The sequence below is a fragment of the Curtobacterium oceanosedimentum genome (genome assembly GCF_040545555.1).
GTDB lineage: Bacteria > Actinomycetota > Actinomycetes > Actinomycetales > Microbacteriaceae > Curtobacterium.
The window spans coordinates 114,594-227,751 of the sequence record NZ_JBEPMD010000006.1; the positions used below are offsets into that span (position 1 = coordinate 114,594).

Below are 113,158 nucleotides of genomic sequence, written 5' to 3' on the forward strand. Positions count from 1 at the left end.
GCTGCTCGACTGGCTGAAGGCCGGACACGGCCTGAACGAGAGCGTCAACGGCACCCCGCACAACACGTCGCGGTGGACCCAGTGCGGCTCCACCATCACCTCGCCGTGGGCCCCGAAGAACGACTCTGCGGGCGAGAAGGGCCAGTTCACCGTGGCCCGTGCGACCGCGCTCTCCGTGAACGCGGCGTTCGCCTCGATGGCCGCGAAGCTCGACCTGTGCGACATCCGGCAGACGGCCCAGGACCTCGGTGTGCACTCCGCCGACGAGAAGACGGAGCTGAACGCCTACCCGTCGTCGATCCTCGGGACGAACAACATCGCGCCGCTCACGATGGCGTCCGCCTACGCGACCATCGCGAACGGCGGCATCTACTGCGCCCCGATCGCGATCGACCAGGTCACCGACGCCTCCGGCAAGCAGCTCGGCGGGCAGCCGAAGCAGTGCAAGCAGGTGCTCGACCCGAGCGTCGCCGCGACCGCCGCCTTCGCGATGCGCGGGACGATCCAGTCCGGCACCGCCGTGGGCGCGCAGACCCCGGACGGCACGCAGCTGTTCGCCAAGACGGGCACCACGGACGACGCGGACCAGATCTGGCTCGTTGGTGCGAGCTCGAAGGTCGCGACCGCCTACTGGCAGGGCAACACCGACGGTGCGAAGACCAACCTGCGGCACTACAACAGCGGCGCGGGCTACGGCTCCTACGCGTCGCAGCGTGCCCACGTGTGGCAGCAGGCGATGATCCCGATCAACAACCTGCACCCGGCCGACCCGTTCCCGACGCCGTCCCAGACCGCCCTGCGCGGGAACAGCGTCGCCGTGCCCGACGTGAGCGGGAAGACCGCTGACGACGCCCGCGCCACGCTCGCCGGTGCCGGCTTCACCTACGTCGACGGCGGCGCGCAGGCCGGCGGCGGGACTCCCGGGACGGTCTCGTCGACGTCACCGGCAGCGGGGTCGCTCCTGTCGACGGGGTCGAGCGTGACGGTCTTCACGACCGACGGCAGCCAGACGACGGTCCCGCAGATCACCGGGAAGAGCGTCGGTGACGCCAAGAACGCCCTGCAGGGGGCCGGCATCACGACGGTCGCGCTGTCCGGGCAGTACGCGAAGGGCGACGGCGGCAACCAGTGCACGGTCGCCGCTGTCGACCCGGGTGAGGGCACCGCGATCGGCAAGGACGCGACGGTGACGGTGCAGCTCTTCGGCGACAAGGACGGCAACGCACCGAAGGACTGCAGGTGAGTCGCGGTCGCGCCGCGCTGGGAGTGATCGCAGCGGGCGCGGCCGTCGGAGCGGCGACGGCGGCGTGGGGTTCCCTCGTCGAGCGTCGCCGCTTCGGCATCCGCTGGGAGACCGTCCCGGTACTGCCGGAGGGCTCGCGGGACGTGACGGTCCTGCACCTCTCTGACATCCACATGGCACCGTGGCAGGCCGACAAGCAGCAGTGGCTCCGTGACCTCAGCCTGGTCGAGCCGGACTTCGTGGTGAACACGGGGGACAACCTCGGGCACCCGACGGCCAACGCCGCGGTCGAGTACGCGCTCGAGCCGTTCCGCGGTGTCCCGGGGGCCTTCGCGCACGGGTCGAACGACTTCTACGGACCCTCGCCGCGCAACCCCTTCCGGTACTTCACCGGCCCGAGCAGTCACCACACCGGGCGCCGTCCGGTCGAGCTCGACATCGACCGGCAGACCGCGTTCTTCGAGTCACTCGGGTGGCTCGACGTCAACGACCAGGCGCACGCGATCGAGCTCCGCGGATCCCGGTTCGAGCTGTTCGGCACGTCGGACGCGCACCGCGACTGGGACCGCCTCGACCTGCTGCCCACAAACGTCGACGAGATGCGCAGCGCCGTGCCGTGGACCGAGGACGAGGACGGCCCTTCCCCCGTGGCGATCGGCATCACGCACGCGCCGTACCGTCGCGTCCTCGATGCCTTCGTCGACCAGGGTGCCGACATCGTCTTCGCCGGGCACACCCACGGTGGGCAGGTGCAGGTGCCGGGCGTCGGCGCGCTCGTCACGAACTCGGACCTCCCCCGGCAGTACGTCAGCGGACTGCACAAGTGGCAGCACCGTGGGCACTGGTCGTGGCTCGAGGTGTCAGCGGGGATCGGGACGTCGATCTACGCACCGGTGCGCTTCTCGTGCCGCCCCGAGGCGGTCGTCGTGACCCTGACCGCGCGGACGGCCTGAGCGGACCTTCGCCGCGACGCGCCCGGGTGTTCCCCGAATGGTCGTGAGCACCCTCGAACGTCCGGTAGACTTTCCTGGTCGCTCCGGTTCGGAGCAACCACACCGCGGGGTGTGGCGCAGCTTGGTAGCGCGCCTCGTTCGGGACGAGGAGGTCGCAGGTTCAAATCCTGTCACCCCGACACTGTGTTGAGACAGTAGAACAGCAGGGCCCTGATCCGCTCGGATCGGGGCCCTGCTGCTTTCGCCGGACGAGCACGCACGCAGGGCAGGCACCACCAGGCGGGCTGCGGGCCCTGTGCCACAGGACACATCGCCGAGCGATCGGGCGCAGCCGTGCGACCTCCCCCGCTACGCTCGCAACCGTCATGACGATCCCCGCCCCGCTCGCCGCCGTCCTCGCGGACATCGGCGCCCGTTTCCCGGAACTCGCCGACGACCCGGTCCTCGCGCAGAGCCTCCTCGACAACGTGACGTCGATGATCGCCGACGCACACGAGCGGTACGCGTCCGGAGACGGAGCCGGGAGCGTCGTGAGCGACCGCTACCTCGACCCGGCGCACCTCGCGACCGGCGCCCTGCACGCCGAGCACGCGCAGCACCCCGCGGGCGCCATGCTGGCGGCCGAGATGCTCTTCGACGCCTACCTGCCGGTGTTCGTCGACGAGGTCGGTGCGCGATCCGCCAACGAGGTCCTCCGCGCCACGCGGGCGCTGCACGCCGGCGTCTGGAGCCGGTTCCCGGCCGGCGCGATCGCGTACACGGAGGCGCTCCGCCAGCGGGTGACCTCGACGAACCTGGACTCGCGCGAGCAGATCGCACGCGACCTGCACGACCGCGTCGCGCACGGCGTCCTCGCCGGGCTGCAGCGCCTCGATCTCGTGCTGCTGACCGACCCCGATGACGCGGAGCGCACCGCGCAGCTCGAGTCCGCAGGGCGGCTGCTCCGGGGTGCGCTGACCGACGTGCAGGACCTCGCCCTGTCACTGCACGCCCGGGTCGGTGCGGACCGGCTCGACGATGCCCTCCGGCGGCACGTGGACGACCTGTTCCCCGGGGACGACCGCCTCGTGATCACGACCACGGGCGTCGCCGGTGCGCTGCCGAACTGGAAGGCCGAGGAGGCGCTGACCATCCTGCTCGAAGCGCTCACCAACCGTCGGAAGCACGCTCCGGGCTCCACGGCGACGGTCGAGTTCGCCTGGTCACCGGCGACGGTCGTCGCGACGGTGCGGGACGACGGGCCCGGGTTCACGCCGGGCGCGGTCCCCGAGGGCCGCCTCGGCCAGCGCACGATGCGAGAACGTGCGGGGGTGCTCGGTGCCCGCCTCGACGTCGAGAGCACCCCGGGCTCGGGCACCACCGTCCGCCTGACCGTCCCGAGGGGGGCCCTGTGACCGCCGTCACCCACGTCGCACTCGTCGACGACCACCGACTCTTCCGCGAGGGGCTCGCGACGATCCTGTCCGCCGTGCCCACGATCCGCGTGGTCGCCCACGGGGAACGGCCGTCCGACGTGCTCGACTCCCCCGAGTCCGCGGCGATCGACGTGCTCCTGCTCGACGTCGAGCTCGACGGCCCACCGGCGCGCACGACCATCGCCACCGTTCGTCGCACCCACCCGCACATCAGCATCGTCGTGCTGACGATGCACCGCGACGCCGTCCTGCGTCGCGCCCTGCTCGACGCCGGCGCTGTGGACTTCGTGACGAAGGACACGCCGAGCCGTGAGCTCGTCGAACGGATCGTCCGGGCGACACGGGCAGGGGCGTCACCGGTGACCTTCCCGGTCGACCTCGTCACCGACGCGCGTGCCGGGTCCCCGCTCAGCGACCGCGAGGTCGAGGTGCTCGGACTCGTGGCCGCTGCTCGCTCGAACGCCGAGATCGCCGCGGAGCTCGGACTCGCCGTCGGGACGGTGAAGCGGCACGTGTACAACGTCTACCGGAAGCTCGACGTCGGCACACGCGTCGGTGCGATCACCGCCGCGAAGCGCCTCGGCCTGCTCCCCTGACGGCGACGGGCGCGGGCAGCCGGACGCCGACGGTCCGTGGCGAGGCGGCCCGGCTAGACCGTGGCTCCCGCGGGCACGAGGAGCCCCTCGGCCTGCAGCGACGCCACCACGTCGAGCGCCTGGTGCCGGTAGCGCGCCTGTGCGGCCCCCGGTGCGACGATGACGCCGTCCGCGCCGGTCGACGCGACGAGCTCGTTGATCTTCGCCGCGACCTGGTCCCGCGAACCGTAGGCCTGCCGCTCCGTGCGCGCGGCGATGAACCGGCGCTCGAGGTCGGAGAACTCGTACGCACGGGCCTCCTCCATCGACACCGGCTCGGGCTTCGCGCCCTGTCGCATCCGGATGAACGAGATCATCCCGGGAGCACTCTGCTCCTCCACGACCGCCGGGTCCTCGTCGGTGACGACCTGCACGCCGATCAGCGCGTTCGGGGTCTGCCGGAAGCGGGACGGACGGAACGAGTCGCGGTAGAGCGCGAGTGCCGCCTCGGTGTTGTCCGACGCGAAGTGGTGCGCGAAGGCGAACGAGACCCCGAGTGCACCGGCGACCTGCGCGCTGTAGCCCGAGGAGCCGAGCAGCCAGAACTCGGGCACGTCGCCGTAGCCCGGCACGGCGCGGATGCGTGACAGCGGGTTCGACGCGTCCATGCCGGTGAAGAAGCCGATGAGGTCCGCGAGCTGCTGCGGGAAGTCGTCGACGTCGAGCCGGTCGGTGCGACGCAGGGCCATCGCGGTCGCGCCGTCGGTCCCGGGGGCCCGTCCGATGCCGAGGTCGACGCGGTCGCCGTAGAGCGCCCGCAGCGTGCCGAACTGCTCGGCGATCACGAGCGGCGCGTGGTTCGGCAGCATCACGCCGCCGGAACCGATCCGGATCCGCGACGTCGCGGCCCCCACCGCGCTGAGCAGGACGGCGGGCGCGGACGAGGTGATGCCCGGCATGCCGTGGTGCTCCGCCACCCAGACGCGCTCGTACCCGAGCTGCTCGGCGTGCACGGCCATGTCGATCGAGCCCTGCAGGGCCTCGGTGTTCGACTGGCCGTACTCGCGGGTGGCCAGGTCGAGGACGGACAGGTGCACGGTGGCGTCGCTCATGCGGACGTCAACCGTCGCCGGCGTGCGCGCATTCCGCACCACGGGACGGACGGGAGGCGCGTGGCGGCGCTGCGCCGCGCCTCCCGTCCGTCGGCGGGTCATCTGACGGACGTGGGCCGGGTCAGTGCGCGAGCTCGCCGTCGAGCCGTCCGCCGGACTCGCTGAGGTAGCAGTTCGCGCACAGCGACTCGTACGTGACGTCGACGCCGTCGATCGCGACCTGCGACCCGTCGAAGACGAAGTGACCGTCGACCTTCCGGGCGTTGAAGACGGCCTTGCGACCGCAGCGGCAGATGGTCTTGAGCTCCTCGAGCGAGTGCGCGACCTCGAGCAGCCGGGCGCTGCCGGGGAACGCCTCGGTGCGGAAGTCGGTGCGGATGCCGTAGGCGAGCACGGGGACCTCGTCGAGCACGGCGACGCGGAGCAGGTCGTCGACCTGTCGCGGGGTGAGGAACTGCGCCTCGTCGACGAGCACGCAGCTCACCGGGCGCACCATGCCGTCGAGCCGGTCCGACTCGGGGTCGCTCGCACCGGCCTCGGCGACCGCCGCACGGACGTCGTCGTGCGGGGCGAGGACGACGTCGACCGTCCGGGTGACACCGAGACGGGAGACGATCTCGCGGTCGCCCTTGGTGTCGACCGACGGCTTCGCCAGCAGGACGCGCTGCCCGCGCTCCTCGTAGTTGAACGCCGCCTGCAGCAGCCCGGTGCTCTTGCCGCTGTTCATCGCGCCGTACCGGAAGTAGAGCTTCGCCACTACGCGAGGAACCCGTCCTCGGCGGCGCGGCGGATGAGGTCCGACTTCTTCGACGCGGGACGTCCCACCTTGCTGTACTTCTCGCGCACGCGACGCAGGTACGTCTTGGCGGTCTCGTACTGCACGTTCATCTGCGCGGCGACCTCGTTGGTCGAGTAGCCGGACACGTACAGGCGGAGTGCCTCTTCCTCACCCGCGCTGAGCTTCGGCCGCTGGTGCGCGCTCGCGCCGGTCGGCAGCGGCCGCCAGTCGCGCTGCGGCGGGGTCTCGCGGGAGACCCCCATGACCTCGCGCGCGACGTCCATGACCTCGCGCATCGGCAGCGACTTCGACAGGAACGCGGCCGCGCCGGCTGCGAGCGCGCGGTCGCGCGACTCACGGCTGTCGACGCTCGACAGCACGATGACCTTCGCGCCGGCGGCCCGGCAGGTGCGGACGCGCGCCTCGATCGACACCGGCTCCTTGAGCTGGAAGTCGAGGAACACGAGGTCCGTCGGGAAGTTCTCGCTGTGCACCATCTCGAGCCACGTGTGCGCGGTCAGGGCGAGATCGAAGTCGAAGGCGTTCACGGCGATCCAGCTCGACAGGCTGTCGAGCAGCACCTCGTGGTCGTCGAGGATCGCCAGCCGCACGCGTCGGGTTCCGGGCTGCGGGAGCGCGGGCACGCCCTCCGTGGTCCGGTTCGGGTCAGTGCTGGTCATAGGAGAACCTTAGTGCGAGGGACGATGGGCGGACGGCGACGTCGAGGTCGGGGAAGGTCACGCGGAGGACCGCGAAGTACGGGTCGAACGTCCGGTGGATGCCGACGTCGGAGTCGTCGACCGCGAGCTCCAGGCGGACCTCGACCCGCTCGGGAGGGGACCCCGGTTCCTCCGCACGGCGCACGACGGCGCGGAAGCGTGCCGGGTCGACGGTCGCTGCGCCGAGTGCCGCGCGGAGGAAGGTGCGGACCACCGTGCGCTGGTCGGTGTCGAGCGTCGCGACGAGGCCGTCCGGGTCGTCGACCGACTCCACCGACCCACCGTCGACGGTCACCGCGTACTCGAACCAGGTCCGGTCGGCGTCGGCGACCATGGCGCGCCGGATGCCGTCCGCGATGGCACGGGCGCGTGCACGGTCGGCGTCGGTGATCACCTCGCTGGTCCGGAGCTCGGTGAGGAACGGGGCGACGTCACGGCTGAGGATGACGGACCGGTCCTGCTGCACGCTCGCCGCGATGCCGTCCCGCTCGGCGCGCGCGACGGAGTACGAGCCGGCACGGATCTGCACGCGCTCCGCCAGTCCACCGAACGTCCAGGCGAAGACGACCGATGCGCCGGTGAGGACCAGGGTGGGCGCCGCTGCGAGGAAGGCCGCGACGGCCGTGGGCACCTGGTGGGGGAACTCGGCGGCGGCGATCCCCCAGGCCGCGGCGTCGACCGCGGCGAGGACGATCCCGCCGACCGCCAGGTCGCGCCACGGTCGGTAGGGCGCGACCATGACGATGCCGGTCGCGGTGAGCACGGACATGAAGTCGTTCATCGCGTTGCGGTCCGGCCCCCACTGCGCGGCGACGCTGGCGATCGTCGCGGCTCCGAGCAGCACGACGTGGAGCACGTAGGCCCAGCGCGGGAAGGGAGCACGGAACGGCGAGGAGGCCGTGACGACGACCGCCGCGGACGCCGCCAGCAGCAGCACCGTGAGCGCACTGAGGGTCGGGCTCCCGACCACATCGCGGTCGAACACCGAGACGAGGAGTGCCCACAGGATGCCGGCGGCACCGAGCAGCACCGCGAGCGGACGGGACCCCATGGCGCCGAGCGGGTCCCACTGCTGCGCCGTCCGGGCACTCCGGACCGCCGCGCGCACCGCGTCGACGCGGCTCACCGGGTGGTCCCCCGATCGGACTCGCCGGTCACGGCGTAGGAGGCGGCGCCGCTGGTCCGGAGGCCGCCGGACCGCATGCCACCGGTGCCCGCTCCGTCGGCACGAGCGGTGTCCTCGCGCGTGTAGGGGACGGTCATCATCACGCTGGTGCCGGAGCCCGGCGACGACCAGACCTGCACGTCACCGCCGACACGACCGATGCGTTCGCGGACCGAGCCGCGCAGCCCCATCCGGTCGTTCCCGGTCTCCTGCTCGTCGAACCCGCGGCCGTCGTCGACCACCATGACGGTGCACGACGCACCGTCGTCGAAGACGCTGACCTCGGCGGCATCGGTGCCGGCGTGCTTCCGGACGTTCGCCAGGCACTGTCCCACGGCACGCAGCAGGGCGGTCGTCGCGGACGGGTCGAGCCGCACCAGGGCACCGGGGTCCCCGGTCACCGTGACCGTGAGGCCCTGGGCACGGTACTCGTCGACCATCGCGGTGAACGCGGTACCGGCAGCAGCCGGGTCCGGCTCGTCGGACCGCTCGGCCGGAGCCAGCCACTGCTTGCCGGTGAGCATCGCGACGTCGGCCTCGACGGTCCGCGCCAGCTGGGGGTCCATCGGTCCGTCGGGTGCCAGGGCGATGGCCCCGAGGTGGTTCAGGACGGTGTCGTGCAGGATCGCCGCGGCCTCGGCCTCGACACCGGCGCGGTAGGCGGACACGTGCTCCTCGCGCGCGGAGCGGAGCAGCTCGGGCTGGACGCGCTCGGACCGCGCGGTGTTCCGACTGGTGAAGAGCACGAGGGCGACCACGAACCCCAGCGTGATCCAGGCGAGCACGAGCGGCCGGGGCGGCCCGCCGGACTGCAGCACGGCGATCCCCGTCGCGAGCCGGCCGACCAGGAACCCGCCGATCGACCAGACGACGACGCGGCTCGCGACCGCGCCGGCGCCGCCCACGAGCACGAGCGGGATCACCGCGAGCGACAGCAGGTAGCTCGTCACCCATCCCGCAGGGACCTCGCGTTGCACGATCGTCGTGAACCACCACGTGCACACCCCACCGGTGAGCAGGAACGCCACGGCCGAGCGCCAGGTGGCGAACTGCACGTGCACGCCGATCATCGCCAGCATCGGCAGGAGTGCGAGCACGGCCCCGGCGACCCGCACGTCGGGCTCGGCCAGACGGTACAGCAGCAGCGTGACGGCGGCGGCGACGACGGAACCGATCGCCGCAGCGTGGAACGCGCGCACGGTCGACCACGCGTTCACTCGCGGAGCGAGGTGCGTGGGGATGCCGAGCACGGGTCGAAGGTCCTTCCGGGAGTCGTCCGGTCGCCGTACCACGCGGCCGGTCAGGGCCGAGCGTGTACCCCGAAACGAGCACGATCCGGCGACCCGCTCGATGCTACCGCCGATCACCGACACAGGGTGTCCCCCGAACGCGGAAGGTGGACGCTCGTCAGAACAGGGTCGGCCCGGTCCCGCTGCCGACCGCTGCCACCGCGGCGCCACGTCGGTCGAAGCCGGGGTCCGCGCGCTTGAGCGGTGACGAGGTCGGGCGGGACTGCTCGTCGAGTGACACCGGGACGCGGTACCCGTTCGTGATGCGAGCGCCGGTCACCCCGGACGGCCCGCCGGACGCTGCGGCCGAGACCGTGCTGTCCGGCACGAGGTGCGCCTGTTCACTGAAGCCCATCGACCCGGTCGTGGGGTCGACCCGGCCGAGCCCGAGACCGTGCGCGGCGAGGATCGGGCGCACCCGGTCCGCGAGCCAGCGCCGGTAGTCGGCGGGCGCGTACGTGTTGTCGAGGTACATCGACCGGTAGCGGGCGACGAGGTCGGGGCGCGTCCGCTGCAGCCACGCGGCCCACCACGGCTTGACGCCCGGGCGCAGGTGCAGCGCGGAGTACGTGACGCTGGAGGCGCCCGCGTCGGCCGCCCGACCGATCGCCTGGTCGAGGTGCGCGCGGGTGTCCGTGATGAACGGGAGCACCGGCATGAGGAAGACCGAGCACTCGAGCCCGGCGTCACGGATCGCCCGCACGGTCGCGAGTCGGGCGGCGGTCGTCGGGGTCCCCGGCTCGACCTGCTGCTGCAGCTCGTCGTCGTACACCGCGATGGACATCGCCAGGTCGACCGGCACGCTCCGTGCCGCCTCGACCAGCAGGGGCAGGTCCCGCCGCAGCAGCGTGCCCTTCGTCAGGATGCTGAAGGGCGTCCCCGACTCGGCCAGCGCACGGATCACGCCGGGCATCAGGCGGTAGCGCCCCTCGGCCCGCTGGTACGGGTCGGTGTTCGTGCCGAGCGCGACGGGGTGACGGTCCCACGTCGGCTTCCGGAGCTCACGACGCAGGACGTCGGCCACGTTCGTCTTGACGACGATCTGTTGGTCGAAGTCCGCGCCCCCGTCGAACTCGAGGTAGGTGTGGGTGGGCCGGGCGAAGCAGTAGACGCACGCGTGGCTGCACCCGCGGTAGGGGTTGATGGTCCACCCGTAGGTCCCGCTCCCGTCGGCCGCCGGCACCCGGTTCAGGGCACTCTTCGCCAGGACCTCGTGGAAGGTCACGCCGGCGAACTCCGGCGTGGTGACGCTGCGCACCAGCCCGCTGTTCGACTCGAGCCCGGGGAGTGCTCCGTCGTGCTCCGCCCCGATCGCCTGCCCGCTCCACCGCATGCCCTCATTCGAACACACGTTCGAACGACCTGCAAGTCCCCGGGCGGCCCAGGACGTCAGTGGTGCAGGCCGAGGACCTTCGCGGTGTGCTCGAGCGTCTCGTCGGCGAGCTGCGGATCGGCCCCGAGGTCCTTGCCGTACGTGGGCACCATGGTCCTGACCATCGGGACCCAGGCGTCCCATCGGTCCGGGAAGCACCGCTGCAGCATCGACAGCATGATCGGCACCGCGGTGGACGCGCCCGGGCTCGCGCCGAGCAGCCCGGCGATCGAACCGTCCGCCGAGGTGATCACCTCGGTCCCGAACTGCAGCACGCCGCCCTTCTCCCGGTCCGGCTTGATGACCTGCACGCGCTGCCCCGCCGTGATGCGGTGCCAGTCACCGGGCTCGGCCGTCGGCATGAAGTCCCGGAGCGCGTCGAACTTCGTCTGCTTCGACGCGAGGAGCTGCCCCACCAGGTACCGGACCAGGTCGAAGTTCGAGAACGCCACGCTGAGCATCGGGCGGAGGTTGTGCGGACGGATCGAGCGGAAGAGGTCGAGCAGGGAACCCTGCTTGAGGAACTTCGGACTGAAGCCCGCGTAGGGACCGAACATCAGCGACGCCTTGCCGTCGACGATGCGGGTGTCGAGGTGCGGCACGGACATCGGCGGCGCCCCGACGCTCGCCTTGCCGTACACCTTCGCGGAGTGCTTCTGCACGACCTCCGGGTCGTCGGTGCGCAGGAACTCGCCCGACACCGGGAAGCCCCCGTACCCGCGGATCTCCGGGATGCCCGACTTCTGCAGCAGGTGCAGGGCGCCGCCACCGGCGCCGACGAAGACGAACTTCGCAGCGATGCGCTGCGTCGACCGGCCGATCTCGTTGCGGACGTCGAGCGCCCATCCCTCGGAGATCTTCGAGCGGGTGATCTTCCTCACCTGGTGCGACGGCTCGAACTCCACGCCCTCGATCTCGAGCCCGTCGAAGAGCTGCTGCGTGAGCGAACCGAAGTCCACGTCCGACCCGGCCGCCGAGTACGTCGCGGCGATCGGCTGGTCCTTCTTGCGGCCGGGGATGAGCGCCGGAGCCCACTTGCGGATGTGCGCCGGGTCGTCGGAGTACTCGATGCCGGCGAAGAGCGGGTGACCCTTGAGCGCCTCGTAGCGCTTGCGCATGTACTCGACGTTGTCCGCGCCCCAGACGAAGGAGATGTGCGGCGTCGGGTTGATGAAGTTCGAGGGTTGCGGCAGCGCGCCCGTCTCGACCAGGTGCGCCCAGAACTGCCGCGAGACCTGGAACTGCTCGTTCACGGTGACGGCCTTGGCGATGTCGACGTGACCGTCGGGCATCTCCGGCGTGTAGTTCAGCTCGCACAGCGCGGAGTGCCCGGTCCCGGCGTTGTTCCACGGGTTCGAGGACTCCTGCGCGACGGAGCCGAGCCGCTCGTACACGCGGATCTTCCACGTGGGTTCGAGGCGGTGGATGATGGCGCCGAGCGTGGCGCTCATGATCCCTCCCCCGACCAGGACGACGTCGATCGGATCCACCTGCTTCACTGCCACGTACCGATCCTACAAGCGCGCGCTGACAGGGTGGGCATCAACGGACGGGAGGCCCGTGGCGGTGTCGCCACGGGCCTCCCGTCCGTCAGGTGTCGTGTCGTCGACGATGGTCGCTACGCCGCGACCGCGCGGCGCTCGAGGATCGTCTCGGCGATCTGCACCGCGTTGAGCGCGGCACCCTTGCGCAGGTTGTCGTTGCTGACGAAGAGCACCAGACCGTGGCCCTCGGGTGCGGACTGGTCGGCACGGATGCGGCCGACGAAGGACGGGTCCTGGCCGGCTGCCTGCAGCGGCGTGGGGACGTCCGCGAGTTCGACGCCCGGGGCGGTGGCCAGGATCTCGGTCGCCCGCTCGGGCGACAGCGGCTGCGCGAACTCGGCGTGCACCGAGATGGAGTGGCCGGTGAACACCGGGACGCGGACGCACGTGCCCGCGACGAGCAGGTCCGGCAGTTCGAGGATCTTGCGGCTCTCGTTGCGGAGCTTCTTCTCCTCGTCGGTCTCGCCCTGGCCGTCCTCGACGATGCTGCCCGCGAGGGGGACGACGTCGAACGCGATCGGGCGCACGTACTTCACGGGCTCCGGGAAGGTGACCGCGGAACCGTCGTGGGTGAGCGCCGCGGTGTCCTGCTCGAGTGCGGCACGCGCCTGCCCGAGGAGCTCCTCGACACCGGCGAGGCCCGACCCGGACACGGCCTGGTACGTGGTCGCCACGAGGCGGCGGAGCCCTGCCTCGGTGTCGAGCACCTTGAGCACCGGCATGATCGCCATCGTCGTGCAGTTCGGGTTCGCGATGATGCCCTTCGGCGCCTCGTCGATCGCGTGCGGGTTGACCTCGCTCACGACCAGCGGCACCTCCGGGTCCATCCGCCAGGCGCTGGAGTTGTCGACGACCACCGCACCGGCGGCGGCGAACCTCGGCGCGAGGGCGCGCGACGCGGTGGCACCGGCCGAGAACAGCGCGATGTCGATGCCCGAGGGATCGGCGGTCTCGGAGTCCTCGACGACGATCTCCTCGCCGCGGAACCGCAGCGTCGTGCCGGCGGACCGGGCGCTCGCGAAGAACCGGACGTGGTCGGCCGGGAACGCACGCTCCTCGAGGAGGCGACGCATCACGGCGCCGACCTGGCCGGTGGCGCCGACGACGGCGACGGTGGTGCTCATGTGGTGCTCCTGATCGTGGATCGTCCGGGTGGCGCGCTCAGCGCCCGGTACCGGCGTAGACGACGGCTTCCTGGTCGGCGTCCAGCCCGAACGCCTGGTGCACGACGCGCATGGCCTCGTTCAGGGTGTCGGCCCGCGTCACGACCGAGATGCGGATCTCCGAGGTGGAGATCATCTCGATGTTGATGGACGCCTCGTGCAGGGCGCGGAAGAGCGCCGCGGAGACGCCGGCGTTGGTGCGCATGCCGGCACCGACGAGCGCGAGCTTGCCGATCTGGTCGTCGTACTGGATGCCCTCGTACCCGATGTCGGCCTTCGCCACCTCGAGCGCGGTCAGGACGCCCTGGCCCTGGTCCTTCGGCAGCGTGAACGAGATGTCCGTGCGCCCGGTGACCGCCTCGGACACGTTCTGCACGATCATGTCGATGTTGGCGCCGGCGCGGGCCACGATCGTGAAGATCTCAGCTGCCTTGCCGGGGGTGTCGGGCACGCCGACGACGGTGATCTTGCCCTCGGAGAGGTCTCCGGCGATGCCGGTGATGATCGGTTCTTCCACGGTTTCCCCCTCTGCAGGGTTGTAGACGATGGTGCCCTCGGCGTTGCTGAACGAGGACCGGACGTGCAGGGTGACGCCGTGCCGACGGGCGTACTCGACGGCGCGGATGTACAGGACCTTGGCGCCGGACGCGGCGAGTTCGAGCATCTCCTCGCTGGTGATCCGGTCGACCTTCTTCGCCTTCGGCACGACGCGGGGGTCCGCGGTGAAGATGCCGTCGACGTCGGTGTAGATCTCGCAGACGTCCGCGTCGAGCGCCGCGGCGAGGGCGACGGCCGTGGTGTCCGACCCGCCGCGACCGAGCGTGGTGATCTCGCCCGTCGTGCGGTTGAACCCCTGGAAGCCGGCGACGATCGCGACGTGCCCGGCGTCGAGCGCCTCGCGCACGCGCTTCGGCGTCACGTCGACGATCCGGGCCTTGCCGTGCTGCGCGTCCGTGAGCATGCCCGCCTGGCTGCCCGTGTAGGACGAGGCCTCGACCCCGAGGCTCTTGATCGCCATCGCGAGCAACGCCATCGAGATGCGCTCCCCCGCGGTCAGCAGCATGTCGAGCTCACGACCTGCGGGGATCGGCGTCACGGAGTGCGCGAGGTCGACGAGCTCGTCGGTGGTGTCGCCCATCGCGGAGACGGCCACGACGACGTCGTTGCCCGCCTTCTTCGTCTGGACGATCCGCTTCGCCACGCGCTTGATGCTCTCGGCGTCCGCGACGGACGATCCACCGAACTTCTGCACGATCAGGGCCACTGGCTGGTACTCCCGGGGACGACGGTTCCGCGACGGTCGCGCGGTCTGACAATCGTAGAGGGTGTTCCGCGGATGTTGCGTGCGAGGCGGCCTCGACGCAACGATCCTGCGCGGGCGACCGTCAGCCGCCGACCAGGCGACGGCCCTCGAAGGCGCGGCCGAGCGTGACCTCGTCCGCGTACTCCAGGTCGCCGCCGACGGGCAGGCCGGACGCCAGGCGCGTGGTGCGGATGCCCATCGGGACGAGCAGTCGGCTCAGGTAGGTCGCCGTCGCCTCGCCCTCGAGGTTCGGGTCGGTGGCGATGATCACCTCGTCCACGGTGCCGTCGGCCAGTCGCGTCATGAGCTGCTGGATGCGCAGGTCGTCCGGGCCGACACCGTCGATCGGACTGATCGCACCGCCGAGCACGTGGTAGAGCCCGCGGAACTCACGGGTGCGCTCGATCGCCGCGACGTCCTTCGCCTCCTCCACCACGCAGATGACGGTCGGCGATCGGCGCGGGTCCCGGCAGATGCTGCACCGGACGTGCTCGGTGACGTTGCCGCAGACCTCGCAGAAGCGGACCTTCTCCTTGACCTCGGCGAGGAGCTCGGAGAGCCTGGCCGGGTCGAACGACTCGGTCTGCAGGATGTGGAACGCGATGCGCTGGGCTGACTTCGGGCCGATGCCCGGCAGGCGACCGAACTCGTCGATCAGGTCCTGGACGATGCCGTCGTACATCAGGCGCCTTCCTCGTGCAGGGCGGTCTCCTCGATGAACTGCGCGCCGAGGATCTCACGGACGACCGCCTCACCGTAGCGACCGGCGACCGGTGTCCGTCGGACCTGGGGCGGGGCAGACCGCTGCGGTGCCTGGCGCTGCTGCACCGCACTGGTCTGCTGCACGCCGGTCTGGTGCGCCGCGGCCTGCTGGTGTTGCTGCGCCTCCGCGGCGCCGGACGGCTGCGGCGCCTGCCCGGGTTCGGGCCGGACCGACCGGCCGCCCGAGGAGGGCCCCGGATCGGGGAACGGCGCTCCGTCGTCGTACGGTTCGTCGTCGAGCGGGTAGTCGTCGACCGGCAGGTCGTCACGAGCCGACGGCGTCGGGGACTGCTCCGGTGTCGTCGACTGCTCCGGTGCCGTCGTCCCCGCGGGTGCCGTGTCCGCCGCGCCGGCGGTCGGCTGCTCGCTCGTCCGCGGACGTGCCGCCGCACCACCGAGCGCGGAGGCCGGACGGAGCTGCGCGGCGAGCGCCGCGTCGGCTGCGGCGTCGGACACCGGCGTGACCGGGGCGACCGGTTCTCCCGTGTCCGTGGTGCCGAACGGCGCGGACCAGCCCGGCTCCGGGTGCCCGTGGGTCGCACCTGCGGTGGGGTCGGCCGCCGGGATCGTGGCGACGACCCAGTCGGTCACCGGCCCGGTGGGTGCCGAGGCGGTCTGCTGCCGGGGCGGGTCCTGCGGCTCGGGCTGCTGCTGCGCAGGCTGCGGCTGCTGCTGCTGCTGCTGCTGCTGCTGCTGCGGAGCCTGCTGCTGAGCCGTCTGCTGCTGGACAGGCGGCTGCTGCTGGGACTGCTGCGCGGTCGGCTGCTGCTGGGCGGGACGGGCCGCTGCCGGACGCTGCTGTGCGGCAGGCTCCGACTGCGGGACGGGCTCCTGCCGGGCATCGTCCACCGCCCGTGCGACCGGCTCCGACCGCTGCTGCTGGTCGGTGCTCGCCGCCGAGGTCTGCTGCGGCTCGGACGTCCGCGCGGGCTGCTGCTGCGACGCCTGCTGCGATCCGCCGCCCGGCTGCTGGGGAGCACCGTCGCCACCGGCTCCACCGCCGGGGCGCTGCTGACCGGGGCCACGGGCGACGAACTTCACCCGCAGTCCGAGCACGTCGATGATCGCCGACCGGAGCAGCTCGCTCACGCTCGTCGACGGATCCGACATCTCCTTGAAGGACGCGACGTCCTGCTGGCTCGGGAACGTCAGGGTGAGCACGTCGTCGCGCAGGGCGGTGACCTGCGCCGTGACCACCACCGACCAAGCCGACCGTCGAGCGCGCTGGACGTGCTCGACGACCTGCGGCCAGGCGTCCCGGAGCTGCTGGAAGCCCACCGCCGCCACCGGGCGCACGACGGGCTCGTCGCCGACCGCGGTGCCCTGACCGGTGGACGACGCGTTCGCCGCTCCGGAGGGCTCGTGCGGAGCCGGGGCCGCCGGACGCTCGGTCGTCGCCCGGTCAGCATCGGCCGACGGAGCGGACCCGGCACTCGGCACGGCGGCGGCCCAGGACGCGGCCGCGTCACGCGCTGCTGCACGCGGGTCGCCGGCTCCAGCCGGCGCCGCGTCGACGTCGGAGGTGCTCGGTCGCGGCGTGGTCGGACCGCTCCCGGTCGAGCCGGGCTGCGCGGACGAACCGGGCTGCGCGGACGAGCCCGACTGCACGGACGAGCCCGACTGCACGGACGAACCCACGGGCGTCCCTGCCGGGCCGGACTGTGGCGCACGGGCGGCCGCGGGCGACGAGGCCTGTGCGCCCCTCGACGCCGTGCTCCGGTCCGCTGCCGGACCCGACGGCGCGGTCGCCACCGGCGCGTCGTGCCCGCCGACGTCACCCACGCCGACGCGCCGCTCGAGCCGTTCGACGCGCGCGAGTGCCCCGCGCTGCGTGTCGTCCGCCTCGGGCACGAGCATGCGCGCCGTCATGAGCTCGAGGTGCAGTCGCGGCGACGTCGCGCCGGTCATCTCGGTGAGTGCCCGGTTCGCGATGTCGGCGGAGCGCGACAAGGCCGTCGCGCCGAAGACGCCGGCCTGGCGCGTCATCGTGTCGAGCTCCTCCGGTGAGATCCCGCGGAGCACGGCTGCCGCGCTCTCGTTCGTCGCCGCGACCACGATGAGGTCGCGGAGGCGCTCGAGCAGGTCCTCGACGAAGCGACGCGGGTCCTGGCCGGTCTGCACCACGCGGTCGACCGCGGCGAACGCGGACGCGGGGTCCGCGACGGCCAGTGCGTCCACGACGTCGTCGAGCAGTGCCGCGTCGGTGTAGCCGAGCAGGGCGACGGCACGCTCGTAGGCGATCGCACCGTCCTCGCTGCCGGCCATGAGCTGGTCGAGCAGCGACAGGGTGTCGCGGACCGAGCCCCCGCCGGCGCGGACGACGAGCGGCAGGACGCCCGGCGCCACGGAGACCGACTCCTGCGCGCACAGCTGCTCGACGTACTCGAGCATGGTCGCCGGCGGGACCAGCCGGAACGGGTAGTGGTGCGTGCGGGAGCGGATGGTGCCGATGACCTTCTCGGGCTCGGTCGTCGCGAAGATGAACTTCACGTGCTCCGGCGGCTCCTCGACCAGCTTGAGCAGGGCGTTGAAGCCCTGCGGCGTCACCATGTGCGCCTCGTCGAGGATGAAGATCTTGTAGCGGTCGCGGGCGGGCGCGAAGACCGCTCGGTCGCGCAGGTCACGGGCGTCGTCGACACCGTTGTGGCTGGCGGCGTCGATCTCGATGACGTCGAGGGAGCCCCCGCCGCCACGGGCGAGCTCGACGCAGCTCGGGCACACGCCGCAGGGCGTGTCCGTCGGCCCCTGCTCGCAGTTGAGGCAGCGGGCGAGGATGCGTGCCGAGGTCGTCTTGCCGCACCCGCGCGGCCCGCTGAAGAGGTACGCGTGGTTGACGCGGTTCGTCCGCAGGGCGGTCCGCAGCGGGTCCGTGACCTGCGACTGACCGATCAGCTCGGCGAAGTTCTCGGGCCGGTAACGGCGATACAGGGCGGTGACCACGGGTCAAGGGTAGCCGTGACGGCCGACAGCACGACGCCCTCGGCGACCGCCTGTGGAGGCGGGTCGCGGGGCGGAGGGCCGCCGTGCCTCCCGGCCGGTGCCGGCGCTCCCGGGAAGGACGGGAGGCTCGAGGCTCCCGAGAACGGAGGACGGCTCCCGGAACGAAGAAGACTCCTCACGCACCCGCCAGAGCCCGGTTACCCTTGCTGCGTTTCCGCCCTGGGGGAGTTGGCCTGGATGGCGTCACGTGAGGAGCCTCCGGAAGTCTACCGGATGCTCCGGGCAGTATCGGACACATGAAGATCGCCATCGCCGGAGGACACGGCCAGATCGCACTGCTCCTCGCCCGCCTGATCACCGACGCGGGCCACGACGCGGTCGCGATCATCCGCAACCCCGCCCACGTGACCGACGTCGAACAGCAGGGTGCGACGGCCCTGGTCGTGGACCTGGAACAGGTGGACGACGACGAGCTGGCCCTGCGCCTCCGCGGCGTCGACGCCGTCGTCTTCGCAGCGGGAGCCGGGCCGAACAGCGGTGCGGAGCGCAAGGAGACCGTCGACCGCGACGCAGCGGTGACCCTGGCCGACGCGGCGGAGCGCATCGGCATCGACCGGTACGTGATGGTGTCGGCGATGGGGGCCGACGCCTACGACCCGGAACGCGCGGTGGTGCCGGCCCGGACCGAGGCCGACGTCTTCCAGGTGTACCTCCGGGCGAAGTCGGAGGCCGACGCGAACATCCGGATGCGGAACCTGCGCTGGACGATCATCCGGCCGGGCGCCCTGCTCGACACCCCGCCGCAGGGCACCGTCCACGTCGGGCGAACGGTGCCCCGGGGCTCGATCGCCCGCGCCGACGTCGCCGCCCTCGTCCTGCACGCGCTGCTCGACGACACCGCGGTGGGGGTGCAGTTCGAGGTGACGAGCGGCGACACGCCGATCCCCGCGGCGCTGCAGGCCCTGAGCTGACACGCGCCGGCGGCTCGCCCGGACGCCGCCCCCTACAGCGCGACGGCCGCCGACTGCCGGGCGATCTCGAGCTCCTCGTTCGTCGGGACGACCAGCACCGCGACCCGCGACGAGTCGGTCGAGATGAGCCGGGCCTCCTTCGAGTGCAGCTCGTTGCGGTCGGCGTCGACCTCGATGCCCAGGTGCTCCAGCCCCGCCAGCACGCGTCGCCGGAGCAGTGCGTTGTTCTCCCCCACCCCGGCGGTGAACACGACGGCGTCCAGCCCGCCGAGCTGCGCCGTGTAGGCGCCGACGTACCGACGGATGCGGTGCCGGTACACGGCGAGCGCCGCCTCGGCCTCGTCGTCGCCGCCGAGCGCGGCGTCCTGCACGTCACGCATGTCCCCGTTGCCGGTCAGCCCGAGCAGGCCGGACCGCTTGTTGAGCATCGTGTCGAGGTCGTCGAAGGACATGCCGGCCTCGCGGTGCAGGTGGATGAGCACGGCCGGGTCGAGGTCGCCGGAGCGCGTGCCCATCACGAGGCCCTCGAGCGGCGTGAGCCCCATCGACGTCTCGATCGACCGTCCACCGTCGATCGCCGCGGCCGACGCACCGTTGCCCAGGTGGAGCACGATCGTCTTCAGCTCGGACAGCGGGCGGCCGAGGAACTCCGCCGTCTGCTCGGACACGTACTTGTGGCTCGTGCCGTGCATCCCGTAGCGGCGGATCCGGTACCGCTCGGCGAGGTCGGCCGGGATCGCGTAGGTGTAGGCGTGCGGCGGCATCGTCTGGTGGAACGCGGTGTCGAACACGGCGACGTGCGGCACGTCGGAGAAGACCTGCTTCGCCGCGCGGATGCCCTCGAGGTTCGCCGGGTTGTGCAGCGGCGCGAGGCTGTTCAGGTCCTCGATCTGCTGCTCGACGTCGTCGGCGACGACCGTCGCTGCGTCGAAGGTGGTCCCGCCGTGCACGACGCGGTGCCCGACGACCGCGGGCGGGTGCTCGTCGAACGACGGTCCGACCTTCGCGAAGGCGTCGATCATCGCCTGGAAGCCGGCGGCGTGGTCGGGCACGGAGGCCGCGTCGTTCGAGGACGACTCCCCCGTCAGCGCGTTGGTGTGCTTCCACGCCCCCGACGACTCACCGATGCGCTCGACGAGTCCGGAGGCGAGCGTGCGCTCGCCCTCGAGCTCGATGAGCTGGTACTTGAACGAACTCGAACCAGAGTTCACGACGAGGGCTGCGGTCACTTCGGTGGTGCCTTTCTCGGGACGGTCTGGAGGCGCGGTGCGGGCGGGTGGTCCGGGCTGCGGTCGGTCGCGGCTCGGCTCGGCCGGGTCAGGACGGGTCGGTCACGCCGCGTCGGTCGCGGTGCCGGCCTGGATCGCGGTGATCGCGACCGTGTTCACGATGTCGCTCACGAGCGCACCGCGGGACAGGTCGTTGATGGGCTTGCGGAGGCCCTGCAGGACCGGCCCGATCGCGACCGCGCCGGCCGATCGCTGCACGGCCTTGTACGTGTTGTTGCCGGTGTTGAGGTCCGGGAAGACGAACACCGTCGCCCGGCCTGCCACCGGCGAGTCCGGCATCTTGGTGCGGGCGACCGTCGGGTCGGCGGCGGCGTCGTACTGGATGGGCCCCTCGACGAGCAGGTCCGGGCGACGCTCGCGCACGAAGGCGGTCCCGGCGCGGACCTTGTCGACGTCCGCGCCGCTGCCGCTGTCCCCGGTCGAGTAGCTGAGCATGGCGACGCGGGGGTCGATGCCGAACTGCGCTGCCGTCTCGGCCGAGGAGATCGCGATGTCGGCGAGCTGCTCGCTGGTCGGGTCGGGGATCACCGCGCAGTCGCCGTAGACGAGCACGCGGTCGGCGAGCGCCATGAGGAACACGCTCGACACGATCGAGGTGTCGGGTCGGGTCTTGATGATCTCGAAGGACGGTCGGATGGTGTGGGCGGTGGTGTGCCCCGCGCCGGAGACCATGCCGTCGGCGAGTCCGAGCTGCACCATGAGCGTGCCGAAGTAGGAGACGTCGGTGACGGTGTCCCGGGCGAGCTCGATCGACATGCCCTTGTGCGCCCGGAGCCGCGTGTACTCCTCGGCGAAGCGCTCGCGCAGCTCGGGGTCGAACGGGCTGACGAGCTGCGCGCCCTCGAGGTCCAGCCCGAGCTCGGTCGCACGGGCCCGGATCGCCGCCGGTTCGCCCAGGATCGTGAGCTCGCAGACCTGTCGCGCGAGCAGGGTCGAAGCCGCGTGCAGGATGCGGTCGTCGTCGCCCTCCGGCAGCACGATCCGCTTGCCGTACCCCCGAGCGCGGTCGAGCAGCCCGTGCTCGAACATGAGCGGGGTGACGACCCCGGACGGGGTGAGCTGCAGGCGGTCGCGGAGCGCATCGGCGTCGACGTGCTGTTCGAAGAGCGCCAGCGCGAGGTCGGCCTTGCGGGGCGAGTCCGCCGCGAGCCGCCCGCGGGTGTGCGTGATCCGGAGCGCGGTGTCGTAGGTGCCGAGCTCGTTGCGCGCGATCGGCAGCGAGCTCGACAGGCCCTCGAGCAGACGGGTGATCTGCGGCGAGGTCTCGAACCCGCCGTTGAGGATCACGCCCGCCAGGCTCGGGAAGGTCTCGGACTGGTTCGCGAGCACGGTGGCGAGGAGCACGTCGCTGCGGTCGCCCGGCACGACGACGATGCCGCCCTCGATGAGGCGGGGCAGGACGTTCTCCATGCTCATGCCGGCGACCACGGTGCCGAGGGCCTCACGCTCGAGCAGTGCTTCGTCACCGCGGACGAGCGTGGCTCCGGTCGCCTCGAGCAGCGCCCGGACGGTCGGGGCGACGAGCACGCGGTCCTCGGGGATCGCCCACACGGGGGTGTCGGGGTGGTCGTCGCGCACGGCCCGCTCGACACTGGCGACGATCGCCGGCAGGGCCTCGGGGTCGGCGCGGTTCACGACGACGCCGAGCAGCTGCGCGTGGGCTGCCCGGAGTTCGCTGGTGGTGACGTCGGCGATCTGCGCCATCGCGTCGGGCGTGCGGGCGCCGCGTTCCGCCGAGTCCCGGCCGCCGAGCACGAGCAGCACGGGCGCGCCGAGGTTCGCCGCCACCTTCGCGTTGAACGACAGTTCGGTCGGACTGCCGACGTCCGTGTAGTCCGACCCGAGGACCACCACGGCGTCGCACCGCCGCTCGACCTGGGCGAAGCGGCTCAGGATCGTGCCGAGCGCCGCGTCGGGGTCGGCGTGCACGTCGTCGTAGGTCACGCCGACGGCCTCGTCGTACGTCAGCCCCACCGCCGAGTGCTGCAGCAGCAGCTCGAGCACGTAGTCCGGCTCCGCCACCGACCGCGCGACCGGCCGGAACACGCCGACGCGTCCGACGGAGCGTGCGAGGGTCTCGAGGACTCCGAGGGCGACGGTGCTCTTGCCCGTGTGTCCTTCTGCTGACGTGATGTAGATGCGGGTCGACACCCGTCCAGGCTAGTCGCGGGCACACCGTGCGCTCTGGGAGCCGACGTGGCCGCGGAGCGACGTGGTCGTGACCACCCCCGCGAACCTGTACCATGGGGTGTCGTCACCGCGAGGTGGCGCGAGGAGAATTCGCCTAGTGGCCTATGGCGCACGCTTGGAAAGCGTGTTGGGTGCAAGCCCTCGGGGGTTCGAATCCCCCATTCTCCGCCAGCAGCACCGAAGGGCGCGTCCACCAGGACGCGCCCTTCGTCGTTCCCGGATGCTCGTCCCGACCCGGGTCGTCCCCCACTCGTGGGACACGCCCGCACCCCGCTCGGTGCGTCCTGGCCGGGAAACGCCCATCGGGGGTGGAACGGACTGTCCTCCGCCCCGTCCTGCCCCTAGTCTGTGCAGACGGACGACCCCGGGACGGGTCGGACACGGTGCAGCGGGCGGCAGGGGCGTCACCCGCGGTGGGCCACTCGGCCTGCCCACGCGCCCGAGGGGTGAGGAGACCCACGTGGGGGAAGCGACGGTGTCGGCTGCCGGGCGTCTGCGGACGCCGGTCTACGACGTGGTCCTGCGCCCGCGGCGCTCGCTCGTCCGTTCCACCGTGCTGAGCGTCGTCTGCTCCGCCGTGCCCCTCGCCGTCGCGCTCGTCTGGGTGTCGTTGCCGGAGCGCTGGTGGGCCCTCGTCGCCGGGCTCGTCGTCGCCCTCGCCGTGGCCCTCGGGGTCCTCTTCGTCCGACTCGGTCAGGCCTTCCTCGGGATCGACGCCGACGTCGTCGTCCTGAACGCCGTCCTCAGCCCCGACCGCCGCGTCGCCCGTGCCCGGATCGACCGGTTGGTCATCGCTCCGACCTACGCCACGTCGCCCGACCGGACCGCGCGCGAACTCCTCGCCTTCGACGCCGACGGGGCGCACCTCTTCCGGCTGCGCGGCGACGTCTGGGGCGACGGCGCCCTCGACCGCGTGGTCGAGGTGCTCGGTGTGCCCGTCGAGCACGAGCGCCGCCCGGTCCACGTCCGCGAGGTCGCCCGCCGTTGGCCGACGAGCCGCACCTGGTACGAGCGGCGCGGTGGCGTGCTGCTGGTCGCCGTGGCCGCGGCGTGCATCGTCGCCGGGCTGCTCGCGGTCGAGACCGTCGGCCTCCTGACCCGCTGAGCCGGACGGCCGCTCGACGGCCGTCCGACCCGATCCTCAGCGCCGCCGCCGCAGGGTCGAGAAGATGCCGCGGACGACCTCCTCGGCGATGGTCTGCCCGAGGCCGTTGCCCAGCAGCCCGCCGAGCGGGTCGTCCGCAGCCCGCCCACCGGACCGGGACGAACGCGTCGACGTCGTCCGCGACCGGCGCCTCGCCGCGGCCCGTTCCGCCCGTTCGAACTCGCGCTGCGTCCGCTCGTACTCCGCCTGTGCCGCCTTCCGGTCGCGCTCGTCCCGGGCGGCCCGTGCGGCCGCCTCCTTCGCCGCCGCGGCAGCGGCTCGGGCGGCCTCCTGCTCGGCGTCCGCCTGCGCCTGTGCGGCCGCCTCCTCCGCGGCGGCCGACTCCATCCGCGCGGCCAGGACCTCGCGGGCCGACTCGGGGTCGACCGCGGTGCCGTACCGGGCGAGGAGCGGGGACGAGGTGACCCGCGCCTCCAGGACGCCCGACGGCAGTGCGTCCATCGACCCCTGCGGTGCCCGCAGACGGGTCCACGCCACCGGCGTGGGCGCGCCGTCCTCGTTCATCACCGTCACGATCGCCTCGCCCGTCGCGAGCGAGGTCAGGACCTCCCCCAGGTCGTAGTCACTCGTCGGGTAGGTCGACACGGTCGCGCGCAGCGCCTTCGCGTCGTCCGGGGTGTGCGCCCGGAGCTGGTGCTGCACCCGCGAGCCGAGCTGCGCGAGCACGTCGTCGGGCAGGTCCTTCGGCGTCTGCGTGACGAAGACGATGCCGACGCCCTTCGACCGGATGAGCCGCACGGTGCGGACGATCTGCTCGCGGAAGTCCTTCGAGGACCCGGAGAACAGCAGGTGCGCCTCGTCGAAGAAGAACACGAGCTTCGGCGCGTCCGTGTCGCCGACCTCGGGCAGTTCGTTGAAGAGGTCCGCGAGCAGCCACATCAGGAACGTCGAGAACACCTCGGGCTGGTCCTGCACGCCCGGCACCTCGAGCAGGCTCACGATCCCGCGGCCGTCCGGGGCGGTGCGCAGGAACTCCTGCGTGTCGATCTCGGGCTCCCCGAAGAACCGGTCCGCGCCCTTGTCGGCGAAGGTCACGAGTTCACGGAGGATCACCCCGGCCGTCTGCTTCGACAGCCCGCCCAGCTCGGCCAGCTCGGCCTTGCCCTGGTCGCTCACCAGGTACGTGAGCACGGCGCGCAGGTCCGACAGGTCGACGAGCGGCAGTCCGGCGCGTTCGGCGTGGTGGAACACCAGCCCGAGCGACGACTCCTGCGTCGCGTTCAGGCCGAGCACCTTGGACAGCAGCAGCGGCCCGAAGCCGGACACGGTCGCACGGATCGGCACACCGGTGCCCTGACCGCCGAGCGAGTAGAACTCCGTCGCGCTCGCGATGCCCTGCCACCGCTGTCCGATCGCCTCGGTGCGGGCGAGGAGCTTCGCGTTCGGCTGCCCGGCCTCGGCGAGTCCGGAGAGGTCGCCCTTCACGTCGGCCGCGAACACGGGGACGCCGTTCGCGGCGATCTGCTCGGCGAGCAGCTGGAGCGTGCGGGTCTTGCCCGTGCCCGTCGCCCCGGCGACCAGGCCGTGCCGGTTGAGCATGCCGAGCGGGATCCGGACCTGGACGTCGGGCAGGGCGCTGCCGTTGACGAGGGCGCCGAACTCGAGGGCGGTGCCCTCGACGGCGTACCCGGCGCGGATCGCCTCGACCGCGTCGGGACCGAGCGGGCCGGGAGGCTCGGTGTCCGGCACCGACGCCGTCCCACCCCCGGCTGTGGTCACGTCAGGCCCCGTGGTCGCGTCGGGCTCGGTGGTCGCGTCAGGTACCGGCCCGGCGTCGGGCGGCGCCGTCACGCCGGGTGCCGCGGACGGAGTGGGCGCCGTGCCGGTCGCCCGCTCCAGCGCCGCAGCGAGCTCCTCGGCCCGTCGGGCCGCCTCGTCGGCGAGCCGTCGCGCCTCCTCGGCCGCTGCCTGCGCCGCTGCTGCCGCTGCCCGTGCCCGCTCCACCGCGTCGGTCATGTCCGCAGCATACGGACGGGGACGGTCGCCGGTCCGGGTACCCGCGAGCGCCAGCCGGCCGCGGACGGCGTCGCGTCAGTGCGAGAGCGCCGGCACCGTCCGCGGCCGCACGACCACCCAGAGCACGAGGACGGCGACCGCGGCCGTGCAGGCCATCACGGCCGCCATGGGCGTGGCCGCGGTGATCCCGAGCCACCCGACGATCGGCGACACGAGCCCGGCGACCCCGAAGTTCAGCGCGCCGAGGAGCGAGGCGGCGGTACCGGCCTCCTTGCCGTGCGCGGCGAGACCGATCACCTGCACCAGCGGGAAGGTGAACCCGCACGCGGCGATGAAGAACCACAGCGGCACGAGGACCCCGACGAGGCCGGCGCCGAGCTGGTCGAGCACCACGATCGCCACGGCGGACACGAGCAGGGTGGCGGTCGAACAGGCGAGGATCCACTGCGGGCCGACGCGCTGCGCCAGCCGGGACGACACCTGCACGCCGACGACGACGCCGATCGAGTTCACGGCGAAGAGCAGGCCGTACTGCTGCGCGTCGAGACCGTAGACCGTCTGGAACAGGAACGGCGACGCGGACAGGTACGAGAACAGTCCGCTGAAGACCATCGCCCCGATGAGCGCGACCCCGACGAAGATGCGGTCGGACAACAGGGCCTTGTAGCGCTGCCCGATCGTGGAGTGACCGGCCTCCCTGCGGCGTGCCGGCGGCAGGGTCTCCACGATGAGCAGCGACGACGCGATCACGACGGCGGCGCCGTAGCACGCGAGGAACACGAACACACCGCGCCAGCTCACGAACTGCAGCATCTGCGAGCCGATCAGCGGGGCGAGGATCGGTGCGAGGCCGTTCACCATCGCCAGGCGCGAGAGCATCCGCACGAGCGGCTTGCCGCCGAACAGGTCGCGGACGGTGGCCATCGCGACGACGCCACCCGCCGCCGCGCCCATGCCCTGCAGGACGCGGAACAGCGCGAGCACCTCGACGTCCGGCGCGAGCGCGGCACCCACCGACGCCGCGACGTGCACGGACGTGGCGATGATCAGCGGGAGGCGCCGCCCGACCTTGTCGCTCCACGGCCCGACGAGCAGCTGTCCGACCGCGAACCCGAGCGTGGTCGCGGTCAGCGTGAGCTGCACGGCGCCCTCGCTGATGCCGAACTCGCGCTCGAGCGACGGGAACGCCGGCAGGTACAGGTCGATGGTGAACGGCCCGAGCGCGGTGAGCGCGCCGAGCACGAAGACGTAGACGAGGCGCTGCCGCCGGGTGAGCGAGTCACCGGGGTGCAGCACGACGCGGAGCGAGCCGGTGGTGGCGGGCGCGGTCACGAGCGGTCCTTCACGGGGTCGGGTGCAGGAGAGACGGGATCGGGTCGGCTCGACGACGTCGAGGACGTCCACGAGCGGCCGAGGGAGCCGGACGCTGACCGGATCAGGTCGAATCGAATCGATTCGGCGTCGGAACCATCCTAGGGCCTGTGTGAGCGCTCTCGCGACGCCCGCACGGCTCGGACCGGGTCACGCTGCGCGCTCTGTCCCGTCCACGCGGTCGCCGTGCGGTAACGTCGGACTGCCCGAGCGCCGCCTGGTGCGGACGGAACGAAGAGGGGGTGGTGTCGTGGTCGACGCCCGGATCGTGCACACCACGGCATCGCTGCGCGAGGCGATCCTCCGACTCGCAGCGGACCGCCCCGTCTCCGCCATCACGGTGGCCGACGTCACGCGCGCCGCCGGCATCAACCGGGCCACGTTCTACTCGCACGCGGTGTCCCCCGGCTCGCTCCTCGCCGACGTGCTGACGCCCGAGCTCGACCGCATCCGCGAGGACGACGCGGAGGCACGGCACACCGCTTCCGCCCGCGGCGCCGGTCCGGACGAGCTCGCGGCGATCACGCGGCGCAGCATCGACGCCGTCGTCGAGCACGTCGTCGCACACCGCGACATCTACGCCCGCGGACTCCCGGACAGCGAGGACGCCTCCCTGCACCGTCTGCTCGTGCAGCACCTGACGGTCTCGAGCGCGCAGCACATCCGCGAGCTCGACCCGGCGTCACGCCCGCCCCTGCTCGACGACGTCGCAGCCGGGTTCGTCGCCCAGGGCTTCGTCGGTGCGATCGAGGCCTGGCTCGCCGGCCCCCGCCGCTCGCGGAGGTCCCTGGTCGAGACGATCACCCTGTCGTTCCCGGCCTGGTGGCACTGAGCCGAGCCGGCACCCGGGTCCGCTCGCGCTGACCCGCACGGACCGGCGACGCCGGTCTCGTCAGTCGGCCGGGTCCGGCTGCTCGCCGCGCTGCAGCGACCGGACGACCTCGACGGCCGACCGGGCGGTGTCCCCGGCATCCGCTGCCGCGGGCACGCGGTGGTCGGCCGAGATGCCGTCGCCACCGGTGCCGCTCGTCGGGACCGGATCGCCGACCGAGACCACCACCACACCGGCGTCGTGCGCGGTCTGGACGGCACCGGCGAGCGCGTCGGCGTCGACGGGGTGCACGAGCAACGCCTTCGCCCCGGCTCGGACGAGCGCGTCGACGGCGCGGGCCTGCTCGGCCGCAGGGTCCCCGGCCGCAGGGTCCCCAGCCGCAGTCCCCGGGCCACCTGCCACCCGGACGTCCGGCTCGAACCCGGCATCGTCGAGCCCGCGTTCGAGGTCCTCGGCGAGCGCGTCGTCCCCCGGGGCGAGCACCGCTCCGACCACGGCGTCCTCGGCGAACCCGCCGTCGGAGCTCGTCAGGTCGGTGCTGCGGACCGGGGTCGGCGCAGCGGTCGTCGGCCCCTGGCACCCGGTCAGGGCGAGGGTCACCGCCACGAGGACGGCGACGACGCTGGTGCGCACGGGACCTCCTCGGCTCGATCGGACTCCCACGCTACCGCCGGTCGGGTCACGCGGCGCCGGGGGTCGGTGGCGCGGGCACGGTCCCGAGCCGCCGGACCGCCACCGTGCCGACGAGTGCGATCGCCGTCATCGCGACGAAGACGAGCGGGAAGGACCACGCACCGTCGGCTCCCCCGCTGCCGACGAAGAGCAGGCCGGTGACCGCGAGGCCGACCACGCTCCCCGAGGCGTCGGCGATCGTCAGTGCCGAGCTCGCGAAGCCGTCGTCGCCCTCGCCCGAGAAACGGAGCGTCAGCATCGACAGCCGCGGGTACATCGCGCCCATCCCGGCGCCGCCGACGAACCACCCCGCCACGAGCACCCACCACGGCAGCCCCCACACCGCGACGGCGAGCGCGCTGGTCAGGCTGACCAGGACGAGCGTGAGTCCGGTCCCGAAGGTCCGCGACGCGGTGAGCCGCTGCTCCCCGAGCCGGCCGTGCAGCCAGCTCGCCCCGGCCCAGCTCAGGGCGGCGACGGTCAGCGCGAGTCCCGCTGCCGAGGCGCTCAGGCCGTGCCGTGCCTGCAGCAGGAAGGGGACGTAGGCCTCGCTGCCGAAGAACGCCGCCGCGACCAGGCCGCGCAGGAGCACCACGGACGGCAGGCCCGCGGCCGCACGGAAGGTGCCCGTGGGCAGGAGCGGCCGCAGGGCCGCCCACGCGCCGACGACCCCGATGACGACGGCCACGACCCGCGCCCACGGACCGAGGTCCGGCGCGACGTTGAGCAGCAGGATCGCGAGCGCCGCGGCGACCGACCACGCGATGCGCCCCGCCTGCCACGGGGGCCGGCGCTCGACCGGCGGCGCGTGCAGGCGCGCCAGCGTCGGCACGAGGAGCGCGAAGGCGACGACCGCGATGACGAGGGCGCCCGCGAAGACCCAGTGCCAGCCCCACACCTCGGTCACGACCCCGGCGAGCGCCGGCCCGACGAGCGCGGGCACGACCCAGGCCGCGGCGAACCCGGCGAAGACCGGCCCGTGCAGCTCGGCCGGGAAGATCCTGGCGACCAGCACGTACAGCACGACGTCGATCGCGCCGGCGCCGAAGCCCTCGACGAGACGACCGGCCAGGAACACCCCCATCGTCGGCGCGGTCATCACGACGGCCGTCCCCAGGGCGAAGAAGACCGCCGACACCCAGGCGACGACCCGGCCGCCCGAGCGGTCCGTCCACGTCCCCGCGAGCACCATCCCGGGCACCCCGGCGGCGAGCGGGGCGGCGAAGGCGAGCGCGTAGAGGGTCTGCCCGTCGAGGTCGCGGCTGACCCGGGGCATCACCGTCGTCATCGCGAGGTTCTGGAACGCGGCCACCCCGACGATCGCGACCATCCCCAGGGTCGCGAGCGCGTAGCGCCCGCTGAGGATCCCCGACCTCGTCGCCACACTGCTCACCGGGCCAGCCTAGGGGCGCGCACCGACGATCCGTCAGGTCCTGATGACGGACGGGAGGCTCCCCACCGGTCCGGTGGGGAGCCTCCCGTCCGTCCCGCCCGCGTCGACGGCCTTGGCCAGCGGGACGTCAGCGGACCCGTGGTCAGCGGGACAGCGCCTGCAGCACGTCCCCGACCAGATCGCCCTGGTCCTCGATGCCCACCGACAGGCGGACGACGTTCTCGGGGACGGCGAGCTCGGTGCCCTTGACCGACGCGTGCGTCATCTCGCTCGGGTACCCGATGAGCGACTCCACGCCGCCGAGGGACTCGGCGAGCGTGAAGACCTCGGTCGACTCGACGAAGCGCTTCGCCGCCTCGGGCCCGCCGGACAGGGCGACCGACAGCATGCCGCCGAAGCCGCGCATCTGCTTCGCGGCGACCTCGTGCCCGGGGTGGTCGGCGAGACCGGGGTAGTACACGCGCTCGACGCCCGGCGCGGAGACGAGCGCCTCGGCCACGGCCTGCGCGTTCGACGAGTGCCGCTCCATCCGCACCGGCAGCGTCTTGATGCCGCGGGTCGTCAGGAAGGCGTCGAACGGCGACGCGATCGCGCCCGCACCGAACTGCAGGAAGCCGACCTGCTCCGCGAACTCCGGGTCCCGCAGGACGACCGCGCCGCCGACGACGTCGGAGTGCCCGCCGAGGTACTTCGTGGTCGAGTACGACACCGCGTCCGCGCCGAGCGACAGCGGCTGCTGCAGGTACGGCGACGCGAAGGTGTTGTCGACGACGACCAGGGCGCCGGCGGCGTGCCCGACCTCGGAGAGGAGCGCGATGTCGGCGATCTTCATGAGCGGGTTCGTCGGGGTCTCCACCCACAGCACCGTCTTGGCCGGGGCGCCCTCGAGCGCGGCACGCACCCGGTCGACGTCGCTCATGTCGACGACGACGAGCTCCACGCCCCACGGCACGTGCAGACGGTTCACGAGGCGGTGCGTCCCGCCGTAGACGTCGTTGCCCATCACGACGCGGGCGCCGGGCTCGAGGTACGCGCGGAGCAGGGCGTCCTCGGCCGCCAGGCCCGACGCGAACGAGTACGCCGCGACGCCGCCGTCGAGGTCGGCGAGCAGGGTCTGCAGGGCGTCCCGCGTCGGGTTGCCTCCGCGGGAGTACTCGTAGCCGTTCCGCATGTTCCCGACCCCGTCCTGCACGTAGGTGCTCGTGACGTGGATGGGCGGGATGACGGCGCCCGTCGTGGCGTCGGGGTCCTGGCCGGCGTGGACGGCGCGGGTGGCGAACTCGGTCATGCGTTCTGGTTCCTTGCGGGTCAGTCGGACAGGGAGGTCAGCAGGTCGTGCCGGGTGAGCACGGTGACGGGCTTGCCGTCGTCGACGACGAGCAGCGCGTCGACGGTCTCGAGCGCCCGACGGGCGGCGGACAGGGACTCGCCGATCCCGATGAGGGGCAGCGGGTCACCGACGAAGCCGCTCACCGCGTCGGTCATCGCCGCGGTGCCGGTGAAGACCTGCTCGAGCAGGTCCTTCTCGGCGACGGCGCCGACGACCTCGCCGATCACGACCGGAGGCTCGGCGCTCAGGACGGGCATCTGCGAGACGCCGTAGGTCGACATGATCTCGACGACGTCGCGCACCGTGTCCGACGGGTGCGCGTGCACGAGGTCGGGCAGCCGGCCGTCCTTGCCGGCGACGACGGAACCGACCGTGCGGGCGTCGTCGGTGTCGGCGAAGCCGTAGGAGCGCATCCACCGGTCGTTGAAGATCTTGCCGAGGTACCCGCGGCCGCCGTCGGGCAGCAGCACCACGACCACGTCGTCCTCCGTCAGGTCGCGTGCGGCACGCAGGGCGGCGACGACGGCCATGCCGCTCGACCCGCCGACGAGCAGCCCCTCCTCGCGCGCGAGCCGCCGGGTCATCGCGAACGACTCCGCGTCGGTGACGGCGATGATCTCGTCCGGGATGCCCGCGTCGTAGGCACCGGGCCAGAAGTCCTCGCCCACGCCCTCGACCAGGTAGGGCCGACCGGTGCCGCCCGAGTAGACGGAGCCCTCGGGGTCGGCGCCCACGATCCGGACGCGGCCGTCGGACGCCTCCTTCAGGAAGCGGCCGGTGCCCGAGATGGTGCCACCGGTGCCGACGCCGGCGACGAAGTGCGTCAGCCGGCCTTCGGTGTCGCGCCAGATCTCCGGACCGGTGGTCTCGTAGTGGCTCCGCGGTCCGTTCGGGTTCGCGTACTGGTTCGGCTTGTAGGCGCCGGGGATCTCCCGCACCAGGCGGTCGGACACCGAGTAGTAGGACTCGGGGTGGTCCGGTGGGACCGCGGTCGGGGTCACGACGATCTCGGCGCCGTAGGCGGTGAGCACGTTGCGCTTGTCCTCGCCGACCTTGTCCGGCAGCACGAAGACGCAGCGGTACCCGCGCTGCTGGGCGACGAGCGCGAGCCCGACCCCGGTGTTGCCGGAGGTCGGCTCGACGATCGTGCCGCCCGGGCGCAGCTCGCCGGACGCCTCGGCCGCGTCGATGATCCGCGTGGCGATGCGGTCCTTCGACGAGCCGCCCGGGTTCAGGTACTCCACCTTCACCAGGACGGTCGCCCGGATGCCCTCGGTGACACGGTTCAGTCGGACGAGCGGGGTGTCACCGACCAGGTCGACGACGGAGTTCGCGTAACGCACGCGGCCGAGTCTAGGTGGCGGGCCCGACCGTCGGCCCGGTTGCGACGAACGATGTCGACCCGTCGTTCTGCTGGTGGAACAACGAGGCGTACACGCCGCCGCGCGCGAGGAGCTCGTCGTGGTCCCCCCGCTCGACGATCCGCCCGCGGTCGAGCACGAAGATCACGTCGGCGTCGCGGATCGTCGACAGCCGGTGCGCGATGGCGATCGTGGTGCGTCCGGCTGCGGCGGTGTCGAGCGCGGTCTGCACCACGTGCTCGGAGATCGAGTCGAGCGCGCTCGTGGCCTCGTCGAGCACCAGCACCGGCGGGTCCTTCAGCAGCACGCGAGCGATCGCGATGCGCTGCTTCTCGCCGCCGGACAGCCGGTAGCCCCGCTCCCCCACGACCGTGTCGTAGCCGTCGGGGAACGAGGCGATGGTCTCGTGGATGTTCGCCGCGCGGGCGGCGCGCTCGAGCTCCTCGTCCGTCGCGTCCGGCTTCGCGTACCGCAGGTTGTCGCCGATGGAGGCGTGGAACAGGTACGTCTCCTGGCTCACGATCCCGACGTGGCGCATCAGGTCCTCGTGCTGCAGGTCGCGCACGTCGGCCCCGGCGAACCGCACGCTGCCCGACGACGCCTCGTACAGCCGGGGCACCAGGTACGAGATCGTCGTCTTGCCCGCGCCGGACGGTCCGACGAACGCCGCGAACTGTCCGGGCTGCAGGTCGAACGAGACCTCGCGCAGCGTCGGCTTGTCCGGTTCGCCGTCCGGGTAGGTGAACGAGACGTCGTCGAACGCCACGTGCCCCAGCCGCGACTCGTCCACCGGCCGTGCGTCGGCTGCGTCGGTGATCGCCGGCCGGAGGTCGAGGTACTCGAAGATCCGGGCGAAGAGCGCACCGGACGTCTGCAGGTCGAGCACCACCCGGAGCAGGCCGACGGTCGGGAAGAGCAGCCGCGACTGCACGGTCGTGAACGCGACGATGGTGCCGGCGGTGATCGGGACGTCACCGATGATCAGGTACGCCGCGACCACGTAGATGACCGCCGGGATGATCGACAGGAAGACCTGGACGATCGCGAAGAACCACTGACCGGACATCTGCTGCCGGACCTGCAGCTGGATCTGGTTGCGGTTCTCGTCCCCGTAGCGCCGGGTCTCGCTGCGCTGCTGGGTGAAGCTCTTGGCGAGCAGGATGCCGGAGACGCTCAGTGCCTCCTGGGTGATCGCCGTCATGTCGGACAGCGACTCCTGCGTCTGGGCGGCGATCCGGGCGCGGACCTGGCCGACACGGCGCTGGGCGACGACGAGCAGCGGCAGGAGCACGACCGCGACCAGGGTCATCTGCCAGCTGAGCAGCAGCATCGCCACCACCGCCGCGATGACGGTGACGGTGTTGCCCAGCACCGAGGAGATCGTGTTGTTGAGCACGCTCGCGACGCCGCCCACGTCGTTCTGCAGGCGCGACTGGATGACGCCGGTCTTCGTGCGGGTGAAGAACGCGAGCTCCATGCGCTGCAGGTGTTCGAAGAGCCGCATGCGCAACGCACCCATGACCTGGTTGCCCACGGTCGCCGTCAGGTACGTCTGCCAGATGCCGACGCCGGCGCTCGCGATCCAGAGCGCGACCATCCCGCCGACCAGCTCGAGGAGGACGGGCAGGTCGGGCCGACCCGAGGGCGGGAAGAGCCCGCGGTCGAAGGCCTGCTGCGTGAGCAGCGGCGGGATCACCGAGAGCGCCGCACCGACGAGCACGAGCACGACCGTCAGCACGATCGCCCGGCGGTGCGGCACGAAGAGCCCGGCGATGCGACGGAGCAGGTGCGGGATCCGGGGCGCCTCGGCGTTCGCGGCCCGCTGCGCCTGCGCGTCACCGCTGGAGATCCGCCCGCCGCCGCGGGGACCGCCCGGTCGCATCCCGTGGCCCATGCTCATGGCACCACGGTATCCCCCGCGTCCGACCGGGGCGGCGGTCGTCAGCCCAGGGCGTATTTGACCCCGTTCAGGGGCCGTGCGAACATCGTCCGTCCCCTTCCCCGCGCCGATCACGAGGTCCCATGACGTCCGCGCCCTCCCGCCCCACGTCCCTCCGTCACCAGCTCGCACGCCGGAAGCCGATCGAGCAGCTGCAGGCCGAAGCCGCGGCGGGCGTCGACGGTGAGCCGCTCCGACGCTCGCTCGGGGTCTGGCACCTGATGATGATCAGCGTCGGGGCGACGCTCGGCACCGGCATCCTCGTCGTGCTCGGGACCGCCGTGCCGTTGGCGGGTCCGGCGGTCTGGATCTCCTTCGTGCTCGCCGGCGTGGCCGCGCTGCTGTCGGCGCTGTCCTACGCCGAGATGGCAGGAGCGGTGCCGACCTCGGGGTCGAGCTACTCGTACACGTACGCCACGATGGGTGAGGGCATCGCCTGGGTGTGCGGCTGGTGCCTGGTGCTCGAGTACGCGGTCTCCGTGGCCGCGGTCGCGGTCGGCGCCAGCGAGTACGTCGACGAGACCCTGCGCGTCTTCGGGCTCCACCTGCCCGCGGCGATCGCCGCCCCGCCCGGCGACGGCGGCGTGGTCAACCTGCCGGCCGCCGTGCTCGTGCTCCTCGCGATGGCGGTCCTGCTGCCGGGGGCCCGCGAGAGCGCCTGGGTGAACACGCTCATGGTCGTGGTGAAGATCGCGCTGCTGGTGTTCTTCGTGGTCGTCGCCTTCACGGCCTTCTCGTCGCAGAACTTCGCGCCCCTCGCGCCGATGGGGGCGGCCGGCGTGACCGCGGCGGCCTCGCGCCTGTTCTTCTCGTACATCGGGTTCGACGCCGCCTCGACCGCGGGCGAGGAGGCGAAGGACCCCCGACGTGACCTCCCGCGAGCGATCATCGGGTCGATCGTGATCGTCACGACGCTCTACATCCTCGTCGCGATCGCCGCGATCGGCGCCCGCCCCTGGACGTCGTTCTCGTCCGACGAGGCCTCGCTCGTCCGCATCGTGGTCGAGGTCACCGGGCAGCCGGTCGTCGCGCTCGTCTTCTCGATCGGCGCCGTGATCGCCATCGCGAGCGTCGTGCTCACGGTGCTCTACGGCCAGACCCGCATCCTGCTGACGATGGCGCGCGACGGCATGGTGCCGTCCGTGTTCGGCCGGGTCTCGCCGCGCACGGGCACCCCGGTGCCGAACACCCTCATCGTTGGCATCGTGGTCGCGGTCGGTGCAGCACTCGTGCCCCTCGGCGAGCTCGCCGACGCCACGAGCATCGGCACGCTCGTGGCCTTCGCCCTGGTGAACGTGTCGGTGATCCTGCTCCGTCGCACCCGCCCGGAGCTCGAGCGCTCGTACCGGGTCCCGCTCTTCCCGGTCGTCCCCGTGCTCGGCACCCTGTGCTGCGTGCTGCTCGCGGTGTTCCTCGGCGCCGGCACCTGGATCGCGTTCGGCCTGTGGATGGTCGCCGGCGCCGTGCTCTACCTGGCCTACGGCCGCCGCCACAGCACCTTGCGCTGACCCCCGCCCGCCCGCCCGAGACTCGGCCTGAGCGACACATCTCGGGGTCCCGCACGCGAGACGCGTCGTTCAGGCCGAGTCTCGCGCCGCCCGTGACGAGACTCGTCCACAGCCGGGAGGCGCGGCTCACCATCCACAGGACCGCACAGCCCTCCGATGGTCACCTCGCGCATCCTGCACGCTGCGGTCATGGACACCGAACCGCCCACCCTGCTCCGCGCAACACCGCACGACCTCGCCACGGCGCGAGCGTTGCAGCGACGGCACCGAGCCGGAGCGCTCGTCCGGCTCGCCCAGGGGGTCTACGTCGATGCGGCGGTCTGGCAGCAGCTCGTGCCACACGCTCGGCACCTGCTGCTCGCACGGGCGATCGCCCCGGCGGTCCGTCAGGGAGCGGCGTTCTCGCACACGACCGCTGCACTCGTCCTCGGGTGGCCGGTCATCGACGCCCCACCCGAGCGCGTGCACCTCGTCGATCCGCGCACGCGCCGCACTGAACACCGTGCACGCGTCGTCCGCCACGCAGGCCTGCCCGTGACCGAGTCGCCGCCGGTGGTCCTCGCCGGGGTACCCGTGACCAGCCACCTGCGCACGGCGCTCGACCTGGCGACGACCTCCCCGCCGTCGGTGGCGGCGGTGGCCGTCGACCACGCCGTACGGACCGGCACGTTGCCGATCGACGCCTTCCTCGATGCACTCCCCGTGGGTCCCTGTCGGGGATCGGTCCGGGCCCGCACGGTCGCCGCGGCGCTCGACCCGCAGCACGAATCGGTCGGCGAGTCGTACACCGCGGTGCGGATGGTCGAGCTCGGCGTCCCCCGCCCGATCGCACAGCACACCTTCCGGCACCCGGACGGCACGCTCGACCGCGTCGACTTCTGGCTCCCCGACCTCGGCGTGGTCGTCGAGTTCGACGGGCGGCAGAAGTACTCGGACCCGACCATGCTCGCCGGCCGCAGCCCCGCCGAGGCCGTCTGGCACGAGAAGATCCGCGAGGACCGCTTGCGATCCCTGCCCTGCGTCCGCACGGTGGTGCGTCCCACGTGGTGGCACCTCGTCGATCCCGACCGCCTGAGCGCGCTGTTCCGCCAGCACCGTGTCACCTGGTGAGCGGCCAAGCCTCGCCCGAGACTCGCGCTCAGCGACGCTTCTCGCCTCCATCGGCGCGAGAAGCGTCGCTCAGCCCGAGACTCGCGCCCCGCGGCCCCCCACCGGCACCCCGCGCACGACGAAGGCCGCCGCCCCGAGGGGCAGCGGCCTTCGTGACCAGAGGTCGAGACTACGCGAGCTCGATCGTGGCGCCGGCGGCCTCGAGGGCCTCCTTCGCCTTGTCGGCCGTCTCCTTGTTGACACCCTCGAGGATCTTGGCGTCGGCGGTCTCGACGAGCGCCTTGGCCTCGCCCAGGCCGAGCGACGTGAGGCCACGGACCTCCTTGATGACCTGGATCTTCTTGTCACCGGCCGACTTGAGCACGACGTCGAACTCGGTCTTCTCCTCGACCTCCTCGGCGGGGGCAGCAGCGCCACCGGCCGCGGCGACCGCGACGGGGGCAGCAGCGGTGACCTCGAAGACCTCCTCGAACTTCTTCACGAAGTCCGAGAGCTCGATGAGCGTGAGCTCCTTGAAGGCCTCGATGAGCTCGTCCTGCGAAAGCTTCGCCATGATTTTCTCCTACTACTAGCTAGTACGTGTGGTTGATGAACGCGTGCCTGGTCAGGCCGCGGACTCCTGCTTCTCGCGGAGGGCGTCCACGGTGCGGACGGCCTGCGAGAGGGGTGCCTGGAACAGGTACGCAGCACCGAACAGCGAGGCCTTGAAGGCGCCGGCGAGCTTGCCGAGCAGCACTTCGCGGGACTCGAGGTCAGCGAGCTTGTCCACCTCGGTCGCGGTGAGCGGGTTACCGTCGAAGTAACCGCCCTTCACCACGAGCTGAGGGTTCGCCTTGGCGAATGCACGCAGCGACTTCGCGACGGCGACGGTGTCACCGTGGACGAAGGCGAGAGCGGACGGACCGGCGAGCTCGTCGTCGAACGAGGTGATGCCGGAGTTGTTCGCCGCGATCTTGGTCAGCGTGTTCTTCACCACGGCGTACGTGGCGTGCTCACGGATCGAGTTGCGGAGCTCCTTGAGCTGCGCGACCGTGAGACCGCGGTACTCGGTGAGCAGAACGGCGTTCGAGCTCTGGAATGCTTCCGTGAGCTCGGCGACCGCAGCTTCCTTGTTCGCCATGGTTCTCCTTGGGGTTCTTGCCGGCTAGCCCCTGGTCACCACACGAAAAAAGCTCCGGCGCAGAGGCTCGGAGCTGCTCCCCCGCGAACGGGAGGAGTTGATCTGAACACCTGCGCTGGCTGCCCCACGAGTGAGGACCTTCGGTCTGTGCGCAAGCGCACAGACGACCGGCGGTCTTTGGCTTCGACGAAGGTACCACAGGATCCGACGGTGACCAAGCGGCGGACGGGAGGCTCGTGGCGGGGCCGCTCCCGCGCCTCCCGTCCGTCAGACGGTTGCCTCGTCACCCGCGGTCGGCCCCGCGACCGGGTCCGCCGGTCGGGTGCCCGGCAGGTGCACCGTGAACACGGTGTCGCCGGGGACGCTCGCGACGACGACGCGACCACCGTGCGCCTGCACGACCGCGTCGACGATGGCCAGGCCGAGGCCCGTCGACCCGGCACTCCGCGACCGTGAGCTGTCCGCCCGCGCGAACCGTTCGAACAGCTTCGGCAGGAACTCCGGGTCGATCCCCTGCCCGTCGTCGTGCACGGTCAGGTCGACGCCGTCCGTCACACGTGCGATGCCGACCGTGATGCGGGTGCCCTCCGGGGTGTGCGTCCGGGCGTTCGTCACGAGGTTCACGACCACCTGGTGCAGCCGGGCGGCGTCGCCGGGGACGACCACGGGCTCGTCGGGCACGTCGACCGCGATGACGTGGTCGGGCGAGGCGGCGTGGGCGTCGTTCACCGCGTCGAGCACGAGGCCGGTCAGGTCGACGTCGGCGAACTGGACCTCGCGACCCTCGTCGAGGCGGGCGAGCAGCAGCAGGTCCTCGACCATGCTCGTCATCCGGAGCGACTCCGACTCGATGCGGCTCATCGCGTAGACGACGTCCTGCGGCAGGTCCGCACCCATCCGTCGGGTGAGCTCCGCGTAGCCCCGGACCGAGGCGAGGGGTGTGCGGAGCTCGTGCGAGGCGTCGGCGACGAACTGCCGGACCTTCTGCTCCGAGCGCTCCCGGGCCTGCATGGCGCCCGCGATGTGCCCGAGCATGCGGTTGAAGGCGGTGCCGACCCGCCCCACCTCGGTCCGCGGGTCGGTGTCGGGGACCCGGACACCGTCGAGGGCGTCGCTGCGCTCCAGTGGCATCCGCGCGACGCTCGACGCGGTCTCGGCGACCCGCTCGAGCGGGCGCAGCGACCGGCGGACCACGACCGCGGCGACCCCGGTGGCGGCGAGCAGGGCGAGTGCGGTGACCACGAGCACCACGCCGAACAGCTTCCCGACGCTCTCGTAGACGGGTGTCATCGGCAGACCGACGACCAGGACGGCGGTCCCGAGCGACACGGCGGTGACCCGGTATCGGCCGAGGTCGCCGCCGAGGTCCACGGTGCGCGTGGCGCCGTCCACCCGGAGCCCGTAGAGCGGCTGCGTCGACGAGTCGGGCACCGCGACGACGTCCCCGTCCTGCGCGAGCACCCCGCCGACGACGGTCCGTGCATCGAGGAAGTAGAGCGTGAGGGTCCCGGCTGCCTGGCCGCTCGGACGGGTGATGTCCAGCCCCGGTCCACCGGCGCCCTGCCGCTCGACCGACCGCTGCGCACGGCTGGTCGCGCTCGTCAGCTGGTCGTCGATCGCGGCGCGCTGGATCGAGAACAGCGCGACGATGCTGCCCGCCCCGATCACGGTGCTGAGCGCGACGACGATCGCGACGATGCTCAGGACGAGCCGTCGTCGGAGCGTCACGAGGTCGGCTTGATGACGTACCCGACGCCGCGCACCGTGTGGATCATCGGGGTCTCGCCGGCGTCGATCTTCTTCCGCAGGTAGGAGATGTAGATCTCGACGACGCTGGACTTGCCGCCGAAGTCGTACGACCACACCCGGTCGAGGATCTGCGCCTTCGAGAGCACCCGGCGGGGGTTGCGCATGAGGAAGCGGAGCAGCTCGAACTCGGTCGCGGTGAGCTCGATGGGCCGGCCGGCGCGGGACACCTCGTACGACTCCTCGTCGAGCACCAGGTCACCGACGACGATCCGGGAGTCGCCGGCCTCGGACACCGAGATCTGCGAGCGCCGGACGAGCCCGCGGAGGCGCGCCACCACCTCTTCCAGGGAGAACGGCTTCGTGACGTAGTCGTCGCCGCCCGCGGTCAGCCCGGTGACGCGGTCCTCGACGGAGTCCTTGGCGGTGAGGAACAGCACCGGGGTGTCGTCGTTGTTCTGCCGCAGCCGCCCGAGCACCTGCAGGCCGTCGAGGTCGGGCATCATCACGTCGAGCACCATCGCGTCGGGCTTCCACTCGCGTGCCGTCGTCAGGGCGTCCTGCCCGCTGTTCGCGCTCTTCACGTCCCAGCCCTCGTAGCGGAGCGCCATCGAGAGCAGGTCGGTGAGACTGGCCTCGTCGTCCACGACGAGGATGCGCAACGGCGTGCCGTCGGCGCGGGTGAGGCGAGGGGCTGCGGCGGGCTGCGAGATGGTCACGTCATCGAGGATCGGTGCGGTTCCTATGGGCCGTCTGTGGACGGCCCCTCCTTGCCCTGTGGATCGTCCGATCGGTCCGGTGGCCCGGCAGACGCTTCCCCGAGGAGCCCCCCGGGCGGTCGCCCGTAGCGTCGACCTCATGCTGCGATCCCCGGCCTGGCCCCCGTCCGTCACGGACGTCGACACCGCAGACGTCGAGGCGACGGCCGGGAGGACCGGCTCGTCCCCGCAGGACCGGCTCGCCTTCGCACGCTGGCTGGCCGACGCCGCTCCACCCCTGTCCGCAGGGACCGCCGGTGGCGCGTTCGCGGCACTCGCGGCCGTCGCCGCCGCCGACGTCGCGCTCGCCCGCACCGTCGAGCCGCACCTCGACGCGCTCGGCATCCTCGCCCAGGCCGGTTCCACCGCTCCGGAGGGCTCGACGTGGGGCGTCTTCGCGGCCGAGGCGCCGGGCACGACGCTCACCGCCACCCCCGACAACGACGCCGGTGCCGACGCGGTCCGGCTCGACGGCACGAAGCCGTGGTGCTCGCTCGCATCGACGCTCTCGCACGCGCTCGTCACCGCACACGTCGGGGACGGGCGGCAGCTGTTCGCGGTCGACCTGCGACAGGAGGGTGTCGCGCCGCACGACGAGGCCTGGGTCGCACGCGGGATGCCCGACGTCCCGAGCGGTCCGGTCGACTTCTCCGGTGTCCGGGCGACGGCCGTCGGTGCACCCGGCTGGTACCTCACCCGTCCGGGCTTCGCGTGGGGCGGCATCGGCGTCGCGGCCTGCTGGTGGGGTGGAGCCGTGGGGCTCGCCCGGCTGCTCCGGTCCGCGACGGTGGACCGCCCCGACGCCGCGCTGCTCCGGGCAGCGCTCGGCGCGACGGTGGTCGACCTCGCCGACGCCGAGGACGCCCTCGCGACCGCCGCGGCCCAGATCGACGCATCGGGGTCGGACGACACCGACTGGTCGCTCGTGGCGCAGGTGACGCGGTCGCGGGTGCGTCGCGCGGTCGACGCCGTGTCCCAGCGCGTCGTCGCGACGCTCGGCCCCGCTCCGCTGACGAGCGACCCCGCGGTCGCCGCGCGGGTCGCCGACCTCGGGCTCTACGTGCTGCAGGACCACGGGGAGCGCGACCTCGCCCGTGTCGGCCGGATCGTCGTCGAGCGCGGCGGTGTCGCGTGGTGACGGGGCGTGCGGTGCGGTTCGACCACCGCGAGCCCGGGGCCGATCCCGAGGCCTGGACGGCGTTCCTCCGCTCGGTGCCCGCGGTGCCGGTCGACCTGCACGGCGTCGGCGCCGTGGTCGTCGTCGCGCCGCACCCGGACGACGAGACCCTCGGCGCCGGCGGACTGATCGCGACGGCCGCCGACGCCGGCATCCCCGTCCACGTGCTCCTCGTCACCCGCGGCGAGCGCTCCCACCCCGACTCCCCCACCACGACGCCGGCCGAACTGGCCCCGCGTCGGTCGGACGAGTTCCGGGCTGCGCTCCGGGTCCTGCACCCGACCGCCGGTGCCACCGAGCTCGACGTGCCCGACGGCGCAGTGCGCGAGCACGCCGACGTGCTGCGGGCCGCACTCGAGCACCGGCTCGCCGGGGCGCCGCGTCCGACGCTCGTCGTCGCACCGTGGCGCGGGGACGGCCACCGCGACCACCGGATCGCCGGCGAGGTCGCGGAGCAGGTGGTCGCCGCGACGCCGGGGGCCGACCTGCTCGCGTACCCGGTGTGGGCGTGGCACTGGGACGACCCCGCCGCCCCGACCGCGCCGTGGGACCGGGCCCGCGCGCTCGTCCTCGACGCCGACGTCCGCGACCGGAAGGCCAGGGCGCTGGCCGCGTACCCCTCGCAGACGCTGCCGCTGTCGGGCGCTCCCGGGGACGAGGCGATCGTCGACGACCGCCACGCCGCCCACCACCTGCGCGCCGAGGAGTGGCTGTTCGCGCCGCTGCGGTCCCGCTCGCGGGAGTCCTTCGACGCGCACTACGCCCGGAAGCCCGAGGGGTGGGACTTCGAGGGATCCTGGTACGAGCAGCGGAAGCGCGCCGTCACCCTGGCCGCGCTGCCCCGTCCCCGCTTCCGGTCGGCGCTCGAGCTCGGCTGCGCGACCGGGGTGCTCACCGCGGCGCTGACCGGACGGGCGGACGCGGTCCTCGGGACGGACGTCGCCGCCGCGGCGATCGAGCAGGCACGGCACCGCGCCCCGGACGCGCGCTTCGAGACGGCCGCGTTCCCCGCGGAGTGGCCGGAGGGGCGGTGGGACCTCGTGGTGCTCTCCGAGGTCGGCTACTACCTGTCGCCGGACGACCTCGACCGGACCGTGGACCGGGTGCTGGAGACGCTCGACGACGACGGCGTGCTCGTCGCCTGCCACTGGCGCCATCCCGACGACGACGCCGTGACCGACGGTGACACCGTGGACGCCCGGCTGGCCGCCCGCTGGCCGCGGCCCGCGCTCGTGCACCACGTCGAGGAGGACTTCGTCCTCAGCGTGCTGCCGGGCCCGGCCGTCACCTCGGTCGGCCGGGCCGAGGGACTCGTCCGGTGAGTGCGGCACGCATCGACGTGGTCGTCCCCGTGCACGACGAGGAGACCACCGTCCGCGCCGCCCTCGACGCGCTCGCCGCGGCCGTGGAGGCCCTCCAGGCGGCGCACCCGTCGGTCCGCTCGGGGGTCACGCTCGTCCTCGACGGCTGCACCGACGGCACGGCCGGCATCGTCGAGGCGGCGCGACGGGCGGACCCGGCGTGGCGGACCGGGCGACTGCACGTCCGGACCTCGGCCCGTGTCGGCGTGGGGCGTGCGCGGGCTGTCGGGACCGCGCACGCGAGGGCACTCGCCCGGACGGTGTCGCCCGCTCGGCACTGGTTCGCGCACACCGACGCCGACTCGCGCGTCCATCCGCAGTGGCTCGTGCAGCAGGTGGACGCCCTGCTCGCGGGGGCGCACCTGCTCGTCGGCGCGGTGGTCCCCGACCCGGACGACCTCGACCCCGCCGTGCTCGAGCGCTGGCGGGTGGCGCACCCGCCGGGGGCGACGCTCGGGCACGTGCACGGCGCGAACCTCGGCGTGCGGGCGGACGCCGACACCGCGCTCGGCGGGTTCGACCCCGTGCCGGAGCACGAGGACGTCCGGTTGGTGGAACGGGCACGGGCACTCGGGCTCGACGTGCGGGCGACGACCGAGCTCCCGGTGGTGACGAGCGGGCGCTTCACCGGCAGGACCCCGGGCGGCTACGCCGAGCACCTCCGTCGTACCTACGGCGACGCGGGCTGACCCGCGCACGGTGGTCGCTCGACGCGCTCAGGCCACCGGGTAGTCGCAGTACGCGAACCAGCGCGAGTCCGGCGACCAGGGCGGCACGTTGACCGTCCCCTGACCGCCGTCGAGCGCGACGAGAGTCTCGGGCACGACGGCGATCCGTGCACCACGCGCCAGGACCCCGGGCAGCAGCCGCAGCTCGACCGGGTGGTCCGCGGGGTGCCCCTGCACGCCGGGCTCGTAGGACAGGTAGAGCAGGTGCGCGCCGTCCGGTGACAGGTGCGGGAACCAGTTCACACGGTCGTCGGCGGTGATCCGCACCGCGTCGCCCGCAGCACCGTCGGACGCAGCACCGTCGCCCACACCGCCGTCCCCCGCACCACCGCCGTCACCACCGAGCCGGAGCGACGCGAGCTGGGCGGTGCCCGGCGTGAAGCGCTCGGTGGTGAACAGGAGCGTCCGCCCGTCCGGCGTGATCGTGCAGCCGTCGTCCGGGTGTTCGTCGCGGGTCAGGAACGTCGTGGCCCCGGTCAGCGGGTCGACGAGGGCGACGTCGGTCGTCCAGACGCCCTCCGGTGTGCGCTCCCCGACGATCGCGGCGAGGGCCGAGCCGTCGGGGGCGATGCCGTGCAGGTAGTACTTCCGCACGACCGGGAGCACCGACGCGGTGTCGGTGATGCGCGTCGCCGATCCACCGTCGGGCAGCGGCACGCGGTACAGCTCGCCGTCCCGGGCGCTCACCACGACCGATCCCCCCGCGGGGTCGAGCACGTGGTCGTTGTTGATCTCGGCGACGCCGGGCATCGGCACCGGCACCAGCGCGGTCTCGTCGAGCACCGCCCCGCTCTGCCGGAGGAGCCAGAGGTCACCCCCGCCGTTGAGGACGATCGTGCCGTCGTGCAGCACGTTCGGCGCCTCGACCAGCAGTTCGCTCGACTCGAACACGAGTCGGCTCGTCCGTGAGGCCACGTCGTACACGTGCACCCGGCTGGTCTGTCCGGGCAGCAGCTGCCGCCCACGGGTCCCGGTCATGCTTCCATCCTGTCTGATCGATCGCGCTGCACACGTGACGAGACTCGGGCTGTGCGACGTCTCTCGGCCCGACGGCCGCGAGGAGTGTCGCCCAGCCCGAGTCTCGGGTCGGCAGGCGGGCCTGAGCGGCGCCTACTTCACCGCGCCCGCAGTCAGACCGGCCACGAACTGGCGCTGCACGATGAGGAACGCCACCACGACCGGGATGCTCACGACCAGGCTCGCCGCCATGATCTGGTTCCAGTACACGTTCGTCTGCGTGGAGTACTGCTGCAGACCCACCGCGAGCGTCGACCCGTTGCCGTTCGTCATCACCGAGGCGAAGAGGACCTCTCCCCACGCGGTCATGAACGAGTAGATGCCGACCGCCACCAGACCCGGACGGGCCGACGGCAGGATGACCCGGAACAGCGCGCCCATCGGGCCGGAGCCGTCCACCATCGCGGCCTCGTCGAGCTCGCGCGGGATGGTCTCGAAGTACCCTGCGAGCATCCAGATCGAGAACGGCAGCGTGAACGTCAGGTAGGTGATGATCAGGCCGAGCCACGACCCGACGAGCTGGATGCCGAGCGCGTTCCCGAGGTTCGTGAAGATGAGGAACAGCGGCAGCAGGAACAGCACGCCCGGGAACATCTGGGTCGAGAGCACCGCCGTGGTGAAGGTGCTCTTGCCCTTGAAGTTCCAGCGCGAGACACCGTACGCGGCGAACGTCGCGATGATCAGCGAGAACAGCGTCGCGACCGTGCAGACCACGAGCGAGTTGATGAAGTACTGCCCCAGCGGGACCGTCGTCCACATGTCGATGAACGGCTGGAACGTGATGTTCGTCGGGATCCACGTGAAGTCGTTCTGCACGTCACCGAGCGGCTTGATGGCCGTGGTGATCATGACGTAGAGCGGGACCACCGTGAACAGGGTCAGGAGGGCGAGGACGATGACCTTGAAGGACTTGGCGCCGACTGTCTCACGCACGGACGGACCTCCGGTTGGTCACGGCCAGGTAGATGCCCGTGACGATGAGCAGGAAGATGAGGAGCAGGACGCTCATCGCGGCCCCGGAGCCGAAGTTCCAGGTGATGAACGACGCGTTGTAGATGTGGAAGCTGAGCAGGTCGGCCGCCGGCGGTTGCGCGGTCGAACCGAAGAGCACGAACGGCGTGTTGAAGTCGTTGAACGTCCAGAGAAACATCACGAGCACGAGCGTCACGTTCACCGGTCGGACCATCGGCAGGGTGATCGAGCGCCACTGCCGGAAGGGCTTCGCGCCGTCGACCGAGGCAGCCTCGTACACGTCGTTCGGCACGGACTGCAGACCGGCCATGAGCATGAGGAACGCGAACGGCCAGGTCTTCCAGATCGCCACGACGACGACCGACACGAAGGCGTTCGACCCGATGAGCCAGAACGGTCCCTGTCCGCCGAACAGCCCGAGCTGGTCGACCAGGATGTGGTTGATCGCGCCGGAGTCGCGCTGGAACATGAACTTCCAGGTGATGATGCCGGCGTACATCGGCAGCGCGTACGGCACGAGGAAGAGCGTGCGGAAGAGCCCGCGGCCCTTGAACGGCTTCTGCAGCGCGACCGCGGCGGCCATGCCGAAGGTCCAGGAGAGCCCCACCACGAGCACCGTGAAGCCGGCGGTGATGAGGAACGAGTTGAGGACGCCCTTGCCGATCGCCTGGTCGAAGTCGATGACGACCGAGTAGTTCCGGAACCCCGCGAACGGAGCGGCACCCCAGTTCGCGATGAAGTACTTGGTGAGCTGGATGAACGAGATCCAGATGCCGACGAGCATCGGCACGATGTGGATGAGCAGCTCGAAGAGGATCGCCGGCGCGACGAGCGCGTACGGCAACCAGTGGCGCTTCGGCTTCCGACCCGGCTGCGGGCCCGACAGGGTCGGCGCCTTGGTGTGGGTCAGGTCGATGCGCTCGGAGTCGGGCAGGACCGAGGTGGTCATGGGTGGTGGCCTTCCGGCGAGGACGGGATCGGGTGCGTCGTCCACCGGGCCGTGGCAGCGGCCTGGAGGGACGACCAGCGTGAGCCGATCGGCTCACCCCCGGCGCGGGGCCGGGTGTGGAGGGGCGAGGCCCGGGACACGTCCTGCGGACGCGCCCCGGGCCTCCAGGCCGACTAGCCGACCGACTGCGAGACCTGGTCCTGCGCGGTCTGCAGCGCCGACTTGATGTCGCTGTCGGAGACCGTCGAACCGGTCGCGATCTTGGCGAACATGTCGTTCATCGCCTTGCCGACCGTGGACTCGAACTGGTCCTCGGCGGGCACCAGCGGGAGCGGCTTCGCCTTGTTGTTGTAGATGTCGAGGAACGTCTTGGTCTGCTCGTCGGTGACCGAGTCAGCAGCCGAGGCGAGCACCGGGAGGGCCGAGTACGGCTTGTCCAGCGTGGCCTGCGTGTCCTCGCTCGTCATGTACTTGACGAACTTGAGCGCGCCGTCCTTGTTCTTCGTGTTCTTGAAGACCGACAGGTTGATGCCGGCCGGGAAGGACGCGATGTCCTTGCCGTCCGCGGTCGTCGGGAAGGGGACGACACCGAACTGGTCGGCGGTCATGCCCTGCGACGTGATGGTGGCGTTCGCGTTGTTCTGCGTGAGGATCATCGCGGCCTTGCCGTTCGCGAAGTCCGACACCGCCTGCGTGCCGTTGTCGTACTGCGCGTTCGACGGGTTGACGACCTTGTCCGACTGCATCAGGTCGATGTAGCGCTTGATGCCGTCGACGTTCGCCTCGTCCGTGAAGGTCGGCTTGCCGTCCTTGTCGAACCACTCGCCGCCGTTCTGGGCGGAGGTGATGAAGGCGAAGTGCGCGTTCTCGGTGTACGACCCACCGGCGATGGTGAAGCCGTACTTGTCGCCCGAGGTGAGCTTCTTCGCGTCGGCGGTGAGGTCCTCCCAGGTGGTGGGTGCCTCGAGGCCGGCGTCCTTGAACATCTGCTTGTTGTAGTAGAGGCCGTACGCGAGGCCGTAGAGCGGGACGCTCGTGACGGTCTTGCCGGGCGCACCACCGGTGGAGAGCGCGACCTTGCCGAACTTGTCGGCGCCGCCGATGGCCTGCATCTCCGAGTCGCCGAACTCCTGGAAGGCGCCCGTGGCCTGGAGCGACGTCGCCCAGGTGTTGCCGATGTTGACCACGTCCGGGCCCTGGCCCGAGGTGACGGCGGTCTGGATCTTGTTCTGCAGGTCGTTCCAACCGATGACCTGGAGGTTCACCTTGATCCCGGTCTCCTTGGTGAACTTCTCGAGGACGGGGGTGAGCACCTCCTTGTCGTTCTGCAGGGACGTGCCCTGGTTGGACGCCCAGTAGGTGAGCGTCTTCGAGTCGCCGGACGAACCGGACGATCCCGAGGAGCAGGCTGCGAGGCCGGTCACGGTGAGTGCCGCGGCCGCGGTGATGGCCAGTGCGCGGATGGCAGTGCGCATGACTCTCTACTTTCTCGTCGTTGAGGTGGTGCAGGAGGTGGTGCGTGGTGCTGGTCGTGCTGTCGGGTGCTGCTGTGTGGTGCGGTGTCCCGCCCCTGGTCGACCTCGACCGGGAGCCGCGGGCCGTCAGGCCAGCGTGGACGCCGCGGGGTCCCAGCCCTCGGGGAGGGTCGGGGAGGGTGCGACGGTGCTCTCCACGAGCACGGTCTCACCACGTTCGGCTGCCTCGGCGATGGAGACCATCACGTCGAGGACGTGGAAGGCGAGGGCGCCGGGGACCCGGTTCTCCTCGCCGGCGCGGAGCGAGCGGGCCAGGTCGACCACGCCGGTGCCGCGCGAGTAGGTGGAGCCGACCGCCGGGATCGTCTCGGGCTCCTCGGCGCCGTGCGCGTAGAGCTCGGTGTCACCGTCGAAGTTGTTGGGGTCGGGGAACACGACCGTGCCCGTCTCCCCCGCGATCTCCACGAAGCCGGTGCGGCCGCGGTCGGACTCGAACGAGAAGACGCTCTGGGCGCTCCCGCCGTTCTCGAACTGGATCAGGGCGGAGTGGTTCGTCGGGACCTCGACGGGGAACTCGGTACCCGCCTTCGGGCCGGAGCCGATGGTCCGCGTGGCGCGGGCCTTCGACGCCGTGGCGGTGACCTTCGAGACCGGGCCGAACGCCTGCACGAGGGTGGTGATGTAGTACGGGCCGATGTCGAAGAGCGGACCAGCGCCGACCGCGAAGAGGAACTCGGGGCTCGGGTGCCACGACTCCGGGCCGGGGCTCTGGAAGAGCGTCAACCCGTTGAGCGGGGTGCCGATCCGGCCCTCGCGGACGGTGCGGAGCGCGGTCTGGAGCCCGGCGCCGAGGAAGGTGTCCGGAGCGACGCTCACCGTCTTCCCCGCAGCACGCGCCGCGTCGCGGAGCCGCGTCGCGCTCTCACGGTCCAGCGCGTAGGGCTTCTCGCCCCACACGTGCTTGCCGGCGGCGAGGACCTGCAGGGCGACCTCGACGTGCGCTGCGGGGATCGTCAGGTTGACGACGATCTCGATGTCGTCGTCGGCGAGCAGCTGCTCCACCGAGCCGGACCCGGCGACGCCCCACTTCTCGGCCTGGGCGGCGGCTCGCGGCTCGTCGATGTCGGCGATGAAGCGGACCTCGACGTCGGGGAAGACCGTGAGGTTCGACAGGTACTGGTCCGAGATGACGCCGGCGCCGATGACGCCCACGCCGACCGGGCCCGTGCGACGCGCGGTGTCCGCGGACGGGGTCGCGGTGGTGTCGGTGGTGCTCATGCGCGGACTCCCTGCAGGAATGCGTAGGAGTCGGCGACGGCCTGGAAGACGTCCCCGTCGTGGTCGTCGAGCTCGACGACGTGCAGGGCGTCCGGCGCCGCGGCGACGATGTCGCGGATCGGCATGATGCCGTTCCCCACCGCGACCTGCCGCTTGTCGTCGTGCGATCCGTCGCCGTCCTTGACGTGCAGGAACTGCACCTTGTCGCCGTACTTGCCCAGGATGGCGACCGGGTCGTCACCGCCGACTGTCACCCAGTAGGTGTCGAGCTCGAGCACGACGTCGTCGGACAGCGCGTCGGCGAAGACCTCGTAGGCGCTCACGCCGTCGATGCGGTTCGAGAACTCGAACGCGTGGTTGTGGTACCCGAGCACGAGCCCGTGGTCGGCGGCGCGCGGCGCCAGGGCGCTGAGCTCGCGGGCGATCGCCTCGACGTCCTCGCGGGTGGTCCAGCGGGCCTCGTCGATGTGCGGGTCGATCAGGGTGCCGAGCCCGACCGTGACGCTGGCGTGGAAGATGCGCTCGAGGTCCTGCTCCCCCGCGTCCAGCAGACGGGCGTGGCCGCTCGGGACCTGCAGGCCGGCCGCGGCCAGGGCGTCACGCAGTTCCTCGGCACGGTCGACGAACCCGAAGGCCTCGACGTTCGTGTACCCGATGGAGGCGATGCGCTGCAGCGTGCCCGGCAGGTCCGCCGAGAGGGCGTCACGCACGGTGTAGAGCTGGACCGACAGGGGTTGGGTCACCGGGGGTTCTCCTCGTCGAGATGGTGGATCGTCAGTGATCGAGCGTCACACTATGACCGCTTCTGTCGGCGGTCAAGCAAAAGTTGTGACATCGTCGACAGTCTTCGTTGCGTGGCGCGTTCGATGTGTGCTTCACTCCCGACATGGTCGACTTCACCCGGACGGCAGCGTCGCCTCCGGTCGGAGCGAGCGAGCTCTTCCAGATCCTCCGCGACGGCGTGCCGCGGACCCGGGCGGAGCTCGCCGCCCTGACGGGACTCGCACGCTCGACCATCGCCGTGCGCCTGGACGCCCTCGTCGACGTGGGCCTCGTGGGCCCCGTCGAGACCGCTGCGTCGACCGGTGGTCGGCCGCCGGCCCAGGTCGCCCTCGTCCCCCGCGCCCGCCTCGTCGTCGCCGCCGACCTCGGTGCCTCGCACGGACGGGTCGCCGTGACGGACCTCGTCGGTGCCCCGCTCGCGACGCGGGAGGCCGCGATCGACATCGCCGCCGGCCCGGTCCCGACCCTCACCTGGCTGGTCGAGACCGTCGACGCACTGCTCGACGAGGTCGGCCGCACCCGTGGCGACGTCGTCGCGATCGGCATCGGCGTCCCCGGTCCCGTCGAGTTCTCGACCGGCCGTCCGGCGAACCCGCCGATCATGCCCGGCTGGGACGGCTTCGACGTCCCCGGCTGGCTGCGCGGCCACCTGTCCGCGCACGTCCTGGTCGACAACGACGTGAACATCGCCGCGCTCGGGGAACGCGCGCACGGCTGGGCGGACGTCGACCACCTCCTCTTCGTCAAGGTGGCGACCGGCATCGGGTCGGGCATCGTCTCCGACGGGCAGCTCCGCCGCGGCGCACAGGGCACCGCTGGCGACATCGGTCACGTGCGGGTGTCGCGCGCCGGCGACGTGCCGTGCCACTGCGGCAACACCGGCTGCCTCGAGGCCGTCGCCTCGGGCCCGGCCATCGCACGCGCCCTGCGGGCGAAGGGTCACGACGTGCACACCAGCGGAGACGTCATCGCTCTGGTCGAGCGCTCGGAGCTCGACGCGATCGGTGCCGTTCGGCAGGCCGGACGGGACATCGGCGAGGTGCTCGCCACGTGCGTCTCGCTCGTGAACCCGTCGGTGATCGCGCTCGGTGGCTCGATCACACGTGCCGGGGAGCACCTGCTCGCCGGCGTCCGCGAGGTCGTCTACGCCCGTTCGATGCCCCTCGCCACCGAGCACCTGGTGATCGCCCAGTCCCGGGCCGGGTCCGTCGCCGCGCTGCAGGGTGCAGCCGCGCTGGCCATCGGCTACGCGCTCTCCCCCGCCGGCGTCGACGAGCTCGTCGCCTACGCGGAGGGGCGGGCGCTCGTCTCCTGAACGCGGACGTCGCGCGCGTCGGTTCGCGCCCTGTCGGTCCGCGGGGTGAGAATCGTCGGGTGACGATCGTGCAGCCCACGCTGTGGGGCGACCTGGACCCCGGCCTGGAGGCCCTCCCCGCCTCCGCCACGCCGGCCTCGTCCGGCGCACGGTCGGCCGCACGCGACGCCGCTCCCGTCGGTCGGTCTGCCGCAGGTCCGCGCTCTGCGCCGGGCGTCCACGACGCGTTCACCGCACTCCGCGGGCACACCGAACGCATCGTCGCCCACTCGTCGGACCGGGTCGCGTGGCTCCGTGCCCGCGCGATGGGCATCACCGCGACCGACGTCGCACGGCTCGCGTCGCTCCGCGCGGTCGAGGCCGTCGTCGCCGAGAAGCGCTACGGCTCCCGGTTCTCGGGCAACGCCTGGACCGAGCACGGCAAGGACCGCGAGCCCGTGATCGCCGCCTGGGTCGCCGCCACCCACGGCATCGAACCGTCCGCGCACCTGTTCCACGCCAGCACGAACCGTGCGCACCTCGCCACGCCCGACGGAGTGGGCTGGGACGCCTCGCAGCGCCTCGTGCTCGCCGAGATCAAGACCACGGGCAAGGCCTGGCGGAGCATCCCCCGGCACTACCTGCGCCAGGTCTGGTGGCAGCAGTACGTCCTCGGCGCCGACCGCACGCTGTTCGTGTGGGAACGCCACGACGACTTCGTGCCCGTCGCCGACGAGCCGGAGTGCCGGTGGGTCGACCGCGACGACGACCAGATCCGCGGTCTCGTGCAGCTCGCCGACCTGGTGCTCGACAAGCTGCGGGCGTTCCGGGTCCAGTCCTTGCGGGTTCAGACCGTCACGGCACCTTCACCAGGCGGAGCCGGCTCATCCCCACCACGAGGATGCCCATCAGCCCGATGAAGACCGCGACGCCGAGGCAGTACAGGGCGACGACGAGGTAGCCCTGCGCCGGGTCGAGGAACGGGTACGGGACCCACCCGTCGGTGCCGCCGCGCACCAACACCACGACGAGCCACACGGCCGGGTAGACCAGGAACCACCACACGTGCCGGAGGAGCAGCCGCGCCCGGTCGGAGAACAGCAGCCAGTCGAGCACGGCGTACACCGGGATCCACTTGTGCAGGACGTCGTTCGACCACGGCACGGAGTTCGACACCGAGGCCCCGACGAGCAGGGTGTTGTAGACGACGCCCGTCGTGGCGATGTACACCGTCGCCGCCCCGCGGAAGCCGCTCAGCAGCAGGTCACCGCGCTTCCGGCGGGCCGCAGCGACGAGCGTCAGTGCGAACGCCACCGCGATGACGATGTTCGACTGGATGGTGAAGTAGCCGAAGAAGTTCCAGAACACGTACCCGGGCGTCCGGGACGTCACGAGCCACTGCGCGAGCACCGCGGCCACGACGGCGATCAGGGCGACGAGCCGGAGGGAGTTGACGAGGGTCCGCACGCTGCCACGCTATCGGGACAGGGCCCGGGACGCAGGAAGGCCCGCACCGGAGTCGGTGCGGGCCTTCCTGATCCGATCAGTCGATCAGATGGCGTTGACGTCGAGCGGGATGCCCGGACCGAAGGTCGTCGAGACGGCGCCCTTCATGATGTAGCGGCCCTTCGAAGCGGACGGCTTCAGGCGGACGATCTCCTCGAGCGCGGTCGAGATGTTCTCGTCGAGCTGCTCGGGCGTGAACGAGGCCTTGCCGACGACGAAGTGCACGTTGGCGTGCTTGTCGACGCGGAACTCGATCTTGCCGCCCTTGATGTCGTTGACGGCCTGCGCCACGTTCGGGGTCACGGTGCCGGTCTTCGGGTTCGGCATGAGGCCACGCGGGCCGAGCACCTTGCCGAGACGACCGACCTTGCCCATGAGCTCCGGCGTCGCGACGGCGGAGTCGAACGCGGTGTAGCCCTCGGCCACCTTCGCGATGAGCTCGTCGCCACCGACCTCGTCGGCACCGGCAGCGATGGCGGCCTCGGCCGCAGCGCCCACGGCGAAGACGATGACGCGGGCGGTCTTGCCCGTGCCGTGCGGCAGGATGACCGTGCCGCGGACCATCTGGTCGGCCTTCCGGGGGTCGACGCCGAGCTTCAGCGCGACCTCGACGGTGGAGTCGGTCTTCGCCGAGCCGGTCTCCTTCGCGAGGGCGACTGCCTCGGTCGGGGTGTAGAACTTGTCGGCCTCGATCTTCGCGGCCGCGGCCTGGTAGGCCTTGGACTTCTTCGCCATGGTGTTCTCCTCAGGAGCTACGTGGTTGACGAGCCGGCGAGGCTCTCCCACGGAAAGGGGTCGGGGTGTGTGGGGCGCTGAGGCTTACGCCTCGACCGTGATGCCCATCGAACGAGCGGTGCCGGCGATGATCTTCGCGGCCTGCTCGATGTCGTTGGCGTTCAGGTCGGCCTGCTTGGTCTCGGCGATCTGACGGACCTGGTCCATCGAGATCTTGGCGACCTTGACCGTGTGCGGGGTCGAGGACCCCTTCTGCACACCCGCAGCCTTCTTGATCAGCTCTGCGGCCGGCGGGGTCTTGAGGACGAACGTGAACGAACGGTCCTCGTAGACGGTGATCTCGACCGGCACGACGTTCCCGCGCTGCGACTCGGTCGCGGCGTTGTACGCCTTGCAGAACTCCATGATGTTCACGCCGTGCTGACCGAGCGCAGGACCGATCGGCGGGGCCGGGTTGGCGGCGCCCGCGTTGATCTGCAGCTTGATGAGGCCCGTGACCTTCTTCTTCGGTGCCATGTTGTGCTTCCTCCTGGAATCGAACGCACGGGGACCCGTGCACTCTCCCGCTGGCCCGGCGGATCCGGACCGCGGTGAAGCCCCGCATGCCACAGCACGCGGGGCCAAACCTCAGTAGCTTACTACAGCTTGGTGACCTGGTCGAAGCTGAGCTCGACCGGGGTCTCGCGCTCGAACAGCGAGACGAGGACGGTGAGCTTGCCGCTCTCCGGCTTGATCTCGGAGATCGAACCCGGCAGGCCCGCGAACGAGCCCTCCTTGATGGTGATCGTCTCGCCGATCTCGAAGTCGACCTCGGCCTGCGGCTGCGCCTGTGCGGCACCGCCGGACTTCGTGCCGCCCTTGGTGGGGGCGGCCTCGGCGACCTGGACGAGCGACTTCAGCATGCCGAACGCCTCGTCGAAGCGCAGCGGCGTCGGGTTGTGGGCGTTGCCGACGAAGCCGGTGACGCCGGGGGTGTGGCGGACGACGGACCACGAGTCCTCGTTGAGGTCCATGCGGACGAGCACGTACGAGGGGATCCGGACGCGGGTGACCAGCTTGCGCTGCCCGTTCTTGATCTCGACGACGTCCTCCATCGGGACCTCGACCTGGTAGATCGAGTCCTCCATCGACATCGAGATCATGCGGTTCTCGATGTTCGACTTCACGCGGCGCTCGAAGCCCGCGTAGGAGTGGATGACGTACCACTTGCCCGGCTTCATCCGCAGCTCGGCCTTGAAGGCGTCGTACGGGTCGACCTCGGCGGGCTCGTCGTCGGTCTCGTCGGCGTCGAGCGCCTCGTCCGCGGCGAGCGTCTCGTTCGCCTCGGCTGCGGAGGCGTCCTCGAGCTCGGTCTCCTCCTCGTCCTCGACGGCCTCGACGGCTGCCTCGGCCTCGTCGGCGGAGTCGATCTCGAGCGCGTCGTCCACGACGGCGTCGGCCTCGGGGTCACGGGACTCGGCCAGCGCCGTGAGCGCCTCGTCGATGGAGGTGTCGACGGTTCCGTCGTCCGGCTCGTCGCTCAGCCCGAGGGAGTCGTCGTCCTCGTCCTCGACGGAGATCGCGCGCTCCTCGGCGGACTCGACCGATCGGCCCTCGGCGGTCTCGACGTCGCCTTCCTGGTTCTCCTCGACCTCGGAGGACTGCTCGGCAGCCGTGGCGAGGTCGATGTCGTCGCGGGAGTAGTCAGACACTGTCGATTCTTTCCGTTCGGTGGTGCGGATCGGGTGTTCGGCCGGAGCGGGTGCTCCCGTCGCCGTCTCGGGCGACCGTACTCCTGCCGGGTTCCGGTCTGGTGAACGGACGCGGAGCGACCGCTGTCGGACCGGCCACGCTCGGGCCGGCCCACGACGGATCAGACCGTCGGACCGTTGCCGAAGACGTAGCCGACGCCGAGTCCGAAGACGAAGTCGAGGATCGACACCAGGATCATCATCACGACGACGAACACGAGCACGACGCCGGTGTAGCTGAAGAGCTCCTTGCGGGTCGGTGTGACGACCTTGCGGAGCTCGCCGATGACCTGGCGGATGAAGAGGACGACGGCAGCGATCGGGCCACCACGCTGAGCACGGTCGGCCTTGGCCTTCGCGACGACGTCGTCCGTCGTCGTCTCCATGTCCTTGCTCGCCACCTTCACACCTTCCAGACTTGCAGGGCGGACAGGACTCGAACCTGCAACCTGCGGTTTTGGAGACCGCTGCTCTACCAATTGAGCCACCGCCCTGTAGGGGTCGGAACCCCTGGGCGCACGTTCCGTCACCGTTCCGTGCGCCGGTGGTCGAGTGTACGGGAGTCCGTCACACGCTGTCCACTCGGCCCCTCCTCCCGGCGTGCCGCCCCGGTAGGCTGGCGGCCGTGAGCACCGCAGCCCCCGGCCCCGAGTCCACCACCCCCGAGCACGCCAGGACCTCCGGCGAGTCCGTCTCCGTCGACGCGACCTCCGACCGTCCGCGCATCGCGTCGCGCATCGCCGCGATCGCCGAGTCCGCGACGCTCAAGGTCGATGCCAAGGCGAAGGCGCTCAAGGCCGCCGGTCGCCCGGTCATCTCGTTCGCCGCGGGCGAGCCCGACTTCGCCACGCCCCAGCACGTCGTGGAGGCGGCCGTCCTGGCCGTGCAGGACCCGGCGAACCACCGCTACACGCCCGCGACGGGCCTGCCCGAGCTCAAGCGCGCGATCGCCGAGAAGACCGCTCGCGAGTCCGGCATCACCGTCGACCCGTCGCAGGTCATCGTCACGAACGGCGGGAAGCAGGCCGTCTACCAGGCCTTCCAGACCGTCGTCGACGAGGGTGACGAGGTCCTCCTCCCCGCCCCGTACTGGACCACCTACCCCGAGGCGATCGCCCTGGCCGGCGGCACCCCGGTCGAGGTCTTCGCCGGCAGCGACCAGGACTACCTCGTCACGGTCGAGCAGCTCGAGGCCGCCCGCACCCCGAAGACCAAGGCGCTGCTCTTCTGCTCGCCCTCGAACCCCACCGGCTCGGTGTACTCGGCCGAGCAGACGAAGGCCATCGGCGAGTGGGCGCTCGAGCACGGCATCTGGGTGATCAGCGACGAGATCTACCAGGACCTGGTCTACGACGACGTCGCCTTCACGGGCATCCTCGACGCGGTACCGGCCCTGGCCGACACCACGATCCTCGTCAACGGCGTCGCGAAGACGTACGCCATGACCGGGTGGCGCGTCGGGTGGTTCATCGGCCCGGCCGATGCCGTGAAGGCCGCGTCGAACCTGCAGTCGCACCTGTCGTCGAACGTGGCGAACGTGTCGCAGCGCGCCGCGATCGCAGCGCTCACCGGCCCGCAGGAGCCGGTCGCGGCGATGCGCGAGGCGTTCGACCGCCGCCGCCGCACGATCGTCGAGGGGCTCAACGCGATCCCCGGCTTCGTCACCCCGACCCCGAAGGGCGCCTTCTACGTCTACCCCGACGTCACGGCGCTCCTCGGCCGCGAGTGGGCGGGCTCGACCCCGACGACGACGCTCGAGCTGGCCGACCTGATCCTCGAGCACGCCGAGGTCGCGGTCGTCCCGGGCGAGGCCTTCGGCCCCTCCGGCTACATCCGGATGTCCTACGCGCTGGGCGACGACGACATCGCCGAGGGCGTCCGCCGCCTCGCGGCGTTCTTCTCCGCGTAGACCCCCTCCGCACCACGCAACGTGGGCGGTTCCTCGCAGCGCTGTACCGCTGCGAGGAACCGCCCACGTTGCGCTCCGCGAGACCCTGACGATCGGCCGGGAGGCGCGGCGTGCGTCCGCCGGTCAGCTCGCGGCGAGCAGGTCCCCCACCACGACCGGCTCCGGCACCAGGGAGACCCCGAAGCGGTTCAGGACGGTCACCTGGACGTACCGCGCGAGCTCGGCGACCTGGGCGGCGGTCGCTCCGCCACGGTTCGTCAGCGCGAGGGTGTGCTTCGACGAGATGGCGGCGTGCGACCCGGGGACCGCGTACCCGCGGTGGACCCCCGCGTGCTCGATGAGCCAGGCGGCGCTGAGCTTGACGTCGTCGCCCACCGGCCAACGAGGGGCCTCGGCGGGGAGTGTCTCGGCGAACCCGGCCGACACGATCGGGTTCGTGAAGAACGAACCTGCGCTGCAGGTGTCCGGGTCGGCGTCGTCGAGCACCATGCCCTTCGCGGCGCGGAGCCGCAGGACCGTCTCGCGGATCGTCAGCGGGTCGACCGGGGTGCCGAGGTCGACGCCGAGCGACCCGGCGAGCTGGGCGTACCGGACCGGCACCCCCTGGTCGACGGTCGTGCCGAGGCGGAACTCCACCGTCAGCACCACGCCCCGACGCCCGTGCTTGAGCGTCGAGGTGCGGTAGCCGAGCGCCAGCTCGGCCGCGTCCACCCACGCGCGCTCCCCCGTCGACGCGTCGAGGAACTCGACCCGGGTGAGCACGTCGGAGAGCTCGACCCCGTAGGCGCCGATGTTCTGCACGGGGGAGGCACCGACCGTGCCCGGGATGCCGCTGAGCGCCTCCAGGCCGGTCCAACCGTTCTCGACGGTCGTCGCCACGAACCGGTCCCACGGCTCACCGGCCGCGACGCGGACGGTGACGCCGTCCGCGTCCGGCTCGGCGTCCACGCCGTGCGTCCGGACCAGCACGACGGTGCCGGCGAAGCCCTCGTCGGCGACGAGCAGGTTGCTGCCGCCGCCGACGACGAGCCACTCGTCGTCCTGCCACGCGGTCTGCGCGTGCGCGACGAGCTCGTCGGTCGTGTCGGCGACCAGGAGGGTCGCCGCGGGGCCACCCACCCGGAACGTCGTGAGGTCGGCCAATCGCGTCGCCACGGTCAGCGGAACACCACCGTGACCTGCGCCTTGCCGAGCACGGTCTGCCCGGCGGCGGTCACGGTGAGGTCGATGCGCTGCGGACGGCCCTGGTCGTCGACGGTGCCGACCTTCGCGACCACGCCGACGGTCGCGCCCTGTTCCGGGTCGACGACGACCGGGCGGGTGAAACGGACGCCGTAGCGCTCGACCCAGCCGCGGTCGCCGAGCCACTCGGAGACGGGCTGGACGGCGAGGCCCATCGTGAGCATGCCGTGCGCGAGCACCCCGGGCAGGCCGACCGACGCCGCGACGTCGTCGCGGTAGTGGATCGGGTTGAAGTCGCCGGAGGCTCCGGCGTAGCGGACGAGCGCGTCGCGGGTCAGGTGGACCTCGCGCTCGGCGACGACGGTGCCGACCTCGAGCGCGGTGGCGGGTGCGGTGGTCATGCGTCGTCTCCTCGGACCACGAGGGTGGAGGTCGCCGTGACGACGTGCTCCCCCGAGGCATCCTGCATCGTGCTCTCCGCCGTCACCATGGCGTTGCCACCCAGGGTCTTGACGCTGGTGACGGTGAGCGTGGCGGTCAGCTCGTCGCCGGCCACGATCGGCCGGTCGTAGGTGAAGGACTGCTCGCCGTGCACGACACGGGAGAAGTCGATGCCGGCGTCCGGCTCGGCCAGGAGCTGGGCGAGCGTTGCCTCCTGCACGACCACGGCGAAGGTCGGCGGTGCGACGACGTCGGCGTACCCGGCGGCGCGGGCGGCGTCCGGCTCGTGGTGGATCGGGTTCGTCGCGAACACGGCGCGGGAGAACTCGCGCACCTTCTCGCGACCGACCAGGTAGGGCTGGGCCGGCGGGAACGTCCTGCCGACGAGCTCGGGGTTCACTGACACGGGTGCGAGTCTACCGAGCACCCGCGACACGCTCCCGTTCCATGAGCTTGCATCGGTTAGGCTCGGCCCACGGCGTCCGGGGGGACACCGAGAGCACGACTCCGGGGACGGGGAGGGACGCATGGAGCACACGACCGAGTACGCGGTCCACACGGGAGACCGCTGCACCGCGATGGAGGTCGCCGGCGCGGCGCTCCGTCAGGCCGGACACCGGGTCGAGTCGACGGGTGGCACGATCACCGCGACGACCGGGAACCGGCTGCTGACGATCCTGCTCGGCGCGCTCGTGCACCCGTCGCGGGAGTTCCGGCGGTACGAGCTCTCGACGACCGTCACGGGGACGTCGACCACGATCACGCTCCGCCACGCGCAGCACGGCACGGCGGTGTCCGGTGGGGGCATCGGGGCGGGGCGCCGTCGCAGCGCGTGGCAGCAGGTGGAGGCGACGCTGGAGCGAGCGCTCCGCGCCGCGGGCGTGCTCGCCACTCCCCCGCGCTGAGGTTCGGGCGTACCTGGTCGGATCGGGCGTTCCAGGCCGGAACGGGCGTACCTGGTCCGGCGGAACGACCAGGCATGCCCGATCACGCCAGGTACACCGCCTGTTAGGGGAAGGATCGGGCGGTCCGACCGCGCTGCACGTCGAGCGCCGACGAGCCCGATGGTGCCCTGGCCCGGACCGCGCGCTGCCCGGGTGTCACGGTGGGCCCGGGATCACGGTGGCCCCGGGAACGACGAAAGCCCGGCGACCTGGCCGCCGGGCCTGTGGTAGCGAGGACGGGACTTGAACCCGTGACCCCACGATTATGAGTCGTGTGCTCTAACCAACTGAGCTACCCCGCCGGAGATCCGGAGCAACAACAGCTCCGGGTCGGAGCCCCGAGTCAGGATTGAACTGACGACCCCTTCCTTACCATGGAAGTGCTCTACCACTGAGCTATCGGGGCGAGTGCCGCTCGGCGGCACCAGACGAGCGTAGCAGACGAGCGGCGGTGCTCGGGAACCGGCCGTGACGCCCGGGCGTGCCGCCGCTCCTCCGCTAGTTCGCGTTCGCGCGGAGCCAGGCCAGCGGGTCCACGGGGACCCCACCGACGTGGATCTCGAGGTGCAGGTGGGGCCCGGTCGAGTTGCCGGTCGAGCCGACCTCGCCGAGCTCGTCACCGACGGCGACCTCCTGCCCGGTGACGACCTTGAACGTGCCGTCCTTCATGTGTCCGTAGACGCTGACGAACTGCTTGCCGTCGACGTCGTGCTGCACCCAGACGTCGTTGCCGAACCCGCCGTCGTGCGCCTGCACCTTGATGACGGTGCCCGCGGCGACGGACCGGATCGGCGTGCCCTCGCCGGGGGCGAAGTCGACGCCCATGTGGTTCGTCGAGCAGAACGAGCAGCCCTCGACCTGACGACCGCCGAAGCCCGAGGTGATCGGGACGCCGGTCAGGAACGGCCACTGGATCGAGCCGTTCGGGTCGTTCGAGAAGCTCGACGCGTCGACGTTCTTGTACTGCGTCGCCGCCGTGACCGAGTACTGGTCACGGGTGGTCTCCGCGTCCGCGGCACCGTCGCCCACGCTGAGCGACTGGCCGTCGCCCGCGGCGGTGGTCCGGGCCGTGGTGGTGTCCGCCGGCGGGACCCAGAGGGCCTGTGCCGGCAGCGAGGTCGAGACGACCAGCCCGGCGGCGAAGAGCAGCGCCCCCACGGCGGTGACGCGGGAGGCGTTCCGACGGAAGGCGTCCCCACGGCGGCTCGGGGCCGGGGTGACAGTTGCGGTCGCACCGCCGATGTGGCGGGTCGCGCGGTCGACACGGACGGCCGGGGTCGACCGACGCGCACGCGGAGTCCGAGCGGGCGTGGACCGTCGCACCTCGGCGGGACGGACCGTCTCCACGACGGGGGTGGGTGTCCGAGCGGCGTGGACCGTCGGCGCGACGTCCGGTGAGGCGGGGGCCGGCGGCGTGACCGTACCCGCGGACGGCGCGGGCAGGACCGGCGAGGCCGGGGCGAGGTCGATCGGGGAGGCCGGGGCGGCGGGCGTCACCGGGGCGACGATCTCGTCGGACGACGGCGCGACCACCGGGGACTGCCGAGCCGTCGAGGGACGCGGGGGCACCGTCGCAGCGGCACGACGCTCGGCCTCGATGCGGGCGCGTCGCGTCAGGTGCACGACCGGTTCGGTCGCAGTCTCGGAGCGGGTGGGCGTCGGCACGGTCGGCTGGGAGGCGTGGGGCATGTGTTCGGGGCTGATCCTGATCGGGGCACGGGGCGCTCGTTGGTAACGAGCAGGTAACGGGACTGCAGCACGCTAGCAGGGGCGGTCCCGCGCCGCCAGTCGCGTGCACGACCGTGCAGCCCGCGCAGCACCGCACCGACCCGCGGTCAGTCGGCGAGCACCTCGGCCTCGAGCCCGCGCACGAGGGCCTCGAGCTGGTCCGCCACCGCCGGCGCGGCGAACAGGAACGACCGCGTGCCGCCGGCCTCCCAGATCCGGACGGACGCCCCGGCCTCGGCGGCGACGAGCGAACCGGCTGCCATGTCCCACGGGTTGATGCCGCGCTCGTAGTAGGCGTCCACCGTTCCGGCCCCGACCGCGCAGCAGTCGAGCGACGCAGCTCCCGCGCGCCGGACGTCCCGCACCTCCCCGATCAGCCCGGCGAGCACCGCGACCTGCTCACGACGGCGGTCGGCGGTGTAGCCGAACCCCGTCGCGACGAGCGTCTCGGCGAGCGATGCCGGCGTCGACACCCGGAGCGGGATCCCGTCGCGCGTCGCGCCCTCGCCGGCCACCGCGCGCCACACCGTGCCGGTCGCCGGTGCCACGACGATCCCCGCGAGCGCCTCCCACTGCGTCGGGTCCGCACTCCCCCGGACCACGCCGATGCTCACCCCGTACTGCTCGCTGCCGTACAGGTAGTTGACCGTGCCGTCGATCGGGTCGACCACCCACGTGATGCCCGTCGACCCGGCACCGGAGCCGGACTCCTCGCCGTGGAAGCCGTCGTCGGGTCGCGCTTCGGCGATCCGGGTGCGGACGAGGTCCTCGACCTCGCGATCGGCAGCCGTGACGACGTCGACGATGCTCGACTTCCGGTCGGCGACCTCGACGCCCTCCGCACGTCGGCGTGCTGCGAGCGCAGCGGCTTCGCGGGCGATCGACTCGGCGAGGTCGGCGAACTGGGCGGGGGTGAGCGTGTCGGGCATGCACCCCAGCCTGCCGGATCGCGACCAGGAAGGACGCCAGCCCACCATCGGCACAGCACGGACCCCAGGTTCGACAGACCCCGGGAACGGCGACAGCCCCGTCCGTGGTGGACGGGGCTGCTCGATGTGGCAAGTGAGGGATTCGAACCCCCGAAGGCTACGCCGGCTGATTTACAGTCAGATCCCTTTGGCCGCTTGGGTAACTTGCCGTGTGCGCACCCGGCCGGTGTGGTCACCAACCGAAGGCGCGCTGAAGAGCATACCGGACTCCGGAGGGTGCTCGTGACCACCGAACCGGCACCCCGCCACGCAGTTAGGCTGTGCGGCATGGCAGACAGTTCCTTCGACGTGGTCAGCAAGGTCGACAAGATGGAGGCGGAGAACGCCCTCAACCAGGCCGCCAAGGAGATCGAGCAGCGGTACGACTTCAAGGGCGCTGACGCGTCGATCGCGTTCAGCGGCGAGGACGTCCTCATCAAGGCGAACTCCGAGGAACGAGCCAAGGCCGTCCTCGACGTGCTGCAGAGCAAGGCGATCAAGCGGAACATCTCGCTGAAGAGCCTCGACGCCGGCGACCCCTACCCCTCGGGCAAGGAGTACCGCATCGAGGTGAAGTTCAAGAACGGCATCGAGCAGGACGTCGCGAAGAAGATCGGCGCGTTCCTCCGCGCGAACGCCCCGAAGACCGTGAAGAACCAGATCCAGGGTGACGAGCTCCGCGTCTCCTCGAAGAGCCGCGACGACCTGCAGAACACGATCCAGCTCCTCAAGGGTGAAGAGTTCGACGTGCCGCTGCAGTTCATCAACTTCCGCTAGCGCCGCACCCCGTGGAGCACTGGCTCGGCGTCGCGGTCACCGTCCTCCTGGTCCTGCTGGACCTGGCGATCCGCGTCTTCTCGATCATCTACGTCCCGTACAACCGGAAGCCGCAGACCGCGACGGCCTGGTTGCTCGCGATCTTCCTGATCCCGTACATCGGGTTCGTCGTCTTCCTGGTCATCGGGTCGACGAAGCTGCCGAAGGCCCGTCGCGAGAAGCAGACGGAGATCAACGCGTACATCCTCGAGCAGACCGAGGGCATCGAGCGCGTGCGCCGCGACCACCCGTGGCCGCCGTGGCTCGAGAGCGTGACGAAGCTGAACCGTGAGCTCGGCGCCATGCCGCTCGTCGGCGGCAACTCCGCCGAGCTCTACCCCGACTCGTACGAGTCGGTGCAGGAGATGACCCGCGCGATCGACCAGTCGCGGCGCTTCGTGCACGTCGAGTTCTACATCGCGACGCTCGACGACACGACCCGGCCGTACTTCGAGGCCCTCGCCCGGGCGCAGGCCCGCGGCGTGACGGTCCGGTTCCTGCTCGACCACTGGGCGAGCCGTGGGTACCCGGGCTACAAGGACACGCTCGCCTTCCTCGACCGCGCGAACATCGAGTGGCACCTCATGCTCCCGCTGCAGCCGCTGCAGGGGAAGTTCCAGCGCCCCGACCTCCGCAACCACCGGAAGATCATGGTGATCGACGGGTCGGTCGCCTTCACCGGGTCGCAGAACCTGATCGACCCGTCGTACGACCTGAAGTCGCACATCGAGAAGGGCATGGTCTACAAGGACCTGTTCGCCCGGTTCGAGGGGCCGGTCGTCGCCGGGCTCAACGCCCTGTTCGTGACCGACTGGTACAGCGAGACCGACGAACTCCTGCTCCGCGAGAGCGACCCGGTGCAGCGCGCCGACCGCGGCGACGCGCTCGACTGCCAGGTCGTGCCGTCCGGGCCCGGCTTCGACGGCGAGAACAACCTGCGCCTCTTCAACGCCCTGCTCTACGCGGCCCAGGAGAAGGTGTCGATCACCTCCCCCTACTTCGTGCCGGACGACTCGATGCGCTACGCCATCACGACGACCGCCCAGCGCGGGGTCGAGGTCGAGCTCTTCGTCGGCGAGATGGGAGACCACGCGATGACGTGGCACGCGCAGCGGTCCTACTACGAGGAGCTCCTGCGCGCCGGCGTCCGTATCTGGCTGTACCGGGCCCCGACGATCCTGCACGCGAAGCACTTCACCATCGACGACGACGTGTCCGTCATCGGGTCGAGCAACATGGACATGCGGTCCTTCAGCCTGAACCTCGAGGTCTCCGTCATGGTGCGCGGCAAGCGCTTCGTCGACGCGCTGCGCGGCGTGCAGGACGCGTACAAGGACGCGTCCTTCGAGCTCACGCTGGACGCGTGGCTCGAGCGCCCGCGCCGGTCGCAGGTCCTCGACAACGTCGCGCGGCTCACCGCCGCCCTGCAGTAGGCCCCTGCCGGGAGGCGCGGCGCACGCCCGCCTCCCCGGTCGCCCTGGGCGCGCTCCAGGATCACCGCCCCACTCGTCAGCGGGCGGCCGGCACCAGTCGGGTGAGCCGCGCGACCACGCGCTCCAGCGGCCCGCTCCCGAGGAACGCACGCCACAGCATCGCGAAGAGCACCGACCCGATCGCGAACCACGCCCACACCGCGCCCGACTCCGGGTACTCCGGCAGCAGCGCGATGACGACCAGGTGCCCCGCGTAGACCGTCAGCGGCATCGACCCGACGGCGGCGAGCGGGAACGCGATCCGCGCGGCGGTCCGACCGCGACCGTCGAACAGCAGGGCGCACAGGGCGATCACCGCCACCGCGACCCCGGCGGTCGCCACGACGTCGACGACCGACGAGGAGTGGTCGCGCGGGGACAGCAGCAGCTGCGCGAGGGCCGACGCTCCCCCGCTGCCGTCCGGCGCCCACGGTACCCCGGGGAACGCCTGGGACACGGCACCGGCCGGGACCGGTGCCGTGACGTTCCCGACCACGTACGCGACGACCGCGACCAGTGCGCCGGACGTGAGGAGCGCGACCTGCGCACGCCGTGCCTCCAGGCCGATCCTGGCGACCGCGAGGCCGACCAGGACGTACGCCAGGAAGGTGACCAGCGGGTAGACGAGGCCGAGCTGCACCTCCCACATCCCGGCGCCCTCGTACAGCGGTACGACCGCGAGCGCGACGACCGGTGACAGCAGTGCGCACACGGACGCGACGACGAGGAGCCACACCGAGCGCCAGCGGAGCACCGGGAGCACGAGCAGGAACAGCGCGCCGTACGTGGGGAGGATGACGTACACGGGTGTGTCGAGTGCCATCAGCAGGAGCCCGACGGCGACCACAGCGGCGGCCCGGATGGCCAGTCGCGCTCGGATCCGCCCGATGACCGGTGGACCGGGAGGATCCGTCCGTCCGCTCGTCAGACCGATCGAGACGCCCGCGAGCACCGCGAACAGGGTGGAGGGCCGTCCGTGCGCCACGGCGGACCAGGTGCCGGGGTCTCCCCAGTCGACCTCGTCCGCGATGCCGCCGACGTGGGCGGCCATCATGCCGAGCAGCGCGAGCGCCCGCGCCACGTCGACGCCCTGCAGGCGACCGGGCGCGACGAGCACGTCCCGCACCGCGGCGGGCGGTGCGGGGCGTGCGGCGGTCATCGTGCTGCGGTCAGCTCGTGGGCGACGAGGCGCGTCGGAGGGAGACGTCGACCATCTCGTCGCGCGGGACGACCTTGATGCGTTCGCGTCCCTCCGCAGCGCCCAGGGCCTGCTCGTGCTCGTCCAGCGCGTGCCAGCCGTCGAGGTCGGTGTAGTCCACGCCGCGCTCGCGGAGCAGGGCGGGGACCGCCTCGGGCGACGGATCGGCCGGAGCCCACCAGGAGGCCTGGTCGTTGACGATGTGCTGGACGGTCTCCATCGCGTCGGACTTGGTGTGCCCGATCAGCCCGACGGGGCCGCGCTTGATCCAGCCCGTGGCGTAGACGCCGGGGACCGGCGATCCGTCCTCGTCGAGCACCTGGCCCTCGCGGTTCGGGATCACGCCGGTCTTCTCGTCGAAGGGCACACCGGGCAGCGGGGAGCCGAAGTACCCCACCGCGCGGTACACGGCCTGCACCGGCAGCTCGCGGATCTCCCCCGTGCCCTCGACGCCGCCCTCGCCGTTCGGCCGGGTGCGCTCGTACCGCAACGCCGTGACGTGGCCGTCCTCGCCGACGATCTCGACGGGCTTCGCCCAGAAGTGCAGGTGGAGCCGGCGACTGGCCTGCCCGACCTCGCGCGTGCGCCACTGCTCCAGGACGCGGTTCATCACCATGACCTGCTTGTTGGTCTGGATCGCGGTGAGCGATGTCTCGTCGTGGTCGAAGTCCTCGTCGTACACGACCATGTCGACGTCGCGGAGCTCGCCGAGTTCGCGGAGTTCCAGCGGGGTGAACTTGACCTGGGCCGGACCGCGCCGTCCGAAGACGTGCACGTCGGTGACCGGGCTCGCCTGCAGCCCCTCGTACACGTTCGCCGGGATCTCGGTCGGCAGCAGGTCGTCCGCGTGCTTCGCGAGGATGCGCGACACGTCGAGCGCGACGTTGCCGTTGCCGATCACCGCGACGCTCGACGCCGTGAGCGGCCACGTGCGCGGCACGTCCGGGTGTCCGTCGAACCAGCTCACGAAGTCGGCCGCGCCGTAGGAGCCGTCGAGGTCGATCCCGGGGACGTCGAGCTCGGCGTCCTTGATCGCGCCGGTGGAGAACAGCACCGCGTTGTAGTGCTGCTTGAGGTCGTCCAGCGTGATGTCCTCGCCGAAGCGCACGTTGCCGAACAGCCGGACGACACCGCGGTCGAGCACGTCCCGCAGGGCGTTCACGATGCCCTTGATGCGCGGGTGGTCCGGGGCAACGCCGTAGCGGACCAACCCGTAGGGCGCGGGGAGCTGCTCGAAGAGGTCGATCGACACGTCGGTGCCGTGCGCCTCGCGCAGCAGGATGTCCGCGGCGTAGATGCCGGCGGGACCGGCGCCGACGATGGCGATTCGCAGGGTGGGCACTGATGTCTCCAGTTCGTTCGGGCGGGGGCTCCCGGTGGGCCGTGACGGACCCTCGTGTCAGCGGCTGCGTTCGACGACGGACTCGGCGAACCGCGTCAGCGCGCGCTTCACGGTGCCGTCGGGCAGCGGTTCCAGGGCGGCGACCGCGTCCTCCGCCCAGCGGACGGCGACGGTACGGGTCGCGGTGGTCGCCTCGTGCTCCCGCAGTGCGGCGACGGCCGACTGGTACGGCGCCGAGTCGACCGCGTCGTCCGGGGCGTCCTTGACGTCGTGCTCGATGCGGGCGAGCAGGGTGGCTGCTCCGTCGTCACCGGCGGCGAGGCGACGGAGCTGCAGCAGCGGCAGGGTGTCCACGCCGGCACGCAGGTCGTTGCCGGCGATCTTGCCGGTGCGGTCCTTCGCCGGCGCGAGGTCGATCACGTCGTCGACGAGCTGGAAGGCGACACCGACCTTCTCGCCGAAGGTGCCGACGGCCTCGAGGTAGGCGCGGTCGGCACCGGAGAACATCACACCGGCACGGGCCGCGGTGGCGATGAGCGACCCGGTCTTGTCGCTGAGCACCTGGATGTAGTGCTCGACCGGGTCGTCCTCGGGCTGGGGGCCGGTCGTCTCGTGCAGCTGCCCCATGCAGAGCCGCTGGAAGGTCTCCGCCTGCATCCGGATGCCCTCGGTCCCGAGGTCGGCCGTGATGAGGCTGGCCCGCGCGAAGAGCAGGTCCCCGGTCAGGATCGCGACGTTGTTGCCGTAGGTCACGTGCGCGGCGGGGACCCCGCGGCGGACCGGCGCCTCGTCCATGACGTCGTCGTGGTACAGCGACGCCAGGTGCGTCGTCTCGATGCTCACCGCAGCCTTGACCACCGCGTCGGTCACGCCGTTGCCGAGCTGCGCGATGAGCAGGGTCAGCGTCGGCCGGATGCGCTTGCCGCCAGCCGAGAGCAGGTACCGACTCGTGGTGTCCGCCAGCGTGTCGGTCGAGCGCATGGCCTCCTCGAGGCCCTGCTCGACGAGCTCGAGCCCGTCGTCGACCGCGCTGATGAAGCGCCGCTCGGACGGGGTCGCGAACAACCGCTCGCCGATGCCCAGCGAGGCGCGGAGGCTCGGTGCGCGACGTGCGACCGGGACGCTCGGGTTCAAGTGCTGCTCCGTGTTCGGGGTCTGGTGACCGGTCAGGCGTCGCCGGGTTCGACGCTCGGCTGCTCGCCGGTGTGCTGGTGCTCGCGACGCGCCTTCGCCCGGCGGGCGACGGACTCGCGCACCTCGCCGGCGACGGGCTTGCGGCCGCGGTGCAGCGCGACGATGCCGGCGGTCAGGTTGCGGTGGGCGACCATCGTGAACCCGACGCCGCGCAGCCACTGGCTGAGGACCTGCTGGTCCGGCCACGCCTCGATCGACTCGGCCAGGTACCGGTACGCCGCCGGGTTGCTGCTCGACAGGCGCGCGATGCCCGGCAGCACGCGCTTCAGGTACGCGCCGTACCCGAAGCGCAGCAGCGCCATCGGGGGCGTGGAGAACTCGCAGATGACGAGACGGCCGCCGGGCTTGAGCACCCGGAGCATCTCGGTGATCGCCTGCATGGGGTCGTTGACGTTGCGCAGCCCGAAGGAGATCGTGACCGCGTCGAAGGTGTCGTCGTCGAACGGCAGGTGCTCGGCGTCGCCCTCGACGAACGTGATCTCGGGGTGTCGTTCGCGTCCGACGGCGATCATGCCCGCCGACAGGTCGAGCGCCGTGACCTCGGCACCCTTCTTCGCCAACGCAGCCGCGCTCGTGCCCGTCCCGGCGGCGATGTCCAGCACCGTCTCGCCCGGCTGGGGGTCGACCGCTCGGACCGTCGCGACGCGCCACAGGGGGGCGTTGCCCGCCGAGAGGATGTCGTTCGTGAGGTCGTACTTCGCGGCGACGTCGTCGAACATGGCCGCCACCTCGTCCGGCCGCTTGCTCAGGTCCGCTCTGCTCACCGCACCATCCTAGAGGTCGCGGCCCACCGCTGCCCGGACGCCCGGCCGGGGTCCGGCGGGTCGCCGCACGCGTACGATCGGGTCGTGACCCGAACCACCACGGCGACCCCCACGCTCACGGTCTCGACCCGGATCCTCGACGACCCGGGGGACGTCCTCCGCCACACCCTGCGGGATGCGCCGCTGGCCTTCGTCCGGAGCGGGGACGGCATCGTCGGGATCGGCGAGGCGGCGCGGTTCACGTTCTCCGGCCCCGACCGGATGCGCCGCGCGTCGGCGGTGTGGCGCGACCTGGTGCGGGGCGCCACGGTCGACGACCCCGTGCAGCTGCGCGGCACCGGACTCGTCGCGTTCGGGTCCTTCGCCTTCGCCGACGACTCCGCCGAGCAGAGCGTGCTCGTCGTGCCCCGCGTGGTCATCGGCAGGCGCCGCGGGAAGGCCTGGCTCACCGCCGTCGACACGACCCCGGACCCCGCACCCCTGACGTTCTCACGGACCTCGGTCCCGGTGCCGGCCGTCGGCGGGCACGTCTCGGTCGCCCTCGGCCCCGGGCAGGTCGACGAGGACGCCTACGCCGCGGCCGTCGCGGACGCGGTGCGCCGGATCACCGCGGGCGAGGCCGAGAAGGTCGTCCTGGCGCGCGACCTGGTCGGGACGCTGCCCGCCGGTGCCGACCGCCGCGCGGTCCTGCTCGACCTGGCGGCCGCGTACCCGCAGTGCGTCACGTTCGCCGTCGACGGTCTCGTCGGTGCGACCCCGGAGACCCTCGCGCGGACCGACGGCACGGAGCTCTCGGCACGGGTGCTCGCCGGCAGCGCGGCGCGGGGTACCGACCCCGTGTCCGACCGGGCTGCCGCCGAGGCACTCGCGTCGAGCGCGAAGGACGTCGAGGAGCACGGGTTCGCGATCGCGAGCCTGCTGCACGCGCTCCGGACCGTTGCGACCGACGTCCGGGCGGACCCGGAGCCGTTCCGCCTGCAGCTGCCGAACCTCTGGCACCTGGCCACCGACGTCCGGGCGACCCTGCCGGTCGGCACCACCTCGCTCGACGTCGCCGACGCCCTGCACCCGACCGCCGCGGTGGCGGGGACCCCCACCGACGTCGCCGTCCGCCTGGTCGCCGAGCTCGAGGGCGTCGACCGCGGGCGCTACGCCGGCCCCGTCGGCTGGCTCGGGGCGAACGGCGACGGCGAGTGGATGCTCGCGCTCCGCAGTGCGCGGATCGAGGACGACGGGACCGTCCGCGCGTGGGCGGGCGCGGGGATCGTCGCCGGGTCGGAGCCGGCCCGCGAGGTCGCCGAGACCGCGCTCAAGTTCCGCCCGATCCGCGACGCACTCGCCTGACGCCCGGGCGTGCGGACGCGCACACCCGCCCACGCGCCCACGCGCCCATCGTCAGTCGGTCAGCGGGACCTCGACGACCAGGCGTTGCGCCGGGTCGGTGAGGGCGCCCTCGAGGTCGGCCCACGTCGCAGCACGGCGGTAGGACCACCCGAGGCCGGTCACGACCCGCTCGACGTCGACGTGCTGCGGCGTGGTCATGACACGCCGCATGTCCTGCTCCGGAGTGGTCGCCGCGACCTCGAGCCCGCGGAAGATCGCCCCTCCGACGTCGTTGCCGACCACCACCTGGACGCGGTGGGTCGGCTCCTCGGTCCCGGTGACGAGTGCCCCGAGGTCGTGCAGGAGGGTCAGGTCGCCGACGAGCACCCGCGTGGTGCCGACGGAGTCCGGCGTCCGTTCGAGCGCGGCGGCGATGCCCAGCGCGGTCGAGACCGTCCCGTCGATCCCGGCGAGACCACGGTTCGCGTGCACCCGGACCTTCTTGCCGGGGACGTGTGCGTCGGCGACCCGGATCAGTTGCGAGGCGCCGAGCACGAGGCGGTCGTGCGGCCACGTCGCACCCCACACGGCGTCGACGAGCATGGTGCGGTCGACCGGCCGACGGCGCAGGGCGACCTCGTCACGCAGGTACCGGTTGCGCTCGGCGCGGTCTCCCGAACGCTTCGCGTCGAGGTCCGGTCCGGCATCGCCGTCCCCGAGGAGGGCGCGGCTCGTCGTCACCCACCGTCCCACCCAGGCGCGGTGCGACGGGGTGGCGCGGCCCGTCACGCGGACGTCGGACACGAAGGTGGTGGCGGCGTCCGGTCGGGAGGCTCGGGCCGGGTCGAACGGGTCGGCCCCCGGTCCGCGGACCACGACCGTCTCGACGTCCCCCCGCTGCAGCAGGGCGGGCACCTCGCGGCTGAGCGTCGGGTGCCCGAGGACGACGGCGCGGCGCACCGCTCCGCCGAGTTCCGGGTCCCGGAGGAGCTCCCGGTAGGCGACGACCAGGTTCCGCCCGAAGCGCGCCCCGCTCGACACCTCCGCCAGCAGCGGCGCACCGAGCTCCCAGGCGATCCGCTCGGCGTCCTCGCCGGCGTCGTGGCCCGCGATGACGACGGTCGCGGGCTCGTCGTCCGGCGCGAGCTCGGCGACCGGCAGTCCCGCGTGCACTCGACGACGGGCGTGCTCGGTGTCGACCTCGTCGTCCGGCACGGCCGTGACGTCCTCGGGCCGGAGTCCTGCGGACAGCGGCTCGCGGAACGCGACGTTGAGCTGGACGGGACCGGGCTGGCCGGTGTGTCCGGCCGCCACGGCGACGGCCTCGCGGGCGAGCGTCCGGACGGCGTCGCCGTCGACCACGCCGTCCGCGGTCGGCGCCTGCACGTCGCGGACGAACGACACGGCCGGGCCGAACAGCCCGGGTTGGACGGTGGTCTGGTTGCTGCCGATGCCGCGGAGCTCGTCCGGCCGGTCTGCGGAGAGCACGACCATCGGCACGCCGGAGTGGTGCGCCTCGAGCACGGCGGGGTGCAGGTTCGCGACGGCGGTGCCCGAGGTGGTGACCACCGCGGCCGGGCGACCGGACTCGACCGCGAGTCCGAGCGCGAAGAAGCCCGCCGTCCGCTCGTCGAGCCGGACGTGCACGGTGGTGCCGCCCGCGCGCTCGAGGGCGACCGCCGCGAGGGCGAGTGCCTGCGACCGGGAGCCCGGGCTCACCACGACGTCGGTCACGCCGGCGCGTGCGAGCTCCCGCAGGAGCGCGAGCGCGAAGTCGGAGGCCGGGCTGCCGGAGCCGACCGGTCCGTCAGCGATCGGCGGAGCGGTCGTCGTCTCGTTCGTCGCGGTCGCGTCGTTCGTCGCGGAGTCGGTCATCGCGGAACTGGTCCTCGAGGTCTCGGAGGGTTGCGTCGTCCTGGTCCGTTCCGGTGCGGAGTGTCCCGGTGCCGCGAGGGCCACCGAGGAAGTCGGGATCGTCTTCGGGTCCACGGTACCGGGGCACCGGGCCGGGCGTGGCGGGAGCGCGGCCGAGCACGAACCACAGCAGACCGCCGAGCACGGGCAGGACGAGCACGAGGAGGATCCACCACCCACGCCGCAGGGAACGGATGCGCTGACGCGGCATGGTCGCGCAGTCGATGACCGCGTAGACCGTGAAGGCCACGGCGGCGACGGCGACGATCAACCACAGACGGACCATGCGACGACTCTAGGCAGCGCGCCTGGGACCGACCTGCCCGTCAGCCGGCGCACGAACGACGGCACGTAGGATCGTCGGGTGAAAGCGTGGCTCGTCTACACCCTTGCCCGGCTCGGCATCTTCGCCGCGGCCCTGGCCGTCCTGCTCGTCATCGGTCTGCGCTGGTACTGGGCGGCGATCGGCGCCGCGCTGATCGGCCTGCTCGTGTCGTACATCGCGCTGCCCGGGCTGCGGGGGCGGGTGACCTCGAACATCGCCGCACGCCGGGGTCGTCCGGAGCGGGACGCCGACTCGGACTTCGAGGACGACTTCGTCGACGCCGCCGACACGGACGCCGCGGACACCGACGCGCCCGTCGCCGACCGGCCGGTGTCCGACGCCGACCGGCACCGCGAACGTCGCGAGCACGACGCGGAGTAGTCCGCGCTGCTCGCCCGGCCGCCCCTACGGCAGGAGCACGAGGGTCACGCCGAGGACGACGCCGTACGCGAGCGACGCGAACGACGACAGCTGCAGCGCCGTGATGAGCTCGCGCGGCTTGCGGGACGAGACGCCGATCGCGAGCGCCGGGAGCGCGAGCAGGAGCGAGAAGTACGCGAATCCCGTACGGAAGTACAGCAGCACGAACCAGAGCAGCACGACGTACGGCAGCATCAGGAACAGGCCGAACAGGACCCGTGCGACCGGCCGACCGACCACGACGGCGAGCGTGCGCTTGCCGGCCTGGCGGTCCTCGTCCACGTCGCGGATGTTGTTGACCATGAGCACGGCGCAGGCGAAGAACCCGGCCGCGACCGCCGCTGCCCAGCCGCTGGCGGTGATCGCCCGGATCTGCACGTACTGGGTACCGAGCACGGCGACCAGCCCGAAGAAGACGAAGACGAAGACCTCGCCGAGCGCGTTGTAGCCGTACGGCTTCTTCCCGCCCGTGTAGTACCAGGCCGCCACGATCGCGGCAGCGCCGACGAGGAGCAGCCACCAGGTGCCGGTGAGCAGCACGATCACCAGGCCCGCGACCGCCGCCAGTCCGAAGAAGGTCAGCGCGACGGTGAGCACGGTGCGGGGCTTCGCGAGCCCCGCCCCGGTGAGGCGGGCCGGACCGACGCGGAACTCGTCCGTGCCGCGGACGCCGTCGGAGTAGTCGTTGCTGTAGTTCACGCCGATCTGCAGGAACAGCGCGACCGCGAGCGCGAGCAGGGCGACCGCCAGGTGGTGGTCGCGCCCGAGGTACGCGCCGAAGTCACCCGGCTCACCGGAGTCGACGAACGCCACGCCGGTGCCGAGCACGACCGGCACGACGCCGAGCGTGAGCGTGCGGAGCCGGGCTCCGCCGATCCAGTCGCGCGCGGTCGCCCGCTGCTTCGTGCGCTGCGGTGCCGCGGCCTTCGCCGGGTTGCCGCTGCGGCCCTTGACCGGGGTCCTGTTCTTCGTACGTGCCACGGCCGACCATCGTATCCGTGACGACTACGGGGTCGGTGCGCTCCCGGGGTCGGCGAGCGCCCGGACGGCCCGCCGGTCGGGCTTGCCGGACGCGAGCATCGGCACCGCGTCGACGACCAGGACCGCCGCGGGGCGGGCTGCGCGCCCGAGGGTCGACGCGACGTGGGCGCGGACCGTGTCGAGGTCCAGCGGGCGCTCCGTGACGACGACCGGCACCTCGCCCCACTCCCCCGAGGCCCGCCGGGTGACGACCGCGGCGTCCTGGCCGGGCAGCTCGCGCACCCGGCGCTCCACCGCGCCGAGCGGGACCTTCTCGCCGCCGGAGACGATGACGTCGTCGAGCCGGCCGAGCACGCGGAGCCGACCGTCGTCGCCGATCGTCGCGGCGTCGCCGGTCCGGTACCAGCGGTGTCCGTCGCGCTCGACGAACGTGTCCGCCGTGCGCGCCGGGTCGTCCAGGTACCCCTCGGCGAGCATCGGCCCGGCCAGCTCGAGGGCGCCGTCGACGAGTTCCGCGCGGACCGTCCCGAACGGCGTGCCGTCGTACACGCAACCGCCGCTCGTCTCGCTCGCGCCGTAGGTCGTGACCACCCGGACCCCGGCGTCGAGGGCGCGCTGCCGGAGCGGCGCGGGGGTGGACTGTCCGCCGACGAGCACGGCGTCGAAGCGGGTCGCGGCAGCGGTGGCCCGGGGGTCGTCGAGCACACGGGCGAGCTGCACGGGCACCAGGGACGTGTAGCGGCGCGGCGCCTCGGGTCCGACGTCGAGCCGGTCGACCGCGTCGGCGAACGCGCCGCCGTCGAAGTGCCCCGGCGGGACCACGACCGGGTTCGTGCCCGCCGCGATCGAACGCGTCAGGACGTTGAGGCCGGCGATGTAGTGCGTCGGGAGCGCCAGCACCCACCGACCGGGCCCGCCGAGTGCGGCATCGGCGGCCGCGGCGCCCGCGAGCAGGGCGTCCGAGGACAGCGCCACGCGCTTGCCGGTGCCGGTCGACCCGCTTGTCTCGACCACCAGGGCGACCCGCTGCGCGACGTGCGACGGCGGCGGTGTCGGCAGGGGCGGGGTGCCCTCGGCGACGGGGAGCAGTGCGGGACCGCCGGCGAGCGCAGCCTCCAGGCCGCGCAGCACCGCCGACGGGTCGGAGGCGCCGACCGGGACCAGCGGGCGGCTCACCGTCGGGACCCGCGGGTCAGTAGTGCCACGGGAACGAGGTCCACTCGGGCTTGCGCTTCTCGAGGAACGCGTCGCGACCCTCGACCGCCTCGTCCGAGGCGTAGGCGAGGCGCGTCGCCTCGCCCGCGAAGACCTGCTGGCCGACCATGCCGTCGTCCACCGCGTTGAAGGCGTACTTGAGCATGCGGATCGCTGTCGGGGACTTGCCGAGGATCGTCTCGCCCCAGCGGATCGCCTCGCGCTCGAGGTCCTCGTGCGGGACCACCTTGTTCACCGCGCCCATCTCGTAGGCGCGCTGCGCCGAGTACTCCTCGGCGAGGAAGAAGACCTCGCGCGCGAGCTTCTGACCGATCTGGCGGGCGTAGTAGGCGCTGCCGTACCCGCCGTCGAACGAGCCCACGTCGGCGTCGGTCTGCTTGAACCGACCGTGCTCCGCGCTCGCGATCGTCAGGTCCGCGACGGCGTGCAGGGAGTGCCCGCCGCCCGCCGCCCACCCGGGCACGACGGCGATGACGACCTTCGGCATCATGCGGATGAGGCGCTGGACCTCGAGGATGTGCAGCCGGCCCATCGACGCCTGGGCGGCGGCGGGGTCGACGCCCTCCGGCGGGGCGCCCTCGTCGCCGACGTACTGGTAACCGCTGCGGCCGCGGATGCGTTGGTCGCCGCCGGAGCAGAACGCCCAGCCGCCGTCCTTCGGGCTCGGACCGTTGCCGGTGAGCAGGACGACGCCGACGTGCGGGTCCTGACGGGCGTCGTCGAGGGCGCGGTAGAGCTCGTCGACGGTGCGCGGACGAAAGGCGTTGCGGACCTCGGGCCGGTCGAAGGCCACGCGGACGATGCCCTGCGACACGTGCTTGTGGTACGTGATGTCGGTGAAGTGCTCCGCGACCGGAGCGGCGGTCCAGACGTCGGGGTCGAACAGGTCGGAGACGGGAGCAGCCATGTCCCCACCGTATCGCCGGGGTGCGACCCCGGCGCGAGCGCTACGTGCCGGCCAGGGCCTCGGGGGCGAGGACGACGAGCAGCACGATGAGGATGACCGGGTTCGCGAAGAACGCGAGCACGACCCCGACCGCGCCGTACCAGCGACCGAACGAACCGACCGCGGCGATGAAGCCGAGCACCGCCGCGATGAGGGTGAGGAAGACCACCACGAAGCAGATGCCGAACGCGAAGGTGGTGTCCCCGCCCATGAAGACCGCGAAGGCGCTGGCGTCGACCGCTGCGGAGACGACGGCGAGCCCGAGGGCGATCTTGCCGACGATCGGGTTCCGGCGCCGACGGGCGGACCGTTCGAGCACACGGGGGTCGACCGTGTTCCGCTGCATCAGACGTTCGAAGTCGCCTGTGTCGGACCGCGTGCCGGGGGTCCGGGATGCGGCGGTCCGGCCGGCGGCGCTGGTGGTCTGCCGGGTCGTCACCGGGGCGGCCGCACGCTGCGCAGCGGTCGGCTGCGCGCCGGCCCGCTGCGATGGAGCACGCTGGTCCGCTGCACGCTGGGCCGCTGCACGCTGCGCGGCTGCACGTTGCGCGGCTGCACGTTGCGCTGCGGCGCGCTGCTGCGGATCCGACGCCACCGGCCCTCCCTCTCCTCGGTCGCCACACGGACGTGCCACGGTGGTCCGTGGCGCCGTCGACGCTGGGCCGACCGGTGCATGCTAGTGCGCGGCCCTGGCGGTCGGCTCCGAGGAACCGGCGGGAGCGCTGGACGCGGGCCGACCCCGCGCCGCCGGTCCCGTCGCGCCGCCGGTCCGGTCGCGCCGCCGGTCCGGTCGCGCCGCCGGTCCGGTCGCTGCCACGCCACGTGCGCGAGGATTGCGGTGTGATCCCCGACCTCGCCGACCTCCTTGCAGACGCCCACGTCGTCGCGCTCCCGATGCGCGTCCGCTTCCGCGGCATCACCGTCCGCGAGGCCCTGGTGCTCCGCGGGCCCGCCGGGTGGACGGAGTTCTCGCCCTTCGTCGAGTACGACGACCGCGAGGCGACCGCGTGGCTCCGGAGCGCCGTCGACTTCGGGTGGAACGAGCACGACGCCGCAGCCGACTCCGTGCCGGTGAACGCGACGGTGCCCGCCGTCGGGCCGGGCGCGGTCGCCGACCTCCTCGCGCGGTACCCGGGCTGCACGACCGCGAAGGTCAAGGTCGCCGAACCCGGCACGAGCATCGAGGACGACGTCGCCCGGGTCGCGGAGGTCCGGCGCGTGATGGGACCGGACGCGGCCGTCCGGGTCGACGCGAACGGGCTCTGGTCCGTCGACCACGCCGTCGAGGCCCTCGAGCGACTCGCACCGTACGGACTCCAGTACGCCGAGCAGCCGTGCCGGTCCGTGCCGGAGCTCGCCGAGCTCCGGCGCCGGATCGCAGGGCTCGGCGTGGCCGTGGCCGCCGACGAGAGCGTCCGTCGAGCCTCGGACCCCCTCGCCGTGGCCCGGGCCGGAGCGGCCGACGTGCTCGTCGTGAAGGCGCAGCCCCTCGGCGGGGTCACCGCGACCCGCGCGATCGTGGCCGAGGCCGGTCTGCCGTGCGTGGTCTCGAGTGCGCTGGACACCTCGGTCGGGCTCGGGACCGGTGCGTTCCTCGCGGCGGCGGCGATGTCCCCGGGCTACGCGGCAGGACTCGGGACGGCCGCGATGTTCGAGACGGACGTCGCCGCACCTCCCCTGCTGCCCGTCGACGGTCGGGTGCCGGTGCGTCGCGCGGAGGTGTCGCGGGAGCTGCTGGAGCGGAACGCGACGTCACCGGAGCGCACGTCGTGGTGGCTCGAGCGGCTCGAGCGGGTCCAGGCCCTGCTCGCCGCGGCGTAGACGCCGGCGGCGGGCGACGACGAGCGAGCAACCGGACAGCACGGTGTCCGGGCGGCGACGAGCGCGCAGGACATGCCGCTCACGTCCGCCGGACGGGCGGGACTCGTCAGCCTCGACCGCCGAGCGTGACAGATCGTGCCCGCTCGCACGAGCCAGGTGGCCCTGGACACGACGGACGGGAGGCGGGGGGGGCCCGGGGGCCCCCCCCCCCCGCCCGCCCCCGGGCGCCCCCCCCCCCCCCCGCCCGGGGGGGCCCCCCCCCCCGGGGGGGGGGGGGGGGGGCCCGGCGGCCCCCCCCCCTCCCGTCCGTCCCGGGCTCGCCTCAGCGACGCCCGGCGGGGCTCACAGCCCCGAGTAGCTGTGCAGGCCCTTGAAGAAGACGTTCACGACGGAGAAGTTGAACATCACCGCGGCGAAGCCGATGAGCGCCAGCCACGACGACCGGGCACCACGCCATCCGCGGGTCGCACGGGCGTGGATGTACCCGGCGTAGACGACCCAGATGATGAAGGTCCAGACCTCCTTGGTGTCCCACCCCCAGTACCGGCCCCAGGCGCGCTCGGCCCAGATCGCGCCGGCGATCAGCGTGAAGGTCCACAGCACGAAGCCGACGAGCAGCACGCGGTAGGTCAGGACCTCGAGCCGGTCGGCGTCGGGCAGGGTCTCCATGAAGCGGAGCTGCTTCGACGCGGGGCGACCCTGACGGTGGGTCTGCACGAGCTGCGCGACGGCGAGCCCTGCCCCGAGGGCGAAGAAGCCCGTGCCCGCGATCGCGACGAACACGTGGAGGACGAGCCAGTACGACTGCAGCGCGGGCTGCAGCGGGACGACGGGCACCCAGTAGTTCACGGTCGCGATGCCGAGCAGGATGATCGTCAGCCCGGTGATGAAGACACCGAGGAACTTCAGGTTCTGCCAGAACTGCACGAGCAGGAAGATCAGCGTGATCAGCGCCGTGCCGGTGAGCGAGAACTCGAACATGTTGCCCCACGGCACACGGTCGGCCGCGATGCCGCGCAGGACCGTGGCACCGACGTGCAGCACGAGCGCGAGGATCGTCATCGCCATGCCGACGCGTTCGAACTTGGTGCCACCGCCGCCGGAACTGCTCCGGCCGGTGTCGACCTTCTCGAGCACGACCGTGCCGCCCTGCACCGTCGCGACGGTGCGTTCGGCGGGCGCAGCCGAACCGGCACCGGCGGCCGACGCCACCTGGCCGGACCGCTTCGCCATGTCGAGCGCGAACGAGATGAACGCGATGACGTAGACCGCCATCGCGGAGTACGTCAGGACGACCGAGTAGGTCGCGAGGTTGGTCGTCATGTCCGGGTTCACGCAGGGATCCTAACTCCGAGGTCCGACAGGTGCCTCTTGGCGATGTCGTCGACGGCGCGCTCGAGGTTGGGGTCCTCGCCGCGCGCCAGGCCGGCGTACTCGAGGTCGTACTCGCCGTGCTCGGCTCCCCGACGCGGGACGGCCTTCACCCACACGCGGCGGCGGGGCACGAACAGCGAGGTGAGCAGCCCGAGCACCGCGAGCACCGCGAAGCCGGCGACGAACAGCTGCGACGGGTCGTGGTGCACGTCGAGCGAGACGTACCGCTTCACGCCGTCGAAGGTGATCGAGCCGGTGCCGTCCGGCAGGGTCTTCGTCTGGCCGGGCTTGAGCTCGACGCTGGCGGTCTTCGACTGCCGTCCGGCGATCTGCTCGAGACCGCTGGTGTCGAGCGAGTACACGCTCTGCGGCACGCCGCTGTCGAGACCGAGGTCGCCGCGGTACACCTGCAGCGTCAGGAGCGGGTTCTGCGCGTCCGGGTAGGCACTGGCGAACGCCCCGGTCGACAGCTTCGACGCCGTCGGGTAGAAGAACCCGACGAGTCCGAGCTGCGACGGCGAGGCGTCGGGGACCTTGATGACACCGGTGGACGTGTAGTTCGCGTCCTCGGGCAGGAACGGCACGACGTCCTGGAACGCTACGTTCCCCTTGCCGTCGCGGATCGTCACCTGCATCGCGTAGCCGTTCCCGAGCAGGTAGACGTTCGTCCCCCCGACCGAGAGCGGGTCGTTCACGCCGATGCGACTGGTCTTCGGCTCCTCGCCCTTCTCGCGACTGGTCACCGTCGCGGAGTAGTCGAGGGCCTGGCCGAGGGCGTCGAGGTTCTTCTCCTCGTACGTCGTCGTGAACTTGTCGAGCGTCAGGTTGTAGCCCTGCAGGTCGGTCTGCCGGAACCAGCGGCCCGGGTTGAAGGAGTCGTACGAGCCGAGGACGTTCGAGAACGTCTGACCCTCGACCAGCAGGCGCTGCCCGGTGTAGCTGAACCCGCCACCGAGGCCGACCGCCACGAGCACACCGACCAACGCCGCGTGGAAGACGAGGTTGCCGGTCTCCCGCAGGTAGCCGCGCTCCGCGCTCACCGAGTCGCCGAACCGCTCGACCCGGTAGCCGGATCGCTTGAGCAGGGACGCCGCGCGGGTCACGGCGTCGTCGACGGACGGGAGGCTCGTGGTCGCGTCCGCCTCGACCGGCACGGACCGGTAGCCGGCCAGTCGACCGAGGCGCACCGGGGTCTTCGGCGGTCGCGTGCGCAGCGCCTGCCAGTGGTGCTTCGTCCGCGGGACGATGCACCCGATGAGCGAGACGAACAGCAGCAGGTAGATCGCGGAGAACCACACCGAGGTGTAGGTGTCGAAGACCTGCAGGGTGTCGAGCACCGGGAACAGCTGCGGGTGGTCCGCCTTGTACTGCACCACGCCGTTCGGGTCGGCGGTGCGCTGCGGCACGAGCGAGCCCGGGATCGCGGCCAGCGCCAGGAGCATGAGCAGGAAGAGCGCGGTGCGCATGCTCGTGAGCTGGCGCCAGAAGAAGCGCACGGAGCCGACGAACCCGAGCTTCGGCTGCGTCGGGCCGTCGTCGCCGCCTGCCGTCGGTGAGGCGCTGTCGACGTGGTCGGACGGGCGCATCGGGTCGACGCCCGAGGAGGCTTCGTCCACCGGAACGGGTCCGATGCCGGGTCGCTCGGGGGTGGCGTCGTGCTCAGACCGCGGGGACAAAGCTCTGGATCACCGCCCCGACGCTCGACATGACGGCCGACCAGATGCCGGTGACCATGAGCAGACCGATGACGATCAGGATCGCTCCTCCGATGATGTTGACGGTGCGCATGTGGCGCTTGACGGCACGGATCGCTCCGGTCGCCCAGCCTGCGCCGAGCGCGACGAGGACGAACGGGATGCCGAGCCCGAGGCAGTACGCGACCCCGAGCCACATGCCCTGCCACGCACTCCCGGACTGCACGCTGAGCAGGTTGATGGCGGCGAGCGTCGGCCCGAGGCACGGGGTCCAGCCGAGCCCGAACACGATGCCGAGCAGCGGTGCCCCGACGAGACCGGTCGCGGGCGTCCACGACGGCTTGATCGTGCGCTGCAGGAAGGTGAAGCGTCCGATGAACACCAGGCCCATCACGATCACGACGACACCGAGCACCTGCGTGATGAGGTCACGCCAGCGGACGAGCCAGAAGCCGAGGGCGCCGAAGACCGTCGTGTACGCGACGAACACCGCCGTGAAGCCGAGCACGAAGAGCACGACACCGAGGACGACGCGACCCCGACGCTGCCCGCCCTCGGCGATCCCGCCGACGTACCCCAGGTACCCGGGGACGAGCGGGAGCACGCACGGGGACAGGAACGACACGAGACCGGCCAGGGCGGCGACGGGCAGCGCCACCAGCATCTGGCCGCTCAGGATCGCGTCGGCGAAGGGGTTGCCGGGCACGGGTCAGGACGCCTTGCCGTCGAGCTCGTCGCCGACCAGGGTCTGCAGGATGCTCTTGCCGTCGATCGCGCCGAGGACGCGGGCGGCGACGCGGCCCTGCTTGTCGAGGACGATCGTGGCGGGCACGGCGTTCGGCGCGATCTGCCCGGACAGCGCGAGCTGCACGGCGCCGTCGCGGGCGTCCAGCACGGTCGGGTAGTCGACGCCGAAGGTTCGCTCGAACGCCGCCGCGGTCCCCTCTTCGTCACGGACGTTGACGCCCACGAAGACCACGTCGTCGTCGGCGTACTGGTCGTGCACCTGGTTGAGGTACTTCGCCTCGGCACGGCACGGCGGGCAGCCCGCGTACCAGAAGTTGAGCACGACGACCTTGCCGCGGAGCTCCTTCGCCGAGACGGTGCCGCCGTCGGTGTCCTTCGTCGTGAAGTCGACCGGGGCACTGCGCTGGTCGGCCGCGACCTCGGTCACCGCTCCGGTCCCCGAGATGTAGTTCTGAGTGGTGCCGCTGCCGTACTGGCGGGACAGGTCGTCGTTCGACGACGAGCACCCGGCGAGCGCCAGGGCTGCGATCACCGCCGAGGCCGCGACGGCGACGATCCGGCTGCGTGCGGACATCAGACTGCTCCTTCGTCGACCGCAGACGCACGCAGGGACTGCGCGGGGTCCGCGTACCCGACCTCGGTGAAGCGACCGGACGAGGTGGCGGGCACACGCTCGAGGGTCGTGATGCTGGACAGGTCGCAGCGACGCTTGCGCGGGTCGTGCCAGAGGGGCTCCCCCGCGAGCTTGCGGTGCACGGTCCAGATGGGCAGCTGGTGGCTGACGAGGACGACGTCACCGCCGTCGACGCTCTCCCACGCGGACGTGACGGCGGCCAGCATGCGGTTCGCGATGGACTCGTACGCCTCGCCCCAGCTCGGCCGGAACGGGTTCGCGATCCACGGCCACTCGGCAGGGCGCCCGATGGAACGCTTCGTGAAGCCGGGGCGCTGACCCTCGTAGCGGTTCGTGGGCTCGATCAGCCGTTCGTCGAGCGAGACCTCGAGTCCGTACGCGGCAGACCACGGCGCCGCGGACTCCTGCGTGCGCTGCAGCGGCGACGCGACGATCCGTCGGACGTCCACCCCGGCGTCGTGCCAGGCGGTCGCCGACGCGGCGGCCATCCGGGCGCCGAGTTCGCTGAGCCCGAAGCCGGGCAGCCGACCGTAGAGCACTCGCCCCGGGTTGTGGACCTCGCCGTGCCGGACGAGGTGGATCCGTGTCGCGGGCATGGGTTCCAGTCTAGGTCGCTCCACCGTCATCACCCGCCCCACAGCGGATTCACCGGATGTGCGACCACTCAGCCCCGCCCGGCCGGCTCCACCCGGTCCGCCCCACCCGGTCAGCCCCACCCGGTCAGCCCCACCCGGTCAGCCCAGTCGACCGGTCAGCCGGCCGTGCAGCGCCACCGATCCGGTGTTGAGGTTCACCACCTCGACGGTCGACCCGTGCCGGGCGTACCGCTGCTCCACCCCGTCGAGTGCCGCGACCGTGCTCGCGTCGAACACGTGTGCGGCCGACATGTCGACGATCACCCGCTCCGGGTCCTCGGCGTAGGAGAACCGCGTGACGAGGTCGTTCGAGGAGGCGAAGAACAGGGCCCCCTGCACGCGGTAGCGCACGGTGCGCTCGTCGACCGGCTCGCGGACCACGGAGACGACGTGCGCGGCTCGACGGGCGAACACGAGGGCCGCGACCACCACGCCCACCAGGACGCCCGTGGCGAGGTTGGCGGTCGCGACGACCACGACGACGGTGATGACCATGACCGCCGTCTCGCCGAGCGGCATCCGTCCGAGCGTGCGCGGTCTGATGCTGTGCCAGTCGAAGGTCGCGACGCAGACCATGAGCATCACCGCGGTGAGCGCCGCCATCGGGATCTGCGCGACGAGGTCGTGCAGGACGATGGTCAGCACGAGCACCGACGCGCCCGCGGCGAAGGTCGACACCCGGGTCCTGGCGCCCGCGGTCTTCACGTTGATGACCGTCTGCCCGATCATCGCGCAGCCGCCCGTCCCGCCGAAGAACGCGGAGGCGATGTTCGCGATGCCCTGACCCCACGACTCCCGCCACGCGCTCGAGCGGGTCTCGGTCAGCGAGTCGACGAGCTGCGCGGTCAGGAGCGTCTCGATGAGCCCGACGATCGCGACGCCGAACGCGTACGGCGCGACGATCTGCAGGGTCTCGAGCGACAGCGGGACCGTGATGCCGCCGAAGCCCGGCAGGGCGGTGGGCAGCGAGCCCTCGTCACCGACGGTCGGCACGGCGACGCCGAACACGATCGTGATCGCCGTCACCACGACGACCGCGATGAGCGGCGCCGGGACGGCCTTGGTCAGGAAGGGGAAGGCGACGATGATGCCGACACCGAGCGCCGTCAACGGCCACACCACGAGCGGCACGTCGTCGCCGAACAGGTTCGGCAGCTGCGCGGTGAAGATGAGGATCGCGAGCGCGTTGACGAAGGCCACGTTGACGCTGCGCGGGATGAAGCGCATCAGCCGGGCCACGCCGAGGAACCCGAGCACCAGCTGGAACACACCCCCGAGCACCACCGCGGGGACGAGGTAGGCGATGCCGTGGTCCCGCACGAGTGGCGCGATCACGAGCGCGACCGAGCCCGCGGCGGCCGAGATCATCGCGGGTCGACCGCCGACGATCGAGATCACCACCGCGATCACCACGCTCGAGAAGAGCCCGACCGCGGGGTCGACGCCCGCCACGACCGAGAAGGAGATCGCCTCGGGGATCAGGGCGAGGGCCGTGACCACGCCGGCCAGGACCTCACGGGTGAGCAGGCGGGGCGACCGGAGCGCGCTGAGGACACTGGGCGCCGCAGGGGCGTGGGGTGCGAGGGACATCACCGGCAACCCTACCCTGACGTGAGGGTAGGGTTGCACGCGGCACCGAGCGACGACGGAAGGAGGTCTGCCACCATGACGACCGTGAGCTCCCCCGCAAGCAGGCCCGACGACCAGGCGCCCGACGATCAGGCGGTACTGGACACCATGCACATCGGCGAGCTCGCCGAGCGTGCGGGGATGTCGCTGCGCACGATCCGGCACTACGACGAGGTCGGCCTCCTCGTGCCGAGCGGCCGGACCACGGGAGGCTTCCGCGTGTACACCGCGCAAGACCTCGAGCGACTGCTCGTCATCCGGCGGATGAAGCCGCTCGGCTTCACGCTCGACGAGATGGCCGAGCTGCTGCGGGTCGTCGACGCCCTGGCTGATGCCGCACCCGAGGACCAGCCGGCACTCGCCGGCCGGCTCGACGCGTCGCTCGAGGACGCCCGCGCCCGGCACGCGAAGCTCGTCGAACGGGCCGGGATGGCCGAGGAGTTCATCGGCACGCTCAGCACGCTGCGCGCCACGCTCCCCTGAGTCCCGGACCACACCCGGCAAGCCGAAGACACCGCTCGGTCACCGGTCGACCCGGAGCTCCCCGGCCTCGATGAGCCGCGCCCGCTCGCGGTGCGCCGCCCGGAGTTCATCGCGCCACCTGAGCAGGTCGTCGTGGGCCCTGATGATCCGTCGTGCCTCCCAGGGCCGGAAGCGGTACTGCCGTCGGATCAACTGCCGCCACTCTTCACGATCGCGTTCGATGAGCGCGACCACCGGGTCTTCCACTGCCATCTGCGTTTCCTTCCGTGATGAGGTCGAGCACGATCTTGCCGATCGCGGCGTCGTCGGCGCGAAGGATCTGCATTCTGGACATCGCCCGAGCGCTGAACCGACCGACCTCGGTCCGGCCGACGTCGTCGGCGCACACCTGGTCGACCGTCCACACGAACCGTGCCCAGGCTCGGTCGCGTTCTTCGCGCGCGACGTCCCGCCGCCACCGCACCAGCGCCCAGACGCCGCCCACCGCCGCGCCGACCAAGGTCAGCACCGACCCGACCGCAGCCGCGACCACCGCCGCCACCGCGACGGGCGGCCAGGCCGCGAGCCCCACTCCCGATGCCGTCATCCGGGACCCCTCTCGACTCGCGACCCGACCACGCGGACGACGGTACGGAAGCGCCGGGGCCGAGCCGCGCCTCCCGGCCGGAGCTGTGGAGAGAACGGCCCGCGACCCCTCCTGTGGAGGAGGCCGTAGACTCGACGACCGTGATCGAACGCACCCGCATCGCCGACCTCGCCGCCCTCCCCGACGGCCCCGTTGCCGTCGCCGGCTGGGTGGAGACCGTCCGCGACCAGAAGAAGGTCCAGTTCGTCGTCCTCCGTGACGAGACCGGCGCCGCGCAGCTGGTGAACCCCGCCACGCGCGAGGCCGAGGACGGCGACGACGACGCCCAGGCCCGACTCGCCATCACGAACGAGATCTCCGGGCTGGCGCACGGCACCTTCGTGCACGTCCGCGGCACCCTGAAGCACGACGAACGCGTGAAGCTCGGCGGGCTCGAGGTCAAGGTGGGCTCGCTCGAGGTCGTCAGCGCCGCGAAGCCGGAGACGCCCATCGCGGACGACTCGTCGCTCGACAAGCGGCTCGACTGGCGCTTCCTCGACCTGCGCAACCGCAAGCAGAACCTGATCTTCCGCATCCAGACCACGCTGGAGCACGCGTTCCGCACCTACTGGGTCGAGCGGGACTACATCGAGATCCACACCCCGAAGCTGATGGCGTCGGCGTCCGAGTCGCGCGCCGAGCTCTTCCAGCTCGAGTACTTCGAGACCACCGCCTACCTGGCGCAGTCGCCGCAGAACTTCAAGCAGATGGCCCAGCCCGCCGGGTTCGGCGCGGTGTTCGAGATCGCCGACGCCTTCCGTGCGGACCCGTCGTTCACGAGCCGCCACGCCACCGAGTTCACCAGCGTCGACGCCGAGATCTCGTGGGTCGAGTCCCACGCCGACGTCATGGCGATGCACGAGGAGCTCCTCGTCGCGGGCTTCACCGCCGTCGCGGAGAAGTACGGCAAGGAGATCGAGGAGGTCTTCGGCTTCGAGTTCGTCGTGCCGACCGCCCCGTTCCCCCGCGTCACCCTGGCCGAGGCCCGGAAGATCGTCGCCGACAGCGGCTACGAGGTGGTCCGCGCCGACGGCGACCTGGACCCCGAGGGTGAGCGCCGCGTGAGCGCCTGGGCGAAGGAGACGCACGGCTCGGAGTTCGTGTTCGTCACCGACTACGACGCGTCGATCCGCCCGTACTACCACATGCGTCACGCCGACGACCCGACGCTCACGAACAGCTACGACCTGCTGTTCAACGGTGCCGAGATCTCGACCGGCGCCCAGCGCGAGCACCGCGTCGACGTGCTCGAGGCGCAGGCCGTCGAGAAGGGCCTCGACCCCGAGGAGCTCGGCTGGTACCTCGACTTCTTCCGCTACGGCGTCCCGCCGCACGGCGGCTTCGGCATGGGCCTGGCCCGCGTGCTCATGCTCGCGTTGCACGAGCCGTCCATCCGCGAGGTCACCTACCTGTTCCGCGGGCCGACGCGCCTGACCCCGTAGTCACGACCGACGACGACGGCCACCCTCCGACAGGAGGGTGGCCGTCGTCACGTGCGGGCCGGGAGGCGCGGCTCAGCCCTCCCAGTCGATGGCCGCCCGCCCCGTGACGAGCTCGCGGATCTCCGCGGCCGCCGCCTGGTGGTCCGGGTGGAACTGGTACTCGTCGAGACCGGCGAGGTCGTCGAAGGTCGCCACGACCGCGAAGTCCTCGTTCTTCCCCGGGTACGCCACGTTCTCGACGACCTCGAGCGACCGGATGGACCCGATGGTCCCGACCAGCCCGGTCAGGAGACCGCGGGCGTGCTCGATCGTCGCGGTGCGGTCGAGGTCCTCGCGGACGGTGAAGGAGACGACGTGGTGGATCATGCGCTGGCCTCGGCCTGCTCTGCCTTCTCGAGGGCACCGTGCAGCCGGTCGGCGTCGACGTGCCAGTTGCTGTGGACCCGCCCGTCGACGAGCACGACGGGGATGTCCTCGGCGTACTCCTCGCGCAGCGTGTCGTCGTCGAGGATCGACCGCTCCTCGAGCGTCGTACCGGGATGGGCCGCCACGACCTGCTCGACGACCGGGCGGGCGTCGTCGCAGAGGTGGCAGCCGGGCTTCGTCAGGAACGTCACGGCGGGCATGCCCCAACCATAGACCGAGCCGACACGGCTCCCGGGAACACGAAAGCCCCGGCGGACCGGGGCTTCGGGTGCAAGTACTGGACTTACTTCTTGTTGCGACGCTGGTGACGCGTCTTGCGAAGGAGCTTGCGGTGCTTCTTCTTCGCCATGCGCTTGCGACGCTTCTTGATGACAGAACCCATAGTGGACCTCGCTCGGAACGATGCTGATGTGTGGACACCGGGCCCGAAGAGACCGCGGAAAATCAACCCGGCCGAGTCTAGCGGAGCGCAGCGGTCCTGTCGAACGAGCGCGGGCCGGGGCGACCTCAGCCGACGTCGGCGATGCCGCCGCGCAGGAGTTCGGCGACGGCCGACTCCGGGACGCGGAAGGACCGGCCGAACCGGATCGCGGGGAGCTCCCCCGCGTGCACCATGCGGTACACGGTCATCTTCGAGACGCGCATCATCTCGGCCACCTCAGCGACGGTGAGGAAGCGCACGTCGTCGAAACTGCCGGTCATGGTCCGCCTTCGGGTACCCGCGGATCGCGCGGGGTCGGTGTGACCTGTGTGGTCAAGGGCGAGTGTAGGGGCGCGTGGGACCGCGTGTCCAGGAGACTCCGAGCGGACGCTCGACCGAGCGCTCAGTCGTCCTCGCCCCGGCCCCTGAAGCGCTTCCGACCGCGGTCGACGACCCGCTCCCACCCCTGCTGCGCGCCCGTGAACGCAGCCGTCGCCCGGTGTGACGCCTCGGCCATCACGCGGCCGAGCTCGGTGCCGACCTCGACCGTCGACCGGCCTGCCGTCCCGGTGCGCCGCACCGACACCGGCTGTCCGTCGAGCGTCCACGCCGTCGTGGCCGGGGTCCCGTCGGCGTCCACCGCGCCGGTGAACGGCACCACCCAGTCCTCGAGCCGCACCAGGGGTTCCGGGTCGAGCCGGTAGAAGCGGTGCTGCCCCTCCTCGCGGCTCGTCACCAGTCCGTGGTCACGCAGGACGCGGAGGTGCTTCGAGACGGTGGGCTGGCTCACGCCGATCTTCTCGACGAGCTGACCGACGCTGAGCTCGCCACCGGTGGCGTCCGACCCGTAGGCCGTCAGCAGTGCCCCGAGCAGCTCGCGCCGGGTGGGGTCCGCCACGACGGTGAAGATGTCGGCCATGGGGCAAGGCTAGTCGGACGACCACGCATGTACCATGTCCGCTGACCTGCCCCACGGCTCCGGAGGCGCCCGATGCTCGACCGCACCGAGCCGCTCGACCGGCACGCGCCGGTGAGCGACGTGCGGCGGCGGTGGAACAGCGTGCTCGACGTCCTCCGGGCATCCCCGTCGCGGCTCGCGATCCTCGTCTTCGTCGCGCTGATCCTCATCTTCACGAGCCTGTTCATGACCCCGTGGGCGGCGGCGGACCGATCCCCGACGCACTTCGCGGACGCCCTGTTCACCGCCGCGTCGGTCGTCTGCGTCACCGGGCTCTCCACCGTCGACATGGCCACGCACTGGTCGGTGTTCGGCAAGGTGCTCATCGTCGTCGGCACGCAGATCGGCGCGGTCGGCGTGCTCACCTTCGCCTCGATCCTCGGGCTCGTGGTGACGCGGCGGCTCGGTCTGCGCGCGAAGCTCATCGCCGCGGGCGACTCGAACCCGCTCCGGACGCACTCCGGTGCGGTTCCCGAGGGCCAGGCCGTGCGCCTCGGCGAGGTCGGCACGCTGCTCCTGACGGTCGCCGTCAGCACCCTGACCATCGAGGTCGCCATCGGCGTGCTGATCCTGCCGTCGGTCCTCGCCGCGGGGTACCCGTTCTGGACGGCGGTCGGCGACGCCTTCTACTACTCGGCCATGGCGTTCACCAACACCGGCTTCTCACCGAACGCCGACGGACTCGCCCCCTTCGCGAACGACTACTGGTTCCTCTCCCTGCTCATGGTCGCGGTCGTCGCCGGGTCGATCGGCTTCCCGGTGATCCGCGCGGTGACGAAGCAGTTCCGCACGCCGCGCCGGTGGCCGATCCACGTCAAGCTGACCCTGACCACGAGCGCCGTGCTGCTCGTGCTCGGCGCCGTCGTCTACACCGCGCTCGAGGCCTCGAACCCCCGGACGCTCGGGGACGCCGGGGCGGGACACACGGCGTTCCAGGCGCTCTTCTTCTCGACGATGACCCGCTCCGGCGGCTTCGCGACCATCGACGTCCAGCAGATGCACGGCGCGAGCCTGCTCGTCACCGACATGCTCATGTTCATCGGCGGTGGGTCGGCGTCGACGGCGGGCGGCATCAAGGTGACGACGCTCGCCGTGCTGTTCCTGGCCGCCGTCGCCGAGGCCCGTGGCCGTCGCAGCATGGAGGCATTCGGCCGGCGCATCCCGAGCGACGTGCTGCGCGTCGCGGTCGCCGTCGTGCTGTGGGGAGCGACGATCGTCGCCGTCATGACGGTCGTCCTGCTGCAGATCACCGGCGACTCGCTCGACCGGGTGCTCTTCGAGGTGATCTCGGCGTTCGCCACGTGCGGCCTGAGCTCCGGGATCTCCGCCGAGCTCCCCGAGGCGGGCAAGTACGTGCTCGCCGCCACGATGTTCCTGGGTCGGGTCGGTACAGTGACCATCGCCGCCGCCCTGGCCGCCAGCCAGAGCCGGCAGCTGTTCCGCCGTCCCGAGGAGAGGCCGATCGTTGGCTGACCGCCGCGTCGCACGCGCCGAGCGCCGTGCACCCCACCCCGTCACCGGTGCCGTGAGCCACGACGCGCCCGTGCTCGTCCTCGGTCTCGGCCGCTTCGGTGCGGCCACCGCAGGACAGCTCGAGCGGCAGCACCGCGAGGTGCTCGTCGTCGACACGGACGCCTCGCTCGTGCAGAAGTGGTCGGACCGGGTCACGCACGCCGTGCAGGCCGACGCCACCGACATCGACGCCCTGCGACAGATCGGCGCGCAGGACTTCGCGATCGCCGTGGTCGCCGTGGGCTCGCACCTCGAGTCGAGCGTGCTCATCACGTCGAACCTGGTCGACCTCGGCATCCCGCAGATCTGGGCGAAGGCCGTCAGCCGCTCGCACGGCACGATCCTGTCCCGCATCGGCGCCAACCACGTCGTCTACCCGGAGCGCGAGGCCGGCGAGCGCACGGCGCACCTGGTCTCCGGCCGGATGCTCGACTTCATCGAGTTCGACGACGACTTCGCCGTCGTCAAGATGTTCCCGCCGCGGGCGGTCCGCGGCAAGGACCTCGCCACCACCGTGATCCGCACCCGGCACGGCCTGACCGTCCTCGGCATCAAGTCGCCGGGCAGGGCGTTCGTGCCGGCGACGCCGGACAGCGTCATCGGCGAGGACGACGTGATCATCGTCTCGGGGACCGAGACGGACCTGGAGCGGTTCGCCGCGCTCGAGTAGCGACCCGGCGGCGGACGGGAGGCCCGTGGCGACGCCGCCACGGGCCTCCCGTCCGGCTCCCGGTCACGTCGGACCGACCGGTGCGGCACGCGCGGTCAGGACGCGGCGATCTCCTCGGCCCGCGCGATCGCGGCGTGCGACGCACGCGTGAACGTCCCGGCCAGGTCGGCGTCCTGCAGGACGGCGACGGCGCGCTCGGTGGTGCCCTTCGGGCTGGTGACCGCACGGCGCAGGTCCGCGGGCTCGCGGCCGGACGCGGCGAGCAGCTCGACAGCACCCCGCACCGTCGCCTGCACCATCGTCGCGGCCTGCTCGGCCGTGAAGCCGAGCGCCTCGGCCGCCTGCTGCCACTGCTCGACGAGCAGGAAGACGTACGCGGGTCCCGATCCGGAGACGGCGGACAGGGCGTCGAGCTGCGACTCGGGGACCTCGATGACCTGCCCGGACGCGGCGAAGACGCTCGATGCGAGGGCGATCGCACCGGCGTCCGCCGTGGTCCCCGCGCTGACACCGGTGACTCCGTGGCCGACGCCGATCGGGGTGTTCGGCAGCGCCCGCACGACACGGACCCCGGCGGGCACCCGGGCCTCCATCGACGCGAGCGTGGTGCCGACGGCGACGCTCACGACCACCGCACCGGGGTGCAGGGACGCGGCGACCTCGTCGAGGACCTCGCCGACCAGGTACGGCTTCACCCCGAGCACGACCAGTCCGGCGCCGCGGACCGCCGCGCGGTTCGCGTCCGGGTCGGTCTCGGTCGCCGTGGCGTCGAGGCCCCGCGCCCGCCACGCCGCCGCCGACTCCTCGGACCGCGTCGTGAGGGTGACGGTCGTCGGGTCGAGTCCCGCGGCGAGCAGGCCCTCGAGGACGCTGCCGGACATGGAGCCGACGCCGAGCATGGCGGTACGGGGCAGTTCGATCGTCATGGTCCCGACCCTACCCAGCGCCCGCGCCTAGGATCGGTCCGTCAGGGGCCGCCCGGGGTGCGGGCCCGGTGCACCGCAGGGAGAAGGGACGTCCGTGAGCGCTTCGGGAGGCACGAGGGCCATCGTCGCCGCGCTGGCCGCCAACGTCGGCATCGCGATCGTGAAGTTCGTCGCGGCCGCGATCAGCGGGTCGGCCGCCATGCTCGCGGAGGGCGTGCACTCCCTCGCCGACTCGGCGAACCAGCTCCTGCTCCTGCTCGGCGGACGCCGTGCCCGCCGCGCAGCCGACCAGGAGCACCCGTTCGGCCACGGCCGCGAGCGGTACGTGTACGCGTTCGTCGTCTCGATCATCCTCTTCACCATCGGCGGCGTGTTCTCGCTGTACGAGGGCATCGAGAAGCTCGCCGACCCGCACCCGATCGCGAACTGGTGGCTCCCCGTCGCCGTGCTCGTCGTCGCGATCGGGCTCGAGGGCTTCTCGCTCCGCACCGCCCTGCGGGAGGCCCGTCCGCACAAGGGCTCGCAGTCGTGGGTGCAGTTCGTGCGCCGGGCGAAGGCGCCGGAGCTCCCCGTCGTCATGCTCGAGGACAGCGCGGCTCTGACCGGCCTCGTGTTCGCGCTGTTCGGCGTCGGGGTCACCGTGGTCACCGGCAACGGGGTGTTCGACGCGATCGGCACCATCCTCATCGCCCTGCTGCTCATCGCGGTCGCGGTCGTGCTCGGCATCGAGACGAAGAGCCTGCTCGTCGGCGAGGGTGCGAGCGCCGCCGACGTCGAGCGCATCACCGCGGCCGTGCTCGACGGCCCCGAGGTCGACTCGATCGTGCACCTCAAGACGCTGTACCTTGGGCCGGACGAGCTCATGGTCGGCATGAAGGTCGCGGTCGACGGCGACCGACGCCTCGGCGACGTCGCCGCCGGCATCGACACGGTCGAGCAGCGCATCCGCGACGCGGTCCCGATCGCGCGGGTCATCTACGTCGAGCCGGACGTCCTCCGGACCGGTCCGCGGCCGCCCACCGAGGCGATCGTCATCCGCGCCGCCGACTGAGCGCCGGCTCGTCAGCGGTGCCGTGTCAGCGCGGCCGCCTCAGCGCAGCCGCGTCAGCACCGCCGCGTCAGCACCGCCGCGTCAGCGCAGCCGCGTCAGCGCAGCCGCGTCAGCGGCGCTCATGGAAGAACGCGTCGAGCAGGTCGGCGCAGGCCTGCTCACGCACACCCCCGACGACCTCGGCACGGTGCGGCAACCGCCGGTCCCGCGCGATGTCGTAGACACTGCCGCTCGCCCCGGCCTTCGGGTCCCAGGCCCCGAACACGATCCGCGGCACCCGTGCGGCGAGTGCGGCTCCCGCGCACATCGGGCACGGCTCGAGCGTGACGACCAGGGTGTGCCCGGCGAGGTGCCAGTCCCCCGTCACCTCGGCCGCCGCCCGCAGCGCGAGCACCTCGGCGTGCGCCGTGGGGTCCTGCCGGGCCTCGCGCTCGTTCCGGCCGACCGCGACGACCTCGCCCGCTGCGTCCAGGACGACGGCCCCGACCGGCACGTCCCCCGTCGACAGACAGGCACGCGCTTCGTCGAGTGCGCGGTCCATCGCCGCGGTGAACGGTCGTCCGGCTGGGTGCTCCACGCGTCGATCCTGCCCCATCGGCACGGTACGCTCGACACCATGCGAGTCCACGTCGCCGACCACCCGCTCATCACCCACAAGCTCTCGGTGCTCCGCGACCGGACCACACCCTCCCCGACCTTCCGCGCGCTGACCGAGGAGCTCGTCACGCTCCTCGCGTACGAGGCCACGCGGAACGTCCGGGTCACGGCCACGCCGATCGACACGCCCGTGGCCCACACGATGGGTGTCGCCATCGCGAAGCCCCGTCCGCTCGTCGTGCCGATCCTGCGCGCCGGGCTCGGCATGCTCGAGGGCATGGTCAAGCTCGTCCCCACCGCCGAGGTCGGCTTCCTCGGCATGGCCCGCAACGAGGACACGCTCGAGCCGCAGACCTACGCGGAGCGTCTGCCCGACGACCTGTCCGGCCGGCAGTGCTTCGTGCTCGACCCGATGCTCGCGACCGGTGGCACGCTGGCCGCCGCGATCGACTTCCTGTTCGACCGCGGTGCGGAAGAGGTCACGTGCGTCTGCATCCTCGGTGCACCCGAGGGCCTGGCCGCCGTCGAGCGGGCCGTCGGCGACCGAAACGTCAGCATCGTCCTCGGCGCGCTCGACGAGAAGCTCGACGAGAACGGCTACATCGTCCCGGGCCTCGGCGACGCCGGCGACCGCCTCTACGGCCTGGCCGAGTAGCACCCGCTCCCCCCGACGCCCCCGTCGACACGGCTCCGGCCGTGCCGGCGGGGGCGTCTCGCGTCCGCGGCGTCCCGCGCACCGCGCCCGGTCCACCTGTCGACGGACGGGAGGCGCGTGGCGGGCCCGCAGCGCGCTTGCCGTCCGGCAGCCGGTCCCGCCGGAAGGACCGCCTGTCCACTCCCGTCACCGTCCGCGCGGACGGTTGACAGCGCCTTGGTATACCGCCGATACTCGTCCCATGACTGCAACCGTGTCCTCCCGAGTCCTCTCCGAGGCCCAGGAGAACGCCGGCATCATGCTGCCGGCGTCGGCGGTCATGCGTTGTCGAATGTGTGCCTGATCGGTACCCGTTCCAGCCGGATCCCCCGCGACACCACCCCGGTCGCGCGCGTGTGATCCCCGGGTGACAGCACCTCGACGACGCCGCGGCAGCAGGCTCCGTCGGACCGCCCGTCACCCGTACCTCCCGGGAGGCCCCGGTCCACCGCAGGACCGCTGGGCGACACGGCGATCAGCCGTACCCGGACCGACGCACTCGACACCGCACGGTGCACCGCACCGCAGCCCCGCCCGGAGAACCGCCATGTCGCTCACGATCCCCCAGCCCCGAACCGCCCTCCGCCCCGCCACCACCGTGCCCACCGACCTCGGCACGGTCACGCCGATCCGTCCGCGTCGCACGCCCGTCGCACCGCCGGTCCCGAGCGGGATCCCGACCAGCCCGGTCGTCGCACCGCAGCGGAACCGTGCGCTGCCGGAGGGCACCGAGGCACGCGGCTTCGCGCTCTACGTCGGCATCGACGAGGCCGCCGCCGCTGCCGCCGGCACGACCCTCGCGGCCGTGGTCGAGCAGCTGAAGGCCCTCACCGCCCAGCTCGTGCCGTCGTCCGAGACCTACGCGGCCGTCGCCGTCGCCGCCGAGGGCTCCGGTGGCCGTGACGTCGACGTCGTCCGGCTCGCGCTGCAGGACCGCTCGGCGGTGGCCGCCCGCAAGCAGGCCGAGAAGCCCGAGCCCGAGGAGACCGGCGTCGTCATCGACATCTCACGGAAGCGCGTGACGCTCGACGGCGAGGCTGCTCCCCTGACGTACAAGGAGTTCGAGCTCCTGCAGTTCCTCGTGCTGCGCGAGGGCCAGACCGTCGACCGCGCCGCGATCATCGAGGGCCTGTGGTCCGACGACGAGGACGAGACCCCGAACGAGCGCACCATCGACGTGCACGTGCGACGGCTGCGCTCGAAGCTCGGCGCGTTCGAGGAGATCGTGCGGACCGTGCGCGGTGTCGGCTACCGCTTCGATCGGCACGCCGACGTGGCGGTGCGCTACGCCTCGACGCCGTCCCCCGACCTCTTCTGATCCACTCCGGGGACGTTCGGTGAACTCGCAGCGAACGAGTCCCGGACAGGCTGGCGCGCCGTTACCTCGCCGTTATACAGTCGTTCGTGCAGGCAGTGTTTGCTGTGGCACCGTCTGCGGAATGTGATTGCAGGACACTCTTGGTGCAAGGGAGAGGGCCGGTCGCTCAGAAGGCGACCGGCCCTCGTCACGTCCCGGCCGGCACTCCGTCCCCGACCCGAGTCCGGCGTCGCACGCCGTCGGTAGTGTGGGTTGACCGTACGACCGGAGGGACGACGACCGTGGACGACGCACGCCGCAGCGACAAGGCGACCGCCGTCGCGGCATGGGAGGCCCTGTTCCGGGCGCAGGTGACCGTGATGCGCGCACTCAACGCCGACTTCCCGGGCGGTGAGATCTCCTTCAACGAGTACGACGTCTGCTTCAACCTCTCGACGCAGCCCGGACGACGCTGCCGCATGCGCGACCTGACCGGGCACCTGCTCCTGACGCAGCCGAGCGTGAGCCGCCTGGTGGACCGCCTGGCCTCGCGGGGCATCGTCGAGAAGCAGCCGGACCCGTCCGATGCGCGCGGCGTGATCGTCGCCCTCACGGCGCACGGCTTCGACGTCTACCGCTCGGTCGCCGTGCAGCACGCGCAGACCATCGCCGACCAGGTCGGTGCGGGGCTGGACGACGACGAACTCCGCACCCTGACGGAGCTCTGCACGAAGCTGCGCACCGCAGCCGGGGCCGCAGCGACCGACCGTCGTCCCCGCGCGACCCAGGCGGTGTCCGCGTGAGCGGCGCACTGGTCTGGCTGCGCGAGGACCTCCGGCTCGCGGACAACCCCGCACTGCGTGCGGCGATCGACCACGGCGGACCGGTCACGGTCGTCGTCGTGCTCGACGAGGAGTCGCCGGGCATCCGCCCCGTCGGCGCCGCCAGCCGCTGGTGGCTCCACCACTCGCTCGCCGCCCTCGACGCCGAACTGCGGGACCGCGACTCGCGGCTCGTCCTGCGCCGCGGCGGTGCTGCGCGGGTGCTCCCCGAGCTCGTCGCGCAAGCCGACGCCGACGCTGTCTACTGGAACCGGCGGTACGGCAGGGTCGAGCGCGACCTCGACGCGGGCATCAAGAGCGCCCTGACCGACGCCGGCACCGAGGCGCACAGCTTCGCGGCGAACCTGCTCTGGGAACCCTGGACGGTCCTCACCGGGCAGGGCGAGCCGTTCAAGGTCTTCACCCCGTTCTGGCGTGCGGCGCAGGCGATGCCCGAGCCGCGGCACCCGCTGCCGGAGCCGCGCGACCTGCCGGCGCCGGCGGACGTCGACTCCGACGACCTCGACGACTGGGCCCTGCTGCCGACGAAGCCCGACTGGGCCGGTGGACTCCGCGACGCGTGGGAGCCCGGCGAGGCGGGTGCGCACCGGAAGCTCGAGCAGTTCGTGCACGACGCGCTCGAGGACTACGACCAGCGCGACGAGCCCGCGATGGCTGCCACCAGTGACCTGTCCCCGCACCTGCGCTGGGGCGAGGTCAGCCCCTACCAGGTGTGGCACCGCCTGCACGGCGAGCTCGAGCCCGAGCAGCGCCGCCAGGCCCCGGCGTTCCTCCGCCAGCTCGCGTGGCGGGAGTTCAACTGGAACGAGTACTTCCACTGCGACGACATCGCCACCGTCAACGTGCGTCGGGAGTTCGACGCGTTCCCGTGGCGTGACGTCGACGAGGACGAGCTCGACCGCTGGCGCCACGGCCGGACCGGTTTCGACCTCGTCGACGCCGGCATGCGGGAGCTCTGGCACTCGGGGGCGATGCACAACCGCGTCCGGTTGGCGGCGGCGAGCTTCCTCGTGAAGAACCTGCTCGTCGACTGGCGCATCGGCGAGCAGTGGTTCTGGGACACCCTGGTGGACGCCGACCCGGCGAACAACGCGGGCAACTGGCAGTGGGTGGCGGGCTCCGGCTTCGACGCCGCGCCGTACTTCCGTGTGTTCAACCCCGACCGGCAGATGGAGCGCTTCGACCCGCACAAGGAGTACGTGCGCCGCTGGGTGCCCGCGGACGAGGAGCGTCCGGATCCGATGGTCGACCTCAAGGCCTCGCGGCAGCGCGCGCTGGACGCCTACGACCGGATGCGTCGGGCATGACGCCCTCGACCGAGGTCCTCGCCGAGGTCGACGCCCTGTTCGCCGCGCGCATCGCCGACGGGGTGGCCCCGAGCAGCGTGTGGGGCGTGTTCGACCGGCACGGTCTGGTCGCCACCGGCGGGCACGGCGACCGTGGTGACGGCCGCGCGCCCGACGCCGACACGGTGTACCGGATCGCCTCGTGCACGAAGAGCGTGACGGCCGCGACGCTGCTGACCCTGGTTGCCGACGGTCGGGTCGCCCTCGACGACCCGATCACGAGGTCCGTCCCGGCCTTCGCCGAGGTCGACCTGCCGTCGCCCGACTCGCCGGTGCCGACCCTCCGGATGCTCCTGACGATGTCCGGCGGGCTGCCGACCGACGACCCGTGGGCGGACCGGCAGGAGTCGATCGACGACGACGCGTTCGACGCCGTGCTCCGAGCGGGACTGCTGTTCGACTCCGTGCCCGGCACCCGCTTCGCCTACTCGAACACCGGGTACGCACTGCTCGGCCGCGCGATCGCACACGCCGCCGGCGCGCCGTACACCCGGGCGGTGTCGGACCGCGTGCTCCGGCCGCTCGGGCTCACGGACACCGTGTTCAGCGCCGCCGAGGCGCGCGGCTTCGTCGTCACCGGTCAGCGCGACGACGACGGGGCGTGGACCCCGCAGCCGATGACCGGGCCTGGTGCCTTCTCGCCGATCGGCGGACTCTTCTCGACGGTGCGTGACCTGGCGCGCTGGGCGCGGTTCCTCGCCTCGGCGTCCACCACCGCCCCCGAGGACGAGCCGGTCTCCCCCGCCGACCGCCGCGCGATGCAGCAGGCGATGCGGATCGTGCCGCCCGCGGTGGTGCCCACGGCGACGCGACCGACGGCGTACGGATTCGGGCTGTTCGTGGAACAGGACGACCGCGCCGGCGAGATCGTCTCGCACTCCGGCGGCTACCCGGGGTTCTCCGCGCACGTCCGGTGGTCGACGGAGCACGGCCTCGGGGTGGTCGCGTTCGAGAACGCCACGCAGGCGAAGGTGTCGGCGCCGGCCGAACGGGCGCTCGACCTGCTGCTCGGCGAGGCACTCGATGCCCGGGCGACCGCAACGAGCGCGACGGCGACCGACACGAGCACCACCGCGACCGCGACGAGCGCGACGGCAGCGGCACCGGGCCTCCGTCGGACCACGGCGGCCACGCACACCGCGCGGCAGGCCGTCACCACGCTGCTGCGGGCGTGGGCGGACCCGGCCGTCGACGACGACACCGCAGCAGACCTCGGCGCGGCCGTCTGCACGCCGAACGTCCCCCTCGACCGGCCGTGGGTCGCCCGGCGCCGCGCTGTGGTCGAGGGAGCACGGGCCGTCGGTGCCGACCTCGCCGCCGCTCCGGTGGACGAGCTGTCCGCGGTGCCGTCGCACCTCCGCTGGTGGGTCCCGGGCAGCGCCGGACGCCTGCGCGTCGAGATCCGGCTCGCCCCGCTCGCGGCTGGCCGTGTGCAGACCCTGACGGTCACACCGGAGCACGCCGAGCAGTGACTTCGGGCGCGCGGGAAGGTGATCCGCTAACATTTCAGGTGATCGTGTCCGCACGGTCGCCGACCGATCACTCGACCCCGCCGGAGACACCATGCCCAGGAGACCCGACCCGACCCTGAAGCCCGCCATCGTCGCGAAGGTCGCCCGGCACCTGCAGGACACCAAGCTCGAGGACGCCTCGGTCCGGAGCCTCGGCCGCGTGCTCGGCACGAGTGCGTACCCGATCGTGTACCACTTCGGCTCGCGCGAGGCGCTGATCGACGCCGTCGTGGACCACCTCTCCGCCGCGCACGACCGCTCGCTGGACCCGACCACCGACCCGTGCGGACTCACCGAGCACCTGCTCGCGGTCTTCGGCGGACTCGACACCCCGGAACGGCGCCTCGCGGCCCGACTGACGTTCGAGCTCGGGTGCGTCGAGGGGCTCGACGGCCGCGACCGTCAGCTGCGGCTGCACCGTCGCCGGGTCGACGAGCTCGCGGCGTGGTGCCGCGCACACGGTCGGTGCGAGGCGGACGCGGACCGGACCGCACGCGCCGCGGTGGCTGCGGCTCGCGGCGCCCAGTGGAGTGCCCTCGTCGACCCGGACCGGTCGGACGTCGACGGCGCGTTGCGCGCGGTCGCGCAGGACCTCGCGTCGGCCGTCCGCCTCGCCGCCGCCTGACCGCGGTCCCGCCACGACGGACGGGAGGCGCGGTGCCAGCCGGCACCGCGCCTCCCGTCCGTCAGCCGGTCACCACGTGACCGGCAGCCGCGTCACAGGGTGACGAACGACTGCGACTTGGCGTTCGCGAAGCGAGCCGCGACGTTCTCCCAGTCGACGATGTTCCACACGGCCTTGACGTAGTCCGCCTTGACGTTGAGGTAGTCGAGGTAGAACGCGTGCTCCCACATGTCGAGCATGAAGATCGGCACGACGCCCAGCGGCACGTTGGCCTGCTGGTCGAAGAGCTGGAACGTGGTGAGCTTCTGGCCGACCTGGTCCCACGCGAGCACCGACCAGCCGGAGCCCTGGATGCCCGTGGCGACGGCGGTGAACTGGGCCTGGAACTTCTCGAACGAGCCGAAGAACTCGTCGATGGCGGCGGCGAGCTCACCCTCGGGGACCTTCGTGTCCGGGCCGAGGTTGGTCCAGAAGATCGAGTGGTTGACGTGGCCACCGAGGTTGAACGCGAGGTCCTTCTCGAGCTTGTTCACGTTCGCCAGGTTGCCCGACTCGCGGGCCTCGGCGAGCTGCTCGAGCGCGGTGTTCGCACCCGTGACGTAGGTCTGGTGGTGCTTGTCGTGGTGCAGCTGCATGATCTTGCCGCTGATGTGCGGCTCGAGCGCTGCGTAGTCGTACGGCAGCTCCGGCAGGGTGTACTCAGCCATCTGAGGTCCTTTCGATCGGTGGTTGGCGGAACGGTGCTCCGCGGCTCACGAGAGCCGGGAACGGTCGGAGAGGGAGTGGAATTCCCGGTTGTGGTAGACCAGCGGCTCGCCGCGGTCGGTCCCGGTGGCGATGTCGAGCACCTCGGCCACGACGACCGTCGACGAGCCGATCTCGGTCGTCGAGCGGGGGCGGCAGCGCAGCGCGGTCGCGGCGGCGGGCAGGTACCGCTCACCGGTCGGCAGCGTGCCCCACATCGGGTCGTCGGCGGCAGGGCTGCCGGTCGCGGCGAACCGCTTGGCGAGGCCGACGCTGAGCGAGTCGACGAGGTGCACCACGAAGACGTCGGCGCCGAGCACGACACCGGCCGAGCCGGACTTCGTCGAGAGCGAGAAGACGAGGACGGGCGGGTCGACCGCGACGCTCGCGACGCTCGAGGCGGTCAGGCCCGTCGGACCGTCGGGCCCGTCGGCGGTGATGACCGCGACACCGGCGGGGTGTCCGCGGAAGGCGGCCTTGTACGCGTCGGCGATGGTGGCCGGGGTGTCGTCGGGCATGGCAGTCGTGGTGTTCCTCCGGGTGGGTCCGGCCGCGGCTGCGCGGCCACCTCCCAACGTAGGACCTCGACCGGGGTTCCGGTCAGCGATTCCCAGGTTCGTCCGATCCCGGGCGCGCCGGACGACCGGCTCAGGCGCGCTTGAGCATCACGACCGAGGCGGCCGCCGCGACGAGCATGAGCGCCGCCGCCACCGCGCCGGTGATCGTCACACCGGAGTCGAACGCGGCACGAGCGCTGTCGAGCAGTGCCTGCCCGGCGGTGCCACCGAGGTCCGCCGCCGCCGACACCGCGCCGCCGAGGGTCTCCTGCGCAGCCGTCCGCGCCGAGCCGGCGAGGGCGTCCGGCACCACCACGTGCGTCCGGTACGCGGTCGCCAGGATCGTCCCGAGCACGGCGGTGCCGAGCACGGCACCGATCTCGTACGCGGTCTCGGACACGGCCGACGCCGCACCGGCCTTGTCCGCGGGCGCCGTCGAGATGATGAGGTCGTTGGTGACGGTCTCCGAGGCACCGATGCCGATGCCGAGCAGCACGAACGCGAACGCCAGCGCGACGATCGACGCGTGGTGCCCCAGGACCGAGACCATCGCGTACGCGGCGGCCGAGAACGTCAGGGAGACGGCGACGACCCACCGCGGGGCGACCCGGGCGACGATCGGCACGACGACGAGTCCGGCGACGATGGTGAGCACCGATCCGGGCACGAGCACCAGGCCGGACGTGAACGGGTCGAGCCCGGCGACCAGCTGCAGGTGCTGCGCGATGAAGAACAGGAACCCGGTGAGCGAGAACATCGCCGCCATGTTCATGAGCACGCTGCCCGTGAACGCGGTGCTCCGGAAGAGCCGGAGGTCGAGCATCGGGGTGCGGGAGCGGAGCTGCCGGCGGATGAAGGCGATGCCGCAGAGCACGCCGACCGCGAGGGCCGCGATCGCGAAGCCGCGTTCCTCCGGGTGCACGACCGACTTGATCGCCCAGGCGGTCGGGGCGAGGGTGCCGAGCGACAGGAGCATGCTCGGGACGTCCACCGGGCCGGGCTGCGGGTCGCGCGACTCCGGCACGGTGAACGGCACGGCCACGAGCATGACGACGAGGATCGGCACCGCGACGAGGAACACCGCACCCCAGTGGAAGTGCGCGAGCAGCACACCGCCGACGAGCGGGCCGAGCGCGTTGCCGGCCGCGAACATCGTCGACCAGACGGCGAGCGCCATCCGCCGCTCCCCCGCGTCGACGAAGACGTTGCGGATGATCGACAGCGTGGCGGGCATGAGCATCGCCCCGAAGACGCCCATCACGGCGCGGGCGGCCACGAGCATCCAGGCTTCGGTCGCGAAGGCCGCGGCGACGGAGAGCAGCGCGAAGCCGGTCGCGCCGACGACGAGGATGCGCCGACGCCCGATGCGGTCGCCGATGCTGCCCATCACGACGAGCAGACCGGCGAGCACGAGCGGGTAGGCGTCGACGATCCAGAGCTGGGTCGTCGCGCTCGGGTCGAGGGCGCGCGCGATGGTCGGCAGCGCGAAGCTCAGCACGGTGTTGTCGACGGAGATGAGCAGCACCGGGAGCATCAGCACGGCGAGTGCCGCGAACCGTCGGGCGCGGCTGCCGGTGACGGCGGTGGCGACGGGGCTGGTGAGCAGAGCGGACACGGTGACTCCCTGGGGAACGAGCCGGACCAGGTCGACGGCGGACACTTTCGGTGGGGCAGACGAGACGGGACGCGGAAGTGGTCACGCGCCCCGTCAGGACTCCGTGAGTGTACCGTCTGGACGGTTGTGGTTGCAAGTGCAACCAACGGCCGGACGGGAGGCCCGTGGCGGCGTCGCGACGGGCCTCCCGTCCGGCTGCGCTCCCCCCGACGGGCCGGGGCCGCTCAGGCGGACTCGCGCACCAGCAACCGGTGGCGCACCGTGCGCTGCACGGTCGGGCCGGAGCGCGGCAGGTCGCCGGCGAGCATTCCGGTGGCCAGGTCGAGGGCCTCGCGCGCGACGGCGTCGAGGTCCACCGCGAGGGTCGTGAGGGTCGGGGCGACCAGCGTGCCGAGCGCGAGGCCGTCGACACCGACCACGCGTACGTCCCCCGGCACGTCGGCCCCGGCGCGTCGGCAGGCGCCCAGGACCCCGAGTGCCATGAGGTCGTTGAAGGCGAGCACCGCGTCGACGCGACGGAACCGCTCGAGTGCCCTCGTCGTCATCGCCGCGCCGAACTCCGAGGTCGGGGCCTCGGCGATCGCGATCTCGGGCAGGTACCCGCGCCGCCGGAGGGCCTCGAGCATGAGCCGACCACGACCGCTCGGTCGACCGGTGTCCGACGCGTCGACGATCACCGGGTGCCGGACGCCCGTGTCCACCAGGTGGTCGGCGAGGTCCTCGACGGCCTGGGTCGGGTCGATCCGGACGGCCCCGCGGAGCACCTCGCCCGCGGGATCGAGCTCCACCACCGGGACGGACCCCAGGTGCTCGACGAGCTCGGCTGCCCGGGCACCGAGGTAGCCGATCACCACGTCCGTCTGCACCCCGAGCGCCCGGACCGCACGGTCGGAGTCGCCGGCGAGTCCGGCGTCGGCGAGCATGACGTCCCACCCGCGCCCGGCGGCGAGCCGGAGCACCGCGGCCGCGAGCTCCGGCGAGTAGGGGTTCCGCAGGTCGTCGACGACGAGCCCGAGCTGCCGGTCCCCGCCCGTGACGAGTCCCCGGCCGAAGCGCGACGGACGGTAGTCGAGCGCCGCGGCCGCCGCGAGCACGCGCTCCTTCGTCGCCGGGCTGATGCCGTACAGGCCGTTCACGGCCCGGGTGACCGTCTGGCGGGAGACCCCGGCCGCGGCCGCGACGTCGTGGATCGTGGCGCGGGCCGGGGTCGGGCCGACGGTGCGGCTCAGGCGCGCAGGTCCAGCCACGCCACCTGCTCCGGGCTGAGCTCCACGGACAGCCCCGTCATCGAGGACCGTGCCTCGGCGATCGTGCGCGGTCCGAAGAGCGGGAAGGTCGGGAACGGCTGGTGCAGCACGTACGCCAGGGCGATCGCCGTCGCCGGGACGCCGTACTGCTCGCCGAGCTCCCGCGCGCGACGGAGGCGCTCGAAGTTGTCGTCCGAGTAGTAGCAACGCACCAGCTCGGCGTCGCTCGTGTCGTCCGGTGCGGCGCGACCCGTGAAGAACCCGCGGGCCTGCGACGACCACGGCAGCAGCGGGACCTGGCGCTCCTCGAGCCAGCGCTTCGACGCCGGGTCGGTCGCGTGCTCGCAGCCGTCCCACGGCACGTCGTACGCCTCGGCCAGGCCGAAGTGGTTGCTGAGGACCTCGAAGCCGTGCTTGCCGTTCGCCGTCGCGTAGGCGTTCGCCTCGTCGAAGCGCGCCGGGGTCCAGTTCGATCCGCCGAAGACGCGGATCCGGCCGGCACGGCGGTGCTCGTCGAGGACGTCGATGAACTCCCCGACGGGGACGTCCGGGTTGTCGCGGTGCATCATGTAGATGTCCGCGTGGTCGGTGCCCTGGCGCTCCAGGCTCTCCAGCAGCTGCCGGGTCAACGACTCCGGGTCGCAGTACGGGGTGTGCGCACCCTTCGTGATGACGACCACGTCGTCGCGGATGCCGCGGTTCTGGATCCACCGGCCGAGCCGCCCCTCGAGCACCCCGCCGCCGTAGATGTACCCGGTGTCGAAGACGTTGCCGCCCTGCTCGACGAACATGTCGAAGATCGCGCTCGCGTGGGCGAGGTCGGGCTGGTTGTCGACGCCCATCACCAGGCGGGACATGCGCTTGCCGACGCCGGGGACCTCGCCGTAGCGCATCGGGGCGTCGTCGCGGACGCGCAGGGGTCGCCCGCTCACCGTCGGGACGTCGGCGGTCTCGGCCTCGAACGGGTAGCGCAGGCCGATCGCGGCGCGCCAGCGGTCGAGGGTGCGGGCGGTGGCGAGGGTCTCGTCGAGGGTCATCTGCGCAGCCTCGACCGCGCCCGACGCCAGCGCCGCCGTGGTCGCGTCGGCCTCGAGGGCGTAGGGCTGCGCGCCGGCGAAGGACAGCGTGCGGGGGTCCTCGTCGACGGTGTGCACGGTGATGCTCGGGTCGGCCGACAGCGTCCACGGGTCGGTCAGCACGATGCGCCCGCGGGTGCCGTGCACGGTGACGGTGTTCTCGTCCTGCACGCGGACGCCGGTACGGACGCTCGCGGTGGTGCCGTCGCGGTACGTCAGGTGCGCGACCGTCCACTCGTCGACGCCGGTCGGCCCGAGGGTGCCGGTGGCGGTGAGCTCGACGGGCTCGGCGACGGCGACGCCCGTGGCGGCCTGCACGACCGCGGCGGCCATGGTCACCGGGTACCCGCCGACGTCGAGGATCCCACCGCCGGCGGTGGCGACGTCGAACAGCCGACCGCTGCGCTCCCCGCTGCGGAACGCGAAGGACGCGTCGACGTGCACGACGTCACCCACGACGCCCTCGCGCACGAGGTCGAGCAGGGCCGCGGTCTGCGGGTGGAAGCGGTACATGTACGCCTCGACCAGCGGCAGTCCGGCCTGGCGTGCCGCGTCGACCAGGGCCATCGCGGTGCCGTGGTTCGGCGCGAGGGGCTTCTCGCAGAGCACGGCCTTGCCGGCGTCGAGGGCGCGGAGCACCAGGTCGGCGTGGCCGGTGTGCACGGTCGACACGTACACCGCGTCGACGGCGGCGTCGGCGAGCACGGCGTCGTACTCCCCTGCACGGACGTCGGGGAAGCCGTGGTCGACGGCCTCGTCGGCGAACGCCTGCGCTCGGTCGGTCGACGAGCTCCCGGCGGCCACGAGGGTGCCGGTGCTCGCGGGCAGCTGGGAGAGGAAGCGGCGGGCGATGCCGCCCGGGCCGAGGACGGCCCAACCCGCTGCGGTCGGGGCCGAGGTCGTCGAGCCGTCCGTCCCGGTGCGGTCGTCGGGCGTGCTGGCGGGGGTCGCGGTCTGCGCTGACATGCGGATCCTGTTCGTGTCGTGAACCTTCACGGTCACGGCGACGCTAGCCGCGCGGATGCTGCCGGACAAGCCGTTCGTGAACGTTCACGGAACACCGCGGTCGTCACGGTCCGGACGGTTCCCTAGACTCGTCCGCATGGCAAGTGCCCGAGACCGTGTCCTGGACAGCTTCGTCGCCATCGTGTGCGAGGAGGGCGAGCGTCCGGCGACCCTCGACGCCGTCGCCGCGCGGGCCGGTGTCTCGAAGGGCGGACTGCTCTACCACTTCGGGTCGAAGGCCGCCCTGGTCGAGGGACTCTGCGAGCGGCTGTCCGACCTGTCCGCCATCGACGTGGACCGCATGCGCGACGCCGAGGACGGTGCCGCGCGGTACTTCGTGCGCAACTGCCTCTACGTCGGCAGCGAGCTCGACCTCGCCCTCCTCGCGGCCAGCCGGCTGCAGCAGGCCGGGTACGAGGAGGCCGGTCGCACCCTGGACGAGACCGAGAACGCGTGGCTGGAGACCCTGGTCGACGCCCTCGGCGACGTCCCCACGGCACAGGCGGTCAAGCTGCTCGGCGACGGGCTCTACCACCAGGCGTCCCTCGGTGCCGCGATCGCGACCGACGTCCGCCCGAACCGCGGCACCGTCGACATGGACGCCCTGCTCGCGGTCGTCGACCGGCTCATCGCGACGCGGCCTGCTGCCTGACCTCGGCGTCTCCCGGCCGTCCGTGAACCGGTCTGCTCCTTCCTGGGGATAGACTGGTCACGATCCACCCGCTCGAACCGGAGGTACCACCGTGGGCCGCGTCATCGCCGCTTTCTTCTCGATCCTGCTGCTGCTGGTGTCGATGTACCTGTTCGGGTTCGCGTTCCAGGTGCAGTCGGGCCAGGCGTTCGTCTTCATGGGCGGCCTCGTCCTCATGAGCCTCTCGTTCTTCCTGCCGATCCACGTCTTCGGCAAGAAGTAACACCAGCCGTACCACGACGGCCCCGCACCTCACGACGAGGTGCGGGGCCGTCGTCGTCCGTGCGGGCGCCACCGTGGGGGTGTCTCCGTCGAACTGTGTCGAACCACGAATCCGACATCGAACCACGCGCTTCGGCTGGTTCGGTGTCGGATTCGTGGTTCGTCGCGGGTCAGGCCATCTGGCGCAGGCTCCGGATCGACACGGCGGTGGCGATCGCGGCGTGCGCGGCCTCGGCGCCCTTGTCCTCCTTCGAGCCGGGCAGACCGGCGCGGTCGATGCCCTGCTGCTCGTCGTCCAGGGTCAGCACGCCGAACCCGACGGGCTTGCCGGTCTCGAGTGCGACGGTCGTCAGGCCGTTCGTCGCAGCGCTCGAGACGTACTCGAAGTGCGGGGTGCCCCCGCGGATGATCACCCCGAGGGCGACGACCGCGTCGAACCCGCTCTCGAGCGCGGCCTTGGCGACGACCGGCAGCTCGAAGCTCCCCGGCACGGGGACAACCTGCGCGGTGGCACCGAGGCGCTGCACCTCGCGCTGGGCTCCGGCAAGGAGACCCCCGGCGATCGTCTCGTGCCACTGCCCGGTCACGATCGCCACCCGGACCCCCGATCCGTCGACGTGGTCGCGCTCGGCGGCTCCTGCTCCGCTCATCGTGTCGTTCCCTCCTGGGGTGCGGACTCCGCCGCCGCCCGGTCTGCCGCGTCGAGCCACTCGACGAGTGCGGCGATGGTGATGACGGGCACGCCCTCGCGCGCCCCGAGTTCGACGAGACCCGGCAGACGCATCATCTCGCCGTCCTCGCCGACGATCTCGCAGATCGCCGCCGCGGGCCGGAGCCCGGCTGCGGTGACCAGTTCGATCGCGGCTTCGGTGTGCCCGGCACGTTCACGGACGCCGCCGGGTCGGGCCCGCAGCGGGACGACGTGTCCCGGGCGGTGCAGGTCGTCACGGACCGAGGTCGGGTCGGCGAGCACCCGCAGCGTGCGTGCCCGGTCGTGTGCGCTGATACCGGTCGTGATCCCGACGGCGGCGTCGACGGTCACGGTGTAGGCGGTCCCGCGGACGTCCTCGTTGTGGGCGACCATCGGTGGGAGGTCGAGCGCGTCGGCGATCTCGGCGCTGACCGGGGCGCAGATGAACCCGGACGAGTGCGCGACCGTCCACGCGACCCACTCCGGGCTGGCCGTCTCGGCGGCCAGGATCACGTCGCCCTCGTTCTCGCGGTGCTCGTCGTCGGCGACGATCACCGGGCGACCCGCGGCGATCGCCGCGACCGCGTCGTCGATGCTCGACAGGCTCGGCCCGGCCGCCTGCTCGGCGTGCGGGACGTCGACGGCGCTCACCGGGCCTCCAGGACGGGCGCGGTGGCTGCGTCGAGGCGGAGCATCCGGCGGACGTGCCGTGCGAGGACGTCGGTCTCGATGTTGACCCGGTCGCCGGGCACACGGGAGCCGAGCGTGGTGGCCTCGAGCGTCTCCGGGATGAGACTGACCTCGAACCAGGCGTCGGAGGGCGGGGTGTCCTCAGCGGAGACCGCACTGACCGTGAGCGAGACGCCGTCGATCGCGACGGACCCCTTGTCGACGACGAGCGGGCTGAGGTCGGGGGCGAGCGAGAACCGGACACGCCGCCAGCCGTCACCGTCGGCGGTCTCGAGCACGGTGGCGGTGCCGTCGACGTGCCCCTGCACGATGTGGCCGCCGAGTCGGTCGCCGACCGAGGCTGCGCGCTCCAGGTTGAGCCGGTCCCCCACGGCGAGCGCTCCGTGCGCGCTCATGTCGAGGGTCTGCTTCATGACGAAGGCGGTGAAGGTCTCGTCGGTCTGCTCGACCACGGTCAGGCACACGCCGCTCGTGGCGATGGAGTCGCCGTGCCGCGCGTCGGCGACGACCTTCGGGCCGCGGACGGTGAGCGCGACGGAGTCGCCGTGCTGCTCGACGGCGGTGACGGTGCCGAGTTCCTCGATGATGCCGGTGAACACTGGTGTCCTCTCAACGGGACTCCGGGGGTGCTCGACGGTCGTCGGCATGGACGGACGGGCCGTGGCACCCCGCGTACGAGGGCACGTCCTGTCCGCCAGCGCTTCCTCCCGTCCGGACTCTCACCGTCGGTCCCGGAGTTCCGCCGGGTCAACATCGGCGGGGTTCGCACCCTGCGTCAGCTCGTGGACTGTCACCACCGGTTCGGACTTGCACCGACCCCGGAGCGCTTGCGTGACTGAAATGATACCCCACACCCCGGACGTCCGTCCGGGGCGTTGCGCCCGGTGACGGAGGTGCGGCCCCGGTGCGGACCACAGGCCGGACGGGAGGCGAGTGGCGGTGGCGCGTCGAGCCTCCCGTCCGCCCCGCGCTGCGACGTGGGACGCTGGCGTCTCGACCATGTCGGGCGTCAGCTCCGGCCGCGCACCAGCGCCACCGCCTGCCGCAGCGACAGGTCCGGCAGGTAGGCCCGCACGACCGCGACCCCGATCGCCGGGAGCGCCACCGGGTCCGGGTAGGCGAGCACGAGCGGGTGCAGCTCGGGCCCGAACTTCGCCTTGAAGCGCAGCAGCGAGCGGAAGCCGTAGACCGGCTCGAGCACGCCGCCGACCAGGTCGAGCAGGTCCTGCACGCCCTCGCCGGCGGGGGCACCCTCGGCGGACTGCGCGAGCGGTGCCGCCGACAGGCTGAGCCGTTCGACACCGTCCTCCCGCATGCGCTGAGCGGCGCTGGCGACGAGGAACTCCATCGTGCCGTTCGGCGCGGCGGCCGTGCGGCGCATGACGTCGAGCGTCCACCCGACGACCCTGCCGGCGCGGTGACTCGGCAGCCAGCTCGTGACGGCGAGGACGGTGCCCTCGGGGTCGAGTGCGACGAGCGTCCGGACGGCAGGGTCCCGCATCTCGTCGACTCCGCCGAGCGTGAAGCCCATCTCGGGCAGCTCCCGCTCGGAGACCCACTCCTCGGAGATCGCCTCGATCTGCCGCACCGTCGCCGGTGGCAGGTCCTGCCACGAGGACCACAGTGCGGTGATGCCCTCGCGGTCCGCCTTGTTCACGGCGGTGCGGACGTCCTGCTTCTTCTTGCCGCTCGTGGTCCAGGTGCGGGGGTCGAGGTCGGCGTCCTCCGCGACCGGCAGCGTCTCCCAGCCCTGCGCGGTGAGCGCGCCGGCAGCCTCGGCGCCGATCCCGTAGAACACGGCCGTCCAGCCGTTGTCGTCGCACCACCGGGCGAAGTCGACCATCGCCGCGTCGCGCGCGTCCGGCCACCCGAACGGACCACCGACCGTCACCGCGACCCGACCGTTGCGGCGGAAGGCCACGCCGGCGCGGCCGTCGTCGCTGAACCAGTACGCGTTGCCCTGCCAGGTCGTCATCCACCCGAAGGTGTCACCGCCGGCTGCCTCGAGCAGCGTCCGGGCGCGGAGCCGGCTCTCGCGCAGCCCGTCGGCGTCCGCGTCGGGTTCCACGGCGCCGGTCGGCCGGACGGCGGCGCCGGCGACGACCAGCCAGAGCACCGGTCCCGCGGCCCCGAGCACGAAGCGCAGTGCGGGGTCGAGGGTGGCCAGCCGGTCCCAGAACACGACGGGTGACAGCGGGCCGAGCGCCGCGACGACGAGCCGCAGCGGGTCCGCGACCGTCTCGCGGGTCGAGGCCGCGGTGACGAGCACGACGGTCGTCACGACGACGAGCGCGCCGAGGACGACGACGGCGAAGGTCACGACGCGTCGGCGTGCCGGCAGGACCGTGAAGGACCGGCGGAGCAGCACGAGCACGAGTGCGGTCGCGAGCGGGACGACGACCGACGCGATCACGGAGACGGTGACCACGAAGCGGTTCTCGGCGCCGTGCAGCTTCGCGGCCCCGGCGGGCAGGAGCCCGTACGTCACCGCGGCCGCGACGGCGAGCACCACGTCGACGACCACCGCGAGCCAGACCGCGAACCGGCTCCCCCGGAACAGCCCGAGTCCGGCGACGAGGAGCACGAGGAGCGGCGCGACCGCGAGCACGAGCGTCCACGGGTCGGTGGCCCGGTACGCCAGGAGTCCCCGGAGGCACTCGCCCGACGCACTGTCCGCGTGGCAGCCGTGGACCGGGGTGACCGGCCCGGTGCCGACGACGGCCGCGAGCGGGGCGAGGAGCCCGACCCGGGCGCGGGAGACGAGCGCGATGACCGGTCCGACCGCGGACACCAGGACCACGGTGCCGAGCAGGACGCGCGTCTCGCGGTGCGAGCTCCGGGTCCACCCGAGCCGGGCGGGGCCGCGACGGAGCAGGTCACCGAGCAGCCAGCCCGCCGCGGTCGCGAGTGCGGCGTAGAGGTCGGAGGCGTGTCCGGCGTAGAGCAGCAGGGCGGCGACGACGGCCACGGCGTTGACGCGGATCCGTCGGCGCCAGAGCGGACCGGCGAAGGCGCTCGCGGTGACGATCGTCCCGACCAGCGCGGTCCAGGGATCGAAGCTCGTGGCGCGTCCGAGCAGCAGGCTCCCGACCTGGCGACCGTCCTGGTCGACGAGCGCGGTCAGGGCGCCGAGGCCCGTGCCGACGACGGTCGTCACGACGAACGCGAGCGCCGTCCTCCGGCCGCCCATGAGTCGCTCCGACGCCCCGACGAGCACGACGATCCCGGCGAGGGTGAGCACGAGTGCCAGCACCCCGGTGGTGACGGCGAAGACCCGGAAGGGCCCGAAGGGCACCGCGTCGAGGGTCCCGGTGCGCCCGACGACGCGGACGACGAGACCCGCGACCGAGGTGAGGAGCACGAGAACGAAGACGACGGCGGTGACCGGGTACCGCCGGACCGACCGCACGACACGCGACCACACGGCGGCCGCTCCTGACCCGATCCTGCTCACAGCGCACCGTCCTGTTGCGGGAGACCGAGGTGTGCCAGGACGACCGGCAGTCCGTGCGCGAGCACGTACCGGACG

108 protein-coding genes, 6 tRNA genes, 1 other RNA gene, 1 pseudogene and 1 riboswitch (2 of these 117 only partly in view) are annotated in these 113,158 nt (G+C 72.1%); of the genes and pseudogenes, 36 read left to right on the forward strand and 80 right to left on the reverse strand.

The annotated features are described in order from the left end of the window. The 5 genes from ABIC52_RS08265 to ABIC52_RS08285 all read left to right on the forward strand — a co-directional run. On the forward strand, window positions 1-1,243 hold the end of the coding sequence (locus ABIC52_RS08265; RefSeq protein WP_126891665.1) for a transglycosylase domain-containing protein. 1,319 nt of this gene lie to the left of the window's left edge; the window shows 1,243 of its 2,562 coding nt (coding positions 1,320-2,562); the start codon falls outside the window, past its left edge; it ends in the stop codon at window positions 1,241-1,243. After that, a complete protein-coding gene (locus ABIC52_RS08270; protein ID WP_209678458.1) occupies window positions 1,240-2,196 on the forward strand; it encodes a metallophosphoesterase in 957 nt (318 codons plus the stop codon). The genes ABIC52_RS08265 and ABIC52_RS08270 overlap by 4 nt, the downstream gene beginning before the upstream one ends. Window positions 2,197-2,301: 105 nt before the next feature. Then, window positions 2,302-2,375: transfer RNA gene (locus ABIC52_RS08275), tRNA-Pro, on the forward strand. A 186-nt stretch (window positions 2,376-2,561) separates the two neighbouring features. Then, window positions 2,562-3,590: a sensor histidine kinase gene (locus ABIC52_RS08280; protein WP_126891663.1), complete on the forward strand. Its 1,029-nt coding sequence runs from the start codon at window positions 2,562-2,564 to the stop codon at window positions 3,588-3,590. After that, entirely contained in the window at window positions 3,587-4,207 is a 621-nt protein-coding gene (locus tag ABIC52_RS08285) for a response regulator transcription factor (RefSeq protein ID WP_126891662.1), read from the forward strand. The genes ABIC52_RS08280 and ABIC52_RS08285 overlap by 4 nt, the downstream gene beginning before the upstream one ends. Window positions 4,208-4,260: 53 nt before the next feature. Here the strand turns inward: ABIC52_RS08285 and ABIC52_RS08290 are convergent, their stop codons facing one another. The 12 genes from ABIC52_RS08290 to ffs form a co-directional block, all read right to left on the reverse strand. Further along, a complete protein-coding gene (locus tag ABIC52_RS08290; protein ID WP_126891661.1) occupies window positions 4,261-5,298 on the reverse strand; it encodes an LLM class flavin-dependent oxidoreductase in 1,038 nt (345 codons plus the stop codon). A 121-nt stretch (window positions 5,299-5,419) separates the two neighbouring features. Next, entirely contained in the window at window positions 5,420-6,055 is a 636-nt protein-coding gene (locus tag ABIC52_RS08295; protein ID WP_126891660.1) for a thymidine kinase, read from the reverse strand. Then, entirely contained in the window at window positions 6,055-6,756 is a 702-nt protein-coding gene (locus tag ABIC52_RS08300; protein ID WP_238638176.1) for a response regulator transcription factor, read from the reverse strand. Before ABIC52_RS08300 ends, ABIC52_RS08295 begins: the two co-directional genes overlap by 1 nt. Further along, complete coding sequence (locus ABIC52_RS08305) at window positions 6,743-7,921, reverse strand: hypothetical protein (protein WP_209678464.1); 1,179 nt, start codon at window positions 7,919-7,921, stop codon at window positions 6,743-6,745. The genes ABIC52_RS08300 and ABIC52_RS08305 overlap by 14 nt, the downstream gene beginning before the upstream one ends. Continuing rightward, on the reverse strand, window positions 7,918-9,210 hold the full coding sequence (locus ABIC52_RS08310; RefSeq protein WP_126891658.1) for a sensor histidine kinase: 1,293 nt from the start codon (window positions 9,208-9,210) through the stop codon (window positions 7,918-7,920). The genes ABIC52_RS08305 and ABIC52_RS08310 overlap by 4 nt, the downstream gene beginning before the upstream one ends. Before the next feature lie 157 nt (window positions 9,211-9,367). After that, entirely contained in the window at window positions 9,368-10,582 is a 1,215-nt protein-coding gene (locus ABIC52_RS08315) for an Rv2578c family radical SAM protein (RefSeq protein WP_354027078.1), read from the reverse strand. Between the two features lie 56 nt (window positions 10,583-10,638). Then, the gene (locus tag ABIC52_RS08320; RefSeq protein WP_209824166.1) at window positions 10,639-12,126 is read right to left on the reverse strand and encodes a malate:quinone oxidoreductase; all 1,488 of its coding nucleotides are present in this window, start codon (window positions 12,124-12,126) and stop codon (window positions 10,639-10,641) included. 113 nt (window positions 12,127-12,239) lie between these two features. Then, window positions 12,240-13,289, reverse strand: a complete 1,050-nt coding sequence (locus tag ABIC52_RS08325) for an aspartate-semialdehyde dehydrogenase (RefSeq protein ID WP_209824167.1) — start codon at window positions 13,287-13,289, stop codon at window positions 12,240-12,242. Window positions 13,290-13,326: 37 nt separating this feature from the next. Next, window positions 13,327-14,592 carry an aspartate kinase gene (locus ABIC52_RS08330; RefSeq protein WP_209678473.1) on the reverse strand — a complete coding sequence of 422 codons (1,266 nt, stop codon included), beginning with the start codon at window positions 14,590-14,592 and terminating at the stop codon, window positions 13,327-13,329. A 121-nt stretch (window positions 14,593-14,713) separates the two neighbouring features. Continuing rightward, window positions 14,714-15,313, reverse strand: coding sequence for a recombination mediator RecR (gene recR / locus ABIC52_RS08335; RefSeq protein WP_126891653.1), 600 nt, complete (start codon window positions 15,311-15,313; stop codon window positions 14,714-14,716). Beyond that, a complete protein-coding gene (locus ABIC52_RS08340) occupies window positions 15,313-18,333 on the reverse strand; it encodes a DNA polymerase III subunit gamma and tau (protein WP_354027079.1) in 3,021 nt (1,006 codons plus the stop codon). The genes recR and ABIC52_RS08340 overlap by 1 nt, the downstream gene beginning before the upstream one ends. A 163-nt stretch (window positions 18,334-18,496) precedes the next feature. Further along, window positions 18,497-18,593: signal recognition particle sRNA small type (gene ffs / locus ABIC52_RS08345), an RNA gene on the reverse strand. Window positions 18,594-18,629: 36 nt separating this feature from the next. On the opposite strand from ffs, the gene ABIC52_RS08350 reads away from it, so the two are divergent. Beyond that, complete coding sequence (locus tag ABIC52_RS08350; protein WP_354027080.1) at window positions 18,630-19,304, forward strand: SDR family oxidoreductase; 675 nt, start codon at window positions 18,630-18,632, stop codon at window positions 19,302-19,304. Between the two features lie 32 nt (window positions 19,305-19,336). Here the strand turns inward: ABIC52_RS08350 and ABIC52_RS08355 are convergent, their stop codons facing one another. Further along, the gene (locus ABIC52_RS08355; RefSeq protein ID WP_354027081.1) at window positions 19,337-20,533 is read right to left on the reverse strand and encodes an acetate/propionate family kinase; all 1,197 of its coding nucleotides are present in this window, start codon (window positions 20,531-20,533) and stop codon (window positions 19,337-19,339) included. Window positions 20,534-20,635: 102 nt separating this feature from the next. Then, window positions 20,636-22,744, reverse strand: a complete 2,109-nt coding sequence (pta, locus tag ABIC52_RS08360; protein ID WP_354027082.1) for a phosphate acetyltransferase — start codon at window positions 22,742-22,744, stop codon at window positions 20,636-20,638. Between the two features lie 122 nt (window positions 22,745-22,866). Between pta and ABIC52_RS08365 the strand changes: the two genes are divergently transcribed. Next, window positions 22,867-22,954: transfer RNA gene (locus ABIC52_RS08365), tRNA-Ser, on the forward strand. 289 nt (window positions 22,955-23,243) lie between these two features. Beyond that, complete coding sequence (locus tag ABIC52_RS08370; RefSeq protein ID WP_209824169.1) at window positions 23,244-23,888, forward strand: hypothetical protein; 645 nt, start codon at window positions 23,244-23,246, stop codon at window positions 23,886-23,888. Window positions 23,889-23,924: 36 nt separating this feature from the next. On the opposite strand, the gene ABIC52_RS08375 is transcribed toward ABIC52_RS08370, so the two are convergent. Continuing rightward, on the reverse strand, window positions 23,925-25,904 hold the full coding sequence (locus ABIC52_RS08375; protein ID WP_354027083.1) for a helicase HerA-like domain-containing protein: 1,980 nt from the start codon (window positions 25,902-25,904) through the stop codon (window positions 23,925-23,927). A 75-nt stretch (window positions 25,905-25,979) separates the two neighbouring features. Continuing rightward, entirely contained in the window at window positions 25,980-27,236 is a 1,257-nt protein-coding gene (locus ABIC52_RS08380; RefSeq protein ID WP_209824171.1) for a multidrug effflux MFS transporter, read from the reverse strand. A 289-nt stretch (window positions 27,237-27,525) separates the two neighbouring features. Here ABIC52_RS08380 and ABIC52_RS08385 point away from each other — a divergent pair, with 289 nt between their 5' ends. Continuing rightward, complete coding sequence (locus ABIC52_RS08385) at window positions 27,526-28,107, forward strand: TetR/AcrR family transcriptional regulator (RefSeq protein WP_161972696.1); 582 nt, start codon at window positions 27,526-27,528, stop codon at window positions 28,105-28,107. A gap of 60 nt (window positions 28,108-28,167) precedes the next feature. Here the strand turns inward: ABIC52_RS08385 and ABIC52_RS08390 are convergent, their stop codons facing one another. The 5 genes from ABIC52_RS08390 to ABIC52_RS08410 all read right to left on the reverse strand — a co-directional run bounded on the left by ABIC52_RS08390 (window position 28,168) and on the right by ABIC52_RS08410 (window position 34,757). Beyond that, complete coding sequence (locus ABIC52_RS08390; RefSeq protein WP_354027084.1) at window positions 28,168-28,740, reverse strand: substrate-binding domain-containing protein; 573 nt, start codon at window positions 28,738-28,740, stop codon at window positions 28,168-28,170. Window positions 28,741-28,786: 46 nt separating this feature from the next. Further along, on the reverse strand, window positions 28,787-30,172 hold the full coding sequence (locus ABIC52_RS08395) for an MFS transporter (RefSeq protein ID WP_354027085.1): 1,386 nt from the start codon (window positions 30,170-30,172) through the stop codon (window positions 28,787-28,789). Between the two features lie 142 nt (window positions 30,173-30,314). Further along, entirely contained in the window at window positions 30,315-31,460 is a 1,146-nt protein-coding gene (locus ABIC52_RS08400; protein ID WP_126892185.1) for a cystathionine gamma-synthase, read from the reverse strand. Between the two features lie 20 nt (window positions 31,461-31,480). Next, complete coding sequence (locus tag ABIC52_RS08405) at window positions 31,481-32,845, reverse strand: cystathionine beta-synthase (RefSeq protein WP_354027086.1); 1,365 nt, start codon at window positions 32,843-32,845, stop codon at window positions 31,481-31,483. A 10-nt stretch (window positions 32,846-32,855) separates the two neighbouring features. Next, window positions 32,856-34,757: an ABC transporter ATP-binding protein gene (locus ABIC52_RS08410; protein ID WP_354027123.1), complete on the reverse strand. Its 1,902-nt coding sequence runs from the start codon at window positions 34,755-34,757 to the stop codon at window positions 32,856-32,858. 128 nt (window positions 34,758-34,885) lie between these two features. Between ABIC52_RS08410 and ABIC52_RS08415 the strand changes: the two genes are divergently transcribed. After that, the gene (locus ABIC52_RS08415) at window positions 34,886-36,310 is read left to right on the forward strand and encodes an APC family permease (RefSeq protein WP_126892187.1); all 1,425 of its coding nucleotides are present in this window, start codon (window positions 34,886-34,888) and stop codon (window positions 36,308-36,310) included. Between the two features lie 189 nt (window positions 36,311-36,499). Continuing rightward, a complete protein-coding gene (locus tag ABIC52_RS08420) occupies window positions 36,500-37,420 on the forward strand; it encodes a hypothetical protein (RefSeq protein ID WP_354027087.1) in 921 nt (306 codons plus the stop codon). Window positions 37,421-37,589: 169 nt separating this feature from the next. Here the strand turns inward: ABIC52_RS08420 and rplL are convergent, their stop codons facing one another. From rplL to ABIC52_RS08440, 4 genes are all read right to left on the reverse strand, one after another. Continuing rightward, window positions 37,590-37,973, reverse strand: coding sequence for a 50S ribosomal protein L7/L12 (gene rplL, locus ABIC52_RS08425; protein ID WP_066655204.1), 384 nt, complete (start codon window positions 37,971-37,973; stop codon window positions 37,590-37,592). Between the two features lie 51 nt (window positions 37,974-38,024). Beyond that, window positions 38,025-38,540 carry a 50S ribosomal protein L10 gene (gene rplJ, locus ABIC52_RS08430; protein ID WP_058727460.1) on the reverse strand — a complete coding sequence of 172 codons (516 nt, stop codon included), beginning with the start codon at window positions 38,538-38,540 and terminating at the stop codon, window positions 38,025-38,027. Between the two features lie 267 nt (window positions 38,541-38,807). Further along, entirely contained in the window at window positions 38,808-40,268 is a 1,461-nt protein-coding gene (locus ABIC52_RS08435) for a sensor histidine kinase (RefSeq protein WP_209824173.1), read from the reverse strand. Continuing rightward, window positions 40,265-40,999 carry a response regulator transcription factor gene (locus ABIC52_RS08440; RefSeq protein WP_369333550.1) on the reverse strand — a complete coding sequence of 245 codons (735 nt, stop codon included), beginning with the start codon at window positions 40,997-40,999 and terminating at the stop codon, window positions 40,265-40,267. The genes ABIC52_RS08435 and ABIC52_RS08440 overlap by 4 nt, the downstream gene beginning before the upstream one ends. A 145-nt stretch (window positions 41,000-41,144) precedes the next feature. Between ABIC52_RS08440 and ABIC52_RS08445 the strand changes: the two genes are divergently transcribed. The 3 genes from ABIC52_RS08445 to ABIC52_RS08455 are packed head-to-tail and all read left to right on the forward strand — an operon-like array spanning window position 41,145 to window position 44,271. Then, complete coding sequence (locus ABIC52_RS08445) at window positions 41,145-42,182, forward strand: acyl-CoA dehydrogenase family protein (protein ID WP_209824174.1); 1,038 nt, start codon at window positions 41,145-41,147, stop codon at window positions 42,180-42,182. 11 nt (window positions 42,183-42,193) lie between these two features. Further along, window positions 42,194-43,543 (forward strand): PIG-L family deacetylase, encoded by a 1,350-nt coding sequence (locus ABIC52_RS08450; RefSeq protein ID WP_354027088.1) that lies wholly within the window; start codon window positions 42,194-42,196, stop codon window positions 43,541-43,543. Further along, the gene (locus ABIC52_RS08455) at window positions 43,540-44,271 is read left to right on the forward strand and encodes a glycosyltransferase family 2 protein (RefSeq protein ID WP_354027089.1); all 732 of its coding nucleotides are present in this window, start codon (window positions 43,540-43,542) and stop codon (window positions 44,269-44,271) included. The genes ABIC52_RS08450 and ABIC52_RS08455 overlap by 4 nt, the downstream gene beginning before the upstream one ends. 27 nt (window positions 44,272-44,298) lie before the next feature. Here the strand turns inward: ABIC52_RS08455 and ABIC52_RS08460 are convergent, their stop codons facing one another. The 6 genes from ABIC52_RS08460 to ABIC52_RS08485 form a co-directional block, all read right to left on the reverse strand. Then, complete coding sequence (locus tag ABIC52_RS08460) at window positions 44,299-45,288, reverse strand: TolB family protein (RefSeq protein ID WP_126891265.1); 990 nt, start codon at window positions 45,286-45,288, stop codon at window positions 44,299-44,301. 132 nt (window positions 45,289-45,420) lie between these two features. Further along, window positions 45,421-46,260, reverse strand: coding sequence for a carbohydrate ABC transporter permease (locus ABIC52_RS08465; RefSeq protein ID WP_126891266.1), 840 nt, complete (start codon window positions 46,258-46,260; stop codon window positions 45,421-45,423). Further along, window positions 46,253-47,248, reverse strand: a complete 996-nt coding sequence (locus ABIC52_RS08470) for a carbohydrate ABC transporter permease (protein WP_174234712.1) — start codon at window positions 47,246-47,248, stop codon at window positions 46,253-46,255. Before ABIC52_RS08470 ends, ABIC52_RS08465 begins: the two co-directional genes overlap by 8 nt. Before the next feature lie 173 nt (window positions 47,249-47,421). Continuing rightward, window positions 47,422-48,723 carry an ABC transporter substrate-binding protein gene (locus ABIC52_RS08475; RefSeq protein ID WP_126891267.1) on the reverse strand — a complete coding sequence of 434 codons (1,302 nt, stop codon included), beginning with the start codon at window positions 48,721-48,723 and terminating at the stop codon, window positions 47,422-47,424. Between the two features lie 126 nt (window positions 48,724-48,849). Beyond that, on the reverse strand, window positions 48,850-50,001 hold the full coding sequence (locus ABIC52_RS08480) for a Gfo/Idh/MocA family protein (protein WP_354027090.1): 1,152 nt from the start codon (window positions 49,999-50,001) through the stop codon (window positions 48,850-48,852). Further along, window positions 49,998-50,744 carry a sugar phosphate isomerase/epimerase family protein gene (locus ABIC52_RS08485; RefSeq protein WP_250367370.1) on the reverse strand — a complete coding sequence of 249 codons (747 nt, stop codon included), beginning with the start codon at window positions 50,742-50,744 and terminating at the stop codon, window positions 49,998-50,000. The genes ABIC52_RS08480 and ABIC52_RS08485 overlap by 4 nt, the downstream gene beginning before the upstream one ends. 143 nt (window positions 50,745-50,887) lie before the next feature. Between ABIC52_RS08485 and ABIC52_RS08490 the strand changes: the two genes are divergently transcribed. Then, window positions 50,888-52,099: an ROK family transcriptional regulator gene (locus ABIC52_RS08490; protein WP_126891270.1), complete on the forward strand. Its 1,212-nt coding sequence runs from the start codon at window positions 50,888-50,890 to the stop codon at window positions 52,097-52,099. A 257-nt stretch (window positions 52,100-52,356) separates the two neighbouring features. Continuing rightward, a complete protein-coding gene (locus ABIC52_RS08495) occupies window positions 52,357-52,998 on the forward strand; it encodes a YqaJ viral recombinase family protein (RefSeq protein WP_354027124.1) in 642 nt (213 codons plus the stop codon). On the opposite strand, the gene ABIC52_RS08500 is transcribed toward ABIC52_RS08495, so the two are convergent. The 6 genes from ABIC52_RS08500 to ABIC52_RS08525 all read right to left on the reverse strand — a co-directional run bounded on the left by ABIC52_RS08500 (window position 52,934) and on the right by ABIC52_RS08525 (window position 56,543). Further along, complete coding sequence (locus ABIC52_RS08500; protein ID WP_126891272.1) at window positions 52,934-53,545, reverse strand: Pr6Pr family membrane protein; 612 nt, start codon at window positions 53,543-53,545, stop codon at window positions 52,934-52,936. The genes ABIC52_RS08495 and ABIC52_RS08500 overlap by 65 nt on opposite strands. An 84-nt stretch (window positions 53,546-53,629) precedes the next feature. After that, window positions 53,630-54,319: a 50S ribosomal protein L1 gene (gene rplA / locus ABIC52_RS08505; RefSeq protein WP_126891273.1), complete on the reverse strand. Its 690-nt coding sequence runs from the start codon at window positions 54,317-54,319 to the stop codon at window positions 53,630-53,632. Window positions 54,320-54,403: 84 nt separating this feature from the next. Then, entirely contained in the window at window positions 54,404-54,835 is a 432-nt protein-coding gene (rplK, locus tag ABIC52_RS08510; RefSeq protein WP_017888638.1) for a 50S ribosomal protein L11, read from the reverse strand. A gap of 122 nt (window positions 54,836-54,957) precedes the next feature. Beyond that, window positions 54,958-56,010 (reverse strand): transcription termination/antitermination protein NusG, encoded by a 1,053-nt coding sequence (nusG, locus tag ABIC52_RS08515; protein ID WP_209678522.1) that lies wholly within the window; start codon window positions 56,008-56,010, stop codon window positions 54,958-54,960. Window positions 56,011-56,171: 161 nt separating this feature from the next. Next, on the reverse strand, window positions 56,172-56,450 hold the full coding sequence (gene secE / locus ABIC52_RS08520; protein ID WP_209678525.1) for a preprotein translocase subunit SecE: 279 nt from the start codon (window positions 56,448-56,450) through the stop codon (window positions 56,172-56,174). 20 nt (window positions 56,451-56,470) lie between these two features. Next, window positions 56,471-56,543: transfer RNA gene (locus tag ABIC52_RS08525), tRNA-Trp, on the reverse strand. Between the two features lie 230 nt (window positions 56,544-56,773). Here ABIC52_RS08525 and ABIC52_RS08530 point away from each other — a divergent pair. Next, window positions 56,774-57,958, forward strand: coding sequence for a pyridoxal phosphate-dependent aminotransferase (locus ABIC52_RS08530; protein ID WP_209678929.1), 1,185 nt, complete (start codon window positions 56,774-56,776; stop codon window positions 57,956-57,958). A 123-nt stretch (window positions 57,959-58,081) separates the two neighbouring features. On the opposite strand, the gene ABIC52_RS08535 is transcribed toward ABIC52_RS08530, so the two are convergent. From ABIC52_RS08535 to ABIC52_RS08545, 3 genes are read right to left on the reverse strand one after another with little or no spacing between them, the layout of a single operon-like run. Then, window positions 58,082-59,101 (reverse strand): UDP-N-acetylmuramate dehydrogenase, encoded by a 1,020-nt coding sequence (locus tag ABIC52_RS08535; RefSeq protein WP_354027091.1) that lies wholly within the window; start codon window positions 59,099-59,101, stop codon window positions 58,082-58,084. 14 nt (window positions 59,102-59,115) lie between these two features. After that, entirely contained in the window at window positions 59,116-59,541 is a 426-nt protein-coding gene (locus ABIC52_RS08540; protein ID WP_126891276.1) for a MaoC/PaaZ C-terminal domain-containing protein, read from the reverse strand. Next, window positions 59,538-59,987: a MaoC family dehydratase N-terminal domain-containing protein gene (locus ABIC52_RS08545; RefSeq protein ID WP_126891277.1), complete on the reverse strand. Its 450-nt coding sequence runs from the start codon at window positions 59,985-59,987 to the stop codon at window positions 59,538-59,540. The genes ABIC52_RS08540 and ABIC52_RS08545 overlap by 4 nt, the downstream gene beginning before the upstream one ends. Window positions 59,988-60,108: 121 nt before the next feature. On the opposite strand from ABIC52_RS08545, the gene ABIC52_RS08550 reads away from it, so the two are divergent. Further along, window positions 60,109-60,486, forward strand: a complete 378-nt coding sequence (locus ABIC52_RS08550) for a hypothetical protein (RefSeq protein ID WP_126891278.1) — start codon at window positions 60,109-60,111, stop codon at window positions 60,484-60,486. Window positions 60,487-60,750: 264 nt separating this feature from the next. Here the strand turns inward: ABIC52_RS08550 and ABIC52_RS08555 are convergent. The 5 genes from ABIC52_RS08555 to ABIC52_RS08575 all read right to left on the reverse strand — a co-directional run bounded on the left by ABIC52_RS08555 (window position 60,751) and on the right by ABIC52_RS08575 (window position 63,391). Continuing rightward, window positions 60,751-60,827 (reverse strand) — tRNA-Met (locus ABIC52_RS08555). 32 nt (window positions 60,828-60,859) lie between these two features. After that, window positions 60,860-60,931: transfer RNA gene (locus ABIC52_RS08560), tRNA-Thr, on the reverse strand. 92 nt (window positions 60,932-61,023) lie between these two features. Next, entirely contained in the window at window positions 61,024-62,214 is a 1,191-nt protein-coding gene (locus tag ABIC52_RS08565; protein ID WP_354027092.1) for a M23 family metallopeptidase, read from the reverse strand. A 146-nt stretch (window positions 62,215-62,360) separates the two neighbouring features. Next, complete coding sequence (locus ABIC52_RS08570) at window positions 62,361-63,182, reverse strand: inositol monophosphatase family protein (RefSeq protein ID WP_126891280.1); 822 nt, start codon at window positions 63,180-63,182, stop codon at window positions 62,361-62,363. Between the two features lie 127 nt (window positions 63,183-63,309). Further along, window positions 63,310-63,391: transfer RNA gene (locus ABIC52_RS08575), tRNA-Tyr, on the reverse strand. Between the two features lie 118 nt (window positions 63,392-63,509). Between ABIC52_RS08575 and ABIC52_RS08580 the strand changes: the two genes are divergently transcribed. Both ABIC52_RS08580 and cls read left to right on the forward strand, forming a co-directional pair. Next, entirely contained in the window at window positions 63,510-63,998 is a 489-nt protein-coding gene (locus ABIC52_RS08580; RefSeq protein ID WP_069712130.1) for a YajQ family cyclic di-GMP-binding protein, read from the forward strand. Between the two features lie 11 nt (window positions 63,999-64,009). Next, window positions 64,010-65,470 (forward strand): cardiolipin synthase, encoded by a 1,461-nt coding sequence (cls, locus tag ABIC52_RS08585; protein WP_126891281.1) that lies wholly within the window; start codon window positions 64,010-64,012, stop codon window positions 65,468-65,470. A gap of 76 nt (window positions 65,471-65,546) precedes the next feature. On the opposite strand, the gene ABIC52_RS08590 is transcribed toward cls, so the two are convergent. From ABIC52_RS08590 to ABIC52_RS08605, 4 genes are read right to left on the reverse strand one after another with little or no spacing between them, the layout of a single operon-like run. Next, a complete protein-coding gene (locus ABIC52_RS08590; protein WP_354027093.1) occupies window positions 65,547-66,668 on the reverse strand; it encodes a heparan-alpha-glucosaminide N-acetyltransferase domain-containing protein in 1,122 nt (373 codons plus the stop codon). A 10-nt stretch (window positions 66,669-66,678) separates the two neighbouring features. Beyond that, on the reverse strand, window positions 66,679-68,049 hold the full coding sequence (locus ABIC52_RS08595) for an FAD-dependent oxidoreductase (protein ID WP_354027094.1): 1,371 nt from the start codon (window positions 68,047-68,049) through the stop codon (window positions 66,679-66,681). 57 nt (window positions 68,050-68,106) lie between these two features. Next, on the reverse strand, window positions 68,107-69,183 hold the full coding sequence (locus tag ABIC52_RS08600; RefSeq protein ID WP_126891284.1) for a polyprenyl synthetase family protein: 1,077 nt from the start codon (window positions 69,181-69,183) through the stop codon (window positions 68,107-68,109). 32 nt (window positions 69,184-69,215) lie between these two features. Next, window positions 69,216-70,007: a demethylmenaquinone methyltransferase gene (locus ABIC52_RS08605; protein ID WP_126891285.1), complete on the reverse strand. Its 792-nt coding sequence runs from the start codon at window positions 70,005-70,007 to the stop codon at window positions 69,216-69,218. Between the two features lie 84 nt (window positions 70,008-70,091). Between ABIC52_RS08605 and ABIC52_RS08610 the strand changes: the two genes are divergently transcribed. Then, complete coding sequence (locus tag ABIC52_RS08610; RefSeq protein WP_126891286.1) at window positions 70,092-71,351, forward strand: isochorismate synthase; 1,260 nt, start codon at window positions 70,092-70,094, stop codon at window positions 71,349-71,351. Window positions 71,352-71,402: 51 nt separating this feature from the next. On the opposite strand, the gene menD is transcribed toward ABIC52_RS08610, so the two are convergent. Both menD and ABIC52_RS08620 read right to left on the reverse strand, forming a co-directional pair. Next, entirely contained in the window at window positions 71,403-73,205 is a 1,803-nt protein-coding gene (menD, locus tag ABIC52_RS08615) for a 2-succinyl-5-enolpyruvyl-6-hydroxy-3-cyclohexene-1-carboxylic-acid synthase (RefSeq protein WP_354027095.1), read from the reverse strand. Then, entirely contained in the window at window positions 73,138-73,530 is a 393-nt protein-coding gene (locus ABIC52_RS08620; protein WP_209678549.1) for a PLDc N-terminal domain-containing protein, read from the reverse strand. The genes menD and ABIC52_RS08620 overlap by 68 nt, the downstream gene beginning before the upstream one ends. A 78-nt stretch (window positions 73,531-73,608) precedes the next feature. Between ABIC52_RS08620 and ABIC52_RS08625 the strand changes: the two genes are divergently transcribed. Next, a complete protein-coding gene (locus tag ABIC52_RS08625; protein ID WP_209678552.1) occupies window positions 73,609-73,950 on the forward strand; it encodes a DUF4229 domain-containing protein in 342 nt (113 codons plus the stop codon). A 24-nt stretch (window positions 73,951-73,974) separates the two neighbouring features. Here the strand turns inward: ABIC52_RS08625 and ABIC52_RS08630 are convergent, their stop codons facing one another. From ABIC52_RS08630 to ABIC52_RS08645, 4 genes are read right to left on the reverse strand one after another with little or no spacing between them, the layout of a single operon-like run. Beyond that, entirely contained in the window at window positions 73,975-74,970 is a 996-nt protein-coding gene (locus ABIC52_RS08630) for a 1,4-dihydroxy-2-naphthoate polyprenyltransferase (protein ID WP_354027096.1), read from the reverse strand. Window positions 74,971-74,994: 24 nt separating this feature from the next. Next, window positions 74,995-76,146, reverse strand: coding sequence for an AMP-binding protein (locus tag ABIC52_RS08635; protein ID WP_209824184.1), 1,152 nt, complete (start codon window positions 76,144-76,146; stop codon window positions 74,995-74,997). Between the two features lie 16 nt (window positions 76,147-76,162). Continuing rightward, entirely contained in the window at window positions 76,163-77,092 is a 930-nt protein-coding gene (locus tag ABIC52_RS08640) for a 1,4-dihydroxy-2-naphthoyl-CoA synthase (protein ID WP_126892716.1), read from the reverse strand. Between the two features lie 40 nt (window positions 77,093-77,132). Then, window positions 77,133-77,477 carry a hypothetical protein gene (locus ABIC52_RS08645; RefSeq protein WP_126892714.1) on the reverse strand — a complete coding sequence of 115 codons (345 nt, stop codon included), beginning with the start codon at window positions 77,475-77,477 and terminating at the stop codon, window positions 77,133-77,135. A 494-nt stretch (window positions 77,478-77,971) separates the two neighbouring features. On the opposite strand from ABIC52_RS08645, the gene ABIC52_RS08650 reads away from it, so the two are divergent. Beyond that, window positions 77,972-78,952, forward strand: a complete 981-nt coding sequence (locus tag ABIC52_RS08650; RefSeq protein WP_126890928.1) for an o-succinylbenzoate synthase — start codon at window positions 77,972-77,974, stop codon at window positions 78,950-78,952. A gap of 342 nt (window positions 78,953-79,294) precedes the next feature. Here ABIC52_RS08650 and ccsB read toward each other — a convergent pair whose 3' ends face one another. The 6 genes from ccsB to ABIC52_RS08680 form a co-directional block, all read right to left on the reverse strand. Beyond that, window positions 79,295-80,275 (reverse strand): c-type cytochrome biogenesis protein CcsB, encoded by a 981-nt coding sequence (gene ccsB / locus ABIC52_RS08655; protein WP_126890936.1) that lies wholly within the window; start codon window positions 80,273-80,275, stop codon window positions 79,295-79,297. A gap of 8 nt (window positions 80,276-80,283) precedes the next feature. Further along, window positions 80,284-81,912, reverse strand: a complete 1,629-nt coding sequence (gene resB, locus ABIC52_RS08660) for a cytochrome c biogenesis protein ResB (RefSeq protein ID WP_354027125.1) — start codon at window positions 81,910-81,912, stop codon at window positions 80,284-80,286. 73 nt (window positions 81,913-81,985) lie between these two features. Next, window positions 81,986-82,684, reverse strand: a complete 699-nt coding sequence (locus tag ABIC52_RS08665) for a cytochrome c biogenesis CcdA family protein (RefSeq protein ID WP_126890934.1) — start codon at window positions 82,682-82,684, stop codon at window positions 81,986-81,988. Window positions 82,685-82,729: 45 nt separating this feature from the next. Continuing rightward, window positions 82,730-83,341 carry a TlpA family protein disulfide reductase gene (locus ABIC52_RS08670; protein WP_126890927.1) on the reverse strand — a complete coding sequence of 204 codons (612 nt, stop codon included), beginning with the start codon at window positions 83,339-83,341 and terminating at the stop codon, window positions 82,730-82,732. Beyond that, the gene (locus tag ABIC52_RS08675; protein WP_126890926.1) at window positions 83,341-83,997 is read right to left on the reverse strand and encodes a histidine phosphatase family protein; all 657 of its coding nucleotides are present in this window, start codon (window positions 83,995-83,997) and stop codon (window positions 83,341-83,343) included. Before ABIC52_RS08675 ends, ABIC52_RS08670 begins: the two co-directional genes overlap by 1 nt. A gap of 138 nt (window positions 83,998-84,135) precedes the next feature. Next, window positions 84,136-85,626, reverse strand: coding sequence for a SulP family inorganic anion transporter (locus ABIC52_RS08680; RefSeq protein ID WP_354027097.1), 1,491 nt, complete (start codon window positions 85,624-85,626; stop codon window positions 84,136-84,138). Window positions 85,627-85,773: 147 nt separating this feature from the next. Between ABIC52_RS08680 and ABIC52_RS08685 the strand changes: the two genes are divergently transcribed. Further along, entirely contained in the window at window positions 85,774-86,148 is a 375-nt protein-coding gene (locus ABIC52_RS08685) for a MerR family transcriptional regulator (RefSeq protein ID WP_354027126.1), read from the forward strand. A 39-nt stretch (window positions 86,149-86,187) separates the two neighbouring features. Here the strand turns inward: ABIC52_RS08685 and ABIC52_RS08690 are convergent, their stop codons facing one another. Continuing rightward, window positions 86,188-86,400, reverse strand: a complete 213-nt coding sequence (locus ABIC52_RS08690) for a hypothetical protein (RefSeq protein WP_354027098.1) — start codon at window positions 86,398-86,400, stop codon at window positions 86,188-86,190. Beyond that, a complete protein-coding gene (locus tag ABIC52_RS08695; protein ID WP_354027099.1) occupies window positions 86,354-86,734 on the reverse strand; it encodes a hypothetical protein in 381 nt (126 codons plus the stop codon). The genes ABIC52_RS08690 and ABIC52_RS08695 overlap by 47 nt, the downstream gene beginning before the upstream one ends. Before the next feature lie 140 nt (window positions 86,735-86,874). On the opposite strand from ABIC52_RS08695, the gene aspS reads away from it, so the two are divergent. After that, window positions 86,875-88,215 carry an aspartate--tRNA(Asn) ligase gene (aspS, locus tag ABIC52_RS08700; RefSeq protein WP_126890923.1) on the forward strand — a complete coding sequence of 447 codons (1,341 nt, stop codon included), beginning with the start codon at window positions 86,875-86,877 and terminating at the stop codon, window positions 88,213-88,215. 72 nt (window positions 88,216-88,287) lie between these two features. Here aspS and ABIC52_RS08705 read toward each other — a convergent pair whose 3' ends face one another. The 5 genes from ABIC52_RS08705 to ABIC52_RS08725 form a co-directional block, all read right to left on the reverse strand. Continuing rightward, window positions 88,288-88,581 (reverse strand): Dabb family protein, encoded by a 294-nt coding sequence (locus ABIC52_RS08705; protein ID WP_354027100.1) that lies wholly within the window; start codon window positions 88,579-88,581, stop codon window positions 88,288-88,290. Beyond that, window positions 88,578-88,841 carry a glutaredoxin family protein gene (locus ABIC52_RS08710; protein ID WP_126890921.1) on the reverse strand — a complete coding sequence of 88 codons (264 nt, stop codon included), beginning with the start codon at window positions 88,839-88,841 and terminating at the stop codon, window positions 88,578-88,580. Before ABIC52_RS08710 ends, ABIC52_RS08705 begins: the two co-directional genes overlap by 4 nt. Window positions 88,842-88,924: 83 nt before the next feature. Then, window positions 88,925-89,023: a 30S ribosomal protein bS22 gene (locus tag ABIC52_RS08715; protein WP_003792170.1), complete on the reverse strand. Its 99-nt coding sequence runs from the start codon at window positions 89,021-89,023 to the stop codon at window positions 88,925-88,927. Between the two features lie 125 nt (window positions 89,024-89,148). After that, a complete protein-coding gene (locus tag ABIC52_RS08720) occupies window positions 89,149-89,343 on the reverse strand; it encodes a helix-turn-helix domain-containing protein (RefSeq protein WP_058729786.1) in 195 nt (64 codons plus the stop codon). A 122-nt stretch (window positions 89,344-89,465) separates the two neighbouring features. Beyond that, window positions 89,466-89,981, reverse strand: coding sequence for an ArsR/SmtB family transcription factor (locus ABIC52_RS08725; RefSeq protein ID WP_126890920.1), 516 nt, complete (start codon window positions 89,979-89,981; stop codon window positions 89,466-89,468). A 72-nt stretch (window positions 89,982-90,053) separates the two neighbouring features. Between ABIC52_RS08725 and ABIC52_RS08730 the strand changes: the two genes are divergently transcribed. Together ABIC52_RS08730 and ABIC52_RS08735 are read left to right on the forward strand one after the other, a co-directional pair. Next, window positions 90,054-91,493 (forward strand): TrkH family potassium uptake protein, encoded by a 1,440-nt coding sequence (locus ABIC52_RS08730; protein WP_126890919.1) that lies wholly within the window; start codon window positions 90,054-90,056, stop codon window positions 91,491-91,493. Between the two features lie 52 nt (window positions 91,494-91,545). After that, window positions 91,546-92,202: a potassium channel family protein gene (locus ABIC52_RS08735; protein ID WP_174234693.1), complete on the forward strand. Its 657-nt coding sequence runs from the start codon at window positions 91,546-91,548 to the stop codon at window positions 92,200-92,202. 95 nt (window positions 92,203-92,297) lie between these two features. Here the strand turns inward: ABIC52_RS08735 and proC are convergent, their stop codons facing one another. Continuing rightward, window positions 92,298-93,128: a pyrroline-5-carboxylate reductase gene (proC, locus tag ABIC52_RS08740; RefSeq protein ID WP_354027101.1), complete on the reverse strand. Its 831-nt coding sequence runs from the start codon at window positions 93,126-93,128 to the stop codon at window positions 92,298-92,300. 94 nt (window positions 93,129-93,222) lie between these two features. Between proC and ABIC52_RS08745 the strand changes: the two genes are divergently transcribed. Next, window positions 93,223-94,179: a cation diffusion facilitator family transporter gene (locus tag ABIC52_RS08745; protein ID WP_354027102.1), complete on the forward strand. Its 957-nt coding sequence runs from the start codon at window positions 93,223-93,225 to the stop codon at window positions 94,177-94,179. A gap of 109 nt (window positions 94,180-94,288) precedes the next feature. Here the strand turns inward: ABIC52_RS08745 and ABIC52_RS08750 are convergent, their stop codons facing one another. Next, the gene (locus ABIC52_RS08750; RefSeq protein ID WP_354027127.1) at window positions 94,289-94,720 is read right to left on the reverse strand and encodes a nucleoside deaminase; all 432 of its coding nucleotides are present in this window, start codon (window positions 94,718-94,720) and stop codon (window positions 94,289-94,291) included. Between the two features lie 75 nt (window positions 94,721-94,795). Between ABIC52_RS08750 and upp the strand changes: the two genes are divergently transcribed. From upp to ABIC52_RS08780, 6 genes are all read left to right on the forward strand, one after another. Next, window positions 94,796-95,431, forward strand: coding sequence for a uracil phosphoribosyltransferase (gene upp, locus ABIC52_RS08755; protein ID WP_126890916.1), 636 nt, complete (start codon window positions 94,796-94,798; stop codon window positions 95,429-95,431). Window positions 95,432-96,017: 586 nt separating this feature from the next. Further along, window positions 96,018-96,788, forward strand: coding sequence for a winged helix-turn-helix domain-containing protein (locus ABIC52_RS08760; RefSeq protein WP_126890915.1), 771 nt, complete (start codon window positions 96,018-96,020; stop codon window positions 96,786-96,788). Window positions 96,789-97,069: 281 nt separating this feature from the next. Continuing rightward, on the forward strand, window positions 97,070-97,570 hold the full coding sequence (locus ABIC52_RS08765; protein WP_126890914.1) for a MarR family winged helix-turn-helix transcriptional regulator: 501 nt from the start codon (window positions 97,070-97,072) through the stop codon (window positions 97,568-97,570). Then, window positions 97,567-98,916 (forward strand): cryptochrome/photolyase family protein, encoded by a 1,350-nt coding sequence (locus tag ABIC52_RS08770; protein ID WP_354027103.1) that lies wholly within the window; start codon window positions 97,567-97,569, stop codon window positions 98,914-98,916. Before ABIC52_RS08765 ends, ABIC52_RS08770 begins: the two co-directional genes overlap by 4 nt. Beyond that, a complete protein-coding gene (locus ABIC52_RS08775) occupies window positions 98,913-100,427 on the forward strand; it encodes a serine hydrolase domain-containing protein (protein ID WP_354027104.1) in 1,515 nt (504 codons plus the stop codon). The genes ABIC52_RS08770 and ABIC52_RS08775 overlap by 4 nt, the downstream gene beginning before the upstream one ends. A gap of 91 nt (window positions 100,428-100,518) precedes the next feature. Beyond that, window positions 100,519-101,091 carry a hypothetical protein gene (locus tag ABIC52_RS08780; protein WP_126890911.1) on the forward strand — a complete coding sequence of 191 codons (573 nt, stop codon included), beginning with the start codon at window positions 100,519-100,521 and terminating at the stop codon, window positions 101,089-101,091. Between the two features lie 92 nt (window positions 101,092-101,183). Here ABIC52_RS08780 and ABIC52_RS08785 read toward each other — a convergent pair whose 3' ends face one another. From ABIC52_RS08785 to ABIC52_RS08805, 5 genes are all read right to left on the reverse strand, one after another. Beyond that, window positions 101,184-101,798, reverse strand: a complete 615-nt coding sequence (locus tag ABIC52_RS08785) for a superoxide dismutase (protein ID WP_058725055.1) — start codon at window positions 101,796-101,798, stop codon at window positions 101,184-101,186. 45 nt (window positions 101,799-101,843) lie between these two features. Then, entirely contained in the window at window positions 101,844-102,353 is a 510-nt protein-coding gene (locus ABIC52_RS08790) for a flavin reductase family protein (RefSeq protein WP_126890910.1), read from the reverse strand. A 130-nt stretch (window positions 102,354-102,483) separates the two neighbouring features. Then, window positions 102,484-104,007, reverse strand: a complete 1,524-nt coding sequence (locus ABIC52_RS08795) for an MFS transporter (RefSeq protein ID WP_354027105.1) — start codon at window positions 104,005-104,007, stop codon at window positions 102,484-102,486. Window positions 104,008-104,231: 224 nt separating this feature from the next. Beyond that, on the reverse strand, window positions 104,232-105,254 hold the full coding sequence (locus tag ABIC52_RS08800; RefSeq protein ID WP_354027106.1) for a LacI family DNA-binding transcriptional regulator: 1,023 nt from the start codon (window positions 105,252-105,254) through the stop codon (window positions 104,232-104,234). Then, a complete protein-coding gene (locus ABIC52_RS08805) occupies window positions 105,233-107,296 on the reverse strand; it encodes an aldo/keto reductase (RefSeq protein WP_354027107.1) in 2,064 nt (687 codons plus the stop codon). Before ABIC52_RS08805 ends, ABIC52_RS08800 begins: the two co-directional genes overlap by 22 nt. 136 nt (window positions 107,297-107,432) lie before the next feature. Between ABIC52_RS08805 and ABIC52_RS08810 the strand changes: the two genes are divergently transcribed. Beyond that, window positions 107,433-107,987 carry a TetR family transcriptional regulator gene (locus ABIC52_RS08810; RefSeq protein ID WP_209678596.1) on the forward strand — a complete coding sequence of 185 codons (555 nt, stop codon included), beginning with the start codon at window positions 107,433-107,435 and terminating at the stop codon, window positions 107,985-107,987. 91 nt (window positions 107,988-108,078) lie between these two features. Then, window positions 108,079-108,249 carry a hypothetical protein gene (locus ABIC52_RS08815; protein WP_153257430.1) on the forward strand — a complete coding sequence of 57 codons (171 nt, stop codon included), beginning with the start codon at window positions 108,079-108,081 and terminating at the stop codon, window positions 108,247-108,249. A 169-nt stretch (window positions 108,250-108,418) separates the two neighbouring features. Here the strand turns inward: ABIC52_RS08815 and ribH are convergent, their stop codons facing one another. From ribH to ABIC52_RS08840, 5 genes and pseudogenes are all read right to left on the reverse strand, one after another. Continuing rightward, complete coding sequence (ribH, locus tag ABIC52_RS08820) at window positions 108,419-108,898, reverse strand: 6,7-dimethyl-8-ribityllumazine synthase (RefSeq protein WP_126890906.1); 480 nt, start codon at window positions 108,896-108,898, stop codon at window positions 108,419-108,421. 20 nt (window positions 108,899-108,918) lie between these two features. After that, window positions 108,919-109,590 (reverse strand): annotated as a pseudogene (gene ribB / locus ABIC52_RS08825) (3,4-dihydroxy-2-butanone-4-phosphate synthase); the annotation flags it as partial. Next, window positions 109,587-110,228, reverse strand: a complete 642-nt coding sequence (locus tag ABIC52_RS08830) for a riboflavin synthase (RefSeq protein WP_126890904.1) — start codon at window positions 110,226-110,228, stop codon at window positions 109,587-109,589. The pseudogene ribB and the gene ABIC52_RS08830, both read right to left, overlap by 4 nt. A 96-nt stretch (window positions 110,229-110,324) precedes the next feature. Further along, a riboswitch (FMN riboswitch) is annotated at window positions 110,325-110,458 on the reverse strand. Between the two features lie 180 nt (window positions 110,459-110,638). Further along, window positions 110,639-113,083 (reverse strand): bifunctional lysylphosphatidylglycerol flippase/synthetase MprF, encoded by a 2,445-nt coding sequence (locus tag ABIC52_RS08835; protein ID WP_354027108.1) that lies wholly within the window; start codon window positions 113,081-113,083, stop codon window positions 110,639-110,641. Further along, a protein-coding gene (locus tag ABIC52_RS08840; RefSeq protein ID WP_354027109.1) for an alpha/beta hydrolase crosses the window boundary here: on the reverse strand, window positions 113,080-113,158 show its 3' end. Its footprint extends 1,250 nt past the window's final position; the window shows 79 of its 1,329 coding nt (coding positions 1,251-1,329); the start codon falls outside the window, past its right edge; it ends in the stop codon at window positions 113,080-113,082. Before ABIC52_RS08840 ends, ABIC52_RS08835 begins: the two co-directional genes overlap by 4 nt.

Bases quoted from the DNA above. Each gene is read 5' to 3' on its own strand.
- ABIC52_RS08445 (WP_209824174.1), top strand. From the start codon at position 41,145: ATGCTGCGATCCCCGGCCTGGCCCCCGTCCGTCACGGACGTCGACACC.
- rplA (WP_126891273.1), bottom strand. From the start codon at position 54,319: ATGGCGAAGAAGTCCAAGGCCTACCAGGCCGCGGCCGCGAAGATCGAG.
- ABIC52_RS08645 (WP_126892714.1), bottom strand. From the start codon at position 77,477: ATGCAGCGGAACACGGTCGACCCCCGTGTGCTCGAACGGTCCGCCCGT.
- ABIC52_RS08400 (WP_126892185.1), bottom strand. From the start codon at position 31,460: ATGACCGAGTTCGCCACCCGCGCCGTCCACGCCGGCCAGGACCCCGAC.
- ABIC52_RS08725 (WP_126890920.1), bottom strand. From the start codon at position 89,981: ATGGCCGACATCTTCACCGTCGTGGCGGACCCCACCCGGCGCGAGCTG.
- ABIC52_RS08570 (WP_126891280.1), bottom strand. From the start codon at position 63,182: ATGCCCGACACGCTCACCCCCGCCCAGTTCGCCGACCTCGCCGAGTCG.
- ABIC52_RS08730 (WP_126890919.1), top strand. From the start codon at position 90,054: ATGCTCGACCGCACCGAGCCGCTCGACCGGCACGCGCCGGTGAGCGAC.
- recR (WP_126891653.1), bottom strand. From the start codon at position 15,313: ATGTACGACGGCATCGTCCAGGACCTGATCGACGAGTTCGGTCGCCTG.
- resB (WP_354027125.1), bottom strand. From the start codon at position 81,912: ATGCGCCCGTCCGACCACGTCGACAGCGCCTCACCGACGGCAGGCGGC.
- ABIC52_RS08410 (WP_354027123.1), bottom strand. From the start codon at position 34,757: ATGGGCCACGGGATGCGACCGGGCGGTCCCCGCGGCGGCGGGCGGATC.
- ABIC52_RS08790 (WP_126890910.1), bottom strand. From the start codon at position 102,353: ATGCCCGACGACACCCCGGCCACCATCGCCGACGCGTACAAGGCCGCC.
- ABIC52_RS08805 (WP_354027107.1), bottom strand. From the start codon at position 107,296: ATGTCAGCGCAGACCGCGACCCCCGCCAGCACGCCCGACGACCGCACC.
- ABIC52_RS08760 (WP_126890915.1), top strand. From the start codon at position 96,018: ATGTCGCTCACGATCCCCCAGCCCCGAACCGCCCTCCGCCCCGCCACC.
- ABIC52_RS08690 (WP_354027098.1), bottom strand. From the start codon at position 86,400: ATGGCAGTGGAAGACCCGGTGGTCGCGCTCATCGAACGCGATCGTGAA.
- rplK (WP_017888638.1), bottom strand. From the start codon at position 54,835: ATGGCACCGAAGAAGAAGGTCACGGGCCTCATCAAGCTGCAGATCAAC.
- upp (WP_126890916.1), top strand. From the start codon at position 94,796: ATGCGAGTCCACGTCGCCGACCACCCGCTCATCACCCACAAGCTCTCG.
- ABIC52_RS08680 (WP_354027097.1), bottom strand. From the start codon at position 85,626: ATGTCCCTCGCACCCCACGCCCCTGCGGCGCCCAGTGTCCTCAGCGCG.
- ABIC52_RS08720 (WP_058729786.1), bottom strand. From the start codon at position 89,343: ATGACCGGCAGTTTCGACGACGTGCGCTTCCTCACCGTCGCTGAGGTG.
- ABIC52_RS08675 (WP_126890926.1), bottom strand. From the start codon at position 83,997: ATGCCCGCGACACGGATCCACCTCGTCCGGCACGGCGAGGTCCACAAC.
- ABIC52_RS08775 (WP_354027104.1), top strand. From the start codon at position 98,913: ATGACGCCCTCGACCGAGGTCCTCGCCGAGGTCGACGCCCTGTTCGCC.
- ABIC52_RS08785 (WP_058725055.1), bottom strand. From the start codon at position 101,798: ATGGCTGAGTACACCCTGCCGGAGCTGCCGTACGACTACGCAGCGCTC.
- ABIC52_RS08540 (WP_126891276.1), bottom strand. From the start codon at position 59,541: ATGACCACCGCACCCGCCACCGCGCTCGAGGTCGGCACCGTCGTCGCC.
- ABIC52_RS08665 (WP_126890934.1), bottom strand. From the start codon at position 82,684: ATGCTGGTGGCGCTGCCCGTCGCCGCCCTGGCCGGTCTCGTGTCGTTC.
- ABIC52_RS08715 (WP_003792170.1), bottom strand. From the start codon at position 89,023: ATGGGTTCTGTCATCAAGAAGCGTCGCAAGCGCATGGCGAAGAAGAAG.
- ABIC52_RS08590 (WP_354027093.1), bottom strand. From the start codon at position 66,668: ATGACCGCCGCACGCCCCGCACCGCCCGCCGCGGTGCGGGACGTGCTC.
- ribH (WP_126890906.1), bottom strand. From the start codon at position 108,898: ATGAGCGGAGCAGGAGCCGCCGAGCGCGACCACGTCGACGGATCGGGG.
- ABIC52_RS08685 (WP_354027126.1), top strand. From the start codon at position 85,774: ATGCACATCGGCGAGCTCGCCGAGCGTGCGGGGATGTCGCTGCGCACG.
- ABIC52_RS08290 (WP_126891661.1), bottom strand. From the start codon at position 5,298: ATGAGCGACGCCACCGTGCACCTGTCCGTCCTCGACCTGGCCACCCGC.
- ABIC52_RS08550 (WP_126891278.1), top strand. From the start codon at position 60,109: ATGGAGCACACGACCGAGTACGCGGTCCACACGGGAGACCGCTGCACC.
- ABIC52_RS08670 (WP_126890927.1), bottom strand. From the start codon at position 83,341: ATGTCCGCACGCAGCCGGATCGTCGCCGTCGCGGCCTCGGCGGTGATC.
- menD (WP_354027095.1), bottom strand. From the start codon at position 73,205: ATGACCGACTCCGCGACGAACGACGCGACCGCGACGAACGAGACGACG.
- ABIC52_RS08325 (WP_209824167.1), bottom strand. From the start codon at position 13,289: ATGAGCACCACCGTCGCCGTCGTCGGCGCCACCGGCCAGGTCGGCGCC.
- ABIC52_RS08640 (WP_126892716.1), bottom strand. From the start codon at position 77,092: ATGGCTGCTCCCGTCTCCGACCTGTTCGACCCCGACGTCTGGACCGCC.
- ccsB (WP_126890936.1), bottom strand. From the start codon at position 80,275: ATGACGACCAACCTCGCGACCTACTCGGTCGTCCTGACGTACTCCGCG.
- rplL (WP_066655204.1), bottom strand. From the start codon at position 37,973: ATGGCGAAGCTTTCGCAGGACGAGCTCATCGAGGCCTTCAAGGAGCTC.
- ABIC52_RS08280 (WP_126891663.1), top strand. From the start codon at position 2,562: ATGACGATCCCCGCCCCGCTCGCCGCCGTCCTCGCGGACATCGGCGCC.
- ABIC52_RS08490 (WP_126891270.1), top strand. From the start codon at position 50,888: ATGGTCGACTTCACCCGGACGGCAGCGTCGCCTCCGGTCGGAGCGAGC.
- ABIC52_RS08565 (WP_354027092.1), bottom strand. From the start codon at position 62,214: ATGCCCCACGCCTCCCAGCCGACCGTGCCGACGCCCACCCGCTCCGAG.
- ABIC52_RS08415 (WP_126892187.1), top strand. From the start codon at position 34,886: ATGACGTCCGCGCCCTCCCGCCCCACGTCCCTCCGTCACCAGCTCGCA.
- ABIC52_RS08750 (WP_354027127.1), bottom strand. From the start codon at position 94,720: ATGGACCGCGCACTCGACGAAGCGCGTGCCTGTCTGTCGACGGGGGAC.
- ABIC52_RS08710 (WP_126890921.1), bottom strand. From the start codon at position 88,841: ATGCCCGCCGTGACGTTCCTGACGAAGCCCGGCTGCCACCTCTGCGAC.
- proC (WP_354027101.1), bottom strand. From the start codon at position 93,128: ATGACGATCGAACTGCCCCGTACCGCCATGCTCGGCGTCGGCTCCATG.
- ABIC52_RS08580 (WP_069712130.1), top strand. From the start codon at position 63,510: ATGGCAGACAGTTCCTTCGACGTGGTCAGCAAGGTCGACAAGATGGAG.
- ABIC52_RS08810 (WP_209678596.1), top strand. From the start codon at position 107,433: ATGGCAAGTGCCCGAGACCGTGTCCTGGACAGCTTCGTCGCCATCGTG.
- rplJ (WP_058727460.1), bottom strand. From the start codon at position 38,540: ATGGCGAACAAGGAAGCTGCGGTCGCCGAGCTCACGGAAGCATTCCAG.
- ABIC52_RS08300 (WP_238638176.1), bottom strand. From the start codon at position 6,756: ATGACCAGCACTGACCCGAACCGGACCACGGAGGGCGTGCCCGCGCTC.
- ABIC52_RS08420 (WP_354027087.1), top strand. From the start codon at position 36,500: ATGGACACCGAACCGCCCACCCTGCTCCGCGCAACACCGCACGACCTC.
- ABIC52_RS08480 (WP_354027090.1), bottom strand. From the start codon at position 50,001: ATGAGCACCACCGACACCACCGCGACCCCGTCCGCGGACACCGCGCGT.
- ABIC52_RS08350 (WP_354027080.1), top strand. From the start codon at position 18,630: ATGAAGATCGCCATCGCCGGAGGACACGGCCAGATCGCACTGCTCCTC.
- ABIC52_RS08475 (WP_126891267.1), bottom strand. From the start codon at position 48,723: ATGCGCACTGCCATCCGCGCACTGGCCATCACCGCGGCCGCGGCACTC.
- ABIC52_RS08620 (WP_209678549.1), bottom strand. From the start codon at position 73,530: ATGGTCCGTCTGTGGTTGATCGTCGCCGTCGCCGCCGTGGCCTTCACG.
- ABIC52_RS08470 (WP_174234712.1), bottom strand. From the start codon at position 47,248: ATGACCACCTCGGTCCTGCCCGACTCCGAGCGCATCGACCTGACCCAC.
- ABIC52_RS08315 (WP_354027078.1), bottom strand. From the start codon at position 10,582: ATGCGGTGGAGCGGGCAGGCGATCGGGGCGGAGCACGACGGAGCACTC.
- ABIC52_RS08705 (WP_354027100.1), bottom strand. From the start codon at position 88,581: ATGATCCACCACGTCGTCTCCTTCACCGTCCGCGAGGACCTCGACCGC.
- ABIC52_RS08375 (WP_354027083.1), bottom strand. From the start codon at position 25,904: ATGACCGACGCGGTGGAGCGGGCACGGGCAGCGGCAGCAGCGGCGCAG.
- ABIC52_RS08460 (WP_126891265.1), bottom strand. From the start codon at position 45,288: ATGACCGGGACCCGTGGGCGGCAGCTGCTGCCCGGACAGACCAGCCGG.
- ABIC52_RS08695 (WP_354027099.1), bottom strand. From the start codon at position 86,734: ATGACGGCATCGGGAGTGGGGCTCGCGGCCTGGCCGCCCGTCGCGGTG.
- ABIC52_RS08780 (WP_126890911.1), top strand. From the start codon at position 100,519: ATGCCCAGGAGACCCGACCCGACCCTGAAGCCCGCCATCGTCGCGAAG.